The following is a 109334-nucleotide window of genomic DNA, read 5'->3' as shown; positions in this document are numbered from 1 at the left end:
CCTGAGTATCGGGGAACTACTTCGGTACTGACCCACGGGTCAGACAGCCGAGGCGGGCCCCAACTGGCCGGCTGATAAAGTCGGCGCCATGTGAAAGACACAATTCGGGTAACTGGCGCCAGCGTGGGTGCAGCGAGGTTGTTTTACTTCGCACCCTGGCTGAGCACCCTCTGCTCGATAGAAGAGGACTTCGACGATGGCAATCGGAATCGTCGGCCGCAAATGCGGCATGACGCGAGTGTTTATGGAGGATGGGACTTCAGTACCGGTAACGGTCATTGAAGCCACTCCGAACCGCGTCACCCAAATTAAGAGCGAGTCGCCGGATGGCTACAGCGCCATTCAGGTCACCGTGGGCGCACGCCGCCCATCGCGCGTGAACCAGGCCGCGGCCGGGCATGCCGCCAAGGCTGGGGTCGAGATGGGGCGCGGGCTGTGGGAGTTTCGGCTGCCCGCCAGCGCCGAGGTCACCTACGAAGCCGGTGGCGAGCTGACGGTTGAGCAGTTCGAGGCCGGCACGATCGTGGATGTGACGGGCACCTCGAAAGGTAAGGGTTTCGCCGGTACGGTGAAGCGCCACAATTTCCGCACCCAAGACAACACGCACGGTAACTCCACCGCGCACCGGGCACCCGGCTCGATCGGGCAGGCCCAAGACCCGGGCCGCGTGCTGCCCGGCAAGAAGATGTCGGGGCAGATGGGCAACGTGCGCAGCACCACCCAGAACCTCGAGATCGTGCGCGTGGACACTGAACGGCATCTGTTGCTGGTGCGTGGCGCCGTCCCGGGCAGCCGCAACGGCGACGTGATGATTCGCCCGGCCATTAAAAAAGCGGCCGCGGCAGGGGGTAACTGATGGAAGTCAAACTGCGTGGTGGACGCACGACGGTCGAGCTGTCTGATGGCACCTTCGACGTCGAATTCCGTGAGCCACTCGTTCATCAGGTCGTGGTGTCCTACATGGCCGGCGGTCGTGCAGGTACCAAGGCCCAGAAGACGCGCTCAGAGGTCAGCGGTGGTGGATCGAAGCCGTGGCGCCAGAAAGGCACGGGCCGCGCCCGGGCCGGTACGATCCGCAGCCCGTTGTGGCGCAGCGGTGGTCGGGCATTTGCCGCCAAGCCGCGCGACCATTCGGTCAAGGTCAATCGCAAGATGTATCGCGGGGCGATCCGCTCGATCCTCTCCGAGCTGCTGCGCCAGGAGCGCCTGCACATTGTTCGGACGTTCGATGTCGACAGCCCGCAGACCAAAGCCGTGCTCGCCAAGGTGCATAAGCTCGTGAAGAGCGATGATGTTCTGGTCGTGGGCGCGAAGGTCAGTGAAAACCTCTACCTGGCGGTACGAAACCTGCCGCGGGTGGATGTCCGTGACACCGAGGCGCTGGATCCGGTCACCCTGCTCACCCATGAGCATGTCGTGATGACGGTCGATGCGCTGCGCCAAGTCGAGGAGTGGCTGGCATGAATCAGGAGCGGATGTACCAGGTGCTGCGCGGCCCGCACATCTCCGAGAAAAGCACGCTGATCGCCGATGAGGCCAATCAGGTGGTGTTCTCGGTGGCGAAGGACGCGACCAAGCGCGAGATCAAGACCGCTGTGGAGCAGCTCTTCGAGGTCAAGGTGCGGGACGTCCGCGTGGTGAATGTGAACGGCAAGCGCAAGAGCTTCGGTCGCATTCCCGGTAAGCGCCCCGACTGGAAGAAAGCCTACGTGGCCCTGGAGGCGGGCGAAGAGCTCGACTTCATCGGCGGCGTCGAGTAACCGAACAGGCGAACGGGACAGATAATCATGGCATTGCGCAAAGCAAAACCCACCTCGCCCGGCCGGCGCTTCGTCGCCCAGCCGTCGAAGGATGGGCTGTACAAGGGCGAGCCCCATGCGCCGCTGGTTCGCAAGCTCAACAAGAGCGGCGGCCGGAACAATCATGGTCGCATCACGACCCGGCACATCGGCGGTGGCCACAAGCGTCGCTATCGCGAGATCGATTTCCGGCGCAACAAGGACGCGGTGTCCGCGAAAGTAGAGCGGATCGAATACGATCCCAACCGCAGCGCACATATCGCCCTGTTGCTCTACAAGGATGGTGAGCGTCGCTACATCATCGCGCCGAAGGGCCTGAAGGTCGGTCAGGAAGTTCGCTCCGGGGTCGGCTCGCCGATCAAGCCGGGCAACGCCCTGCCGCTGCGGAACATTCCGCTCGGCTCGCAGGTGCACTGCATTGAGATGCGCCCGGGCAAGGGTGCGCAGCTGGCCCGCTCGGCCGGCGCCAGTGTTCAGCTGGTGGCCCGTGAAGGCGCCTACGCCACGCTGCGACTGCGCTCTGGTGAGATGCGCAAAGTGCTCAGTGACTGCCGTGCCTCGGTGGGTGAAGTGAGTAATTCGGAGCATGCCCTGCGCTCGTTGGGTAAGGCCGGGGCGACGCGTTGGAGCGGTAAGCGCCCGACGGTCCGGGGTGTCGTGATGAACCCGGTCGACCATCCCCACGGTGGTGGTGAAGGTCGCACATCTGGTGGCCGTCATCCGGTGACGCCCTGGGGTATTCCGACGAAGGGTCACAAGACCCGCAGCAACAAGCGCACGGACAAGCTCATCGTGCGCCGTCGCAAACGTTAACGAACAGGGGTGGATGAAAAGTGCCACGCTCGATTCGCAAAGGCCCGTTTATTGAGACCCACCTGCTGAAGAAGGTTCAGCAGGCGGCCGAGGCCAACAGCAAGCGCCCGATCAAGACCTGGTCACGGCGCTCCATGGTGGTGCCGGAGATGGTGGGACTCACCATCGCGGTTCACAACGGGCGCCAGCATGTGCCGGTGCTTGTCAACGAGAACATGGTCGGTCACAAGCTTGGTGAGTTCGCGCCGACGCGGACTTTCAAGGGCCATCTGGCCGACAAGAAGGCGAAGAGGTAGGTCATGGGAACGGCGGCCAAGCTTCGATACGCCATCATCTCGCCGCAGAAAGTGCGGCTGGTGGCGGACCAGATCCGTGGACTACCGGTGTCACGGGCCCTCGAGATTCTCGAGTTCAGCCCGCGTAAGGCGGCCGGCATCGTGCGCAAGGTGGTTGATTCTGCCATTGCGAATGCCGAGCACAACGACGGCGCCGATATCGACGAGCTGCGTGTGGCTCGCATCCAGGTGGATGAGGGTCCCATGTACAAGCGTATCCAGCCCCGGGCGAAAGGCCGGGCCAATCGCATCCTGAAGCGGACGAGCCACATCACTGTGGCGGTCGCCGAGGACTAGGGGTCAAGGAATGGGTCATAAGGTTCATCCGACAGGTTTCCGTCTCGGTATCACCGAGGAGTGGCGTTCCATGTGGTACGCCGACAGCAGTCACTTCGGTGATCAGCTGCACACGGATCATTTGATTCGGGAATACATTAAAGAGCGCCTTTCGCATGCGTCGATCAGCCGGATCCGCATCGAGCGCCCGGCGAAGAACGCGTTGATCACGATTCACACGGCCCGGCCGGGCATCGTGATCGGCAAGAAGGGCGAGGACATCGATCGTCTGCGCCGCGAGCTTACGCAGCGCATGGGCATTCCGGTGCACGTGAACATCGAAGAGATCCGCAAGCCGGAGCTCGATGCTCAGCTCGTCGCCGAGAACGTCGCCCAGCAGCTGGAGCGCCGGATTATGTTCCGCCGCGCCATGAAGCGAGCCGTTGGCAACGCCATGCGCCTGGGTGCCCAGGGCATCAAGATCCAGGTCGGCGGCCGCTTGAACGGCGCCGAAATCGCCCGGAGCGAGTGGTATCGCGAGGGTCGGGTGCCGCTGCATACGCTGCGGGCCGACATCGATTACGGCTTTGCCGAGGCCCGCACCACCTATGGCGTGATTGGCGTCAAGGTGTGGGTGTTCAAAGGCGAGATCCTCGACACCGACCAGGCCCCGAATCAGCGCGTGGCCGCGGGCTGACGCGGACGCCAGGAGACAGAGATGCTTCAGCCAAAGCGCACAAAATTTAGAAAACAGCAGAAGGGCCGTAACAACGGCCTGGCCACCCGGGGTGACAAGGTCAACTTCGGCGAGTTCGGCCTGAAGTCGACCACGCGGGGTCCGGTGACGGCCCGTCAGATCGAGGCCGGGCGTCGGGCGATCAACCGCCATGTGAAGCGTGGCGGCAAGATCTGGATCCGGATTTTCCCGGACACGCCGATCACCTCCAAGCCGCTCGAAGTGCGGCAGGGTAAAGGTAAGGGCAACGTCGACCATTGGGCCGCCAAGGTGCAGCCGGGTCGCGTGATTTACGAAATCGAGGGTGTCTCCGAGGAAGTGGCGCGCGAGGCGTTTCGCCGGGCCGCGGCCAAGCTTCCGGTGCAGACGCGCTTCGTTGAGCGGACGGCGATGTGATGAAGGCAAGTGAACTTCGCGATAAGGATTTGAAAGGCCTTGAGGACGAGCTCCTCGAGCAGCACAAGGCGCAGTTCAATCTGCGCATGCAGAAAGCCACGGGGCAGCTGGCACGGCCGGATCAGATGACCCAGGTGCGTCGCGAGATTGCGCGCATCAAGACCGTGATCAACGAGAAGATCAAAGCAGGCGAGACGTCATGAGCGAGAACGAGAACGTCAAGCGGACCGTCAATGGCCGCGTCACGAGTTCGGCGATGGACAAGACCATCACCGTGGCGGTCGAGCGGCTTGTGCGCCATCCGCTGTACGGCAAGTTCATTCGCCGGACCACGAAGGTGCATGCGCATGACGCCGAGAATGCATGCAACGCCGGCGACTGGGTTGCCGTCGAAGAATGCCGACCATTGTCCAAGCGCAAGTCGTGGCGCCTGGTGGAAATCCTCGAGCGCGCAGCGCAGTAGGCAAAACGGAATACAAGAGAGTCAATCGCCATGATTCAGATGCAGACGCTGCTGGGCGCGGCGGATAATAGCGGGGCACGGGAGGTTCAGTGCATCAAGGTACTGGGCGGCTCCAAGCGGCGCTATGCCGGCATCGGGGACGTGATCAAGGTGAGCGTTAAAGACGCCATCCCCCGCGGTCGAGTGAAAAAGGGTGAGGTTTACAATGCAGTGGTGGTTCGCACCAAGCGCGGGGTTCGTCGCTCCGACGGGTCATTGATCCGTTTTGACGGCAATGCCGCGGTGCTGTTGAACGCCAACCTGCAGCCCATCGGGACCCGCGTATTCGGTCCGGTGACCCGGGAGCTGCGTAACGAGCGCTTCATGCGGATCATCTCGCTGGCGCCGGAGGTGCTGTAGTCATGCGCAAGATCAAAACAGGCGACGAAGTCATGGTCATCGCCGGCAAGGACAAGGGCCGGCGGGGCCGCGTGACCCGAGTGATCCCCGAGCGGGATCGCATCGTGGTCGAGAACGCGAACATGGTGAAAAAGCACAAGCGAGGCAACCCGCAGGCCAATGACGCCGGCGGAATCATCGAAAAAGAGATGCCGTTGCACCGCTCGAATGTGGCCATCTACAACCCCAACACCGGAAAAGCCGATCGCGTCGGCATCCGCGAGGGCGATGATGGTGCGAAGCAGCGCTTTTTCAAGTCCGACAACAATCTGATTGATTAGGGTGCCGTGATGGCCAGATTGCGGGAGCAATACAAAAACGAGATCGTCTCGACGCTGACCAAGCGCTTCGAGTACGCCAATCCCATGCAGGTGCCGCGGCTTGAGAAGGTCGTGCTCAACATGGGTCTGGGCGAGGCGGTCCGTGACAAGAAGGTGATCGACCACGCCACGGCGGACATGGCAGCGCTTGCCGGTCAGCGGCCGATCGTGACTTACACGCGCAAAGCCGTCGCGGGTTTCAAAATCCGTGAGGACTGGCCGATTGGCGTCAAGGTGACGCTGCGTCGGGAGCGCATGTACGAATTCATGGACCGGCTGATTAACATCGCCGGGCCGCGGATTCGGGACTTTCGTGGATTCTCGCCCCGGTCGTTTGATGGCCGTGGCAACTACAACCTGGGTGTGCGCGAGCAGCTGGTTTTTCCCGAGCTTGAATTCGACAAGATCGATGCCATTCGCGGGATGGACATTGCGATCGGCACAACGGCAGAGACGGATGAGGAAGCGATGGCCCTGCTCGAGGGTTTCGGCTTCCCTTTCCGAAAGTAAAGAGGTCAGGAAATGGCAAAGGTTTCCATGGTCCAGCGTGAGCTCAAGCGCAAGAAGATGCGCGACAAGTACGCCACCAAGCGTGCCGAGCTCAAGGCAATCATTAGCAGCTCCGCTTCCTCGGAAGAGGAACGGGCGGTGGCACAGGAGCGGCTGCAAAACCTGCCCCGTAACGCCAGCCCGGTGCGTGGGCGCAACCGGTGCAATGTCTCCGGCCGGCCGCGCGGTTACTACCGCAAGTTCGGTCTCGGGCGGAACATGCTCCGTAAGGCCGCCATGCGCGGTGAGATCCCCGGTCTGAAGCTGTCCAGCTGGTGATTGGCATGGACAGGGATAACCAGGCAAGGAACCAGGTGACGCGAACATGAGCATGACCGATCCCATCGCGGATATGCTGACCCGCATTCGCAACGGGCAGTCCGCCGAGAAGCCGGAGGTCTCAATGCCCTCCTCGAAGGTGAAGATCGCCATCGCCAACGTATTGAAGGGCGAAGGCTATATTCACGACTACCGCGTCGATGGCGACGACAAGAAGCCAACGCTGGTGGTCGCGCTGAAATACCACGAGGGCCGACCGGTCATCGAGGAGATTCAACGCGTCAGCCGCCCTGGCCTGCGCCGCTTTGAAGGCAAGCGGACGTTGCCGCGTGTACGCGGCGGGCTGGGCACTGCCATCATCTCCACCTCGCAGGGTGTGATGACCGACCGGGCTGCGCGTGATGCGGGCCAGGGCGGTGAAGTCCTCTGCGTGGTGTTTTAACGACGGGACGAAGGCGTCATGTCCAGAGTAGCGAAAAGTCCGGTAGCGATTCCGAGCGGCGTCGAAGTCAAATTCGACGAGGCGCGGCGCATTACCGTCAAGGGCTCCAAGGGCGAGCTGCATCACGTCATCCACGAGTGGGTGGATGTGAAGCAGGACGAACAGGAGCTGCAGTTTGCCCCGAACAAGGACCGCCAGGATGCGGTGGCCCTCGCGGGGACGACGCGGGCGGTGATCAACAACATGGTCCAGGGCGTGAGCGAGGGATTTGAGCGGCGTTTGCAGCTGGTCGGCGTGGGCTACCGTGCCCAGGCCCAGGGCAAGACCATCAATCTGACCCTCGGGTTCTCGCACCCGGTCAATCATGCGGTGCCCGAGGGCATCACGGTCGAGACGCCGTCGAACACGGAAATCGTGGTCCGCGGCATCGACAAGCAGCTGGTCGGCGAGGTGGCGGCGAAGATCCGCGCCTATCGCCCGCCTGAGCCCTACAAGGGCAAGGGCGTACGGTACGCCGATGAGCGGGTCATCATGAAAGAAGCCAAGAAGAAGTAATGGCGATGGACAAGAAATCAGCAAGACAGCGTCGGGCCCGCAAGGCACGCGCAAAGATGCAGGAGCTGGGCACGGTGCGGCTGACGATTCACCGCACGCCACGGCATACCTACGCACAGGTGATTTCGGCCGACGCCAGCCAGACGCTGGCGGCCGCTTCCACCCTGGAGAAGTCGGTGCGCTCGGAAGTGGCGCATGGCGGCAACATCGATGCAGCGAAGGCCGTTGGCCGCGTGATTGCCGAGCGGGCTGCGGCCGCGGGCATCACCGAGGTCGCCTTCGACCGCGCAGGCTTCAAGTATCACGGGCGGGTGCAGGCAATTGCCGATGCGGCCCGCGAAGCCGGACTCAAATTCTGAATAGAGGCACATAGGCTATGGCGACCAGCGATGTCAGCGGTGAGGGCCTGAGAGAAAAGCTCATCACCATCAATCGTGTAGCCAAGGTGGTGAAGGGCGGCCGTCAGTTCGGCTTTACGGCCCTGACCGTTGTAGGCGACGGCGAAGGTTCCGTGGGATTCGGATACGGCAAGGCCCGCGAGGTGCCCCTGGCGATCCAGAAGGCCATGGAAAAGGCACGCCAGAACATGCGCACGGTCAGCCTGCACGGCCCGACCCTGCAGTATCCGATCACGGCCTATCACGGCTCGAGCAAGGTGTTCATGCAGCCGGCCTCCGAGGGCACGGGCATCATCGCCGGCGGCGCCATGCGCGCGGTCTTCGAGGTGGTGGGTGTGCAGGACGTGCTCGCCAAGGCGATTGGCTCGCGTAACCCGGTGAACGTGGTGCGCGCCACCATTAACGCCCTGTCCGCCTACAGCTCGCCTGAGCTGGTAGCGGCCAAGCGGGGCAAGACCGTTGAAGAGATTCAGGGCTGATCATGGCTAAGAACAAACAGCTACGTGTCACGCTGGTGCGCAGCCTGTCCGGTCGGGTTGCCCGGCACCGGGCCTGCGTATCGGGTCTGGGCATTCGGCGCATGCACCACAGTGTGGTGGTCACCGATACCCCGGAGAATCGCGGGATGATCAACAAGGTCTCCTACATGCTTTCGGTCGAGGAGGTCTGAGCATGCGACTCAATTCACTACGTCCGGCACCGGGCTCCCGGCCAGACGCGGATCGCGTGGGTCGCGGCGCCGGTTCCGGCCTGGGCAAGACTGCCGGGCGCGGCCACAAGGGTCAGAAGGCCCGCAGCGGTGGCTATCACAAGGTCGGCTTTGAGGGCGGTCAGATGCCGCTCCAGCGCCGGGTGCCGAAGGTCGGCTTTAACTCGCGCAAGGGCCAGCACACAGCGGAAGTCCGTTTGTCCGAGCTCACCAAGGTCAACGGCGATGTCGTCAACCTCGAAACGCTGCAGGCCGCGGGCATCGTGCCGCGGAATGCGCTCGCAGCGAAGGTGATGATGTCCGGCGAGGTGGATCGCGCTGTGACCCTGCAGGGCGTGCGAGCAACCGCGGGTGCGCGGGCGGCCATCGAGAAGGCCGGCGGCAAGGTCGAGGGCTAGGTGGCCGGTCCGTCCGCCAATGCGGGTGCGCTGGGGGGCATGGGCCGCCTGACCGAGGTGCGTCAGCGCCTGACGTTTGTGGTTGTCGCGCTGATCATTTACCGACTCGGTGCGCACATCACGATTCCGGGTATCGATCAGGCCGCACTGGCGCAGATGTTCGATGCACAGTCGGGGACGATCCTCGACATGTTCAATATGTTCTCGGGCGGTGCCCTGGGGCGGTTGTCGATTTTTGCGCTGGGCGTGATGCCCTATATTTCGGCGTCGATCATCATGCAGTTGATGAGCGCCGTGGTGCCCTCGCTCCAGCAGCTCCGCAAGGAAGGTGAGCAGGGTCGGCGTCAGATCACCAAGTACACGCGCTACGGCACGCTGGCACTGGCGCTGTTCCAAGGCATCGGCATTACCGTGGCGCTGCAGAATCAGGGCGTGGTCCTTGACCCGAGCCCGCAATTCATTTTCATCGGTACGGCCACGTTGGTGACCGGCACGATGTTTTTGATGTGGCTGGGTGAGCAGATCACCGAGCGCGGCATTGGTAACGGGATCTCGCTGATTATCTTCGCGGGCATCGTCGCCGGGCTGCCCGCGGCCCTTGGCGGAACGCTTGAGCTCACGCGGACCGGCGAGCTGGGTATTGCCACGGTCATTGTGTTGTTGGCCCTGGCGCTGGGCGTGATTTGGTTCATCGTGTTCATGGAGCGCGGCCAGCGCCGGATCACGGTCAATTATGCCCGCCGTCAGCAGGGCCGGAAGATGTACGCCGGGCAGACCAGCCATCTGCCGCTCAAGATCAACATGGCGGGCGTGATTCCGGCGATCTTTGCCTCGAGCATTATTTTGTTCCCGGCAACGATCGGGCAGTGGTTCGGCGAGATGGAAGGGCTGTCCTGGATGCAGCGCCTGGGCCAGACCTTGAGCCCGGGACAGCCGCTGTATATCGCGTTCTACGCGGCGGCGATCATCTTTTTCTGCTTTTTCTACACCGCGCTGGTGTTTAATTCGCGGGATACGGCCGACAACCTGAAGAAATCGGGTGCGTTCATCCCCGGGGTTCGGCCCGGTGAGCAGACGTCACGGTATATCGACAAGGTGATGACGCGTCTCACGCTGGTCGGGGCTGGGTATATCACCGCGGTGTGTCTGTTGCCCGAGTTCCTGATTCTGTACTGGAACGTGCCGTTTTACTTTGGTGGAACGTCACTGCTGATCATCGTGGTGGTGGTCATGGACTTCATGTCCCAGTTGCAGGCGCATCTGGTCTCGCACCAGTACGAGCCACTGATGAAAAAGGCCAACTTGCAGGCGCATGGCCGCCCCGGTGGGGGACTGTTGCGCTAGCACACACGGACGGGGCCCGTGCATGGTTGCGGGGGCTCTGCTATGATTCGCGCCCTTTTTGCGGGCGATCAACGGTTTGTCGGAGACGGGACGATGAAAGTACGTGCCTCGGTGAAGAAAATCTGCCGGAACTGCAAGGTCATTAAGCGCGGCGGAACGGTGCGGGTGATCTGCACGACCGATGCCCGCCACAAGCAGCGGCAGGGTTAGGCGCTGATTGCGTCTGGCTTGTATGAAATAGGGTAACCCGGCTACACTAGCGGGTTTCCGCGAGCAAAGAACAACTCGGAGTAACGGCTCATGGCCCGTATTGCTGGCGTCAATATCCCCGCCAACAAGCACACAGCGATTGCGCTCACCTCGATTTACGGGGTCGGTCGGACGCGCGGTGTGCAGATTTGCCAGGCGGCAAACATCGAACCGGATCGCAAGGTCAACGCGCTGACCGATGACGAGCTGGAGCGCGTGCGCGCTGCCGTCAACGAGTTCGCCGTTGAGGGTGATCTCCGCCGTCAGGTGGCAATGGACATTAAGCGGCTCATGGACATGGGCTGTTATCGCGGTATCCGTCATCGCCGTGGCATGACGGTCCGTGGTCAGAAGACTCGCACGAATGCGCGCACCCGCAAGGGCCCGCGCCGTGCCGTCACCCGTTAACGCATTAGCAGGACAGCATTTCAATGGCCAAGCCAACCACCCGCACCCGCAAGCGCGTCAAGCGTTCAGTCGTCGACGGGATTGCGCATATCAATGCGACGTTCAACAACACGGTGATCATGATCAGTGATCGCCAGGGCAACGCGCTTGCCTGGGCCAGTGCCGGTGGCAGTGGCTTTCGGGGCTCTCGCAAAAGCACGCCGTTTGCCGCCCAGGTGGCGTCCGAGCGGGCCGGTGAGTCCGCCAAGGAATACGGCTTGAAGAATCTTGAGGTGCGGGTCAAGGGCCCGGGCCCTGGCCGCGAGTCGGCCGTTCGCGCCCTCAACAATGTGGGCTATCGCATCACGAATATCGAAGACGTGACGCCCATTCCGCACAACGGATGCCGGCCGCCTAAAAAGCGTCGCGTCTGATCGGGGGTTAGAGCAATGGCACGATACATCGGACCAACCTGTAAGCTTGCCCGCCGCGAGGGCACGGATCTTTACCTGAAAAGTGGCGTTCGGCCGCTCGACAGCAAGTGCAAGCTGGACTCACCGCCCGGACAGCACGGCCAGCGCCGTGGCCGGATTTCCGACTATGGACTGCAGCTGCGTGAGAAGCAGAAAGTACGGCGCATGTACGGCGTACTCGAGCGTCAGTTCCGCAAGTACTACAAGGAAGGCGATCGCCGCAAAGGCAACACCGGCGAGAACCTGCTTCAGATCCTTGAGTGCCGCCTGGACAACATGGTGTATCGCATGGGCTTTGCCTCCACGCGGGCCGAGGCCCGGCAGCTGGTGGCCCATCGGGCGATCCTTCATAACGGCCGCGTGACCAATGTCGCCTCGGCCGAGGTCAAGGCCGGCGACACGGTGTCCATTCGCGAGCGTGCCCAGAAGCAGCTGCGAGTGCAGGCCGCCATCGAGATGTCCCAGCAGAACGGTCTGGTGGAATGGGTTGAGGTAGACGGCAAGCAGTTCCAGGGCACGCTCAAGCGCGTCCCGGATCGGGCCGATCTGCCAGCCGAGATCAACGAGCATCTCATTATCGAGCTTTATTCCAAGTAGGATCGCGTTACGCGGTCCTGCCAGCAGGAGTTTGTTTCATGCAGGGTCAGTTTAAGGATTTCCTTAAACCGCGCGTGGTTCACGTTGACGCCGTCAGCGATAGCCGCGCCCGGATTACGCTTGAGCCGCTGGAGCGCGGTTTTGGTCATACCCTTGGTAACGCGCTGCGGCGTGTGCTGCTGTCTTCGATGCCCGGCTTTGCCGTCACCGAAGTCGAGATCGAGGGCGTCCTCCACGAGTACACCGCCATTGAGGGTGTCCAGGAAGACGTGGTCGACGTGCTACTGAACCTCAAGAACCTGGCCGTGCGCCTGACCGGCCGCGACGAGGCCACGGTTCGCCTTCACAAGAAGGGCCCGGGCGTGGTGACGGCGGCGGACATCAGCGCTGAGCAGAACGTTGAGGTGAAAAACCCCGATCTGGTTATCTGCAACCTGACCAAGGCCGGCGAGATCAGCATGTCCATCACCATCTCCAGCGGTCGCGGCTATGAGCCGGCGACGGCGCGGGATACCGACGAGGAGCGCACCATTGGTCGCCTCGCGTTGGATGCCACCTACAGCCCCGTACGGCGGGTGGCCTACAACGTCGAAAGTGCCCGTGTTGAGCAGCGCACCGATCTCGACAAGCTGGTCATGGACATCGAGACCAGCGGCGTGATCGAGCCTGAAGAGGCCATTCGTCTGGCCGCTGGCGTGCTGCGTGATCAGCTGTCGGTGTTTGTTGACCTCGAGGGGGGTGAGGGCGAGTACGAGCCCAAGCGCCGCGAACCCGAGGTGGATCCGGTGCTGCTGCGCCCGATCGACGACCTGGAACTGACGGTGCGCTCCGCCAACTGTTTGAAGGCCGAGAGCATTCACTACGTGGGCGATCTGGTGCAGAAGACCGAGGTCGAGCTGCTCAAGACGCCGAACCTTGGCAAGAAATCGCTGAACGAAATCAAGGAAGTCCTGGCACAGCACGGGCTTCAGCTCGGAATGCGTCTCGAGAACTGGCCGCCGGCCGGCCTCGAGGACCGCAGCCGGGCGACGGGCTAGGGGATAAAGAGCAATGCGTCATCGTAAGACCGGAAGAAAGCTGAATCGCAACAGTTCCCATCGCCAGGCGATGTTCCGGAACATGTCGGCCTCGCTGTTCGAGCACGAAGCGATCCGGACCACGCTGCCGAAGGCGAAAGAGCTGCGCAAAGTCGCGGAGCCGCTGATCACGCTCGCCGGTAACGACACGGTGGCCAATCGCCGCCTGGCGTTTGCGCGGCTGCGTGACAAGGCCATCGTGACGAAGCTGTTTGATGAGCTGGGCCCGCGTTACCGCGAGCGCCCGGGTGGTTACCTGCGGATTCTCAAGGCGGGCTTTCGGGCCGGCGACAATGCGCCGATGGCGTTTGTCGAGCTGGTTGACCGGCCCATGGCCGAGGTCACGGAAGAGGCGCCTGAGACTGAGGAAGTAGCGGAGGCGTCCTGATGAAAGCTCCGGTTCGTGTTGCCGTCACCGGCGCAGCAGGCCAGATCGGCTATAGTCTTTTGTTCCGAATTGCCTCGGGCGACATGCTGGGGCCGGATCAGCCGGTCATCCTGCAGTTGCTTGAAGTGCCACCGGCCATGGACGCCGTCCAGGGCGTGGTCATGGAGCTCGACGATTGCGCCTTCCCGCTGGTCGCCGGGCTGCAGGCCACCGACCAGGCCGAGGAGGCGTTCAAGGACGCCGACTACATTCTGCTGGTGGGCGCCAAGCCACGCGGCCCGGGGATGGAGCGCAAGGACCTGCTTGAGGCCAATGCGGCCATCTTCTCGGCGCAGGGCAAGGCCATGAACGACGTGGCAAGCCGCAATGTGCGCGTGCTCGCGGTCGGTAACCCGGCCAACACGAACGCGCTCATCGCCCAGCGCAACGCCCCCGACCTCGATCCGAACTGCTTTACCGCGATGACGCGGCTTGACCATAACCGGGCGCTGGCGCAGCTGGCGAACCGCACGGGACAGCACGTTACCGATATCCAGCAGCTCACGATCTGGGGCAACCACTCGGCAACGCAGTATCCGGACATCAGCCATGCGCAGGTGGACGGCAAGGCAGCGAGCGACCTGGTAGACCAGAGCTGGCTGGAAGAGAGCTTCATCCCCACCGTGCAGCAGCGCGGCGCGGCGATCATCAAGGCGCGAGGCCAGTCCAGTGCGGCCTCGGCGGCCAGTGCCGCCATTGATCACATGCGCGACTGGACACTGGGCACGCCCCAGGGCGACTGGGTGAGCATGGCGATCCCGTCAGATGGCAGCTACGGCATTGCCGAGGGAATTATCTATTCCTTCCCGGTCCGTTGTGCCAATGGCCAGTACCAGATCGTGCAGGGCCTCGACATCAGCGACTTTTCCCGGGAGCGCATGAGCGCCACCGAGCAGGAGCTGATTGAAGAGCGCGACGCGGTAGAGCACCTCCTGCCCTAAGCGGCGCCATCCCCGAGCAGCGGGCGGAGATACCGCCCGGTGTGTGACTCGCTGACCTGTGCCACCGCCTCCGGCGTGCCGGTCGCGAGAATGCGCCCGCCACCGGCCCCACCTTCGGGGCCCAGATCAATCAACCAGTCACAGGTCTTGATGACATCGAGGTTGTGCTCGATGACAACGACGGTGTTGCCCTCGTCTCGCAAGCGGTGAATCACCTCAAGCAGCTGAGCGATGTCGTGGAAATGCAGCCCTGTGGTGGGCTCGTCCAGGATGTAGAGCGTCTGCCCGGTCCCGCGGCGCGATAGCTCACGGGCGAGTTTGACGCGCTGGGCCTCGCCGCCTGAGAGCGTCACCGCGTTCTGTCCCAGGCGGACATACCCCAGGCCCACATCGATGAGCGTCTGCAGCTTGCGCGCCAGCGCGGGGATGCTGGAGAAAATCTCCAGGGCCTCGGCCACGCTCATCCCCAGGACATCGGCGATGGTGTAGCCCCGATAGCGGATCTGCAGGGTCTCGCGGTTATAGCGTGCGCCCTCGCAGACATCGCAGGGCACATAGACATCCGGCAGGAAGTGCATCTCCACGCGCAGGACGCCCTCGCCCTGACAGGCCTCGCAGCGCCCCCCGCGGACGTTGAAGCTGAACTGCCCGGGCCCGTAACCCCGCGAGCGCGCTTCGGGCGTGCCCGCAAAAAGCTCGCGGATGGGGGTAAAAAGCCCAGTATAAGTCGCCGGGTTGGAGCGGGGTGTTCGCCCGATCGGGCTTTGGTCGATATCAATGACCTTGTCGAAATGCTCGAGGCCGTCGATGGCCTCGCAGTCGGCGGGTGTGAGATCGGCGCCGTTCAGGGCGCTTGCCGCGGCGGGGTAGAGCGTGGCATTGACCAACGTGGACTTACCCGAACCGGACACCCCGGTGACGCCGATGAGCAGACCCGCCGGGAAGGTGACATCCAGGCCGTGGAGGTTATGGCCTCGGGCGCCGCGAACCGCGATTCCGCGCTTTGGGTCGGGCACTCGGCGGTCGCTCGGGATGGCGATCGCGCGGCGGCCGGCGAGGTAATCCCCGGTGAGCGAAGCGGGTGCCGCCATGATCTCTTTTGCCGTACCCGCGGCAATCACCGCACCGCCTTCGCTGCCGGCGCCCGGGCCCATGTCGACGATGTGGTCGGCCGCGCGCATGGCCTCTTCGTCGTGCTCGACGACGATGACCGTGTTATCCATGTCACGGAGATGACGCAGCGTGCCGAGCAGTCGGTCGTTATCGCGTTGGTGCAGGCCGATGGATGGCTCGTCGAGGACGTAGAGCACGCCCACCAGCCCGGCCCCGATCTGGCTGGCCAGCCGGATACGCTGGGCCTCGCCACCCGAGAGGCTGTCGGCGCTGCGCTCGAGGCTCAGGTAGTCCAGGCCCACATTGACCAGGAAGGCCAGGCGCTGGTTGATCTCGCGCAAAATGCCCGCGGCGATCGTGGCGCGCGCGCCCGGCAGGGTCAGGGCCTCAAGCCGGTTGGCGACCTCGCCGATGGACAGGGCGTTGATCGCCGGGAGATGCCATTCGCCGACGGTGACGTGGCGGGCCGCGGCATTGAGTCGGCTGCCCCCGCAGTCCGGGCAGGTGCGTCGAGTCAGGAACCGGGCGAGCTCGTCGCGCACGGCCGCCGAGTCTGTCTCGCGATAGCGCCGGGCCATGTTGTTGACGACCCCCTCGAAGGGGTGGTGACGCGCCTCGTTCGACCCACGCCGCGCACCGGCATAGTGAAAGGCGATCTCCTCTTCGCCGCTGCCATAGAGCACGATCTGGCGGATCGCCTCCGGCAGCTCGCGCCAGGGCGTGTCGACATCAAAGCCGTAGTGACGGGCCAGGTCGTTGATGATCTGGCCGTAGTAGGCGTTACGCCGGTCCCAGCCGCGCACGGCACCCGCGGCGAGCGACACCGCCGGTTGGGTGACGATGCGGGCGGGGTCAAAGAACTGCTCCACACCGAGGCCATCGCAGGTGGGACAGGCGCCGCGGGGGTTGTTAAAGGAAAAGCCCCGGGGCTCGAGTTCGCTTAGCGAGTAGCCGCATTCGGGGCAGGCGTAGCGCGCGGAGAACACCAGATCGTCACGCGCCGGGTCGTCGATATCGGCAAGACGGGCGATGTCCTCGCCCAGGCTCAGGCACGTCTCCAGCGAGTCGGCGAGCCGGGTGGCGAGATCTCCGCGCACTCGAAAGCGGTCGACGACGGCGTCGATGTCGTGCTGGCGCTGGGGGTCGAGGGGCGGTACGTCGTCCAGATCCTGCACCTCGCCGTCCACGCGGACGCGGACAAAGCCCTGGCGGCGAAGCTCGGTCAGGGTGTCCCGATGCTCACCCTTGCGCCCGCGCACCAGTGGGGCGAGTAGCATCAGCCGGCGCCCTTCGGGCAGGGCGAGGATGTGATCAACCATCTCGCTAATGCTCTGGGCGTTCAGCGCATGACCGTGCGTTGGGCAATGCGGTGTGCCTGCCCGGGCGAAGAGCAGGCGCAGGTAATCGTGGATCTCGGTGACCGTGCCCACCGTAGAGCGCGGGTTATGCGACGTGGCCTTTTGTTCGATGGCGATGGCAGGGGATAGGCCCTCGATGCGATCGACATCGGGTTTGTCCATCATCGAGAGAAACTGCCGAGCATAGGCCGAGAGTGACTCGACATAGCGGCGCTGGCCCTCGGCGTAGAGCGTGTCGAAGGCGAGCGACGACTTGCCGGAACCCGATGGGCCGGTGATCACGATGAGCTGCCCGCGAGGCAGTGTGAGGTGCAGGTCGCGCAGGTTGTGAGTGCGCGCGCCCTCGATGACGATGGCGTCCATGGGCTTCCCGGTCAAAACAATTTGCTAGTATACCGCTCCTGCGCAACCAGCGATCCACAGGGGCGAACGTGCACGGAAGAAAAACCGCCGGCGCCGGGCCGATGAACACGCACGAGCGCCGGGCGACGGCCGGGCTGTCGATTATCTTCGGCATGCGCATGCTCGGGCTGTTTCTCATCCTGCCGGTGTTTACGCTCTACGGCAGCGATCTTGACGGGGCGACACCCGCGCTCATCGGCCTGGCCATTGGCGCCTACGGCCTCACGCAGGCGGTGTTGCAGGTGCCCTTTGGCATGCTCTCGGATCGCATCGGGCGCCGGCCGGTCATTGTGTTCGGTCTGCTGCTCTTTGCCCTGGGCAGCGTGGTTGCGGCGCAGGCCGAGAGTGTGCAAACCGTCATCCTGGGCCGGGCCCTGCAGGGCTGTGGCGCCATCGCGGCGGCGGTCATGGCCCTCGCCGCAGATCTCACCCGCGATACCCAGCGCACCAAGGCCATGGCGCTGATCGGGATCAGTGTGGGGGCGGCGTTTCTGGTGGCCATGGTCGCCGGGCCGGGGATTGCGGCAGCGTCCGGGCTGGCCGGCGTGTTCTGGGTGACCGCGGCGCTGGCGCTGGTGGCCATGGCGTTGCTGTTCTTCCTGGTGCCTGCCGGTGGTGAGAAGGCCTTTCGCCCGGAGGTGAATGCACGCGCCGGTGGGCTGCCCATCGTGCTGCGCCATCCCGACCTGCTGCGCCTGGACCTGGGTGTGCTGGTGCTGCATCTGGTGCTGACCGCGAGTTTTGTGGTGCTCCCCGTGGTGCTTGAGTCGCGGCTCGGCATTCCCCGGGGTGATCACTGGTTGGTCTATGTGCCGGTGCTGATTTTGTCCGTGGCAGGCATGGCGCTGATCATCATGATTGGCGAGCGTCGGCAAATCCTGCATCGGTTGCTGGCCGGGGTGGCCGCGCTGGTCATTGTGGCGGACCTGATCATGGCGGGGTTCAGTGGCTGGCTGCCAGCGCTGGTCGTTGCTCTGTGGCTGTTCTTTGTCGGGTTCAACACGCTCGAGGCGAGTCTGCCCTCGTTGCTGACCCGGTTTGCGCCGGAGGGGCTACGGGGGACGGCGTTGGGGGTGTACGCCACCGCACAGTTTCTGGGGGCGTTTCTGGGCGGTGCCCTCGGCGGCCTGGTCTATGGCCGCTTCGGCGTTGAAGGGGTGTTCATCTTTTGCGCACTCGCCGCGTCGCTTTGGCTCGCCGTCGCGATGGGGCTGCGCGCCCCCACGCCTGTTACCGATCACAACACCACACAAGCGGAGACATCATGACGGATCTGATTCCGCCCCACGGTGGGGTGCTAAAGGACCTGCGCCTGACCACCGAGCAGGCTGAAGCGGCCAAGACGGCCGCGGTGGATTATCCCAGCTGGGATCTGACCGAGCGCCAGCTCTGTGACCTGGAGCTATTGGCGAACGGCGGTTTCTCGCCGCTGGCGGGTTTTCTGGGCCAGGCGGATTACGAGCGCGTGCTCGCCGAGATGCGGCTGACCGACGGCACGCTGTGGCCCATGCCCATCACCCTGGATGTGAGCGAGGCGCTGGCGGAAACGGTGTCGGTGGGGGATCGGGTTGCGCTGCGTGACCCAGAGGGCGTGATCCTCGCCATTCTCACGGTGAGTGATCAGTGGCGGCCGGATTTTGAGGCAGAGGCGCAGGCGGTGTTCGGCACCACCGACCGGGGTCATCCTGGCGTGGCGTATCTCCACGAGCGCAGTCATCCGGTTTATCTGGGCGGGCGCATTGAGGCGCTGGATTTGCCGGGGCACTACGATTTTACCCATCTGCGCCTGACGCCAGCGGATTTGCGTGCGCGCTTTGCCCGCAACGGCTGGCGCCGGGTCGTCGCGTTCCAGACCCGTAACCCGATGCATCGCGCCCACGTGGAGCTAACGTTCCAGGCGGCGCGTCAGGCCGAGGCCAACCTGCTGGTTCATCCCGTGGTGGGCATGACCAAGCCCGGCGATGTGGATCATTACTCGCGGGTGCGCTGCTACGAGCACGTCCTGCAAAAGTACCCGGAGCAGACCACGGCGCTGTCGTTGCTGCCGCTTGCCATGCGCATGGGCGGGCCGCGTGAGGCGCTTTGGCACGCGATCATTCGGCGCAATTATGGCTGTACGCATTTCATTGTGGGCCGCGATCACGCCGGGCCGGGCAAGGACAGCCAGGGCGAGGAGATTTACGGGCCGTATGACGCCCAAGAGATGGTGACCCGTTATGCCGATGAGCTGGGGATCGAAATGGTGCCCTTTCGGATGATGGTCTACGTCCAGGAGCGGGCGGGCTATGCGCCGATCGATGAAGTGGACGAGGCCAGCGAGACGGTCATGAACATCTCCGGCACCGAGTTTCGGCGGCGGATGCGCGAGGGCCTGGAGATCCCGGACTGGTTTGGCTATCCCGAGGTGGTTGCGGAGCTTCGCAAGACCTTCCCGCCCCGCGCCCGCCAGGGGGTGACGCTGTTTTTTACCGGGTTATCCGGATCGGGCAAATCCACCATTGCCAATGCGGTGATGGTCAAGCTCATGGAGCGGGGTGGTCGGCCGGTCACGCTGCTCGACGGCGATGTGGTGCGCAAGCACCTGTCCAGCGAGCTCGGTTTTTCGCGGGCGCATCGCGATCTCAACATTCAACGCATTGGCTTTGTGGCCGCGGAGATTACCCGCAACGGCGGGGTTGCCATTTGCGCGCCCATTGCGCCGTACACTGCAACGCGTGCCGATGTCCGCGAAATGGTCGAGGCGGCGAATGGCGGCTTTATCGAGATCCATGTGGCCACGCCGCTGGCCGAATGCGAGCGGCGCGATCGCAAAGGCCTGTATGCCAAGGCGCGTGCCGGGCAGATCAAGGGTTTCACGGGGATCGATGATCCCTACGAGGCGCCCGTGGACCCGGAGCTGCGCATCGATACAACGGATAGTACACCGGAGGAGGCCGCGCAGCAGGTGCTCCTCAAGCTTGAGCATCTGGGCTTTATCGATCTGAGTTGACCGGTAATCGGCGCGCATTTCGGCGCGGGTCGAAGAAGCGGTAGAGTGACAGGTCGAAACGGGGGTCAGGGACGCCCCGGACCAACATTTAGCGGAGGCAGTCATGGCACGTGGCATCAACAAGGTCATTCTGGTCGGTAATCTCGGGGCCGACCCCGAGGTTCGGTATTCGGCAGCGGGCAGCGCGGTCACCAACGCGCGACTGGCCACGACCGATCAGTGGAAGGATCGGCAGACCGGCGAGCAGCAGGAGCGCACGGAGTGGCACCGGCTGGTGTTCTTCAGCCGTCTGGCCGAGATCGCGGGCGAGTACCTGAAAAAGGGCTCGAAGGTGTATGTCGAGGGTCGTTTGCAGACGCGCAAATGGCAGGGCCAGGACGGCCAGGATCGCTACACCACCGAAATCGTCGTCAACGACATGCAGATGCTCGATGGCGCAGGCGGTGGCATGGGGGGCGGTGGCGCCAGCAGCCATGCCGCAAGCCAGTCAGCCCCGGAAGCCAGCCAGGAGCCGGCCCCGCAGACAGCGCCCGCGGACGACTTCGACGACGATATCCCCTTCTAGCGGGACGCCTCACCCAGGGTGCGCATGGCCGTCTCGATCGACTGGACGATATCGCGCCGGTTATCGCCGTAATCGGCGGCGGTCAGGGCCTGGCCAATGCGAATGCGCACCTGGCCCGGCTGCGGCAGCCGCTGGCCAATCGGCAGGATGTGATCCGTGCCCTCAATCCACACCGGCACCACGGGGACTGGGTGAGCCGCCAGCAACAGACCGATCCCGGGCCGGAGCGGCTGGAGTGCATCCTCCCGGGCACGTTGGCCCTCCGGAAACCAGATCAGTGGATGACCGCGCTCCAGGCAGGCCGCCGCCAGCGCCAGGCTTCGACGGGGCGCTGCCCCGGGATCAATCGGCAGAATCCGGGCGATGTGGCTAAAGGCCCGTCGCGGGGCCGATGCGAACAGCAGACCCGTCCACCCTGCCCAGAATGTGGTCTCTAGTTGTGCTGGCGACAGGGCGGCCGTCAGGGCAATGGGGTCGTAGGCGCTGAGGTGTCGGGGCGTGATCAGGCAGGGCCCATGTTCAGGCCATTCGCCGTCGATTTCGATGTGGGCGTAGCGCCGGTTGATCAGTCGACAGCCGCTCAGCGCCACTCGGGCGCTGGCGTGGCGCAGGGCGCCGCGGGGCGCCAGGGCTCGGCGATCCGCTGTCTCAAGCAGTGTTTCGGGTTCGCGCAGGGCATCAATCAGCGAGCGCCCGGCGCCCTCATGCTCGGCATTGACCTCGGCCTGAATGCATTCCTGGAGTAGATCACGAACGGTCTCCACCCGGGCAATGGCCTCATCCGCCAGTTCGATGCCGGCGCGCTCGCGCAACGCCATGCCCATATCCACCCAGCTGAGTGAGTCCAGTCCCAGATCGCGGGCGAGGCGCGAATCGGGGGTCAGGCGCTGATCGTGAAAGCGCTCGGCAAGGTATTGCCAGGTGGCCAGCGCGGCGCGATCAGCCAGCAGCGCCTGGTCCTCTGGTGCCATATCCTGCGGATCGATGGGGGCCTGCGTGGTATCGGCGCGTCCGGCCACCAGGTCGTCGTAAAGGGCACGCAGGCGATGACGGCGGAGTTTACCCAGCCGGGTTCGGGGCAAGGGGTCGGTGCCCACCTGCACGTGCTGAAGGGCGTGGTGCCGGGGGAGTGTCTGCAGGGCGTGGTCCACCGCCGCGAGCGCCGCGTCTTCGGGCGTGGCCTCGGTGCTGCCCTCGGTCTCGGGGATGATCACGGCCGTGAGGCGGCCATCGTGCTCGAGGACACCGGCTTCGCGGATGGCGGATTGGGCATTGAGGGCGCGCTCGATGCGCTCGGGATCGATGTTCTCGCCACCGGGCAGGACGATCGTGGATGACAGGCGACCGGCGAGATGCAGGAAGCCGTCGTCGTCCATCTCACCGGCATCACCGGTGTGCAGCCAGCCGTCGGCATCAAGAATGTCGGAGGCGGCGAGTGCGTCGTTCCAGTAACCGGTAAAGACATTGGGGCCTTTGGCCAGCACCTCGCCATCGCGAATCTCGATCGACACGCCAGGTAGAGGACGCCCGGCGGTATGAAGCCGCGCCTCGCCCGGGGGGTTGAGGGTGAGGATGGGCGAGGTCTCGGTGAGCCCGTAACCGGTGGCTACCGTCCAGCCCAGCGCCTCCAGCCGGCCACCGAGGGCCGGGTCAAGCGCAGCCCCCCCACTGACGGCGAGACGCAGCCGTGGGGCAAGCCGGCGCATGACCGGCCGGAAGAGCCAGCGCCCCGGATGACGGCCCAGCCGTTGCTGGAGGGATTGGCAGGCGCCGAGCAGGGCGTGGAAGATGTGCCGCCGCGTGGGGTGGCCGGCCGTCACGCGCGTCTCCAGTCGGCTCCAGAGCGCCTCATAGAGACGCGGCACACCGAGAAGGATCGTGGCCTCACTGCCGCGCAGTGCCTCGACAACGCGCGGGCCCACGAGTGAGCGCGGCATCACCAGGGTCGCCCCCACGGCGAGAACGCTCAGCAACCCGATGCTGAACGGATAGACATGATGCAGGGGCAGCGGCAGCAAGACCCGATCCGCTGGCCGGGCAATCGCCTCGGCCAGCAGGCCTTCGACATTGCTGGTGAGGTTGCGGTGGGTGAGGGGGACTCCCTTCGGCGGCCCGGTGGTCCCCGAGGTGTAGAAGAGCGCGGCGATGCGATCCTCATCCTGGGTGGGCGCGGCGGGCGCCGCCTCGTCGTCATCAGCGCCTTCGCTGGCTGCGGTGCCGAGATCCTCGAGGCGATGGATCCGCTCGCGGGGGACGGATTGGGGCAGGCCGAGGGCGCTCGCTTCATCGACGACAATCCGCCAGGGGGCCGCGTCAGTAACGACATGGGCCAGGTCTTCAGCGCCCATCTGGGTGTCGACTGGCACGATCACCCCACCGGCGCGCAGGGTGGCGAGGGCCAGGACGATCCATTCGATTCGGTTGGCTGCGAGCAGCAGAACGCGATCGCCTTCGCCAAGGCCATCCTGTTGCAGCGCATGAGCGGTTGCCGCGATTCGGCTGTCCAGTTCGCGACGGGTTACCTTGATGACACCACGGTCTGCGAAGGCCAGCAGCGCCGGCCGCTCATCGGCGGGGACGCGTTGGTGGATCAGCTCATCAATGCTCGACATGGCCGTCCTGCTCCGTATCGCTAGCGTAGACCCCGATAGACCGGGTGGTCGGCGAGGGCCAGCATGGCGGTGTCGCCGCTGGTGTCGCCATAGGCATGGATCGGCTGGTAGGCGTCCGGGTTCAGGATTTCTTTGAGACGGCGGACCTTGGCCTCGCCCCGGCAGTTTTCGCCGGCAAGATCACCCGTGATGCGGCCGTGGCGGCGCTCGAGCTCAGTCGCCAGCAGCTCAATCCCCAGGCGCTCGGTCCAGGGCCGAATCCAATCGGCGATGGAGGCCGAGATCACGATCACCCGATGGCCTTGCTGACGATGCCAGTCCAGTTGCGCCCATGCCTTGGGGCGCAACAGTTTTTCGAGGTGGTTGAGCGCATAGTGACGGGCCAAAGCCTCGAAGTCGGTGGCCGGCATGTTGGCAAAGAAATGCCGTAGCACATAGACCTTCGCCGTATCGCGGTGGACGCGGCCGACCAGGACCCCCAGCAGCCACGGCGACAGGCGCACGCCCGCCGCCAGACAGCGCCCCACCCCGAACTGCCGTACCAGCAGATCGCTCAGCGTGTCGCGTCGTGTCAGCGTGCCGTCAAGATCAAACAGCGCCAGTGCGCGATCGGACTGCATGGATCGATCCGTTACCTGTTGAGGTTGCATTCTGCCCTGACCGGCCGGGGGTTGCACCCCGCCTGGCCCCGGACGCTGGTCATGACGCGGTGGGGTCAGTAAAGTTCGCTCCACATTCCATTGTCCCAACGGCACAAGGAGCGCCTGCCCATGGCTACCCCGCATATTAATGCCGAGCCCGGTGATTTTGCCGATACGGTCCTCATGCCCGGCGACCCGCTGCGGGCCCGGGTGATCGCCGAGAATTATCTGGAAGACGCGAAGGAAGTCACCAACACGCGCAATATGCTTGGGTTTACCGGGCAGTACCGTGGCCAGGCCGTTTCCGTGATGGGGTCGGGCATGGGGATTCCGTCCATGTCCATTTACGCCTTCGAGTTGTTCAATCAGTACCAGGTCGAGAAGATCATCCGGGTTGGCACGTGCGGCGGCGTGAGCCCGGATGTGGCCGTCCGCGACATCATCATCGCGATGGGGGCGTCGACGGATTCCAGCGTGAATCGCACCCGGTTTGGCGGCTACGACTTTGCCGCCATGGCCGATTACGGCCTGCTCGAGGCGACGGTAACGGCAGCCCGGACAGCGGCGCTTAATCCGCGCATTGGCAACGTGTTCTCCTCGGAGTTGTTCTACAACCCCAAGCCGGCGATCTTCGAGATGATGAAGGCCCATGGCATTCTGGCGGTCGAAATGGAGGCGGCCGGGCTCTATGGCGCCGCCGCCGAGGCTGGCAAGCGCGCGGTCAGCGTGCTGACTGTGAGTGACCACGTCGTCACGGGCGCCTCGACGAGCGCCGATGAACGGCAGAACAGCTTTCAGGACATGATGAAAGTCGCCCTGGAGGCGGCGGTGACGGCCGACTAAGGCCCCGGGGAGCGCAGCATGCGGATCACGATTTTTGGCACGGGCTATGTGGGTCTGGTGACGGGGGCCTGCTTCGCCGAGGTGGGCAACGATGTGGTCTGCGTTGATGTTGACGGGGGCAAGATCGATCGGCTGAACCGCGGCGATATTCCCATTTACGAGCCAGGCCTGGAAGGGGTGGTGGTGCGTAACCGGGAAGCGGGTCGATTGCGCTTTACCACCGACACGGCCGCCGGCGTTCATCACGGGCAGTTGCAGTTTATTGCGGTGGGGACACCGCCGGACGAGGATGGCTCGGCCGATCTGCGCCATGTGCTGACGGTGGCGGGCTCGATTGCCGAGCACATGACCGACTACAAGGTCATTGTGGATAAGTCGACGGTGCCGGTGGGCACGGCTGACCGGGTCCGTGAGGCGGTGGATCGCGGTCTGGCCGCGCGCGGCGTGACAGTGGACTACGCCGTGGTCTCCAACCCGGAATTCCTGAAAGAAGGCGCGGCGGTGGATGACTTCATGAAGCCCGAGCGCGTGATCATTGGCAGTGATGATGCGCGGGCGCGGGACCTGCTTCACAGTCTTTATAGCCCATTCAACCGCAACCACGATCGGTTGATCAGCATGGATGTGCGCTCAGCGGAGCTGACCAAATACGCCGCCAACGCCATGCTGGCGACAAAAATCAGTTTTATGAACGAGCTGGCCAACATCGCCGATCGCGTCGGCGCGGATATCGAACGGGTGCGTATTGGGATTGGCTCGGACCCGCGCATTGGCTATCACTTTATCTACCCCGGAGCGGGGTACGGTGGCTCGTGTTTCCCGAAGGACGTTCAGGCGCTGGCGCGCACCGCCCACGATGTCGATTACGTCCCGCAGCTGCTGCAGGCCGTGGAAGAGGTCAACGACCGCCAGAAGCATTACGTATTCAACCGCATCCGCGAGCATTTCGCGGGGCATTTGAGCGGTCGCTGCTTTGCGGTGTGGGGCCTGTCATTCAAGCCGAATACCGATGACATGCGCGAGGCACCAGCGGGGCGATTGATGGAGTCGCTCTGGGAGGCCGGCGCGTCGGTGCGCGCTTTTGATCCCAAAGCGATGGCAGAGACCCGGGCCATTTATGGCGAGCGCGAGGGCCTGGTGTTATGTGACAGCCCCGAGGCGGCCCTTGAGGGCGCCGACGCGCTGGTCATCATGACCGAGTGGAATCTCTTTCGCAGCCCGGACTTCGAGGCCATGCGCGAGCGCCTGGCCGCGCCCGTCATCTTTGATGGCCGGAACCTGTACGACCCCGATTATTTGGCGGATCTGGGCTATGCCTACTACGCCATTGGCCGGCCGGTGCAGGCTCCCGGCAATCCGGGGGCGACAGAGTAATGGCCGCCGCGGGTTTGAGCGTTCATCCAGTCATCCTCTCCGGCGGGGTGGGATCGCGCCTTTGGCCGCTGTCCCGCGAGACGTATCCCAAGCAGTTCTTGGATGTGGCAGCCAGTGGCCGCACCCTGGTGCAGCAGACGCTGGAGCGCCTGGAGGGCATGCCAGACCTGGCTGCCCCGATCGTGGTGTGTAATCAGGCGCATCGCTTCCTGGTCGCCGAGCAATTACGGGATAACCCCTTGGGCGCCGCGCAGATCCTGCTCGAGCCGGTGGGCCGTAATACCGCACCGGCGGTGGGCGTGGCCGCGCTGCAGGCGATGCGGGATGCTCCGGATGCGATCCTCGCGGTGTTCCCCGCTGATCACCTGGTCGAGGCGCCGGCCGCGTTGCGCACCGCGCTCAGCGAGGCCGTGCAGGCCGCCGAGGCCGGTTGGCTTGTCACGTTTGGCGTGGTGGCTGACCGCCCGGAGACCGGCTATGGCTACATTGAGGCAGGCGAGCCGGTCTCGAATCAGGCCACGGCCCGCCAGGTGCAGCGTTTTGTCGAAAAGCCCGATGACGCGGGGGCGCAAGCGTTTCTTGAAGCGGGCGGGTTTTACTGGAACGCGGGGATGTTTGTGATGCGCGCGTCGCGGTATCTGGAAGCGCTGCAGCAGCATGCCCCGGATATTCTTCGGGGTTGTGAGGCGGCCATGGCCGAGGCCGAGCGGGATCTCGATTTCATTCGTCTGGGCGAGGGCGGATTCGCGCATTGCCCGAGTGATTCCATTGACTACGCAGTCATGGAGCCGACCGACGCCGCGGTCATGGTGCCCCTGGAGGCCGGCTGGAGTGATCTGGGATCGTGGTCAACGCTGATGAGCGCGGGTGCGGCCGATGGCCAGGGTAATGTCCTGCTGGGCGATGTCATCGCCGAAGACAGTCACAACAGCTACGTCCGCGCTGAGAGTCGGCTGGTGGCGACGGTGGGGCTGAAGGATCACGTGGTGGTTGAGACCGCGGACTCGGTGTTGGTGGCGCCGCGGGATCGGGTACATGAGGTCAAGGCGGTGGTGCAGCGGCTGCAGGCCGATGGCCGGGCCGAGGCCGTGGAACATCGTGAGGTGCATCGGCCCTGGGGTAGCTATGAGGGCCTGATCCGGGCTGATCGCTTTCAGGTCAAGCGCATCGTGGTCAATCCGGGTTGCCGGTTGTCATTGCAGATGCATCATCACCGTACCGAGCATTGGGTGGTGGTGAAGGGCACGGCCCAGGTCACTCGGGGCGACGAGGTGTTCCTGCTGGGGGAGGATGAGTCCACCTATATCTCGCTTGGCACCGTCCATCGCCTGGAAAACCCCGGCATGATCCCGCTCGAGCTGGTGGAAGTGCAGTCCGGCAGTTATCTGGGCGAGGATGACATCACCCGCATTGAAGACGTGTATGGCCGTTAGGGGAGGGGGTCCGCGCATTGTTCGCGGCCCGGCGCCCTAGTATTCTTCAGGCCATGACACAGAAGGTTTACGTGCGCACCCACGGCTGCCAGATGAACGAGTACGACTCGGTCAAGATGGTGGATGTTCTGGCGGCCGAGGGCGGCTATGAGCGGGTCAAGACGCCGGAAGAGGCGGACGTGATTCTGCTCAATACCTGCTCGATCCGCGAGAAGGCCCAGGAGAAGGTCTTCTCCGAGCTGGGCCGGTGGCGCGAACTCAAGGCCGATCATCCGGATCTGCTGATTGGCGTGGGCGGCTGTGTCGCCAGCCAGGAGGGTGCCGCCATTGTCGAGCGGGCGCCGTTTGTTGATCTGGTGTTTGGCCCCCAGACGCTGCATCGCCTGCCCGACATGGTGACCCGGGCGCGGGCCAGCGGCCGCTCGGTGGTGGATGTCAGTTTCCCTGAAATCGAGAAGTTCGATCGCCTGCCAGAACCGCGGGCGGACGGGCCGACGGCGTTTGTGTCCATCATGGAAGGCTGCAGCAAGTACTGCAGTTTTTGTGTGGTGCCCTACACCCGCGGCGAAGAGATCAGCCGGCCGTTTGATGACGTGCTCGCGGAGTGCGCCGAGCTCGCCGAGCAGGGAGTGCGTGAGGTCACGCTGCTTGGCCAGAACGTGAATGGCTACGATGGCCTGCTAGAGGGTGACGAGCGCGCCGACCTGGCGCTGCTGATTCACTACATTGCGGCGATTGAGGGCATTGAGCGCATTCGCTTTACCACCTCCCATCCCCTCGATTTTAACGCCGCGCTGGTGGAAGCCTACGCGACGGTGCCGGAACTGGTCAGTCATCTGCACCTGCCGGTGCAAAGCGGCTCGGATAATGTGCTCGCGCTCATGAAGCGCAATCACACCCGTGCGCATTTCCTGGCGCTGGTGGACTCGCTGCGCGCGGCGCGCCCGAATCTCACGCTTTCGTCAGACTTCATCATCGGCTTCCCCGGTGAGATGCGAAAAGACTTCGAGGCGACGATGGAACTGGTCGAGACGGTGGGCTTTGATCAGTCCTTCAGCTTTGTGTTCTCTCGCCGCCCGGGGACACCCGCCGCGCAATTGCCGGACGCCACCCCGGCTGAAGAGAAAAAGACCCGGTTAAAAACCCTGCAAGCGCAGCTGGATGCCAATGCCAGTGCCATTAGCGAGGCGATGGTGGGTCAGGTGGAGTCTGTGCTGGTGGATGGGGTCTCCCGCAAGGACCCTAACGAAATCAAGGGCCGGACCGAGAACAATCGCGTGGTCAACTTCCCCGGTCACCGACGGCTGATCGGCCGATTCGTGGACGTGCGCATTACCGAGGCCATGGCGCATTCCCTGCGCGGCGAGATGCTCGGGATTGATACCACGCGCGAGCCCGATCTGGCCGCGGGCCAGCCGGCCCTGGGCAGTCAGGCAGTCTCTTGAGCGCGCGCGCCGAGGCCATCGACTTCACCCTCTCGCCCCCGGATAACGAGCGTCTGGCCAACCTCTGCGGCCAGTTCGACGAGAACCTGCGCCAGGTTGAGCGGCGCCTCGGCGTGGAGATCGAAAACCGTGGCCATCGTTTTCGCATCCTGGGCGACGACCCGGCGGTCAGCCGGGCCGGCGATGTGATTCGGGCGCTCTACGCCACCACCGCCCAGGAGACGGTGGGCTCCGAGAGCGTGCATTTGCAGCTGCGTCACGCCGAGGCTGAGGCGCAGTTCGATGCCGTGCCAACGCCTGCCGTGGATGACGCGCCCGTCGCGCCGGATGAGGTCAGTATTCAGACCCGCAAGGGGCTGGTACGGGGCCGAGGACCCAATCAGCGGGACTATCTGGCGGCGATCCGGCAGACGGATCTGAGCTTCGGGATCGGCCCGGCGGGAACGGGCAAGACCTACCTGGCCGTGGCCAGCGCTGTGGAGGCCCTGCAAAGCGAGCAGGTCCAGCGCCTGGTGCTGGTGCGCCCGGCCGTGGAGGCCGGCGAGCGGCTCGGCTTTCTGCCCGGGGACCTCGCCCAGAAGGTCGACCCGTACCTACGGCCCCTGTATGACGCGCTCTTTGAGATGCTGGGGTTCGAGCGGGTGAACAAGCTCATCGAGCGCAACGTCATCGAGGTGGCGCCCCTGGCCTACATGCGTGGGCGCACGCTCAACGGAGCGTTCATCATCCTCGACGAGGCCCAGAACACCACCGTCGAGCAAATGAAAATGTTCCTGACCCGGTTGGGTTTCGGGTCCACCGCGGTGGTCACCGGTGATGTCACCCAGATCGACCTGCCACCGGGCAAGACCTCGGGGTTGCGGGATGCGGTGGACATTCTCCGTGATGTCGACGGGGTGAGCTTTACCTTTTTCAACGCCCATGACGTGGTCCGCCACGACCTGGTTCAGCGGATTGTTCGTGCCTATGACCGGCGCGAGGACGATCCGCCGCCGCGCTGAGGCGGCCCATGCCAGACCTGGACCTTCAGAACGCCACGACGGCGTCCGTCCCCGAGCCCGCGCTGTTTCAGGCCTGGGTTGATGCGGCCCTCGCGGGTCGGCGCACCGACTGGGAGCTCGCCATTCGCCTGGTGGATGAGCCTGAAGGCCGCACCCTCAATCACGACTACCGCGGGCGGGATGCTGCCACCAATGTGCTTTCTTTCCCTGTTGATTTGCCGGAAGGGGTTGATCTGCCGTTGCTGGGCGATTTGGTGATTTGCGCGCCCGTGGTGGCTCGCGAAGCGGCCGAGCAGAGCAAGTCGGAAACGGCACACTGGGCCCATTTAACGGTGCATGGTGTCTTGCACTTGCTTGGATTCGATCATGCGACTAGCGTGGAAGCGGATGTTATGGAGGGCGAAGAGCGGCGCGTGATGGCGCAGCTAGGGTTCTCTGACCCTTATGCCTAATGCGAGGTCACAACGGAGCGGAATGAGCGAGGATCAACCGGGGAGTACCAGCGCCAGCCATCGGACGTGGCTGGAGAAGATTGCGCAGGCACTGAAGGGGCGGGAACCCGAGAATCGTGAGGGGGTGCTGCATACCCTGCGATCGGCCCATCATCGCGGTGTGCTGGATGCCGATGTGCTGTCCATGTGCGAGGGCGTGCTGAATGTCGCGGATCTGCAAGTCCGCGAGATCATGGTGCCGCGCTCGCAGGCCTCGTTGCTGCCGCGCTCCGAATCCGTCTGGGATTTGCTGCCTACCATCATCGAAAGCGGCCACTCTCGCTTTCCGGTCACTGGCGATAGCCGTGATGACGTCATCGGCATTCTCATTGCCAAGGATCTGTTGCCTTATCTTGATCCACAGGAGCAGCGGGAGTTTCGCCTGCGCGAGTTGCTCCGCCCGGCGCTGTTCATCCCCGAGAGCAAGCGCCTGGATGCCTTGCTCAAGCTCTTTCAGGAATCGCGTAATCATCTTGCCATCGTGGTGGATGAATATGGCGGCCTGGCCGGGATTGTGACCATGGAGGATGTCATCGAGCAGATCGTCGGCGAAATTGATGACGAGCACGATCTTGATGAGGACACCTGGGTGCTTAACCGCAGTGATGACGGTCGCACCGTGGTCAAGGCGCTTACCCCCATCGAGGTGTTCAATGAACACTTCGACACCCGGCTGAGTGACGAGGAGTTCGACACCATCGGCGGCCTCGTTGCCAATGGCTTTGGCCATATGCCCCGGCGCGGTGAGGCGCTTGAGCTCGAAGGCCTTCGCTTCGAGGTGCTGCGCGCTGACAGCCGCCGACTGCACCTGCTGCAGGTGATGCCGGGCGACGAAGAGGAAGCCGCAGAGGCGCTGGTCGAATGATGATGACGCTGCGGGTGGCCCTCGCCCTCGCGGCGGGTCTTTTGCTGCCCCTTGGATTCGCACCCTATGGTCAGGCCTGGGCACCGGTGCTTGGGCTAGCCGTCATTTTTGCCTTGATCGCCCCGGCGCAGCGGCCATGGCAGGTGCTTTTGCCGGGTTATCTGTTTGGCCTGGGTTTTGCGGGCCTGGGTGTCTACTGGATTTATCACAGCATTGCGAATTATGGCGGCGGGCCGTTGGCCGGTGCCATTGCCACCGGTGTGCTGGTCGCCCTCTTTGCCCTGATTCCCATGCTCGCGCTGCTGCTGGGCTGGCGCGCCATGCGCCGGCATTCGACCTGCATGGTGCTGATGGGCTTACCAGCGGCCTGGGTGCTGGTGGAGTGGGTGCGGAGCTGGCTGTTCACCGGGGCAACCTGGCTGAGCATTGGCTACACCCAGATTGATACTCCGCTGGCGGCGCTGGCGCCGGTGTTTGGCGTGTACGGTCCGGGCCTGGCGGTTGCGCTGGTGGCGGGCGCACTGGCCTGGTGGTTCCTGCGGCCCTTGTCGCTGCGGTTGCTGGCGCCGGTGCTTATGCTGGGGGTCTTTACGCTGGCCGGTTTCGTGCTGGATCGGACATGGAGTGTGCCAAGCGGCGACCCCCTGTCGGTCTCGATTATTCAAGGGAATGTGGCGCAGTCGCGCAAATGGGACCCGGACGAGAGTGCCGACATTCTCTCGGAGTATCTGTCTAAGAGCCGCGCCGTGCTGGGGCAATCTCTCATTGTCTGGCCGGAAACGGCGGTCCCGGCGGTGTATCAACAAGTCGAGGACTGGCTCGAGACACTGGCAGCGGATGCGCAAGGGGCCGGGAGCACGCTGATCCTGGGAACACCCGCAGCCGACCCGGCGGGTGAGGGGCTCTTTAACGCCGTTGCGGTGCCCGGCGAGGACACCCAGTTCTACTACAAACGCCATCTGGTACCGTTTGGGGAATATGTGCCGTTTCGGGCCATTGCCGGCGGCATTCTGGATTTTGTCGGCACGCCGCTGGGTGATTTCAGTGCCGGGCGCTCGGCCGAGCCGTTGCGCGCGGCCGGGCATGCGGTGGGGGTGAGTATTTGCTACGAGGTGACGTTTGGCACCGAGGTGCTGGATGCCTTACCTGGCGCCGAGATCCTGCTGAACGTCAGCAACGATGCCTGGTTTGGGCAGACCGCTGCGCCCTGGCAGCATCTGCAGATGGCCCGAATGCGTGCCGTGGAGACGGCCCGGCCGATGATTCGGGCGACGAACACGGGGGTGTCGGTCCTGATCGACGCGCAGGGCGAGGTGAGCGACCAGGGACCGTTGTTCGAGGCCGCGGTCATCGAGGGCGAGGTGGTGCCCCGCCAGGGAATGACGCCCTACATGCGTTGGCGAGACTGGCCAATGGCGGGCGGCAGCGCCGCCCTGCTGCTGATCGGCACGCTGCTGCGGCGCCGTGGTGTCCGACTGTTTCGCGATGTCTAGACGGGTCCAGTTACACTGGGGGCATTCGCACAATCAGGGGTGTCAGCCATGACGGATTCCGATCAACAAAAGACCGCGGGTGAGCATGAGGTACAGGGCTACGAGCGGATGCTCGAGCGACTTCGCGAGCGCCTTGAGCACACGGGCGAGTCGGTGGGCCAGGGGGTGCGAGAGGCGCTGGAGACCGCCCGTGAGCGCAGCGTTGAGCTGGGGGAGCTGACCCGCGACGAGGCGGATCGCATCGCACAGTGGTTGCAGCGTGACCTCGAGGACGCGGCCGAATACGTCGAGACAGCCCGCGGGACCTACGCGGATTGGCTGCACATGGACTTGCAGCTGGTGGAGAACTGGATCTGGGATCGGTTTTCCTCGGTCGCGGATCAAACCCGGCTCGAGTGGCAGGCCTTTAATCGCGAGCTGCAGGCCGCCTCGCGCTATCACACCGGGGAGATCACCGGGCCCGGGACGCTGGTGTGCCGGGATTGCGGAGAGCGACTGCATTTTCAACGGGCGGGTCATATACCGCCGTGCCCGAGCTGTCATGGCAGTCGTTTCGAGCGGGCCGTGCGCCGCCAGGCTGACTGAGCGCAGGTGCAATCCGACCCGGCGCCGGGGTATCCTCTGGCGCCATGGAAAATCACTACAACCCCGCCACGATCGAGCAGGCCGCGCAGTCCTACTGGGACGCTGAGGGCACCTTTCAGGTCACCGAAGATCCGGCCCGCGAGAAATACTATTGCCTGTCGATGCTGCCCTACCCGAGCGGGCGGCTGCACATGGGGCATGTGCGCAATTACACCATTGGCGATGTGATCAGTCGCTACCAGCGCATGCAGGGGCGCAACGTCCTCCAGCCGATGGGCTGGGATGCGTTTGGCCTGCCGGCAGAGAATGCCGCCATCAAGCGCGGTGTGCCGCCAGCGAAATGGACTTACGAGAACATCGATCACATGCGCCGGCAGCTCCAGCGCATGGGGTATGGCTACGACTGGACCCGCGAGGTCACCACCTGCGACTCGGATTACTACCGCTGGGAGCAGCTGATGTTCACCCAGCTCCTGGAAAAGGGCCTCGTCTATCGGGCCCGGGCGGTGGTCAACTGGGATCCGGTGGATCAGACCGTATTGGCCAATGAGCAGGTGGTGGATGGTCGCGGCTGGCGCTCCGGTGCGCCGGTAGAGCGCCGCGAGATTCCGCAATGGTTTATCCGCATTACCGAGTACGCCGATGAGCTGCTCGATGGCCTGGAGGCGTTGCCTGGCTGGCCTGATGCGGTGAAGACCATGCAACGGAACTGGATTGGCCGCTCCGAAGGCGTCGAGCTGGATTTTGCCCTGGCTGAGGGCGGTGAGCCGCTCCGGGTGTACACCACCCGGCCCGATACGCTGTATGGCGCGACCTACATGGCGGTGGCCGCGGATCATCCGCTGGCTGTGGCGGCGGGTGAGCGCGATCCGGCGCTGGCCGATTTCCTTGAGGAGATCCGCAAGGGCGCGGTCACCGAAGAGGCCATGGAGAAGCTCGAGAAAAAGGGCATGCCGCTGGGTGTTGAGGCGGTCAACCCGCTCTCGGGGGAGCGCATTCCCGTTTGGGTGGCCAACTTTGTGCTGATGGGCTACGGCACGGGCGCGATCATGGCGGTGCCCGCTCATGATGCAAGAGACCATGAGTTTGCGACGCGCTATGGCTTGCCGATTCGTCAGGCCGTGGGGCCGGCCGATGGCACATCAGTGGATGTTCAGGCGGAGCCCTGGACGGCCAAGGACGATCTGGTCACGGTCAACGCCGGGGATTTCACGGGCATGGACTTTCCCACGGCGTTCGAGTCGATTGCCCAATTCCTGGAAAACCAGGGCATTGGCGAGCGCCGTGTCAATTACCGACTGCGCGACTGGGGGGTCTCCCGGCAGCGCTACTGGGGCTGTCCCATACCGGTCATCCACTGCCCGGACTGCGGTGCCGTGCCCGTGCCCGCCGAGGATCTGCCGGTGACGCTGCCGGAGCAGGTCACCTTCACCGGTTTGCAGTCGCCTTTGAAAACCGACGAGGCCTGGCGGCAGGTCGAATGCCCACGCTGTGGGGTGGCGGCTGAGCGCGAAACCGACACCTTTGACACCTTTGTCGAGTCATCCTGGTACTACGCTCGCTACTGCACTCCTGATGCCGATGCGATGCTGGACGATCGCGCCAACTACTGGCTGCCTGTCAATCAGTACATCGGTGGCATCGAGCATGCGGTAATGCATCTGCTGTATTTCCGCTTCTGGCATAAGCTCATGCGCGATCTGGGCTGGGTGACGAGCGATGAGCCGGCCACCAACCTGCTCTGCCAGGGCATGGTTCTGGCGGAGGCGTATTACCACGACAGCGAAGCGGGTGGGCGTGAGTGGATCGCACCCGCCGAGGTGGCGGTGGAGCGCGATGGCAAGGGCCGCGTGGTCAGCGCCCGCCGGGCCCACGACGGGGTTGAGGTGGTGTCCACGGGCTGGACGACCATGTCGAAGTCCAAGAACAACGGCGAAGACCCGGAGAGCCTGGTGGATCGCTTTGGTGCCGATACCCTGCGGCTGTTCACCATGTTCGCGGCCCCGCCGGATCAGGCCCTTGAGTGGCAGGACAGCGGTGTCGAGGGGGCGTCGCGCTTTTTGCGCCGGGTTTACGGGCTGGTGCGGGATCACGTGGCTGCCGGCACCATCCCCGCGCCAGCGCCGAGTCAACTGGATGAGGAAGGCATCGCGCTGCGCCGTAAGCTGCACGAAACCATTCGCAAGGTCAGTGATGACGTGGGCCGGCGGTATACCTTCAACACCGCCGTCGCGGCGGTGATGGAGCTGTGCAATGCCCTCGGCCGTTACGAGGCCACGGACGCCAATGCCCGCGGTCTGCGCCAGGAGGCGCTGGAGGCGGTGGTGTTAATGCTCCAGCCGATTACCCCGCACTTGAGTCATGCCCTCTGGCAGGCCCTGGGCCAGCCGGGTGCAGCGGTCGATCAGGCCTGGCCAGCGGTCGATGAATCGGCGCTGGCCCGTGATGAGGTGGAGCTGGTTGTGCAGGTGAACGGCAAGCTTCGCAGCCGCCTTCAGGTGGCAGCTGACGCGAGCGAGGAGTCGATTCGGGCTGCGGCACTGGTCGATCCCAATGTCGAGCGGTTTATCGAGGCGCTCACGGTTCGCAAGGTGATCGTCGTGCCGGGTCGCCTGGTCAACGTGGTGGCGAATTGAACCGTGATGCTGCCCGCTGGGTGGTTGTGATGATGGCCATTGCGCTGGCGGGGTGCGGCTGGCAGTTGCGCGGGGCGGCTGGCGGTGGCCTCGACGGTACCCCCATTGCCCTGGAGGGGCGTGTCGGTAATCGCATCACGGCGGAGGTCGCTCAGTCGCTCCGGGGCCTTGGCGCGGAAGTCGTCCCATCGGCCGGCGCGGCACAGCTGGTCGTGCAGTTGGACGCAGCGGATACGCAACGGCGTACGGTTGCCACCGGTACGGACGGTTTCGCGACCGAGTACGAGCTGACCTACGCGCTGAGCTTCAGCACCGTGCCAGGCGGGCGGGCCGAACCGAGTGCGCAGGCGTCGCCAAGCCAGACTGTGGAGGTCAGCCGCGCGTTTGCGCTGGAGAGTCTGCAGGCAGCCGATGCCGAGCAAGAGGCGCTGACCCGTGACCTGCGGTCAGAGGCCATCCAGTTGATGCTGACGCGCGTGGGGCGGCGCCTGTAGGCCGGCCATGGCAGAGGCCCGAATTGAAGAGCTGCCCAAGCGCGTTGCCCGGGGGTTGGATCCGGTCTACCTGCTTGCCGGTGAGGAGCCGCTGCTCATCGAGGAGGCCCTGGATGGGCTGCGGGCGCAAGCCCGTGCCGCCGGTTTTGCTGAGCGTGAGGTCCTGCATGTGGAGACGGGCTTCAGCTGGAGCCGGCTCGGCGAGGTGGCCGATAATCTGTCCCTGTTCAGCGAGCGCCGCATCATCGAGCTGCGCATGCCCAACGGCAAGCCGGGCCGCGAGGGCGCGAGCGCGCTGCGTGACTATGCGAGTGCGCCGCCCGAGGACACCCTGCTGATTGTGATTTGTGGGCGCCTTGACCCGGCCCAGCGCAAAAGCGCCTGGGCAGCTGCCCTGGCAGGCGCTGGGGTGATGAGCTATGCCTGGCCGGTGCCGCGTGAGGCGCTGCCGCGCTGGATCGCCGAGCGCGCCCGCCAGCGTGGGGTGAGCCTTGATCGCGAGGCCGTTGCGGTCATTGCCGAGCGCAATGAGGGGAATCTGCTGGCCCTGGCCCAGGAGATCGACAAGCTGGCGTTGTTGGCCGATGGCAAGGCCATGAGCGGGGCGCAGGCCCGGGACGCGGTGTCCGATAGCGCACGCTTTGCGATCTTTGACTTGCCGGAAGCCGTGCTGGCCGGTGATCTGCCGCGCACGCGGCGCATTGCTCGGCGTTTGCGTGCCGAGGGCGAAGAGCCCGTGCTGGTGCTTTGGGGGCTGGCCCGGGAGTTTCGGGTGCTGACGGATTTGCAGGCGACGCAACGGCCTGGTGGCGATCGGCAGGCGGTGTTGCGACGCCATCGGGTATGGAAAAACCGCCAGGCGCGGCTGCAGCAGTTGGCTCAGGAGGCCCCTCGAGAGGCCTGGGCCAAGCTGCTGTCGCGAGCAGCGGCAGCCGACCGCGTCCTCAAGGGCGCAGAGCGGCGGCGGCCCTGGGATGAACTGATAGAATTAGCCAGTGACGCGGCCCGACTGGCGGGTCATGGCAAGCAGCCCGAGGATCTGACATGGCAGTAGAGGAAAAGTCCACGCCGGAGGATGTCCGAGCCCATGTAGCGGCTCTGGCCCGTGACGCCCGCGCCGCGGGCCGAGTGCTCGCGGCGAGCACCAGCGGCGCCCGCAACGGGGCATTGCGCGCCATCGCCGCCCGCCTGCGGGCCAGCGCCGCGTCTTTGCAAACAGCGAACGCCGCTGATCTGGATGCCGGTCGCGAGGCCGGACTGGACGAAGCGCTGCTGGATCGACTAGCGCTTACCGATGCGCGAATTGAGGCGATGGCGAGTGGACTCGAGCAGATCGCGGAGCTGCCGGACCCAGTCGGCTCGATCGCCGAGCTTAACCCGATGCCATCCGGTATCCGTGTGGGCCGCATGCGCGTGCCCCTGGGTGTGGTGGGGATTATCTACGAGTCGCGGCCCAACGTGACGGCGGATGCCGCCGGGCTGTGCCTTAAATCCGGTAACGCCTGTGTGCTGCGTGGGGGCTCGGAAGCCTTGCGCTCCAACCAGGCCATTGCCGAGTGCGTCACCGCGGGTCTGGTCGAGGTGGGTTTGCCAGCGGCTGCTGTCGCTGTGGTGGATACCACCGACCGCGCGGCGGTGGGCGCGTTGATTACCCTCGATGACTGGGTGGATGTGCTGGTGCCTCGCGGTGGCAAGAGCCTGATCGAGCGGATCATGCGCGAGGCGACGGTGCCCATGATCAAGCACCTGGATGGCATCTGCCATTGCTATGTGGACGCGGCAGCCGATCTGGACATGGCCGAACGGGTGGTCATGAACGCCAAGACCCAGCGTTACGGCACCTGCAACACGCTGGAAACCCTGCTGGTGGATGCGGCGGTTGCTGAGGCGCTACTGCCCCGGCTGGAGGCCCGCTTTAAAGCGGCTGGCGTGACACTGCGCGGGTGCGAGCGCACCTGTGCGGTGCTGCCGGATATCGAGGCGGCCAGCGCTGAAGACTGGGATACCGAGTATCTCGCACCGATTCTCTCCATTCGCGTGGTCAATGGCCTGGATGAGGCCATGGCGCATATTGAAAGGCACAGTTCCGGTCACACCGAGGCCATTGTGACCAACCACCACCCGCGTGCGGAGCGCTTCCTCCGCGAGGTGGACTCGAGTTCGGTGATGGTCAACGCCTCCACGCGCTTTGCCGATGGTTTTGAATACGGACTGGGTGCCGAGATCGGGATCAGCACCGATCGACTGCATGCCCGGGGCCCCGTGGGCCTCGAGGGGCTGACAACGCAGAAATGGATTGTCATGGGTGAAGGGCACGTGCGCGAATGAGCACAACAGCCGGCGCACCGGTAGCGCTGCTGGGCGGGACATTCGACCCGGTGCACTATGGGCACATTCGGCCGGCGATCGAATTGCTGGAAGGCCTGGGGCTGTCTGAGTTGCGACTGGTCCCGGGTCGTGTCCCGCCCCATCGCCCGCAGCCGCGGCTGGATGCGCAGACACGCACGCACCTGCTGCACCTGGCGGTCGCCAATATCCCGGGCCTGGTCGTGGATGAGCGTGAGCTCCAGCGCGCCGGGCCGTCGTACACCAGCGATACGCTGCAGGGACTGCGCCGTGAGCTCGGGCCTGAGCGGCCATTGTGTTTTGCGATGGGCAGCGATGCCTTTCGCAGCCTCCCGCACTGGCACCGCTGGCAGACCCTGGCCGAGCAGGCCCACCTCGTCGTGACCACCCGTGGTGGTGACAGCGGCGAGCCGCTATCCCCCGAACTCGCCGAGTGGCTCGCGCCCCGTCAGGTCCAATCGGCGCAGGCGCTGCGATCCACACCGGCTGGCCGGGTGTTATTCCACCCGGTCTCGCGTCTGGAAATTTCGGCCACGGGCGTGCGTCGCCTGATGGCGCAGGGCCGTTCGGCCCGCGGTCTGATGCCTGACCCGGTGTGGGAGGCAATGGCCGATGCCGGTCTTTATGGTTACCCCCAGCAATAAGGGCAACGTGCCCTGGAGGTTGCAAGCGCGCCATGACTGAAACCCTCGCCTCGCCCCAGACCCTTCGTGACCAGGTGGTCACGGCCCTGGATGACATGAAGGCCGTGGACGCCCGAGTCATCGACGTGCACGGCCGCACGGCCATCACGGATTACATGGCCTTTGCCAGTGGCAACTCGCGCCGTCACGTCCGCTCCATTGCCGACGCGGTGATCGAGCAGGCCGGTGAGGTGGGCGTGCGCCCCCTCGGCATCGAAGGCCTCGAGGGCAGCGAGTGGGTGCTCGTCGATCTGGGCGATGTCGTGGTGCATGTCATGCTTGAAGATGTGCGTGAGTTCTACCGGCTGGAGCGCATCTGGGGCGTTGATGAGGCTGAGGCCTCGCCCTGATGCGGCTTGAAATCGTGGCGGTGGGCCGCCGGCCACCCGCTTGGATAACCGAGGGGTTCGAGACATTTGCCGCGCGTATGCCGCGCCACTTACCCCTGGGGCTGCGTGAGGTGAACGCCGGCGACGCCCGTCGCAGCGGCGACGTTGTCCGGGCCCGTGCCCAGGAGGCGGATCATCTGCTCTCTGCCGTCGGGGATGCCCGGCTGATTGCCCTCGAGGAGACCGGAAAAGCCTGGACCACACGGGATCTGGCAGACTATCTGGGCGATGCGATGCAGCAGGGTGACGATCTGGCGTTCGTGATCGGGGGTGCCGACGGGCTGGATCCGCGCTGTTTGCAGGCAGCGGAGCGGCGCTGGTCGCTCTCGGCACTTACCTTGCCGCACATGCTGGTGCGGGTGGTGGTGGCCGAGCAGCTCTACCGCGCCTGGACCCTGCTTGCGGGGCATCCCTACCATCGGGGTGGATCCCCGGATTGTGCCAGGAGGCCGTTATGACCGACCCCACTGCTATTGACCTGTTCCTCGCCTCCGCCTCACCGCGTCGGCGCGAGATACTCGAGCGCATGGGCGTGCGCTTTGAGGTACTCACCCAGCAGGCGGAGGAGATTGTGCATGCCGATGAAACGCCCGAGGTCTTTGTGGTTCGCCTGGCGCTCGAGAAGGCGCGCTCGGGGCTTGCCGCACGGCCGGCGGGCGCCACCACACCGGTCCTCGGTGCCGACACGGCCGTGGTCGTTGATGACACCATCCTGGGCAAACCCCGGGATCGGGCGGAGGCAACCGCCATGCTGGAGCAACTGAGCGGTCGCAGCCATCGTGTGCTCACCGGCGTGGCGCTGGTGGACGGGGAGCGGGAGTCGACCCGGCTCTCGCTGAGTACCGTGACCCTGCGCGATCTGGACGCCGCGGAGATCGAGCGCTACTGGGCCAGTGGCGAACCGGCTGGCAAGGCGGGCGCCTATGCCATTCAGGGCCGGGGCGGGGTATTCGTCGAGCAACTGGAGGGCAGTTACACCGGCGTGATGGGCCTGCCCATGTTCGAGACCCATGATCTGCTCAGCGATTTCGGGATTGCGTACCAGGGGCACTGGCCGGCGGAGTCGTGAGTCAGGAGCTTCTGGTCAACATGACCCCGCGCGAGACGCGGGTTGCGGTGCTTGATAACGGCAGTCTGCAGGAGATTCACATCGAGCGTGCCCGCCGGCGCGGCTTGGTGGGCAACATCTATCTGGGTGAGGTCTCGCGGGTGCTGCCCGGCATGCAGGCGGCCTTTGTTAACGCCGGGCTGAGTCGCACGGCGTTTTTGCATGCCTCGGACATTCATGCGGCTGGGGCGGCCACGGGCAACACGTCGGCCAGCGAGGCCCCGATCCAGCAGCTGATTAGCGAGCAGCAGCGCGTGCTGGTGCAGGTCTTAAAAGACCCGATGGGGAGCAAGGGCGCACGGCTGACCACACAGATCACGATCCCGTCACGCTATCTGGTGCTAAGTGCCAATAATCCGGGCATCGGTGTGTCGGCGCGCATCGAGGACCCAGACGAGCGCGCCCGCCTGCGCGCGGTAACGGAAGCCATGCTGGGACCGGACTGCCCGGACGGCTGCATCCTGCGCACAGCGGCTGAGGGCGCAGACGACGAAGCCTTGGCCCGGGATTGGCAATTCCTGCAGCGATTGTGGGCGGCCATCCAGCACCGTGGTGAGGCCGCGCAGCCCGCCACGCTATTACACGAGGATCTGCCGCTGATGCTGCGGGTGGTGCGCGACCTGGCCGGAGAAGAGGTCGAGCGGGTACGGATCGACTCCCGCGAGGGGTACGCCCGGATACTGGATTTCAGCGAGGCGTTTCTGCCTGATGCCCGCTCGCGCCTGGAGCACTATCCGGGCGAGCGGCCGATCTTCGATCTCTACGGCGTTGAGGATGAGATCCAGCGGGCACTCCAGCGCCGGGTCACGCTGAAATCCGGTGGTTATCTGATCATTGACCAAACCGAGGCGATGACCACCATCGACGTCAATACCGGCGGTTATGTCGGCCACCGCACGCTTGAGGAGACGATCTTCAAGACCAACCTGGAGGCCGCCCAGGCCATTGGACGCCATCTGCGACTGCGCAACCTCGGAGGCATCATCATCGTTGATTTTATCGACATGGTGGATAGCGAGCATCAGCGCCAGGTCCTGCGAGCGCTTGAAAAGGGGGTGGAGCGGGATCATGCCAGTACCCAGATCAGCGGTGTCTCGGCGCTTGGCCTGGTGGAGATGACACGTAAGCGGACGCGCGAGTCGCTGCAGCATCTGCTGTGTGACGAGTGCCCAACCTGTGGTGGGCGTGGGTTTTTGAAAAGCGCCGAGACCGTGGTCCATGAGATCGCTCGCGAGATTCTGCGGGCGGCCCGCCAGTTCGAGGTAACGCGGCTGCTTGTGCTGGCCGCGCAGGAGGTTGTCGATCGGGCCATCGACGAGGAAAGCGACAGTTTTGCGGAGCTTGAGACCTTTATCGGCCGGCCCATCAAATTCCAGGCAGAGCCGCTGTACAGCCCCGAGCAGTTTGATGTGGTGCTGATGTAGGCATGGGCGTTCTGCAATCCCTGCATCGCTGGATCTGGCCGCAGCGTGGCGAGCGGCTGAAGGCGGCCGTCGTCTACGGCCTGGTTGGGGTGCTGGTCACGGCGGCGTTATTGCTGACCGGCATTCGCGTGCTGTTCGCGGCTGCGCCGGCGATGACCGGTGTGGTCGAGCGAGTGGTGGGTGAGCAGCTTGGCGTGGAATTGCGTATTGGCGGACTGGATGCCCGCTTGCAAGGGCTGCGCCCGGGTCTTGTGCTTCGCGATGTGGAGGTGCTCGGCACGGCGGATGAGGCGGAGGATCCCCTGGCGCTCGATGAACTGACCCTGGCGATTGCGCCGTGGGATGCCCTGCGCGACCGAGCGCTGCGCCTGCATGGCCTGGAGGCAGCTGGACTGGATATGACCCTGCGCCGTGAGGCAGCGGCGCAGTGGCAAGTCTCGGGGTTGCTGCCCCTGCCTGTTGCCGCGCCGGTGGACCGACTGCTGGATCAGCTCCAGGCATTGCCCGTGGATCGGCTGCTCATTCGCGATAGCCGGCTGGTACTGAGAGACGTGGCGCGCGAGTCTGAACTCGAGTTGGAGCCGGTGGCGCTGCGATGGCATCAGATGGATGAGGGGGATTGGCGCTTTGCCCTCGATGCGCGAGCGGGTGATCAGCGCCTGCGGGGCCGGCTAGAGCTGGCCGTTGGTGAGTCGCCGTCGGCGCGTGCGGTCATCGATTTCTCTGACATTGAGGCGGCCCAATGGCTGACATTGGCCGGCCTTGAGGTGGCCGCGCTGCGTCCGGCACCGGATGCGCGCCTGGCGGGCCGCATTTGGCTGGCGCTCGATAACGAAGGCCCGACGCAAGCCGTTGCCGAGGTCAATGGCCGACGCCTGGGGTTGCTGGACGGCGGGCTTGAAACCCTTGAGGCCACCGGGCACTGGGCCCGGACGCCGGCGGGCTGGGAGGCCGCACTTCGGCCTCAGCGCCTGCTTGATCAGCATGGACAGGCCCAGGACGTCGGCGTCGTCGGTGTGGGGCGGGCTCACGCGGCGGGTGCCCCGCTTCGGTTAACAGCCCGCAATGTCTCGCTTGCGCCGCTGATGAGCGGATGGGCTGCGCGCTCAGGTGTGCCCGCCATGGCGTCAGGATCGATTCCCCGCCTGGATCTGGTCTGGCACAACCGTGCGCAATGGCAGGCCCAGGCTATGCTGGCCGATGCAGGGGTCAGGGTGACCGATGCGCGGCTACGCAATCCCGTGGCGATCGAGTCGCTGACCGGCATGCTCAACGCCTGGCAAGACGGCCCGGCGGGTTGGCGGTTACACGCGGATGACTGGCGCGGCGAGTGGGCAGGCGCCGCGCTTCAGATAAGCGGCACGGCACAACAGGATTCGGATGACGGCACGGTGGTCGATATCGAAGGCCACGTTGGATCGTTGCCGACGTCGACGGTCATGAATCATCTGCCAGTGGGCCCGATGCATGAAAAGCTGACGGCCTGGCTTGACCAGGCGGTGCAGGGGGGCGAGCTGACCGGCGCGTCATTGCGGCTTGCGGGCCCGCTCACGGCGTTCCCCTTTGACGATGACGAGGGCCTGTTCGATCTCCAGGCGCAGCTGGCGGACGTGGATTTTGCGTTCAACCCGGATTGGCCGGCGTTCAGTGGGCTGGAGGGGACACTGCGTTTTCGCAATCGGGGGCTGTCCATCGAGGCCGATCGCGGCGAGCTGAACGGGATAAGCCTGGTGCAAGCCGAGGCCCGTCTGCCGGATCTCTGGAAGCCGCGCCTGCGCATCGAGGGTGCGCTCAATGGGCCTGTTGCGCGGATGGCGGATATCGTGGTGGCAAGCCCGCTGCTGGGTGACGGCGCCTTACCGGGTGAGCCTGCCTGGTCGGGTGACGCTGATTTGAATCTGACGTTTTTCTTCCCGTTCGAAAAGCGCCCACCCGAGATGGACGGTGAGCTGAGCTTTGATGAAGTGGCGGTTACGGTCGATACGCCAGCCCTTCGCGTCACGGATTTGGCGGGTGACATTGCCTTTGATGACGATGGCGTGCGCTGGGATGGGCTGCGGGGGCGCTACCAGGGTCAGGATGTCATCTCTCAGGCCCGGACGGACGGCGAAGGGGAGGCGGCCCGCATTCGGGTGGATGCCAGGACCGAGTTGGCGCTGGCGGACTGGCCGGGCCTGAGTGGCGTGGCAGAGCGCGTCAAGGGGGATGCGCGCTGGCGACTGCGGTGGGAGCAGCCAGGGTTTCCGGCGCTCCGCGCCGAGCGCGAGCCTGAGACCCGACTGCTTGTGCGCTCGGATCTAGTGGGTATCGAGACGGCTTTGCCCTTTGGGCTCGGCAAGTCGCTGGATGAGGCGGTTGCAGGGCGCTTTGAATGGCGCCGCAGCGGTGATGCCGAACATCGCTTTGCGGTGAGTTACGGAGAGCGCCTGCGTGCGCGGGGCGCGCATGACCCGAATGGCGAGCAGCGCTGGGGCCTGGCGGTTGGCCCGAGTGAACCCGTCTTACCCGAGGCCTCGGGGACGGCCATCACTGGCGCCTTGCCCGTGATCACCCTGGCGGATCTCCGTGCCCTTGCCACGGACAGCGCGGGGTCAGGGGATAGCCTGACGTTGGGCTTGCCACCGGTACGCCAGTTGGCGCTTGAGGTGGAGGGGCTTGAGATCAGCCGCTGGCGGGTCGAGCCGTTTACCGTGACCGGTGCACCCCGCGGTGCCGGGTGGTCGCTGGCGCTCGAGGGTGGGGGTCAGGGCGTTGTCGAGTGGCGGACAGACGCTGAGAAAGGCCTGGATGTGGACCTTGAGACGCTCACGCTGGCGCTGCGTGCGTCTGACCCCGGGGCGCAACGACCGCTGGTGACTCCCATGCCCCGGGAGCCTGCCGACCGGGATCGCCAGCCGATGCCGTTTGAGGTGGATGTGGACGCCTTGAGCGCAGGTGGGGAGTCGCTGGGGGCGCTCGCGTTCTCTCGGGGTGTCACGGATGCGGGGGGCGATCGGGCTGAGCTTACCCTCGAGGGCGCGGTCGTTGATCTGGACGCGGTGGTTGCGCGAAACGATGCCAATGTCGGTGAGGCCCGTCTTGAATTTAGTGTACTGGCCGATGATGCCGGTCGGTTTTTTACCGGGCTGGGCCTGCCGGCGGTCATGCGCAACGGACAGGGGGATATCCGCGGGGAGTTGACCTGGCTGGGGCCGCTCCTCTCGCCGGTTCTGCCGACGCTGGCTGGCGACCTGGCGGTGGATCTGCGCAACGGATCCTTGCCTGCCGTTGAGCCCGGCGCGGGACGCGCGTTGGGGCTTTTCAGTTTATCGGTGCTCCCGCGGCGGCTCGGGCTCGATTTCTCGGACGTGGTGGGTGAGGGCTTGCGATTTGATCGTTTGCAGGGCAGCTGGCAAGCGCGGGCGGGCCGCCTGCAAACGGATGATCTGAGTGTGGTCGGGCCCTCCCTGAATCTGTCGCTGGCAGGCACCACGGATGTGGTTAAGCAGCGCTATGATCAGACCGTGACGGTTCGTCCGCAGGTCACCTCGGCCCTGAGTTTCCTTGGCGGACTGGCCGGTGGTCCCGCGGCCGCCGTTGCGCTGTTTCTTACGCGTGGGATGATCGAACCCGAGGTGGATCAGTTAACCGAGATTCAGTATCGCATCGCCGGGCCCTGGGATGACCCGCAGCTTGAGCTGCTGAGTCCGCGGGGCCTCAGCAATCGAGGGCAGGATAATGACTGAGGTGACACGGGCCGCCGTGGTTCAGATGGTCTCCGGCGCCGAGGTGTCCGGCAACCTGGAGCAGGCGGGGAAAGGGATTGATGCGGCCGTCCGTCAAGCGGCTGATCTGGTGGTGCTGCCCGAGAACTTCGCTTGTATGGGGCGGCGTGAAGGCGACATTCTGGCGGTGGGCGAAGCGGACGGGACGGGCCCCATTCAGGCTTTTCTGGCAGACACCGCCCGAGCCCACGGGATTACGTTGGTGGGGGGGAGTGTGCCGCTGAAAGGCCCGGAGCCGGATCGCGTCCGCCCCGCGTGTCTGGTGTATGGCCCGGATGGCACGCGTCTGGCGCGCTACGACAAGCGGCATTTGTTTGATGTGGCCCTGGCGGACGGCGAGGGGTACCGCGAGTCGGCCACCTTTGCCCCGGGGGGCCGCCCGGTGACGGTGACAACGCCGGCTGGACGCCTCGGGTTGTCCATCTGCTATGACCTGCGCTTTCCGGAGCATTACCGGGCGCTGGTGGATCAGGGGGCGGAGATCCTGCTCGCGCCTTCGGCGTTTACCGCGACCACGGGGGCCGCGCATTGGTCCGTCCTGGTGCGGGCGCGCGCCATCGAGAATCTCTGTTTTATGGTCGCACCAGGTCAGGGTGGTCAGCATGCGAGCGGCCGCGCCACCCATGGTGAGAGCCTGATTGTGAATGCCTGGGGCGAGGTTCAGGCCCGTTGCCCGGTCGGCGGCGGGCCCGACGTGGCAGTGGCGGATTTGAATCGCGGTGCGCTGCCAGCCCTGCGAGCGCGGTTTCCCGCGTTATCACACCGCCTCACGCCGGGCGGAGATTCCCGGGACACGCCACCTGGGTGAAGACTGGCTTGGGGCCATCCAGCCGCAGGGCGGTCAGCGCCCCGCCCCAGAGGCAACCGGTATCAAGGGTGACGTAACCCGGACCGCTGCGCTGGCCCAGTCTGGACCAATGGCCAGCAATCACCGTCCGGCCGCTATCGGCGAGGTGTTGGCCAGGCGCTTCGTACCACGGGTAATGGTCGGCGGGCGCCGCCTCTGGCGGGCCGTTATGTTGAAACCGCAAGCGCCCGTCTGCGCCGCAATAGCGCATCCGGGTGAAGGCGTTGATAATGAATCGGGCCCGGTCCCAGCCGGTGAGGTCCTCCTGCCAGCGATCCGGATCGTTGCCGTAGAGATGGGCGAGGAGTTGCGGGCAGTCCGGCCCCCGCAGGAGGGCCTCGGCCTCCCGGGCGAGGCGGCGCGCATCATCCAGGTCCCACTGTGGCGGTATCCCGGCATGCACGAGCGTATGCGCACCGGCGCTGATGTCACAGAGCAGCGGCCGCTGCCGGAGCCAGTCGATCAGTGTGGCCCGGTCTTCTGCCTTCAGCAGGGGCGCTAAGTTGTCATCCTTGCGCTGCCGGCCCGTTCCTTCGGCGACCGCGAGGCAGTGGATGTCATGGTTGCCCAGCACCGCCTCGGCGCGTTCACCCAGGCCGCGAATGAATCGCAAAGTCTCGGCCGGCTGGGGACCGCGGCCCACCAGATCGCCGGTGAACCAGACTCGGTCGTTGGTGGGGTCAAAGCGAATGGCAGTGAGCAGGGCCTGCAGTTCGGGCAGGCAGGCGTGGACATCACCAATGGCGTACTCGGCCATGCTTATGCCTCAGGGGGTGTCTGTGATTGGCCGAGCACCCTCGCCAGGCGCCCGAATCCCGCTAGGTCGATACGCTCGGCCCGATCGCCGGGGTTGACGCCGGCCGCCTCGATGGCGGCGGCATCCAGCAGGCTGGCGAGGGCGTTACGCAGCGTTTTCCGGCGCTGGCCAAAGGCCTGGGCGACGATGTCGGCCAGGCAGCGTTCATTCAGCGGCGGAATCGGGGGCGTGGGTTGGGGCCGTAATCGAACGAAGGCTGAGGTCACCCGGGGCGCGGGGGTGAAGCAGGTCGGCGGCAGGTCAAAAAGCGGATCGACCTGACAGCGATACTGCAACATGACGGACAGGCGGCCGTAGACCCGGCTACCCGGCTCGGCCGCCATCCGCTCGACCACCTCGCGCTGCAGCAGCAGATGCAGATCACTGACACTGTCCCGGTCATCGGTCAGGTGAAAGAGTAGCGGTGTCGAGAGGTTATACGGGAGGTTGCCAACGATACGAAGCGGGCCAGCGCCCGCAAGCCGAAAGTTAGCCACGGGCTGGGCCAGGGCATCATCTTCGATCACGGTCAGTCGGCCATCCTGTGTGGCTGGCCATTGTTGCAGCGTTGCGGCGAGATCGCGGTCGATCTCGATGGCCGTCACCTGGGCGCCTCGATCCAGCAAGGGCGCGGTCAGTGCGCCGCGACCCGGGCCAATCTCCAGCACCGCCTCCCCTGGTGCGGGCGAGATGGTGTCGGCCATGCGCTCCAGGATGCCGGCGTCTGTCAGGAAGTTTTGGCCAAACCGGCGACGGGGACGATGCATGAGCTAGCGACCAGCCTGGGTCATGCGGATCGCCTCGGTGACGGCTGCCTTGAGGCTGCCCGCGTCGGCGCGGTGCTGACCGGCCAGGTCGAGTGCAGTGCCGTGATCGACAGAGGTGCGGATGATCGGCAGGCCCAGGGTGACGTTCACGGCGCGGCCAAAGCCTGCGTGTTTCAGCACGGGCAGGCCCTGATCGTGGTACATCGCGAGCACGGCGTCGGCCTCGGCCAGGTGGTGGGGGGTGAAGAGCGTATCGGCCGGCATCGGGCCCGTCAGTGTCAGACCCTCGTCACGCAGTGACGCAAGGGTGGGCTCGATGACCGCGATTTCTTCCTGACCCATGTGCCCGCCTTCACCGGCATGCGGGTTGAGGCCAGTGACCAGAATGCGGGGCGGTCGCAAGCCGTAGAAACGCCGCAAGTCGGCGTCCAGGATGCGCAGCACGGCCGTGAGTCGCTCCCGGGTGATGGCGGCCGGGACGTCCTTCAGCGGCAGATGGGTGGTCACCAGCGCGACTCGGAGGGTGTCTGCGACCAGCATCATGACCGGCGTGGGCGCGTCGGTCAGCGCGGCGAGAAACTCCGTATGCCCGGTGAAGGCCTGGCCGGATTCATTGATCACGCCTTTGTGAACCGGGCCAGTGACCATGGCGTCGAATACGCCCGACAAGCACCCTTCCACCGCCGTGCGCAGTGTCTCAAGGACATACGGGGCGTTTGCTGGATCAAGCCGTCCCGGCTGGACGGATTGGGCCAGCGGCACCGGCCAAAGGGTCAGCGAATCGGCCGTCTGCTCCCGGGCATCAGGATCAAACAGAGGAGCGTCGCGCCCAAGGTCCCCCAGCACGGCGGGATCAGCGACGATGACCAGGCGTGCGGCCGGGAAGGCATCCACCAGATGGGTGATCAGCTCCGGCCCGATACCGGCAGGCTCCCCCGGGGTAATGGCAATACAGGGCCGCTGCCCGGTCATGCGTTCCCCAGGCGGATCTCGATATAGGCCTCTTCCCGTAGCTCCCGAAGCCAGAGTTCAACCTCGTCGGCGGCCTTGCGCTCACGGATCGCCTCAGCGGCTTCCTCGCGCGCGAGCTGATCACCTGCATCACGTTGTCGGCGATCCTGGACCTCGGCGAGGTGCCAGCCGGCGCGGGTCTGGAAGGGCTGACTGAGCTCGCCTATTGGCAGCTCAGCAAGCGCGTTTTGAAAGCCTTGTGGCAGGCTTCCCGGGTTGAGCCAGCCGAGTTCACCGCCCTGGGTGGCCGTGGTGGGATCATCGGAATTGGAGCGGGCCAAGTCGGCGAACGAGGCGCCCTGTCTCAACCGCTCCCGCAATGATTCGAGCCGAAGCTGCGCATCCTGATCGGTGACGATTTCATTCGTTTCGATGAGGATGTGCCGCACGTTGACCTGCTCGATCAAGCGCTGGTCGGGGTCGCGGGTTTCCTGGAGCTGGTAGATCTGGAAACCCGCTGGCGTGCGCAGCGGCTCCGTCGTCTCGCCAGGCTCGAGATCGCGGATGGCATCGGTTGCCACGGACGGCAGTTCGGTGGCGGGTCGCCAGCCGAGATCACCACCCTCGAGTGCATTTCGTGCATCGGATTCGGCTGCGGCCACACGGGCGAACGATTCTCCTGCGCTCAGGCGCTCCATCACCTGGCGGGCCCGGTCCTCAGCTTCATCAATGGCGCCGGCGGAGGCGGCCTCCGGCACACTGATGAGGATCTGCCCAAGGCGATATTCGCGGGTGTCGTCCTGATTGCGCTCGAGAAATTGCTCGATTTCCTGATCAGTGACATCAACGCGCTCGTCCATTTCCTCCTGGCGTAACCGCGTCAGCATGATGTCGCGGCGCATTTGTTCACGGAATCGAGCCATGTCGATGCCCTGCTCGCTGAGGGCATCGCGCAAACCCGTCAGGCTGAGGTTGTTGCGATCGGCAATGCGCCGAACGGTGCTGTCCAGCGTGGCGGAGTCGACCCGGATACCACGGCGCTCGGCCACATTCATCTGTAAGGTCTGCATCACCAGGCGCTCGAGTACCTGCCGGCGCAATTCGTCGTCTGGTGGAATTTGCACATCGCGCTGTCGGAGCTCGGCAGTGACCGAGGCCAGTTCCGCCTCAAGCTCGGAGGCCAGCACAACATCCTCGTTAACCAACGCGACGATGCGCTCGAGCAGCACCTCCTCGGCCTTGGCCACGGACAGGGCCAGTGTCATCAGTAAACTGGCGAGCAGCGGTCGGATCATGGGTAGGGGCGCTCCGCGTTATAGCCGTCGATTTCATCGCTCAGGAATGGCCGGATTCTATCACCGATGCCGCCGAGGCCCTTGAGTTCCAGCTCAAACAGGATTGCTTGCTCGAGGGTGCGCCGTCCCGCGCTGTCAGCCAGGCGGCGATCTTCGTTCACAACGACCCGAAGCGAATGGCAGCAGCCTGATTGCTGAATGCCAAAAAAACGCGCGAGCGTTTGCTCGGCCTCCAGATCCTCTCGTACGCCGGCAAAGACCTGCCATTGGGGAGTAATCGGCAGCGCGGCAGAGGCGGTGATTTGATTCAGGGCCACATCCCCCCGGTCCTCTTGTTGTCTGAGGGCGAGGTTCGCTGCTGCCCGATGCGCGCCCCGCCAGCGCAGCAGGGCGCGCAGTTTGTTGGTGTCGGCGTCCTCCGGGTCCCAGCGATAGTCCGCGTCGAATACCAGGCCACGGGGCAGCGACAGGCGCAGCTCGGTGATGTAGTCCGAGCGGTCCCGGGGGGCGTCATCGTGGTAATAAAAGGCCTGCCCGAGGGATGCGCGCAGGTACTCCCGGCCTGTTTGATTATCAATGTATCGCGTGGTGAGGCCCACACTGGCTTGTTCAGTGTGCTCGTTGTCGAAGGGCGTCGGGCGGAACAGGCGTGCGTAATGACGGGTCCTCGACGGGCTGCCGAAGTCGGGCAATGCGTCCTGACCGCGATCCGGGACATTGCGATACTGAATGCGCGGCTCGAGGGTTTGATACACCCCGTTGAAGAGGGTGTGCGGCCGCTCGAGGAAGACGCTGGCATCGGCGGTGTAGATCGGCACGGAGGCGCTGGGCGAGTCGGTATCGCCTTCAGGGCGGGTTAAGTCATAACCGGAATGCTGAAACGCCACGGCAGGCTCGAAGCGATACGCCAGCGCGTTAATGGGCATGGAAAGCCGCGGGGCGACGTTGTACTCAATCCCCTGCGCCTGACTTGCATCGGCGTTGTAAAAATCGGTGTACGCCGAGGCGATCGAAAATTTGACCGGGCGCTCGGCCTGGATGGGGTCGTAGTCAAATTGCACGCGGGGCCGCCGGGCATAGGGGCTCGATTCGTCATTGGCTATGCGCTGCCAGTCCTGCGCGTCCACGGAGGCAATGAAGCCCTGATCGGCCCACGAGAGCTGGGCCCGGCTCTCTAAAAACGAGGCGGATCGGTAATCAAAGTCGTTGTTGAAGTCGTCGTTGTAATCGGGGTCGCTGGTGCGCTGCTGGCGTAGCTCGCCGCGGACTGCGTTGCCCATCTGCCAATCATGGGTTTGATCGATGGCCCAGCGGTCATCACCGAATCGGTCGTCATTCGGCAGGTAACTGGCGTTGATTTCGCCCTGGCCCCTTTCGTGCAGATAACGGTATTGCGTACCCAGCAATACGCCGCGTTTCCCGTAAACGGTCGGGGTGATGGTCGCGTCCTGGTTGGGCGCGATATTCCAGTACCAGGGCAAGGCGACCGTGGTGCCGTTGCGATCGGATTGGCCAAGGGTGGGGGCCAGTAAGCCACTCATGCGCTCTTCGCCAATGGGAAAGGGCAGGTAGGGGGTATAGAAAACGGGCACGTCGGCTATCGAGAGCACCGAGTGCCGGGCCCGGCCCTGGCGCGTGTCGGTGTTCACGGTGGCTTGCCGGGCATCCAGGCGCCAAAGCTCGTTATCCGGCATGCAGGTGCTGAACGTTACGCCCTCGTAGCGGCTGCGGGCGGGGCCTTCCCGAATAATACGGTCGGCTGAGCCTTGCAGGTGACCCGCAGCGATGCGGTACTCGCGTACGCCCTCGAATCGGCCCCGATCGGCGTCAAGCTGGTAGTCGACCGAGTCGGCCTCGATCAGCAGACCGGCCTCGCGCAGTTGAACGGCCTGGTCGATAAGCAGGCGCCCGTCCGTGTGGTCATAGCGCAGTGTCTCGCCTTTCAAAACGAGGTCGGCGTCGTCGTCGACTGGCGCCAATAAGGGCGCACCACAGAGCGCCCAGCGGCCGCTTGCCTCATCGGCTGCGGCCAGGCCGGCCATTGGTGTTACCAGCAGTAGCGCCCATGGCGCGAGCTTGAGCAATCTCGGCGGTATGATCGGAACTCCCTGTCTGGGCGCAGAAGCCTAATCGCGGAAAGGTTACCCTATGGGAGCACGTTGGGGCACCGGGGGTGCGGGGAAAAGTCATGGTTGAGGATGCAAGACAGCGCTTTGTCGCCAACTGGCTGATCGAAAACGGCTTCGACCCCGCGAGTCTGGTCGCCTTGGGTGCGGACGCCAGCGCCCGGCGATATTTCCGCCTGCAGACGCCGGCCGGCGGTCGCGTGGTGATGGATGCGCCCGACCAGGTGGCCGTGTGCGAGGCCTATCTGCGCGTCCGCCGCTTAATGGAGGCGGCCGGTGTCCATGTGCCAGCGGTGGACCGGGCCGATGCGCAGGCCGGGGTGATGGTGATCGAGGATCTGGGTGGTACGGATTATCTGGCGGCGTTGCGTCGTGGCGAGCCCGCAGAGCCGCTGCTGGATGATGCCCTGGTGGCGCTGGTGCGCTGGCAGGCCGCCACGGCGCCGGCTGTGTTGCCGGCTTACGACGCGGACCGGCTGCAGGCGGAGCTGGATCTCTTTCCAACCTGGTATGTCAGGCAGCATCTTGGGCTCGAGCCCGATACACAGTGGTGGGCCGAATGGCGATCTGCTTGCGAGGGCTTGATCCTGGCGGCCACGAATCAACCCCAAGTGGCGGTGCATCGTGACTTTATGGCCCGTAATCTGTTGGTCAGTCAGCCTAATCCCGGGGTAATCGACTTTCAGGATGCCCTGGTGGGGCCGGTCACTTATGACCTGGTGAGTTTGTTGCGCGATGCCTTTTTCGACTTCCCACCGGCGGCTGAAAGGGCGTTTATTGCGCGTTATGAAGCCGCTGCGCGCGCGGCCGGCATTGCACTGCCTGATCCACTTGATGAGGCCATCGATCTGATGGGTGCGCAGCGGCACCTCAAGGTGTTGGGCATCTTTGCGCGGCTGGCCTATCGCGATGACAAACCGAGTTACCTCGATGATGCCCCCCGCTTTCTCGCCTATTTGGCGCGCGAGCTTGCCCCGTACCCCGCTTATGCCGGGCTACGGGCCATGCTGGATGCGTTGCCCGTCAAGGCGGCGCGCGCATGAATGCCATGATTTTGGCGGCTGGGCGCGGCGAGCGCATGCGCCCGCTTACCGATCACTGTCCCAAACCCTTGCTGACGGTGGGCGGGCGGACGCTGCTTGACTGGCATCTGGCCCGGTTGGCGGATGCCGGCTGCCGTCGCGTCGTGATCAACGTGGCCTGGCTGGGTCAGCGTATTCGGGACTTTGTCGGGGATGGCTCGGCGTGGGGGCTTGAGGTCCTGATCTCCGACGAGGGCGATCAGGCGCTGGAGACCGCCGGCGGCATCATTCGTGCGTTGCCATGGCTGGGGCCACACCCGTTCTGGGTGGTGAACGGCGATGTGTGGTCGGATTTTGATTTTCGGACTTTGTCATCGGCCCCCGAGGGCTTGGCGAAGCTCGTGCTGGTGGAAAACCCGAGTCATCACCCGCACGGTGATTTCCATCTGGATGCGGCGTCGTCGGTACGGACCGAGGGCAGTGGGCAACGACTGACCTTTGCGGGCATCGGCTGCTACCGCCCGGATTTGTTTGCTGGACAGCGCACGGCCCATGCACCGCTCGGTCCGCTGTTAAAGCGCGCAGCCGACCGCCGTCAGCTGACCGGGGTGCAGCATACAGGCGCGTGGTTTGATATCGGCACGCCAGCGCGGCTTGCGCGGCTGGATGGCTGGCTTAGCGCCGGCCAAGTCCCTTCAGCAGCTGATGAGTAAGTTCGGCGAAGGCGGTATCCAGTGAGCGCTCAACGCCAAGACGGGCCAGATCGGTCACTGGCAGTTCAGCATGTCCGCAGGGATTAATGCGCTGGTAGGGCGTTAGGTCCATGGCGACATTCACCGCCAGCCCGTGATAGCTGAAACCGCGTCGAATGCGCAGGCCCAGTGCCGCAATCTTCGCTGGCCCAACGTAGACACCGGGCGCGTCAGCCCGAGGGGCGGCGTCAATGCCCATCGTGGCCAGCCAGTCGACGACCGTCGACTCGAGCAAGCTCACCAGTCGCCGTGGCCCGAGCCCGTGGCGGCGAAGATCCAGCAGTGGATAAATGACCGCTTGGCCTGGACCGTGGTAGGTGACCTGTCCGCCCCGATCGGTTTGGACCAGCGGGATCGTGCCAGCATCCAGGACGTGTTCCTGACGCCCTGCCTGGCCGAGGGTGAACACGGGGGGGTGTTCCACCCGCCAGATTTCGTCCCGGGTGTCCGGGCCCCGGTCATCAGTGAAGCGGCGCATGGCCGACCAGGTGATTTCGTAGTCGGCCAGGCCAAGATCCCGAACGCAGGGTTCAGCGGGGCTCACAGGGTGGCCAGCACCTGGTCATGCGCGCTCAGCTCAGCGTAAATCGTATCAAGCTGGGCGCGACTCTCTGCGGTGATGGTGACGGTGACCGAGACATAGCGCCCACCGCGGCTTTGACTGGTTCGCAACCGGTCCTCGGACGTCTGTGGCGCGTGGCGGGACACGATGTGCCAGACAGCCTCTGTCAGCTCGCTGGTCGCTGGCCCCATCGCCTTGATGGGGAACTCGCAAGGGAAGGTCAGCCCGTGCTCACCGTCGTTTAGTTCAGCCATAGTTTCACGCTGTCGACCAGTCGGCCGACCAATCCCGCCTGAGTCACCGGTTCGAGGGCGACCACATCCCGGCTAGCGAGGGATTCGCCATCCAGTGAGATCGTCAAGCGCCCCAGCACGGTGCCCGCCTCGATCGGTGCCTGGATGGGCTGGTCCACTTCCAGGCTGGCCTCGACTCGGTCGTAGGCCCGTGAGGGAACGGTGATGTGAAGGGCGTCCGCCAGGCCAAGCGGTAGCTGCTCACGCTCACCTTTCCAGACCCGGGTTTCTTCAATGACGTCGTCGGCGGCGTAGAGCCGGCGAGTTTCGTAGAACCGGTAGCCGAAGTTGAGCAGGGATTTGCTGGCCTGGACCCGGGCTGCGGCGCTGTCGGTGCCCATGACCACCGAGATCAGTCGCATGCCGTCGCGCTCGGCGGAGGTCGCCAGACAATAGCCGGCGCTTTCGGTGTAGCCGGTTTTGACGCCGTCGACGCTGTCGTCCTGCCAGAGCATGCGGTTGCGGTTGAACTGCTCGATGTCGTTCCACACGAAAGAGCGCTCGGAGTAGTAGCCGTAATACTCGGGAAAGCGGTTAATCAGCGCGCGGACAAGCCGAGCCGTATCGGCTGCCGTGGAGTAGTGATCATCCTCCGGGAGGCCAGCGGCGTTAGTGTACTGGGTGTTGGCCATGCCGAGCTCGTCAGCATATTGATTCATGAGCGCAGCAAACGTCTGCTCGCTGCCCGCGATATGCTCGGCCAGCGCAATGCTCGCGTCATTACCCGACTGCACGATCATGCCGCGCAGCAGGTTTTCTACGCTGATCTGGCTGCCCACCTCGATGAACATTCGCGAGCCCTTGGCCCGCCAGGCATTTTCACTGATCTGAACCGGGTCAGTCAGCTGCAGATTGCCAGCCTTCAGCTCGCTGAAGACAACAAAGGCGGTCATCACCTTCGTCAGGCTGGCGGGGTCAAGCCGCGTGTCGCTGTTGCGCTCAGCGAGCACCTTGTTGGTGTGAAAGTCGAGCAGCACATAGCCGTTGGCACCGACACTCGGCGGAGACGGCACGGGGATTGGCTGCGTCTGCGCCATCACCGCGGGGCTGAGGCACAGAATCAGTAGCGCCGACAGGGCAAGAGGAAGGGTTCTGGGCATGATGTACGACTCGCTGAGTACGGTGATTTGATTAGTCCGGAATAATGACATGACCCGGGTCGAAATTGGCAGTCTTTAAGGCCTGACTGGCATCATCCACGGCTTCGGCATTGTCGAGCGGGCCCAGACGGACGCGATGCAGTCCATCGTCCCCCGACTCAATCCGCGCCGGGTGACGAACGCCCGCGGCCGCCAGCTCGCGCATGAGTTGTTCGGCGTTTTGTCGCTCGCCAAACGCCGCTACCTGCAGCCAGTAGCCCGGATCATCACTGGGTGCTGATTCGCCCGGGGCCGTCGTGTTGGCCGCTTCGACCACCGACTCCTCGGGCCCTTCAGGCGTAACCGTCCGGATCTCGACGGGGGCGGTACCGGTGCCGAGCATGCCGAGCTTGGCGGCAGCGGCATACGACAGATCGATGATGCGGTTATCCGCAAACGGTCCGCGGTCGTTAACCTTGACCACGATGCGGCGATCGTTGCCAAGATGCCGGACCTCTACCCAGGTGGGCAGCGGCAGACTGCGGTGGGCAGCGGTCATCGTGTACATGTCATACGGCTCGCCACTCGAGGTGCGGCGGCCATGAAACTTGCTGCCATACCAGGAGGCGATGCCACGTTCGCGATGGCCATCCGCGGTGCGCATAACCCGATAGGTCTCGCCGAAGACCTCGTAGGTATCGGGGTTGCCGTAGCGGCTGGGCGGTGCGTTTCTGGGTATGGCATCCGGGATGGCCTGGGGGTTGTCGATGACTCGGCCCGGACCATCCCCCGGTGCTGGCCCCATGCCGCTACAGCCGGCCAGAAACAGCACGAGGAGGACGCCACCGATGGCTTCGATGCGGCGGATCACCGGGCCTCCCGCATGGCTTCGCCCAGTTGCAGGACAGCCATCGCATACAGCGGGCTGTGGTTGTAGCGGGTAATGACGTAGAAATTGTTCAGGGTGATCCAGTGCGCCTGACCTGTCTCGGTCTCGAGCTCGAGCAGTCGAGCGGGCTGCGCCCCGCTCAGGGGCGCCCGGGGTGTGATTCCCGCCGCTTCAAGCTCGGCAACCGTGTCGACGGGTTTCAGATCATCCCGCTGATACTCGGACCAGCGGTTCCCCGTGACCTCGGCCCGGGTGGCGATGGGTGCACCGGCTTCCCAGCCATGGCGGGCAAAGTAATTTCCGACACTGCCCATGGCATCGGCCGGCTCCGAGAACAGATCGCGGCGACCGTTGCCGTCAAAATCAACCGCATAGGCGCGATAGCTGCTACTGATGAACTGCGGAACGCCCATGGCGCCGGCGTATGAGCCAAGCGGCGCCGTGGGGTCAAAGCGTTCTTCATCGGCGAGCAACAAAAACGCTTCGAGCTCGCTGCGGAAGAAATCGGCGCGGGGCGGGTAGGCGAAGGCGAGGGTGCGCAGTGCGTCAAGGACGCGGTGCCGGCCACGGTAGCGACCGTATCGCGTCTCCACGCCGATGATTGCGACGACGATGTGGGGCGGCACGCCGTAGGTGGCCTCGACCTGGTCCAGTATCTCGGCATGGGTGTCCCAGTAATCGAGGCCCGCTTCAATGCGCTCGTCGGTCAGAAAAATCGGGCGATAACGATACCAGGGCAGCGCTTCGGCGGGATCGCTGATGGCATCGATGATGCCCTGCTGATGCTCGGCCTCATCAAGCAAGAGGGTCTCAATGGCGGCGGCATCCATGCCGTGGCGATCGGCCATGGTCTGGGCGAAGGCTCGCATGGCGGCCGGATCACCGGGGTCATCACCCGCGAAACTGGCGCAGCCCGCCAGTGCGAGGGTGACGAGGACAAGCGCGGGGCGCCAGGACGAGATGTTGATGATGTTCACGCTGACCACATGCGGCGATGGGAATGAATGGACATGAGAATACCGAAGCCGGCGAGAAGCGTCACCATAGACGAGCCGCCATAGCTCACGAGGGGCAGCGGGAGGCCGACAACGGGCAATAGGCCTGCGACCATGCCCATGTTGATCGAGCAGTAGATGAAAAATGTCAGCGCCAGCGCGCCGGCCAGTAGCCGTGAGAAATTGTCCTGGGCCTCTCGAGCGATCCAGAGCGACCGGGCGATGATCATTCCGTACAGGCTGAGCAGGATGATAACGCCCAACAGTCCCAGTTCTTCGGCAAGGACGGCGAAGACGAAATCGGTGTGCTGCTCAGGGATGAAGTCGAGATGGGCCTGCGTGCCATTCATCCAGCCCTTGCCAAACACCCCGCCGGAGCCGATGGCGATCTGCGCCTGGATGATGTTGTAGCCAGCGCCAAGCGGGTCGCGCTCGGGATCGAGAAAGGTGAGGACGCGATTGCGCTGATAGTCCTGCATGCCAAAGATCCACAGCACCGGCACGGCGGCCAGCGCCAGTGTGCCCAGCGTCACGATGAGCCGCCAGGCCACACCAGCAAGAAACAACACAGCCATGCCCGCCGTGCCCACCAGAATGGCGGTGCCCAGATCAGGCTGGACGCCGATCATGGCCACGGGCAGGACGATGATGCCAAGGGCGAGCAAGGTCTGGTTAAAGCTCGCTGGCAGGGGCCGCTGGGCAAGGAACCACGCCAGCATCATCGGTAGCGCGACTTTCATGAGCTCGGCGGGCTGGAAGCCAACAACCCCCAGATCAAGCCAACGCCGCGCACCGCCGCCCAATTCGCCGATGAGCAGAACAGCCACCAGCATCACGGCGCCGATGCCGAAAAGCCAGGGCGCCATGGGCGCCAGGCGCCAGGGCGGAATCTGCGCAATGAGCATCATGAGAACAAAGCCCACGCCCAGGCGCAGCAGATGGCTCTGGATCGGCTCGATTTGCCCACCGAATGCGCTGTAGAGCACGAGCAGGCCTAAAGCGGCATTCAGCAGCAAAAGCCCCACCAACAGCCCGTCCAGGCGCAGGATGCGCTGTAGAAGACCGCCCGAGGCGCGGCGGGCCGCTTCGTTCACGTTGAGGGTGGACCAGTTCAGGTTATCCATCGGTTCGACTCAGCCACGCTTCAATCACCGTTTTGGCCATTGGGGCTGCCGTCTGACTGCCACTGCCGCCGTTCTCAACAACCACGGCGACGGCGATGCGCGGGTCCTTCACTGGGGCAAACGCGGTAAACAGCGCATGGTCATGAAAACGGGCATCGAGAGTTTCCTCGTCGTATTCCTCATCCTGTGCAATACCGACCACCTGTGCGGTGCCGGTCTTGCCGGCCATGCGGAAGTCGAGATCCGCACCGAGGCGGCGGGCGGTGCCTCGGCGTCCGTGTACGGTCTCGATCATACCGTTCCAGGCGTGCTGCCAGTACGCTTCGTCAGCCAGTTCAACTGGCTCGATTGTCGGGCCGAGGGATAAGGCCTCGCGGTCGGCAAGGAGTTGCGGGCGGATCGGCCGACCACGGTTGGCGATCAGCGCCGTGGAGGTTGCCATCTGGATGGGCGTGGCAAGGGTAAAGCCCTGCCCAATCCCGGTGTTGATGGTCTCGCCGGTGTACCACGGTTCTCCCCGCGTCTCTCGCTTCCACGCCCGCGAGGGCATGACGCCCGCGCGTTCACCGGGCAGATCGATGCCCGTGGCCTGACCATAGCCAAAGCGGCTCATCCACTCATGCATCGCATTAATGCCCATGTCGTTGGCGAGTTCGTAGAAGTAAATATCGCAGGATTGGGCAACAGATTGAGTGAGATCGACATGACCATGGCCCTCGGGCTTCCAGTCTCGCCAGACGCGCGAGACATTGGGCAGCTGGAAGGTGCCATTGCAATAGAGGGTTTCGTTTGGGTTGATATGGCCACCTGCCGCCCCCGCGAGGCCCAGAAATGGCTTCACAACAGAGCCGGGCGGATAGCGCCCGGCAATGGCCCGGTTGAAAAGGGGTTGCGTAACATCCCGGTTCAGGGCGTCAAGCGTGTCCTGGTCGATCCCTCGGGACAGGGCGTTCGGATCGAAACGGGGGCGGCTGGCCAGGGCCAGTATCGAACCGTCGCGAGGGTCGAGGGCCACAATGGCACCGCGGTAATCCCCTAGCGTCTCCTCGGCGAGACGCTGGAGCTCGATATCGAGCGTGAGCTGGATGTCTTCGCCAGGCGTGGGTGGCCGGCGCTCCAACGTGGCAATGGACCGGCCGAGGGCGTTGGTTTCGATGTGCTCGATTCCGAGTTTGCCCTGCAGTCGCGGCTCATAGAATCGCTCAATCCCTGCCTTACCCGTCAGGCTGGTGCTGCGATACTGGTTCGGATCGCCCTGGCGCAGTTCGCGTTCGTTGATGCGCCCCACATAGCCGACCACGTGGGCGCCGACCTGCCCGTACGGATAGTGTCGGGCAAGCCGTGGGCGAACCTCCACGCCGGGGAAGCGGTGCCGGTTGATAGCGAGCTCGGCGACGGTCTCTTCACTGAGTTGCAGGCGTAAAGGGATTTCCTGAAAGCTTCGCGAGCGGGCGCGCGCCTCGGCGAACGCGGCGCGTTCGGCCTCGGAGATGTCGATCAGCGCATCCAGTTCACTCAGCAGGGCGTCCATGTCGGCCACCTGCTCGGGGACAATCGTTAAGCTGAATGCTGGTCGATTCTCGGCGAGGGTCTGCCCGGATCGGTCCAGAATAAGGCCGCGCGTAGCATCGACAGGGGCCAGGCGAATGCGGTTGTCCTGTGATCGTTTGGTGAGCTGCTCGTGCTCCACAATCTGGAGATAGGCGACACGGCCCAGGATCGCGCCGAAGACCAGGACCAGGATGACGCTGACGACGGCCAGGCGGCTGCGCACGACGCGCCGCTCTCCCGCCTTGTCTCGCAGCATATCCAGACTCATGTCAGCTCACCTGATAGCGGCGGCGAAGCGAGCGAAGAACGAAAAATACCAAAGGCCAGGCGATGGTGCCCGTCACCGCCGGCATCCAGAACTGCCAGCTCAACCCCCCCGCGCCCATGAGTTCGCGAACCCAGAGCAGGATCAGGCGCACGATCAACAGCAGCATCAGGACCGTAATCGCCTGCTGCCAAATGGGCACGGCGCGCATGCGCTGATACACCTGGATCGTGAGGTAAGCGGCAAGGGCGAAGGCGATGGCGTGTGCGCCCAGCAGCGTCCCCTGCAGCACGTCCTGTACCAGCCCGACAATCCAGGCCACGCCCACGCCGACCCGGGAGGGCATCGCCAGGCTCCAGTAAACGAGCACCAGCAGGGCCCAGGGTGGCCAGAAGGCCTCAATTGCCCTTGGTAGGGGGATAAGGTCGAGAAGCAGGCCAACGATGATGGTCACCGCGATCAGCCCAATGCCGCGAGGCCGGGGTTCACTCATCCGCTGTGCCCTCCGGTGTCTGTTCCCGTTCGATCAGCAGGACTTCCTGAATCCGGTCAAGGGCCCCCAGCGGCTCGAGCTCGATGCGCGAGAAGGGCTCACCTGGATCCGTTTGGGCGCTTTTGACCCGGGCAACCGGATAGCCGGACGGAAAGCGCCCCCCGAGCCCGGAGGTGACGATCAGATCATCGGCGCGGATATCGGCATTGTTGGGCAAAGTGCGAATCGTCAGCGTGTCGAGCCGCCCGGTGCCGAATGCCACGCTGCGCAAGCCGTTGCGGTTGACTTGAACCGGGAGGCCATGACTTGGGTCACTGATGAGCCGGACGGTCGCACTCAGCGGGGCGATGCGGTCAACCTGGCCGATAACGCCATTGCCATCGATCACTGGTTGGCCAACATAGACATCGTCCTGCAGGCCTTTGTCGATCTCGATGAGATGGCTGAACGGATCGAGATCGACCTCGATGAGGTCGGCGATCAGAACCGGCCGTTCCAAGTCGTAAGAGGAGTCCAGCAGCGTGCGGAGACGGATATTTTCCGCCTCGAGCGCATCGAGGCGTTGGAGTCGCGCTTCGACCCGGGTTTGCTTCTCTTGCAGCCGGGCGTTTTCCGCGAGTAGCTCGCGTCGGCTGGTTAATTGCGTGCTTGCCGTGTCCAGCAGTGTCGTCGGCAGACTCGCGACCAGGCGGATCGGGTGCACCGCGGTCGAGATGACCTGCCGAACGGGCTCTAGCAGCCCCTGCCGGTGATCCACGGTCATCAGTGCAACGGAGATCAGCAGCAGTAATATCAGCCGGGCGGTGAGGGATGGGCCCTGTAGGAATAGGGGCTTGATGGTAGGGGATCCTCCCGTTCCGCGTGCTCTCCTTGCAGGCTAGCGCTGGATTACTCGCTCGTGAAGAGGTCGGTGCCCTTTTCGTCCATCAGCTCTAGCGCCCGACCGCCGCCGCGGGCGACGCAGGTGAGCGGGTCTTCGGCGACCACGACCGGCAGGCCGGTTTCTTCCATCAGCAGGCGATCGAGGTTGCGCAACAGGGCGCCGCCGCCCGTCAGCACAATCCCGCGCTCGGCGACGTCCGCCCCGAGCTCCGGTGGTGTCTGCTCAAGCGCCGTCTTAACGGCACCCACGATGCCGGAAAGCGGCTCCTGGAGCGCCTCGAGCATTTCGTTGCTGTTGAGTGTGAAACTCCGCGGAATCCCCTGCGCCAGATTGCGGCCCTTGATTTCCATTTCGCGGACTTCGCTTCCGGGAAAGGCCTGGCCGATTTCGTGCTTGATGCGCTCGGCGGTAGCCTCACCAATCAGGATGCCGTAGTTGCGGCGCACGTAGTTTACGATGGCCTCGTCAAAACGATCGCCACCAATGCGCACGGATGCCGAGTAAACGATGCCATTCAAGGAGAGCACTGCGACCTCTGAGGTGCCACCCCCGATGTCGAGCACCATCGATCCGCGGGCCTCACCCACTGGCATGTCCGCGCCGATGGCAGCGGCCATGGGCTCTTCGATCAGATAGACCTCGCGGGCGCCCGCCCCGGCGGCGGACTCGCGAATGGCGCGGCGCTCAACCTGGGTGGACCCACAGGGCACGCAGACCAGCACCCGCGGGCTCGGCCGGAAGAATCTCGCTTCATGGACCTTTTTAATAAAGTACTGAAGCATCTTCTCGGTGATGGTGAAGTCGGCGATCACGCCGTCCTTCAGCGGCCGAATGGCTTTGATTGTGCCCGGCGTGCGGCCGAGCATGACCTTGGCATCACGGCCCACGGCGGCGATGGTTTTCGGACCGCCATCGCGATCCTGTCGGATCGCCACCACCGAGGGCTCGTCGAGAAGAACATCCTGGCCGCGGGAATAGATAAGGGTATTCGCGGTGCCGAGGTCAATTGAAAGATCGTTGGAGAAAACTCCCCGTATGCCCTTGAACATGAAGCGGTCCAGCGTATGAAAAAGATGACGTAATCTATCAATCGGTGGGGGTTTGGGCAAGCAGGCTTGTATGCTACTTTTAGCGCCTTGTGTTGCGGTTTTCCGGAGACTCCGTCCATGTCGCTTGATGCCGATGAAGTGGCGCAGATCGCCCACCTTGCCCGACTGGCTGTCGACGAGGCAGACAGCGAGGCGCATGCGCGCAATCTCAGCGATATCCTCGCCTTTGTCGAGCGCCTCTCGGCGGTCGATACGACGGGTGTAGACCCGCTGGCGCATCCGCTGGAGATGACCCAGCGACTGCGCGCGGATGAGGTCACCGAGCCAAACGACCGCGAGCGTTTTCAGAACATCGCCCCGGCGACAGCCGATGGGCACTATCTGGTGCCTCGCGTTATCGAATAACCCGGTTACCGCCGGGATCCAGCCAGGATCTGACAGACCATGCACGATCGGACCATTGCCGAACTCGGGGCACTGCTCGAGCAGGGTGCGCTCTCGAGCGTTGAGCTCACGAGCGCTGTACTCGAAGCCATCGAGCAGACGGCCTCACTCAACGCGTTCATCTCCGTGACGCCGGAGGCTGCGCTGGCCGAGGCACGCGCTGCCGATGCGGCGCGGGCGCGGGGCGATGCGGGCCCGTTGACCGGCATCCCCATCGCCCATAAGGACATCTTCTGCACCGAGGGGGTGCGCACCAGTTGCGGCAGCCAGATGCTGGACAACTTCGTGCCCCCTTACGACGCCCATGTGGTGGAGCGCCTGCGTGAGGCGGGCGCGGTCATGGTGGGCAAGACCAACATGGATGAGTTCGCCATGGGCTCGTCCAACGAAACAAGCTGGTATGGCGCAGTTCGCAATCCGTGGGACACCACCACGGTGCCAGGTGGGTCATCCGGCGGATCCGCGGCGGCGGTGGCTGCCCGACTGGTGCCGGCCGCCACGGGCACGGATACGGGCGGCTCGATTCGTCAGCCGGCAGCGCTGACAGGTACCTGCGGGCTCAAACCCACCTATGGGCGGGTCTCGCGCTACGGGATGATTGCCTTCGCCTCGAGCCTGGATCAGGCCGGGCCGATGGCCACGACGGCGGAGGACATGGCGCTGTTGCTCTCGGCCATGGCCGGTTTTGATCCGCGGGATTCCACCTGCGTGGATCAACCGGTCCCGGATTACCGCGCCGCCCTGGCGGGCCAGGATCTAAAAGGACTGCGCGTCGGGCTGCCCAAGGAGTATTTCGAGGCCGAGGGAGTCGATAGCGAGGTCTCCCGCGCCGTTGAAGAGGCCGTTGCGGTGTTCCGTGACGCGGGGGCAGAGGTCCGCGAGATCTCCCTGCCGAACACGAGCCTCGCGGTGCCGGTGTATTACGTGATTGCCCCGGCCGAGGCCTCCTCCAACTTGTCGCGGTTTGATGGCGTGCGCTACGGCCATCGCTGTGCCGATCCGGTCGATCTCGAAGATCTGTACAAGCGCAGCCGGGGCGAGGGCTTTGGCGAGGAGGTGAAACGGCGGATCATGGTGGGTACGTATGCCCTGTCCGCGGGCTATTACGACGCCTACTACCTCAAGGCGCAGCAGGTTCGGCGAATGATTCGCGATGACTTTACGCGGGCGTTCGAGACGGTCGACGTGATTGCCGGGCCAACGGCGCCCTCGACCGCGTTTGCACTGGGCGCAAAGGCGGATGATCCGGTGCAGATGTATCTTTCGGACATTTTCACGATTGCTACCAATCTGGCGGGCCTGCCGGCGCTCTCGATCCCGGCGGGCTTCGGGGGCGGTCGTCCGGTGGGCCTGCAGTTGATCGGCAATCATTTCGATGAGGGACGGCTGCTCGGGGCCGCCCACGGATTTCAGCAGCGCACGGACTGGCATACCCGCCGGCCGGCGTCAGGGAGTTAGCGGCGTCATGCAGTGGGAAGCGGTTATCGGCCTCGAGCTGCACGCGCAGCTTGCCACGAACACGAAGATTTTCTCGGGTGCCTCGACGGCGTACGGGGCGCAGGCCAATACCCAGGCCTGCGCGATCGACCTGGGCATGCCAGGCGTTCTGCCCGTGCTCAACGAACGGGCGGTGCGTTTCGCAATTCGCCTTGGGCTGGCGCTGGATGCCACGGTGGCCGGACGCTCGGTCTTTGCCCGAAAAAATTACTTTTACCCGGATCTGCCCAAGGGCTATCAGATCTCCCAATATGAGATCCCCGTGGTGGGCACGGGCCATCTGGACATTGATCTCGACGACGGCGAGCGCAAGCGCATCGGCGTCACTCGGGCCCATCTGGAGGAGGACGCGGGCAAGAGCCTGCATGAAGGCTTCGGCGCGATGAGTGGCATCGATCTGAATCGGGCGGGCACCCCGCTGCTCGAGATCGTCTCCGAGCCGGATCTGCGGACCGCCAAGGAAGCGGTGGCGTACATGAAGAAGATGCACTCGCTCGTCCGCTATCTCGGGATCTGTGATGGCAACATGCAGGAAGGCAGCTTTCGCTGTGACGCCAACGTCTCGGTGCGGCCCGTCGGTCAGCTTGCGTTTGGCACCCGAGCGGAAATCAAGAACCTGAACTCGTTCCGCTTTGTGGAGCGGGCGATCAACTACGAGATTGAGCGCCAAATCGAGGTGCTCGAGGACGGCGGCACCATCACCCAGGAGACTCGGCTGTTTGATTCAGACCGTGGGGAAACGCGGGCGATGCGGGGCAAGGAAGAGGCCAACGATTATCGCTATTTCCCCGACCCGGACTTGCTGCCGCTCGAGATCACCCCGGCACTCATCGATGAGGTTCGCGACGAGCTGCCTGAGCTGCCTGACGCCAAGCGCAACCGCTTCGTGGCCGATTATGGCCTCTCTGATTACGACGCCGCCAATTTAACGGCCAGCCGGGATTTGGCGGATTATTTCGAGGCGGTTGCCGGGCGTTGCAGCGACGCCAAACTGGCTGCTAACTGGGTGATGGGCGAGCTCTCAGGGGCGCTCAACCGCGAGGGGCTCGAGATTGGTGAAACGCCAGTAGACGCCGAGGCGCTGGCTAATCTGCTGCGACGAATCCTGGATGACACCATCTCGGGCAAGATCGCCAAAGAGGTCTTCGAGGCCATGTGGCAGGGCGAGGGCGATGCCGACGCCGTGATTGCCGATCGCGGTCTCGAGCAGGTCACCGACTCGAGCGCGATTGAGGCGCTGGTTGATGAGGCCATTGCGGCTAACCCCGAGCAACTCGAGCAGTACCGGGCGGGCAAGACCAAATTGATGGGCTTTTTCGTGGGTCAGGTCATGAAGGCCTGCGGCGGCAAGGCGAATCCCCAGCAAGTCAATGAAATCCTAAAACAGCGCCTGGACGGTTAACGCCTTATGTCAGATCGCCTGCATCGGTTCCTCTTCGAGCATGCGGATATTCGGGGCGAGGTCGTGCAGCTGGACGAGACGTTTACCGAAATCGTTGGTCGCACCGACCACTCGCCGGCTGTCCAGCGCCTGATCGGCGAGGGTCTGGCTGCGACGGCGCTGTTGGCCGCCACCATGAAATACCCGTGCCACCTCTCGCTGCAGTTGCAGTCGAGTGGTCCCCTGTCGTTACTTTTGGTGCAGGCCGGCACCAGCGGCGGCTTGCGGGCGATGGCTCGGACGCGCGAGGCAGTGCCGGAATCCGGTGGCCTTGAGGCGCAGGCCCGCGACGGGACACTGGCGATCACCATCGAGCCCGAATCAGCGGGCGAGCGCTATCAGGGCGTGGTGGACCTGGCGGGCGGAAGTCTGGCGGCCGCGCTGGAGCATTATTTCAGTGAGTCAGAGCAACTGCCGACGCGGGTGTGGCTCTCCGCCGAGCAGCCGCATGCCGCCGGCATGCTCATCCAGCGTCTGCCCGCACAGAGTGAGGCAGCCGACCCCGATGCGTGGGAGCGGGCCGGGCATCTTGCGGCAACGGTGACGGGGGGCGAGCTTCGTGAGCTGGCGCCGGGTGAAATCATTCGGCGACTGTTTCATGAGGAAGATATCCGCCTTTTCGACCCGATGCCGTTGCGGTTTCACTGTCGGTGTTCGCGGGCGCGCGTCGCCTCGATGCTGCAGGGCCTTGGCGAGGCGGAAATGCGCGATACGCTCGAGGAACAGGGCCAAGTCGAGGTGCATTGCGACTTCTGCAACGAACCCTATCGGTTCGATGCCGTCGACATTGAGGCGCTTTTTACCCCGGCGGCGGCGCGCTCACCGGCGAGTGATCAGGCCCACTAACCCCCTTGGCCACAGACCGGGCAGTCCGGATCACGACGCAAATCAAGGCGGCGCCAGTTCTGACCCAGTGCATCCATAATCAGCAAACGCCCGTTTAAGGGCGTGCCAAGGCCGGTCAATACCTTGATGACCTCCACGGCCTGGAGGCTGCCAATGACGCCCGGGAGCGGGCCGAGTACACCGGTTTCGCTGCAGCTTTGCGCCTCCTCCCCGGTATCGGCATAGACACAGCGGTAACAGGGGCCATCCGCATCGGGACGGAAGACCGCGAGCTGTCCGTCCATCCCGATGACGGCGCCGGAGACGAGTGGGCGGCGGGCAGCGACACAGGCGGCATTGACGGCAAACCGGGTGGCGAAGTTGTCGCTGCCATCCACGACCAGATCGACCTTCGCCGTCCATTCACTCAGCTGTTCGGCGTCCATCGGGGTATCGAGCCGGGTGATCGTGGTGTCCGGATTCAAGGCATGCAGGCGGTCGGTGGCGGATTCGGTTTTGAGCCGGCCGACATCCGCGCTGCCATGCAGGATCTGGCGTTGCAGGTTGGTGATTTCCACGCGGTCGAAGTCGGCGAGTACGAGATGGCCCACACCAGCGGCGGCGAGATACAGCGCGGCGGGTGAGCCGAGGCCCCCAAGCCCGACGATCAGAACGCGGGAGGCCAGCAAACGCGCTTGGCCGTCGATATCCAGGCCCGGCACCATGATCTGCCGGCTGTAGCGCAGCAGTTCCGCGTCGTTCATCAGCTTGCCTCGAGTCTGCCGCCGCTGATGCGCTCGTGGCCCGCCAGATCGTGTCGTGTCTCAATGGCGGTAAAGCCTGCCGCGGCGAGTTCCTCACGAACCGACGGGCCCTGGCGGTATCCGTGCTCAAGCCAGAGTTGTCCGCCAGGATGAAGCTGCGCTGGCGCGCCCTGAATGACGATGCGGATCGCCTCCAGGCCGGTGGGGCCAGCGATCAGAGCCTGCCGGGGTTCGAAGCGAAGATCGCCGGTGTCCGGTTCTGCCTCATCTGCCCCAATATAAGGCGGGTTGGAGACAATTAGGCTGTAACGCTGACGGCTCACGGGGGCATACCAGTCACCGGCATGAAATCGGATCTGATCCGCTCCGAGTTCCCGGGCGTTCGCTCGGGCCACCGAGAGGGCAGTCTCACTGACATCGACTGCATCGATGTCGGCCTCTGGCCACGCGCGGGCCAGCGCAATGGCCACGCAGCCGCTGCCACACCCCAGGTCAAGCACCGACGCGGCAGATCGCTCCAGAGCGGCCTCGACCAGATGTTCGGTCTCCGGTCGAGGGATGAGCACCGCCGGGCCCACCCGAAGCTCGAAATCCATGAAACCGCGGTGGCCGGTGAGATGCGCCACTGGCTCGCCGGACAGACGCCGCTCAACCAGGTGCTGGAAACGGGCCCAGGCGGGCGCTTTTAGCACTTCTTCGGGGTGGGCGCGGAATCGCGTCCGAGCCAGGCCCGTGGCACAAGCCAGCAGACATTCTGCGTCGAGGGCCGGGCTAGCACTCACCGGGGCCAGCTCTTGTCCGGCGCGGCGCCGTGCCTCCGCCAGTGTTGGCGGGGTTGTCACTTCAGTCCCGCGGCCCGCAGGTTGATGGCGCGGTCTTCAAGCATGACCGGAATGCCATCATCGACGCGGTAGATCCGCTCTTCGTTCGCGGTAATCAAACCCGCTTCAAGCGGGGTGTCGACCGGGCTGTCGTCCTGATAGCGGACCTCGCCGCCGTCGATGCGCTCATTCAGCGCCTTGAGTTCGGTGCGCTTTAGCACCCTGACCGGCTGTTTGGTGACAGGGCAGCACAGGACATCCAGTAATTTGCGGTCGATCGCCATGGCTTTCGCATCCTTCATTGAACCCGCTTGAGAGTAACAGACACGCCCGGGATATCGCCGCTCGATAGCCATTTTATCGGCGAGCCGCTACCATGAAAGGACGATTATGGCGCGCGTTAAAGGCAGATGGTGAACCATGGAAAACGAGCCAATTGATAACTTGAACGTGGTAGCACAAGAGCCCCTGCCGCCGCCGGCGGAGCTCAAGTCTCGGTTGCCTTTGTCCGACCAGGCGCGGAAGACCGTCGAGTCGGGGCGTAAAGCGGTTCAGGCGATTCTGGACGGCGATGACCCTCGGCTTTTGGTCGTGGTGGGGCCGTGCTCGATTCATGATGTCGATGCGGCAAAGGACTATGCCAGCCGACTGAAGGCCCTCCACGACGAGTTGGCCGGAGAGCTGGTGATCGTTATGCGCGTCTACTTCGAAAAGCCGCGGACGACCGTTGGATGGAAGGGGCTTATTAACGACCCTTATATGGATGACAGCTTCGATATCGAAGAAGGGCTGACGCGTGCCCGGTCGCTTCTGTTGCATCTGGCGGAAATTGGCCTGCCGGCGGGGACCGAGGCGCTGGATCCGATTACACCGCAGTACCTCGGCGATCTGATTAGCTGGACGGCCATCGGGGCACGCACCACCGAGTCGCAGACGCATCGGGAAATGGCCAGCGGGCTGTCCACGGCTGTTGGATTCAAGAACGGTACCGATGGCAGCCTGGATGTGGCGATCAACGCGATGCGCTCGGCAGCGAACCCTCACAGTTTCCTGGGCGTGACTCAGGCCGATGGACGGTCCGCTGTCATTCGCACGGCCGGCAATCGCTACGGCCACGTGGTGCTGCGGGGCGGTAATCAGCCGAATTACGACTCCGTGAGCATCGCGCTGTGCGAAAAGGCGCTGGATGATGCGGGCCTGTCGACACGGCTGATGGTGGACTGCAGTCATGCCAACTCCAGCAAGGACCCGGCCCTGCAGCCGCTGGTCATGGACAATCTGGTCAATCAGGTGATCGAGGGCAATCGCTCGATCGTGGCGGTCATGATGGAGAGTCACTTGGGCTGGGGTGCGCAGAAACTCACCGAGGATCTGTCCCAGCTGGAGTATGGCGTGTCCATTACGGATGGCTGCATTGACTGGGACACCACTGAGCGCGTGCTCCGTGACGCGGCGACGCGACTGGCGCAACCGCTGGTGGCGAGGGCGGGCTGATCGACGGTCGCGTTTTGGGCTTGACCGCGCGGCCGCCGAAGGGTTGAATCTGTCCTCGACCGAATGGAGGTACATGATGACTGACAAGGCTTCCCTGCCTGTTCGAGGGATCGAACCGTACCAGCCCGCCGAGGGTGAGGAGTACATGAATGAACCGCAGCTGGCGCATTTCCAGGCGATTCTTGAGGCCTGGAAACAGCAGCTGCTCGATGAGGTTGAGCGCACGGTCAGTCACATGCGCGACGACGCGAATCACTATGCGGATCCGGCTGATCGAGCGACTCAGGAAGAGGAGTTCGCGCTGGAACTGCGTACCCGGGACCGCGAGCGCAAGCTGATTCGCAAGATCGACAAGACCATGGAGCGCATCCACAAGGATGATTACGGGTTCTGCGATCAGTGCGGTGTCGAAATTGGTTTGCGTCGGCTTGAGGCGCGGCCAACCGCGACCCTGTGCGTGGACTGCAAGACCCTCGAAGAGATCAAGGAAAAGCAGCGTGTCGCCTAGGCGGCGCTGCGGCGCTTGCTAGCTCTCGGCGGCCAGGGCAGCGAGCTGATCTGCTTGATACTCGCTGACAAGCGGCTCGACCACCTGATCAAGTTGTCCCATCAGGATGTCCTCTAGCTTGTAGAGAGTCAGATTGATGCGATGGTCCGTCACTCGACCCTGTGGGAAGTTGTAGGTCCGGATGCGCTCCGAGCGATCACCACTCCCCACCAGCAGTCGCCGTTCCTCTGTGCGTTCGGTTGCTGCCGCCTCCCGCTGCTGATCCATCAAGCGCGCCTGTAATAGCCCCAGCGCCTTGGCACGGTTCTTGTGCTGTGAGCGCTCGTCCTGGCACTCCACCACCACACCGGTTGGCAAATGGGTGACACGGACAGCGGAGTCCGTTTTGTTAATGTGCTGCCCCCCGGCGCCAGAGGCTCGAAACGTATCGATGCGAAGATCGGCGGTATTGATGTCGATTTCGTCCATCTCGGCGGCCTCGGGCAGGATGGCCACGGTGCAGGCCGAGGTATGGATGCGGCCCTGGGATTCCGTTGCGGGAACCCGCTGGACCCGGTGGGCGCCGGATTCAAATTTCAGCCGCGAGTACACGCGGTCGCCGGCAATTCGGGCCACGACTTCCCGGTACCCGCCCTGCTCCCCGGAGCTCTCGCTGATGATCTCGGTGCGCCAGCCCTGTTGCTCGGCATAGCGCAGGTACATGCGCAGCAGATCACCCGCGAACAGGGCGGCTTCATCGCCCCCGGTGCCAGCGCGGATCTCCAGAAAGGTGTTGCGGGCATCGTTGGGATCTTCGGGCAGCATGAGCACCTTGAGTTCGGCCTCAAGTTCGCTCAGGCGCGCCCGGGCGTCGCTGGCCTCGTCCTCGCCCAGCGCCCGCATGGCTGCATCCCCTTCGTTCAGCATGTCTTCGGCGGCGGCCAGGTCCGCCTCAGCACTCGCCAGTAAGGCCATGTTGCGGCGGACCGGTTCGAGCCGGGCGTACTCGCGGGAGAGGCGGGTGAAGCGCTCGGAGTCGCCGATCACGGCGGGGTCTGCGAGCAGGCCTTCAATTTCTTCGTGGCGCTCGACCAGCTTTTCGAGCTTGAGGCGCAGGTTGTCATTCATCGGTATCGCGTTCCTCGTCATCATCCAGGCCGAGCAGGCGGTGGCTGTCCCGAATCACTCGGGCGTCGCCCTCGCGCGCGGCCTCGCGCAGCCCCATGGTTGGGGTGTGCAGTAGCTTGCGCGTCAGGCGGTGGCCGAGCTGCTCGATGACCGCTTCGGGGGTATGCCCGGCGGCGAGCTGGCGGCGAGCCTGGGCGAGGGCCTCGTCACGCTGGCGCTCGGCATGTTGGCGGTAGCGCCGGATCGCGCCCACAGCGTTCAGGGTGCGCATCCAGTCCATGAAGGCATCGGTCTGGTTTTCGATGATTGCCTCGGCGTCATCCGCGGCCGCCGCCCGAGAGCGCCGGCTTTGTTCGATGACGCCCCGCAGGTCGTCGACCGTGTACAGGTAGACATCGGGCAGTGTCTCAACGCTGGGTTCAATATCGCGTGGCACGCCGAGATCCACCATGAACAGGGGCTGATGGCGGCGGCTTTTGAAGACCCGTTTCAGGGTCTCTCGGGTGAGTACGGGGGTATCGCTGCCCGTGCAAGCGACGATGATATCCGCGCGGGCCACCTGGTCTTCAAGTGCGTCAAGACCGATGCCGTGCCCGTCACAGAATCCGGCGACCCGCTGGGCGCGCTCCAGGCTGCGGTTGGCAACGACCAGCCCGCGCAGGCCCTGTTCATGGAAATGTCGGGCTGTGAGTTCGATCATCTCGCCGGCACCGATCAGCAGCCCCTGGCAAGCCTCTAGCTGGCCGAAGATTTGTCGGGCCAAAGTCACCGCAGCGTAGGCCACCGAGACCGGATGGGCGCCGATGTCGGTCTCGGTGCGCACGCGTTTGGCGACAGAAAACGCGTGCTGGAAAAGGCGTTGCAGGATTTGACCGAGCAGGCCGGCCCGCGCCGCCGAGTGATAGGCAAGCTTGGCTTGCCCCAGGATCTGAGGTTCACCGAGCACCAGGGAGTCGAGACCCGAGGCGACTCGCAGGAGATGATGAATCGCCTCACGGCCTTCGAGGCTGTAGAGGTGCGCTGCGAGCTCATCGCCCGCCAGCGCCTGTTCACTCTCGAGCCAGCGCCGCAGGATGGCCGGCGTCGCCTCCGGGGCCAGGACGGCATAAATCTCCGTGCGGTTGCACGTGGACACGACCGCCGCCTCGCGCACGCCCGGCCGCGCAGCCAGCGCCGCGAGCGCGGGATCGAGCCGCTCGGCGGAGAAGACCACACGCTCCCGGACGGCCAGGGGCGCTGATTTGTGATTAAGACCCAGACAGACGACAGGCATTGGGATCCAGTTGGCTGGAACGTGGGAGATTGTAGGGCAGAGCGGGTGTAACACAAGTATAGTAAGGCCTTCATGAGCAGTTTCGCTAACTGGAAATTGAACAGGGGCCGTCGCTGGCCCCGGTACGGTGTCCGCGGTATGGCCGTCGGCCTGCTGATGGGGCTAAGCGCCTGCGCGCCGTTGGACGGTGATCGCCTGCGCTTGTTCGATCGGGCCGACACGGCCATCGCCACGGAAACACCGCCAGCCGTCTCAACCCCAGAGACGGTGACAACCCAGGTGTTGGCCGCAGAGCTTGCGCTCAGTCGTAACCAGCCGGCGGCCGCGAGTCAGCGGTATGCCGAGGCAGCACGCCTGTCCAGCGATCCGGCACTGGCCCGCCGCGCTGCGGAGCTGGCGATGCGCGTGGACGAACCGGATCGGGCCCTCGCGATGGCCGAGCGCTGGCAGGCCCTTGATCCCGACAGCGTCGAGGCTCACCAGATTCTGGGCATCATGCAGCTCGAACAGGGCGCCATCGATCAGGCGCGGGCCACGTTAGTTGATGGGGTGCCAGAGGACCCGAAGGCCCGGGAAGCGGCCATCGGTCGGCTCGGGTCCTTGCTGCAACGTCAGTTTCCGGATCGCGCCGCAGTCAGTGTGATGCAGAGCCTGACCGCGGCCTATCCTGTTTCACCCGCGGCCCAGCTTGCCCTCGCGCGTTTGGCCATGCAGGTGGATGAGCTGGGGCTTGCCCAGGACGCCGTGGATCAGGCGATCGCGCTTCGTGATGACTGGACGCCCGCCAGATTGCTGCGCGCTGAGCTTCTGCTGGCACAGGATCGCCCGGAGGTGGCCCTGGCGCAGTATCGGCGTCTCTTCGAGGCCGGCGAGCGTGGCCCGCGGCTGCTTAACATGGCGGCTGTCCTTGCCATTAACACGGAGGCCTATGCGCTGGCCGAGGTCGTCCTCGAGGCGATGCGCGAGGGGCAGCCGGGTCTTGTGGTGCAGAGTCGGGTGCTGGAGGGCGACATGCTGCGTAAGCGCGGGGAGTATGCGCAAAGCCTCGCGGTATTGAATGAGGGCCTGGAAAACCACCCCCGATCAACGGACCTACGTTATGCCCGGGCCCTGACCCGGTTGATGCTGGAGCAGATCGACCAGGCGGTGAGTGAACTCGAGGCCCTCGTGGATGAACAACCCGACGAGCCGCGGCTGCTGAACGCGCTGGGGTACACGCTGATTGATCGCACCGATCGGCTGGATGCTGGGGCTGAACTGATCGAGCGGGCGTACGCGCTGGCGCCTGATAACCCCGCCATTATCGACAGCATGGGCTGGGCGGCATTTCTGCAGGGTCATCCGGAAGAGGCCCTCGAGTATCTGCGCACGGCGCATGAGCGCGCGCTGAGTGATCCAGAGATCGCGGCCCATCTTGGTGAGGTGCTTTGGGTACTTGGCCGTCGGGATCAGGCGCGCTCGGTGTGGGAGGCGGCGCTGGAGAGCCAGCCGGACCATCCCGTGTTGCGCGAAACCCAGGAGCGGCTCGACCCGTGATGCGCCGGTTGCTGGTCCTTGGGTTCGGGGTGTTGTGGCTGGCGGCTTGCGCGGTGCAACCGCCTGAATCGAACCCCGCGGCCAAGTCCTTGTCGGTGGCGGCGTGGGAGCCGCCTGAGGCACCCGGGGCCTGGACCTTATCCGGACGGGCCTCGCTGGCGTTCGATGACGAGGCTGGCACAGCCAGTCTCCGCTGGGAGGAATCCACTGAGGGCTACCAGCTGGATCTTCGGGGCGCACTCGGCTCGGGGCGTTTACGGCTTGTGGGGCAGGCCGACACGGTCACGCTGACTACGGCGGATGGCGATCAGTATACAGCCAGCAGCCCGACGGAGCTGGTTCGCGCGGTAACCGGATACAACTTGCCTGTGGGCCTATTGCGCTGGTGGGTACGGGGACAGCCGGTGCCGTGGATGGACGGCGAGGTCAGCCTGGACGCCCAGGGCCGGGCCGTCGCCCTGGATCAGGGGGGTTGGCGGGTCCGCTATGCCCGCTATGCCCGACAGGCGGGGTATTGGCTGCCCGCGCGCGTCGAGGTGCGTCATGAAGCAATCCAGATGCGGCTCGTCATCCGCGACTGGCAGGTCGAAAACTGATGTCGCTGTCCTCAGCCTGGCCCGCGCCGGCGAAGATTAATCGATTTCTGCATATCACCGGCCGCCGCGCGGATGGCTATCACACGCTGCAGACGGTGTTTCAGTTTCTAGCGCTCTGCGATTGGCTTGACTTCGAAATCCTCGATGTCCCCGATGTTCTTCGCGACGGCGGGCTGCCTGGCCTGGCGCTTGACGATGATCTGACGGTGCGGGCAGCGCGGGCGTTGCAGCAGGCGGGCGGGATCAGTCAGGGCGTTCGCATTCGGCTGGACAAGCGCATTCCCGCCGGTGGTGGACTGGGAGGCGGGAGTTCTGATGCGGCGACGACGCTGGTGGCGCTGAATGCGCTGTGGCGCTGTGGGCTGACAGAACGGGAGCTGGCTGCCGTGGCGCTCCGTCTGGGTGCCGATGTCCCGGTTTTTGTGGGTGGGCAGGCGGCCTGGGCTGAGGGTGTTGGGGAATCGCTTACGCCCGTTGAGGTGGATTGCCCCTGGTTGGTGGTGGTTGACCCGGGTGTTTCCGTGGACACTCGGTCGGTGTTTTGTGACCCTAAATTGACACGCCATGGAGCCCATATAACAATACGCGGCTTTAAAGCCGGTGAAGGCCGAAATGACTGCGAAGCCGTCGTTCGGCGACAACATCCGGCGGTAGCGCGGGCGCTCGATAGGTTGGGGGAATGGGGCCCGACGTTATTGACCGGGACCGGTGGTTGTCTGTTTGCCCGGTTCGATGATCGCGAGCGGGCCAGCATGGCAGCCAGGGAGGTGGGCAAGACGTTCCAAGCCTGGGTTTGCCAGGCCGTCAATCGTTCACCGCTGCTCGACCGCCTGGAGGCCGAGCGTCATCTGTAATTGGGGCGTAGCCAAGCGGTAAGGCACGGGGTTTTGATCCCCGCATGCGCAGGTTCGAATCCTGCCGCCCCAGCCATTCAATAAGGGAAACAGGGTCCAGCTGCCATGGAAAACGGAAGCATGATGGTGTTCACGGGGAACGCCAATCCCGAGCTGGCCCGTGCCGTGGCCACCCATCTCAAAATCCGCATTGGCGATGCACTCGTGACCGGGTTTAGTGATGGCGAAGTCCAGGTCGAGATTAACGAGCACGTGCGCGGGCACGACGTGTTCATCATCCAGCCCACTTGCGCGCCGACCAACGACAATCTGATGGAGCTGCTGGTGATTGCTGATGCGCTCCGGCGCTCGTCGGCAGCGCGCATCACGGCGGTCATTCCGTACTACGGCTATGCCCGGCAGGACCGGCGCCCGCGCTCGCAGCGCGTCCCGATCACCGCCAAACTGGCGGCGGACATGATTACCACGGCGGGCATTAACCGGGTGGTCACCGTCGACCTGCATGCCGACCAGATTCAGGGCTTTTTCAATATTCCCGTGGACAATGTCTACGCCTCGCCAGTGTTGCTGGGCGATATCTGGCGGGAGACGCATCCGGACAAGATTGTGGTCTCGCCGGATGTCGGTGGTGTGCTCCGGGCCCGCGCGGTCGCCCGGCGCCTGGATAACGCGGACCTGGCGATTATCGATAAGCGCCGGCCACGCGCCAATGAACTGGAAGTCATGAACATCATTGGTGATGTCGAGGGTAAGACCTGCATCATCGTTGATGACATCATCGATACCGCGGGCACCCTGTGCCAGGCCGCGAGCGCACTCAAAGAGCGTGGCGCCGGCAAGGTTGTCGCGTATATTACCCACCCGGTGTTGTCCGGGCCGGCCATCGGGCGAATCGAGACCAGTCAACTGGACGAGCTTGTGGTCACGGACAGCATCCCGTTGTCGGCCGAGGCCGCTGCGTGTACCCGAATTCGTCAGCTGTCGCTGGCGGAAATGCTCGCCGAGACGATGCGGCGAGTGAACAATGATGAGTCGGTCAGCGAGTTGTTTGTCGACTGACTTGTATCACCGCCCCTGGTCGCGGGGGCGATAATGGAGATATCACCGCAATGAGTGTTGAACTGAAACTGGATGCCACTGTTCGCGAGGACCAGGGGAAGGGTGCGAGCCGCCGCCTGCGTCGGGCGAAACAGATCCCGGGCATCCTCTACGGGGCCGGCAAGAAGCCGGTATCGCTGACGTTTGATGAAGAGCAGGTCCTGCGCCTGATGCGCGAGGAGACGTTTTTCTCACAGATTCTCGACGTCAAGGTCAAGGGCAAGCGCGTTGAGAAGGCGATCCTCAAGGATCTGCAGCGCCACCCGTTCAAGCCACTGGTCTCGCACATGGACCTGCTGCGCATCAAGGCTGGCGAGAAAATGCGCCAGACAGTGCCGATCCATTACCTCAACCAGGAGGACGCCGTCGGCGTGAAACTGGGGGGCGGCCTGGTGCATCACGATGCCATCGAGATCGAGGTTGAGTGTCTGCCGGATGACCTGCCAGAGGCCATTGACGTGGATATCGCCGAGCTTGAATTGGGCTCCTCCATTCATCTGTCCGAGATTCATGCGCCTGAGGGCGTCGTCTTCCCGGGGCTTGATCCGGACACGGACCACGACCCTGTGCTGGTCAGTATCCACGCGCCGCGCAAGGCCGTGGAAGAGGATACCGAGGAAGAGGCGGGCGAGTCGGATGCTGGTGACACCGGTGGCGGCGATGAGTCCGAGGGCGATTCCGGCGAAGCGGAGAGCTGAGTCGGCGCGGGCGCCCAATTACCGCCCATGCGTCATTCGGCGATTCAGCTGATGGTCGGCCTGGGTAACCCCGGGCCCAAGTACACCGGAACCCGGCACAATGCCGGGTTCTGGTTTATTGAGGCCCTGGCTCGGCGCGAGGGCATCGATCTTCGATCCGAGCGCAAATTTCACGGTGTGGCGGGGCGCTGGCGAGCGGCCGATGTGGATACCCACCTGCTCTGCCCGATGACCTACATGAACCACAGCGGGCGATCGGTGGCGGCGCTCACCCAGTTCCATCGAATCGATCCGGCGGCGATTCTAGTCGTGCATGACGAAATCGACCTGCCCACAGGTGTTGTGCGCCTCAAGCAGGGTGGGGGGCATGGCGGGCACAATGGCCTGCGGGACATCGCCTCGGCACTGGGTACCCGGGACTTTGCGCGCCTGCGTCTGGGTGTCGGCCATCCGGGGCACAGTGATCAGGTGATCTCTTATGTCCTGCATGCGCCTGGGCGCGAGGAGCGCGCCGGTATTGATAGGGCAATCGATGCAGCCGTTGATGTGGCCTCAGAACTGGCCCGCGGCGAGTGGGATCGGGCTCAACAGCAACTCCACACGAGAGACTGAGGCAGTCATGGGATTTAAATGCGGTATCGTCGGACTACCCAATGTGGGCAAATCGACGCTGTTCAACGCGCTCACGCGGAACGAGATCCCGGCGGAGAACTACCCCTTCTGCACGATTGACCCGAATGTTGGCATCGTCCCCGTGCCTGATCCGCGGCTCGATCAGCTGGCCGAACGGGTCAAGCCAGAGAGCGTCGTGCCAACGGCCATGGAGTTTGTGGATATCGCCGGGCTTGTAACGGGCGCATCCCGCGGGGAGGGTCTGGGCAATCAATTCCTCGCCAATATTCGGGAAACGGACGCCATCGCGCATGTGGTGCGCTGCTTTGAGAGCGAGGACGTTCACCACGTGGAGGGCCGGGTTGATCCGGTAGCGGATGTCGAGACCATCAACACCGAACTGCTCCTGGCGGATCTGGATACGGTCGACCGGGCAGTTGAGCGCTTCGGGCGCCGGGCGAAATCCAATGACAAGGAGGCCATCGCCATCCGCGATGCGCTCCAGGCTATTTCGGCTGGGCTGAACGAGGGGGTCCCGGTGCGGGCGCAGACGCTGGATGAAGCGGGCGTCCTGGCCCTGCGCGAGTTGCATTTGCTGACAGCCAAACCCGTGCTGTATGTCGCGAACGTCACCGAGGAAGGGTTTACCGATAATCCGCAGCTGGCGGCGATCGAAGCGTTGGCGGAGCGTGAGGGTGCGGGTGTGGTGGCGCTCTGCGCCTCGATCGAAGCGGAACTCTCGCAGCTCGACGCCGCCGAGCAGCAGGAGATGCTCGAGGCCTACGGGCTTGAAGAGCCAGGCCTGAACCGATTGATTCGCCGGGGTTATGCGCTGTTGGGGTTGTTAACTTTCTTTACGGCGGGGCCGAAGGAGGTTCGGGCCTGGACGGTGGCTGAGGGCTCAACGGCGCCACAGGCGGCGGGCCGGATTCACACCGATTTTGAGCGCGGGTTCATTCGTGCCGAGGTGATCGGGTTTGACGACTATATCGCCATTGGCGGTGAGCAGGCTGCCAAGGAAAGCGGGAAAATGCGCCTTGAGGGCAAGGATTATCTGATGCGCGAGGGGGATGTCTGTCACTTTCGATTTAACGTCTGAACGGCGTCTGGCGCCGATTTGACAGGGCAGGCCGGGCTCTGGATACTCCTCACCCTCGCCTCGACGGCTACGTAGCTCAGCTGGTTAGAGCACATCACTCATAATGATGGGGTCGGTGGTTCGAATCCACCCGTAGCCACCAATTCCGTTCGCTTCGATGGGCTAGATCAGGAAGATCGTTGCCAGGCCAAGGAATGCCATGAAGCCGATGACATCGGTGACCGTGGTCAGGACAACGCCGCCGGCCAGTGCCGGGTCAATACCCAGGCGTTTCAGCAACAAGGGCACGCCCACGCCGGAGAGAGCCGCCACCACCAGGTTGATGACCATCGCGGCAGCGATGATGGCGCCAATGGCGGGCCGGCCAAACCAGAGAATGGCAATCCCCGCCAGGGCACCGGCCCAGAACAGGCCATTGAGCACACCCACGCCCAGTTCCTTGAATAGCAGCGCGCGGCTGTTCCGAGAGGCGACCTGACCCAGGGCCATGGCGCGCACGACCAGCGTTAGTGTTTGTGTGCCGGCGATGCCCCCCATGCTGGCAACCACGGGCATCAGTACCGCCAACGCCACCACTTCCTGAATCGTGGCCTCAAACAGCCCGATCACATAGGCAGCCAGCAGGGCGGTGATCAGGTTGACGCCCAGCCAGACCGCACGCCGGCGGGTGCTCGACCAGACGGGTGCGAACATGTCTTCTTCATCGCCCAGACCCGCCATGCTCAGTATTGAGCGTTCGGCCTCTTCGCGGATGACATCCACGACGTCATCGATCGTGATGCGCCCGATCAATCGTCCCCGTTCGTCCAGAACCGGTGCCGAGATCAGGTCACGGTCCTCGAACATCTTGGCCACTTCGCGGGCCGGTGTGTCGGCGGCGATCGCTACCGCATGGGTATCGAGCAGGTCGTCCACCTGTCCGGAGGGGTCGCGAGTCAGTAGATCGCTGACCCGCAGCACGCCCAGGAAGTGATCGAAACGACTCACCACAAACAAATGATCGGTGAGTTCGGGCATCTCGCCGCGCATCCGCAGATAGCGGAGGACCACGTCGAGGCTGACATCCGGGCGCACCGTCACGGTGTCCGTGTTCATCAGGCCGCCGGCGCTGTCCTCGGGGAAGGCCAGAACCGACTCCAGGCGCTGGCGGTTCTGGTTATCCATGGAGCGCAGGATTTCGCCGGTCAGCGTCTTCGGCAGGTCCTGCATGAAGTCGGCCAGGTCATCCATGTCCATGCCCGAGGTGGCCGCCAGCAACTCATCCTCATCCATTTCCTGGATCAGGCCGCTCCGGACTTCGTCATTGACCTGCAGAAGGACCTCGCCGCCGTTTTCCTCGTCAACGAGTTCCCAGAGCAATTTGCGCTCGGTGGTCGGGAAGGATTCCAGCAGGTTGGCGATTTCGGCGGGATGCAGGGCATTGAGCATTTGCTGGGCTTCCGGCACGGTCCCGCCCTGCAACAGGCTGGAGACTGTATCCGCTACTCTGCCCTGTTTTTGCTCAAGTTCTTCGGCCATGGGCCTCTCCCCGAGGCGTGGTTCAGTCCGCCTCGCCAAATCGGTTGCCGACCAGTTCGGCCAGTGCCTGCAGCGCGTCATCGGCGTCGTCGCCGGTGGCGGTGACGGCGAGGCGGCTGCCGCGAGCGGCTGCCAGCATCATCAAGCTCATAATGCTCTTGCCGTTCGCTTGATGCCCCGAGTGTAGGACATCGATCTCTGCCTCGAAGCGGCTCGCCACCTCGACAAACCGAGCGGCCGCCCGAGCATGCAGGCCGAGCTGGTTTACGATCTCGAGTACCGTTTCCTGGCGCTTTGGGCTGTCAGCCATGCCGCTGACCAACGGGGTCTGACGGCCGATCGGCCATGAGAATACCATCCCGTGCCGCGGAGAGGGCTTTGTCCACCAATCGCTCAACGGGGAGGTGGGGGTAATTCATGACCCGGAGCAGCATGGGCAGGTTCAACCCGGCGATCACCGGATACCCATAGTGAGCGCCCAGGGCGACCGCCATGTTGCTGGGCGTGGCGCCATAGGCATCGGTGAGGATGAGTACACCCTCGCCGTGGTCGAGCGATGCGAGCGCGGCCTCCGCCCGTCCCTGGATCGACGCCACGGATTCGTTGGGCTCAGGGGCGAGCTCTGCTATCGGCATCGGGCGCTGGCCCAGGATTTCTTCGGCCGTTTCACGCAGCGCTGCACCAATACCGGTATGCGTGATCAGCAGGACACTGGGTTTCACGGGAGCTCCCGATGGCGGATATTGACGGCACACTGCCGTGATCGGAGATGCGCTGCAAGACGCTCGATCAGGTAAACCGATCGGTGTTGTCCGCCGGTGCAGCCCACCGCCACCGTGAGGTAAATGCGGTTTTCGGTCTCGAATACCGGTAGCCAGTCCTCCAGAAAGGCGGTCAGGCTATTGGCATAGCGATCGACCGTGGGGCTCGCGCCGAGATACTCGGCGACGGGCTCGTCCTGGCCGGTGAGGGGTCGCAGCTCTGGCTCCCAGTGGGGATTGGGCAGGCAGCGGCTGTCAAAAACAAAGTCGGCATCGGTCGGCGTGCCATGTTTGTAGCCAAAGGATTCCAGCTGAATGGATAGCCCCTGACGAGTCTCCGTGAGCCGGTCCCGGACCATGTCGCGCAGTTCATGGAGGGTTGTGTGCGTTGTGTCGACGGTCAGGTCGGCACGCTCCTGCAGCGGCATGAGGAGTTCTCGCTCTCCGCGGATCGCTTCTGCCAGCGGCACATCAGGACCGCTGAGGGGATGGCGGCGCCGAGTCTCCGAGAAGCGCTTGAGCAGGGTGTCGTCGTCCGCATCGAGAAACACGATTTCGGCGGCGAGCCCGATGCCCTCAAGGCTCTCGAGGATGGCCGGGAAGCGGGCGAGCTCTGCGGGTCGGTTGCGCGCATCAATGCCGACGGCATGCATCGGCCCATCGGCACTCTCGGCAATGTGCTGGCCAAACGATTCAAGCAGTGCCACCGGCAGGTTGTCGATGCAGTTAAAGCCGAAGTCTTCGAGCGTCGCCAGGGCGACACTTTTCCCAGAGCCGGATAGCCCGCTGACAATGATCAGCCGCATGCGGATACCTGCTGAGTGACCAGTCGATGCCGGACGGCGGTCGGGATCAGCGCACTCAGTGGTCGGTTGGGCGCCAGGGCCAGACGGGGTATCGCAACACTGGCCAGGTGAGTGATGGACCACTGGCCCTCAGGCGTCTCGGGCTGGCGCTCATCGATGAGATCGATGACGAGCCGGATCGCGCAGCGGCGCAGGACGGCCTGGGCACCAAACTGTTCGGCGACGTCGAGCAGCCCAATACCGCGTAAGTAGAGCAAGCCGTAGCCCGCGGCAGGCGCGGCGCCCATCAGTCGCTGCGGGCCGGGGTGCAAGTCGACGCCATCGTCACTGACTAGCGCGTGGCCGGCGTGGACCAGTGCGAGCGCGGTGTCACTTTTACCGCTGCCTGCTGGCCCCCGCAGAAGGACACCATGCCCATGCACCTGGACGAGCGTGGCGGCGATTCGTGTCATGGGCTGGCGTTGTCCGAGTGCCAGCCCGCGACGGCATTGTAGAGGTCGTCATCACCGCGGCAGGCGCGGAGCTGGCTGCACAAGGCATCATCTCGAAACATTTCGGCAAGCCGCGAGAGAATGCGCAGGTGCTCGTCATTATTGTGCTCGGGCACCAGCAGGGCAAACAGGATATCCACCGGCTGGCGGTCGACGGCATCGAATTCGATTGGCTGATCCAGTCGGATGATAGCCGCTCGAGGTTGATCCAGTTCACCGCTGCGGCTGTGGGGCAGACCCACTCCGTGGCCTAATCCGGTGCTGCCCAGTCGTTCGCGCAGCGTGAGACCCTCAAAGACGGCCTGGACGGCCTCGTTGCCGGCATCCAGCATCAATAGCTCGCTGAGACGCTCGAGCGCGCGCTTTTTGCTGGTGGCACGCACCCCGCAACGACTTCGCTCGAGCGTTAGCAGTCCGGCAATGTCCATAGGCTCAGGAATCCAGCGTGGGTCCAACTCGACCTTCGCCGCGATGGTGGTCGCTGCGCTTTTCCTTGTGCTTGACCACCTGGCGATCCAGCTTATCGATCAGCAGATCGATGGCGGCATACATTTCCTCGTGGTCGGCCTCAGCGAAAAGGCGTGCGCCGCTGACAGCCAGAGTCGCCTCGGCACACTGGCGGTTTTTCTCGACCGTGAGGATGACGTGGGCGTCCACCACGTTGTCGAAATGCCGCTCCAGGCGCTGGAATTTTTCATTGACGTAGTCCCGCAGTGAGTCGGTGATTTCGACATGATGACCGGTAACATCGATTTTCATGCTGATCTCCTATCAGGGTGGTTAACCCAGTCGTTTGCGGTCGGTGGAAGAGGCGATGCCCATCACCTCACGATACTTCGCTACGGTCCGGCGTGCCACGTTGATGCCTTCATCACGAAGGATGTCGGCCAGCCGTGAGTCACTTAACGGTCGTGCCGGTGTCTCGGCAGCGACCAGACGTCGAATGCGGGCGCGGATGGCCGTGGCGGAGCACTCCCCGCCATCCATGGTCTGGACATGGCTTGAGAAGAAATACTTGAACTCATGCGTGCCCTGAGGCGTGCGCATGTACTTCTGGGTTGTGATTCGGGAGACGGTGGACTCGTGCATCTCAATGGCTTCGGCCACTTCGCGCAGCACCAGCGGCTGCATGGCCTCTTCACCGTGTTCCAGAAATCCTTGCTGGCGCTCGACAATGCATTCAGCCACCTTTTGCAGGGTCTCGTTGCGGGAGCGCAGGCTTTTGATCAGCCACCGCGCTTCCTGCAGGTGTTGGCGCATGAGGTGGTTGTCTGCGCCGGCATCCCCGCGCTGGACCAGGCTGGCGTAATAGTCATTGACGCGGAGCCGCGGCGAAGCCTCCGGATTGACCTCGACCTCCCAGCGTCCATTCATCCGGCGGACCATGCAGTCGGGGACGATGTACTCCGTGCGGGTGTCACCAAATCCGGAGCCCGGGTGGGGATCCAGTGTTTGGATAAGCGCAATTGCCGCCTCGAGGCTCGCTTGGTCGATGCCGAGCTGGCGGCGCAGTGCGGCATGCTGGCTGGGGCCCTGGCCGAGTTGTTCCAGGTGGTCGGTGATCAGGGCGCCGGCGGCTGCCCGGTGCGGCGTGTCGTCGGGCAGTGCCGCGATCTGGATACGCAGGGCCTCGCGAGGATCCTGAGCGCCGACGCCAATGGGGTCGAGATGCTGGATGAACGCAAGGACGGCCTGGATGTCATCTGCCTCGACTTCGAGGTCATGCGGTACCGCGGCCAGCAAGTCCTGGGGCGGCTCGGTGAGATAGCCGTTATCGGCGATGGCATCAACGATGACTTCGCCGATGCGTCGGTCACGTTCGCTTAATCCAGACAGCTCGAGCTGCCAAAACAGGTGGTCCTGTAGCGAGGCGTCGGGGCTGGCGCGATTCTCCAGGGGATCGATGGCGCGGTCCCGATCGCCGCCAGCCGCTGAACTCGACGGGCCAATGGTGTCTTCCCAGCGCTCGTCGACGGGTATGGCCTCACCCAGGCGGGTCGCATCCGGTGCGTCGCTCCCGAGGGTGGCCTCGGAGGGCTCACGTAACCCGGTCTCTGGCAGCGCGTCCGGGTCATGGCTGTCCAGGCCTGGCTCGGTCTCTTCCTCGGCCTCGAGCATCAGGTTGGATTCCAGCGCCTCGCGGATTTCCAGATTGAGTTCGGCAGCCGGCAGCTGCAGCAGCCGGATTGCCTGCTGCAGCTGCGGGGTCATCGCCAGTTGCTGGCCAAGCCGGATCTGCAGGGTTTGCTTCATTGGCGTTCGTCGATCTCCTTGTCTTGTCAGATTAACGCCGGGGGTACCGATACGGCCAGCACAATGGGTTTTGTCGCCGCTAGAGGCGGAAGTCTTCGCCCAGGTAAACGGCTCGCACCTGGGCGTCATCCAGCACGGTCTGCGCATCCCCTTCCACGATCACGCGGCCGGCGTTGAGGATGCTGGCGCGATCGACCAGCCCCAGCGTCTCGCGCACGTTGTGATCGGTGATCAGCACCCCGATCTGCCGTTCAGCCAGGTGGCGCACGATGGACTTGATCTCACCAACGGAGATGGGGTCGACACCGGCAAAGGGCTCATCGAGCAAAATAAAACGCGGCTCCGCCGCCAGCGCCCGGGCAATCTCAACCCGACGCCGCTCGCCCCCGGATAGACTGACCCCTTTTTGATGGCTCAGGTGCTCAACCCCGAACTCCTCCAATAAGGCATGGGCCCGGTCATGGCGGGCGCTTCGATCGAGATCTTGGCGGGTCTCGAGTACGGCAAGCAGGTTGTCGAGGACCGACATGCGCCGGAAGACCGATGCCTCCTGGGGGAGGTAGCCAATGCCCAGTTTGGCCCGGGCATGCATGGGTGCCGGGGTGATGTCTCTCCCATCCAGATGGATCTGCCCGGTATCGGCTGAGACCAGCCCCACGATCATGTAGAAGCTCGTGGTCTTGCCGGCCCCGTTTGGCCCGAGCAGGCCCACGATTTCCCCACTTTTAAGGCTTAGCGATACCCCATCAACCACCGGACGCCCCCGGTAGTGTTTGGATAGCGCGGTTGCCTTCAGCTCGCTGGCGCTCATGGGGTCTCGGCATCCGTTGAATCGACCGTTACGCTGACGCGTTCGTCGTCGTCTGCATGGCTTTCCGCGACGGTGCGGGCCTCAGCGAGGTAGTGGGTGATGACCGACCCGGTGACCTCGGTGTCGCCCTGCCAAAAACGGCCTCCGCCCCGGATGACGAGCCGCTCTGGCCCGCTGGCGAAGTACGCCATGCGCTCGGCTTCAGCATGACGCGATGTGTCGTCGGGTCGTTTTTCCCGGAAAGTTGCGGGCGTGCCTTCCACCTCGATGCGCTCGAGTTCGCGTTGCTCGTCGGTGTAGACCCGCATCAGCGATCCGGTGATTTGCTTGTTCGCACGGGTGAGTACCACGTTACCGCGATAAATGCTGACACCCTCGGCCTCACGGACATCGGCGGTGTCGGCGCTGAGTTCGATCGCCTCGCCGTTCTGGGCCAAGGCTGAACCGGCGAGCAGCACGAGCAGCAAGGACACGCCAAGGTGTCCATTCAGGCGGCGGCTGCGTGCCCGTAATGCCTTACTCGGTGGCGTCATGTTGCCCCCTTGCGTTGTCGAGCAGTTCGATCCGTTCCTGATCGAGCCAAACGCGCGCGCCGCCCGCGTTCACCTGAAAATCCGGGCCCACCAGGGTGACGGCCTGATCCGTCTCAGCATACTGCTCGGGTATTTCGAGTTGTATGAACGTCGTCTCGAGGCGGCTTGCGCCGGCGTCGTCCTCGCGCGTGAGCATCACATCGCCCCGGAGGTCAGCCCGGGTGGCGTCGTCCCAGATCCGCCCATGAGTCGCTTGCCCCACCCAGGGTGCGCCCTCGTCCTGCGCGAGGCGCCAGTGCGGGGTTTCAAGCTGCCAGAGATCGGGCTGCTGGTAATACCGCGCGCTCTGGGCGGACAGGCGGTAGGCCAAAGCGCCCGTCTCGTCTGTGCCGGTCAGCGTCAGGCCCTCAGCGTGAGCCGTGATTTCCGGGTCGAGGCGCGAGGGCATCTCATCGCTGGTGGGTTTGGGCGCCATGCCCCGCCAGGCCAGCAGTACGGCCAACATGACAAGCAACCCAATGACCGCGTTGACCCTCCAGCGTGCGCGCACGTCACATCACTCCGGCACGCAGGAGGTCATGCATGTTGAGCGCGCCGGTCAGACGGCCGTGCGTATCGGTAACCAGCAGCGCATTGATGCTGTGGCGCTCCATCAGTGCCAGCGCCTCGGCAGCCAGTTGATCTTGCGTGGCAAGGCGAGGATTGGGGGTCATGACCGCCTCGATGGGCGTCTCGTGAACATCGATCCCCTCATCCAGCGCTCGACGTAGATCGCCGTCGGTAAAAATGCCGATGACCTCACCTTCGGCATTGCAGACCGCTGTCATGCCCAGCCCTTTGCGGGTCATCTCCAGCAGCGCGCCGGCCAATGGCGTATCCGGAGAGACGCGGGGCGTCGTGTCATCGGCATGCATCAGGTCGGCGATTCGAAGCAGAAGCCGTCGACCGAGGCGACCGCCCGGGTGAGAGCGGGCGAAATCCTCGCTGGTGAAGCCACGCGCATCCAGCAGCGCAATGGCAAGGGCGTCGCCCATCGCGAGGCTGGCGGTGGTGCTTGCCGTGGGTGCCAGTCCGAGCGGGCAGGCCTCGCGGTCCACCGCCACGTTCAGATGAACGCTAGCGGTGGCGGCGAGGGTGGAGTCCGGGTTGCCCGTAATCGCAACCAGCGCATTGCCCAGGCGTTTAATCAGTGGCAGGAGCTGGTTGATTTCCTCGGTCTCGCCCGAGTTGGACAGCGCAATCACCACATCGCCAGGCGTGATCATGCCAAGATCGCCGTGGCTCGCCTCGCCAGGGTGCACAAAAAAGGCCGGCGTGCCTGTGCTGGCCAGCGTGGCCGCGAGTTTGCCCGCCACGTGACCGGATTTACCCATGCCGATGACCACCACGCGGCCCTGGCAGTCGAGGAGCAGGCGACAGGCCGTCGCGAAGTCGTGATCGACGCGCGGCAGGAGTGCCGTTATCGCCGCTGCCTCGGTTTCGAGCACGGCACGGCCAAGGCGGCAAAAATCGGTGTCCTTCATGGTTTTAGCGTTTCCCCTCAGCGCCCCACGATAAACAGCATGAACTGATAGGCGATAAATCCGAGTAATAGCATACCGCCTTCCACCCGGCCGGCCTGACCTCGCTGCCTGAGCCCGAGACTAACCGGCACGATGGCCAGCATGAACAGGCTCATGATGCCGTAGTCGCGCAGGAGGCTTGGGCCATCGGCCGCAAAGGGGGCCAGCGTGCCAGCAATACCCAGTACGGCTAGCAGGTTAAAGATGTTGGAGCCGAGGATGTTGCCGATGACCAGTCCGGGTTCATTGCGCCGGACACTCGCGGTGGCCGCTGCCAGCTCGGGCAGGCTGGTGCCCACGGCCACGACGCTCAGGCCGATGACCAGATCGCTGACGCCGATCAGCCGCGCCAGCTCCGAGGCACTCCAAACAAGCAGTCGGGAGCTGGCGAGGAGGACAACTAAGCCAAGGCCAATTGCGATGAAGGTTCGCGCACGCGTCATCGCCTTCGTCGGAGCCTGGCCGATCTCTCGTTTGAGGACTTCGGCATGGGCATTGTCCTGACGCGCTTCCCAGCCGAGCCAGAGGATGACGGCCGTCATACCGACCAGTAACAGCACGCCATCGAGGCGCGAGACCTCGGCATCAATGAGCACCCATCCCGTACCCAGCACCACCATCATCAGGACAGGAAACTCGCGGCGCAATATGCCGTGGCCAACGGCAAAAGGTGTCGCCAGTGCGGTAATGCCCAGGATCAGACCCACGTTGGCAATGTTCGAGCCGATGGCATTGCCGAGGGCGATGGCGGGTGTGCCCTCGATAGCGGCAATCGCGGAGACCAGCATTTCGGGCAGCGAGGTGCCGATGCCGATAACCGTCAGCCCGATCACCAGGGCGGAGACACCCAGTCGCGCCGCTGCGCTGGAGGCGCCGGCGACAAACAGGTCGGCACTCCAGGCCAGTGCGGCAAACCCGACCGCGAGGGCCGCCAGTAGAATGAGGATGTCCATCGGGTCAGTCCGGTGAGCCGTTAATCGAGGCACACAATACCGCATTTGACCGGTTCCATGCCTTGGCGGATACTCGCGAATTCACAGCTCACCAGTCGCAACGGCGCGCCCAGAACCCATGACAGACAGCACTGCCAGTTTGCGTCCGGACGGTTTAATCGACATCCGTGGCCTCGTTTTCAGCCGAGGCGGACGGCGACTCTTCGACGGGGTCGATGTCACGGTTCGCCGCGGCGAGGTTGTGGCGATCATGGGTCCCAGTGGGACGGGTAAAACGACGCTGCTGCGACTGATCGGTGGCCAGTTGCGCGCCCAGGGCGGCCAGGTCAATGTGGATGGCGAAGCGGTCGGCCGGCTCTCCCGACGGGCGCTGTATCGGCTCCGGCGTCGAATGGGTGTGTTGTTTCAGAGTGGGGCGCTATTCACCGATCTCACCTGTTTTGACAATGTTGCTTTTCCCCTGCGTGAGCACACCGATCTCCCCGAGGCGCTGATTCGGCATGTGGTGCTGATGAAACTGGAGGCCGTGGGCCTGCGCGGCGCGCGCGATCTCTATCCGGCGGAGTTGTCTGGTGGCATGGCACGTCGGGTTTCACTGGCGAGGGCGCTTGCGCTGGATCCGGAAATGATCCTCTACGACGAGCCATTTGCCGGGCAGGATCCCATTTCCATGGGTGCGCTCATGAAGCTGATTCGCGAGCTGAATGACGCCCTGGGCCTCACCAGTGTGGTGGTCTCCCACGACGTGGAAGAGGCGCTCAGCATCGCTGACCGCGCCTTTGTCCTTTCAGAGGGGCAGATCGTCGAGGCGGGGACGCCAGCGGAACTGCGGGCGAGCCACTCCGAGTGGGTCCGGCAGTTTCTCAACGCGCTCCCGGACGGACCGGTGCCGTTCCATTATCCGGCAGACCCGATGGCGGATGACCTGCGCGGCGAGCGGCGCGAATGATCGCTGCCTTGCAAAAGCTCGGTGCCTCGACCCTGGCCACCCTCGGCTCTCTGGGTCGGTCGGTGATGTTCCTGCTGCGGGTTGTACTGGGCCTGGGCGAGCTGGCGCGCCGGCCGGGGCTGTTGATTCAGCAGCTGTATTCGGTGGGCGTGCTCACGCTGGTCATTATCGTGGTGTCCGGCTTGTTCGTTGGCATGGTGCTCGCCTTGCAGGGGTACTACACCCTGGTCGATTTCGGCGCTGAGCAATCGCTCGGTGTGCTGGTGGCGCTATCGCTGACGCGAGAGCTCGGGCCGGTGGTCACGGCGCTGCTCTTTGCCGGTCGCGCGGGATCAGCGCTGACGGCAGAAATTGGGCTGATGAAAGCGACGGAACAGTTGGCGGGCATGGAGATGATGGCCGTCGATCCGGAGCGCCGCATTATTGCGCCTCGATTGATCGCCGCGCTGATCTCTCTGCCGCTGCTCGCAGGCATTTTTACAGTGCTGGGTATTTTTGGCGCCTACTTTGTGTCGACCGTCATGCTGGGGGTTGATGGCGGTTCATTCTGGTCGCAGATGCAAGCACAGGTCAGCTTCGGCGATGATGTGATGAACGGAATGATCAAGAGTGTGCTGTTTGGCCTGGTGGCTGGATGGATCGCGGTTTTTAACGGATACGACTGTGTCCCGACTTCACACGGCGTGAGTCGGGCAACGACCGGCACGGTAGTGACGACCTCGCTTGTCGTACTGGGTCTGGATTTTGTGCTCACCGCACTGATGTTTGATTGACGAAGGAGCGCCTGGTGGATAATTCACGACGGGTCGAACTGGTGGTTGGCGCTTTTGTGGCAGCCGGGCTGGTTGCGCTGTTTGTCCTGGCGATGCAGGTCAGCAACCTCAACGTTTTTCAGCGCGCCGAGGGCTATACGATCGTCGGCCATTTTCAGAATGTGGGCGGACTGCGTGAGCGCGCGCCGGTCAACCTTGGCGGAGTGCAGGTCGGGCGCGTCAGCGCTATCTCCCTGGATCAGGACCGGCTTGAGGCGCGGGTAGAGATGACCATCAACGCCCAATACGATGACCTGCCCAGTGATTCGGCAGCGAGTATTCAGACCGCCGGGCTGTTGGGCGAGCAATATATCTCCCTCGATCCCGGCGGCATGCCGGATGCGCTCACTGAGGGGGATGAATTGATGATTACACGCTCGGCACTGGTGCTCGAAGATATCGTTGGGCAGTTCATCTACAACCAGAGTGACGGTGATGACAGCGAATGACCCGGCGCCGGTGCTGAGTGGGGAGGCACCAGGCGAACTTGCGTTGGCCGGGTCGTTGCGCTTTGCCGATGTCACCGGGTTGCTCGAGACACTGCCGGTGGGAGCCGGCGCCTACCAGGTCGACCTCAGTGGCCTGGGCGCTGTTGATAGCGCCGGAGTGGCGCTGATTCTGGAATGGCGCCTTCGCCTCGAGGCGGCCGGCGGTACATTAACGATCACCAATCCGCCGCAGCGCCTGGTCAGGCTCGCGGGCATTGGCGGGGTTGCTAAACTGTTGGGACTGAAGACCAATGAGTGGGGGACGGCAGACGCATGATGGAACCTGAGGCTATTCGGGCGCTGCTTCAGGCAGGGCTCACGGACGCTGATGTCGAGGTCGTCGGAGACGGGCGCCACTTTCAGGCGCGAATTGTTTCGTCAGACTTCGAAGACCTGCCCCTCCTTCGCCGCCATCGGTTGGTCTACGATCTGCTGCAGGCGCATATTGACAGCGACGTGCTGCATGCTATTTCGATGCGCACGCTAACCCCGGCGCAAGCCGCCGCAGAGCAGGACTGAGCCGGTGGAGCATCTTTTAATACGCGGCGGCCGTTGCCTCCAGGGCGAGGTCCGGATCTCCGGCGCGAAAAACGCCGCTCTGCCCATCATGGCGGCGACCTTGCTGGGCGATGGCCCGTCGATCGTCGGGAATATTCCCGACCTGCACGACATCACGACCACCATGGAGTTGCTCGGCCGGATGGGCGTGCGCCTGACGGTGGATGAGCGGATGCGCGTCGAGATCGACCCTCGCCCGATCGAGAATCAGCATGCACCGTACGAGCTGGTGAAAACCATGCGCGCCTCGATTCTGGTGCTCGGCCCCCTGCTGGCGCGTTACGGCGAAGCCGATGTGTCGCTGCCTGGCGGCTGTGCCATCGGTACTCGGCCGGTCAACCTCCATGTGGATGGCCTGCGGGCGCTGGGCGCGGAGATCAGCGTCGAGAATGGCTATATCCGGGCGCGTTGTTCACGGCTGAAGGGCGCGCGACTGGTGATGGACCTGGTGACGGTCACCGGCACGGAGAACTTGATGATGGCGGGCTGCCTTGCCGAAGGCGTCACCATTATCGAGAACGCGGCTCGCGAACCCGAGGTGGTCGACCTGGCTGACTTCCTCAACGCCATGGGCGCCAAGGTGAAGGGCGCGGGCACGGACACGATCACGATTGATGGGGTCGAGCGGCTGCACGGCACGGAGTACAACGTGCTGCCGGACCGCATCGAGACCGGCACGTTCCTGGTGGCCGCGGCCATGACGTCGGGCTGGGTGCGAGTGAAAAACACCGCCCCCCATCTGCTGGACTCGGTGATCGGGAAGCTGCGTGAGGCGGGTGCCGAGATGGAGATCGGTGACGATTGGATTTCTCTGGATATGACGGGCCGGCGGCCACAAGCCATTAACGTGCGCACAGCGCCATACCCCGCATTCCCGACGGATATGCAGGCGCAGATGTGTGCGCTGAATGCCATTGCCGAGGGCGTGGGGACGGTCACGGAGACCGTGTTTGAAAACCGTTTCATGCACGTGCTCGAGATCCAGCGCATGGGGGCAGATGTTCGGCTGGAAGGCCATATGGCCATCAGTACGGGTGTGCCTCATTTGACCGGCGCGCCGGTAATGGCGACGGATCTCAGGGCCTCGGCGAGTCTGGTGTTGGCGGGTCTGGTCGGGGAAGGTGTCACCCAGGTCGATCGCATCTATCACATCGACCGGGGGTATGAATGTATCGAAGAGAAGTTGGCCCAGCTCGGCGCGGACATCCGCCGGGTACCGGGTGAAGTGTTGCGTGCCCATGGCTGAGCCGCTCACCCTTGCCTTGTCGAAGGGCCGGATTCTTGAGCAGACGATGCCGCTGCTGAAGCCCCTTGGCATTGAACCGCTGGAAGATCCTGCCACGAGCCGCAACCTCGTGTTGCCCACCAGCGACCCGAATGTTCGCCTTATCATTGTCCGAGCCACGGATGTGCCAACTTACGTGGCCTACGGTGGCGCCGATCTGGGCGTGGCCGGCAAGGACGTGTTGCTGGAGCAGGGCGGGCACGGGCTGTACGAGCCAGTTGATCTCGGGATCGCCCGATGTCGGTTGATGGTGGCGGGGCGGCCTGATGCCGACCTGGAAGGCCGCCGGATTCGGGTGGCCACGAAGTTCGTCAACGTCACGCGGCGGCACTTCGCGGCGCAAGGTCGGCAAGTGGACTTGATTAAGCTGTACGGCTCGATGGAGCTGGCCCCGCTGGTGGGGTTGGCGGATGCCATCGTCGACCTCGTCGACACCGGGAATACGCTGCGCGCGAACGGGCTGGCCCCGCTCGAGCCGATTGCGGATATCAGCGCCCGGCTTGTGGTCAATAAGGGGTCAATGAAACTCAAGCACCGAGCGATCAAGCCAATGCTTGGTAAAATCGCAGAATCGGTGGACCGGAACGCGGGCAGGTAAGGCATGTTGGACATTCAGCGCTTGAGCACGACTCAGCCGGATTTCGAGGCCCGCCTTGCGGCGCTGACGGACTGGGATGACGGTGCGCCGCATGCGGTTGAAGCCGCCGTTGATTCGATCCTTGCTCGGGTGCGGCATGAGGGTGACCGGGCTTTGGTGGATTACACTCGGGATCTCGATGGTTACCACGTTGAACAGGCCGCCGAGCTCGAGGTGCCGCCCGCTCGCTGGCAGGCCGCGCTTGAGGCGCTGGAGCCTGAGGACCGCAAGGCCCTGGAGACGGCCGCCGCGCGGGTTGAGGCCTATCATCAGCATCAGCGCCAGGAAAGCTGGGAGACGACCGAGCCCGATGGCACCAAGCTCGGGCAGCGCATTCGGCCGCTCGAGCGTGTTGGCGTGTATGTGCCCGGTGGCAAGGCCGCTTATCCCTCATCGGTGCTCATGAACGCCATCCCCGCCCGCGTGGCGGGTGTCCGAGAGGTCATCATGGTGGCGCCAGCACCAGGTGGAGAAATCGCGCCCATGGTGCTGGCCGCAGCAGCCGTGGCCGGCGTGGACCGGCTGTTTCTGCTGGGTGGGGCACAGGCGGTGGGCGCGTTGGCTTATGGTACGGAGACCGTGCCCGCGGTGGACAAGATCGTCGGGCCGGGTAACGCTTACGTGGCCGAAGCCAAGCGTCGCGTCTTCGGCCATGTCGGGATCGACATGGTGGCGGGGCCTTCAGAGATCCTGGTGATTTGTGACGGCCAAACCGATCCCGAGTGGACCGCGATGGATCTCTTCTCGCAGGCGGAGCACGACGAGGACGCCCGGGCGTTGCTTATTTGCCCCGAGGCCCGCTACCTCGATGAGGTGCAGGCCGCCATGGAGCGGCTGCTGCCCGAGATGAGTCGCTCTGAGATTATCCGCCCGTCGCTGGCGCGGCGCGGGGCGTTAATTTGCGTGAGAGATTTGGGTGAAGCGGCCGAGGTGGCCGACCGGATCGCGCCGGAGCACCTCGAATTGTCGGTGGTGGAGCCAGAGCGGCTGGCATCGGCCATCGATCACGCCGGCGCCATTTTCATGGGGCGCTACACCCCCGAGGCCATCGGTGATTACTGTGCGGGGCCAAGCCACGTACTGCCAACCTCGAGGACGGCGCGCTTTGCCTCACCGCTCGGTGTCTATGACTTCTGCAAGTCGACCAGCCTGGTGCAATGCTCGCCGGCGGGTTCCAGGACACTGGGGGCGATTGCCGCGCGCCTCGCCCATGCCGAAGGGCTCACCGCGCACGCCCGTTCAGCGGAGCTTCGTCTGGAAAGCCCGGACGAATAGCCCCGCTTTGCCAGCTTACCGGCCTATCGCAACGGCGGGCTCTGTGGACCCTGCTGCTGCAGGTTGGGCGGTCGCTCGGCGATCTCAAGGCGCCAGGACTGCGCCTCTCCGTCGCGCTGGCCCCGCAGGCTCACGGTATCCCCTGGCGCTCGTTCACTCACGTCATTGAGTAGGGCCCGAACGCCGCGCACGGGCGCTGACTCGAGATGGGTGATGAGGTCGCCTGCCTCGAGCCCCGCCTCGTCCGCTGGTCCGCCACGCAGCACATTCACTACCCGGACGCCGGGCATCACCTCCCGGGCTGGCTGAATCTGGACACCGATCCAGCCGCGGATGACCCGGCCGTTTTCAATGATCCCCGTCAGGACCTCCTGGGCGAGCGCCGCCGGGATGGCGAATCCGATGCCGGTTGACGCGCCGGACTGACTGAATATGGCTGTGTTGATGCCAATGATCTCGCCATTGGCATTGATCAGGGCACCGCCGGAGTTGCCCGGGTTAATGGCCGCATCGGTCTGGATGAAATTCTCGAACGTGGCCAGTCCGAGCTCACTCCGGCCCAGAGCGCTGATGATCCCCTGGGTCACCGTCTGACCGACACCGAAGGGGTTGCCGATCGCCAGCACGATATCCCCGACGCGGTGGCTATTGGAGGCCGCCAGCGTGACGTGGGGGAGATCGGGTAGATCGATCTGCAGCACGGCGAGGTCGGATTCCGGGTCGGTGCCGACGATGGTAGCCATGGCAGTGCGGCCGTCCGAGAGCAATATCCGAATGCGTTGGGCACCCTCAATCACGTGATTGCTGGTGAGGATATGCCCGGCGTCGCTGACAAGGACACCGGATCCAAGGGACGTTTCGAGATCCGGGTCAATTTCACCCGTCGGGTTCTCAAAGAGCGGATCGAAAAGCGGGTCATCGAAAAAGGCATTGCGCGGGTCGGTGGTCTGGGTGCTCGTATAGATATTGACCACGGAGGGCGTTGCCTCGCCGACAGCATTGGCATATGAGGCGGGGCGTTCCCCAGCTGCGTTGAGACCCGGATCGACCTCTGTGGGTTGGTCAATACGAACAACGGGTCGGCCCTGTTCAACCAGATCTGGGGCTAACCAGGCCACCGCTGCAGCGACCACCAGCCCCACCAGGACATAGCTCAGAACAAACCGGGTGATGCGTCGAAACCTCATCTCTTATACTCGGGTTGTTTTTGTGAGTTGGAGCGACAATGCTACACCGATCGGCGCTGGTGGATTATGTGAATGGCCTCCTGGATGCACCAGGCCAGGCTGATTATTGTCCGAATGGTCTGCAGGTTGAAGGCCGTGCAGAGATCCACCGGCTCGTGACCGGCGTGACGGCCTCGCGACGATTTCTGGAATCGGCGATTGAGGCCGAGGCTGATGCCGTTCTCGTTCATCATGGGTTTTTCTGGAAAGGTGAGCCGGCGCCGATTGTGGGCATGAAAGCTGAGCGCATTCGGCTGCTGCTCGACCACGGAGTCAATCTGCTCGCTTATCACCTGCCCCTGGATATTCACCCGTCACTGGGCAATAACGCCTGCCTGGCACAGCGGCTGGAACTCGAGCCGGAAGGGCAGATCACCGCGGCCGGCGTAGCGGGATTGCTGTGGCACGGCCGGTTGCGCAGCCCGCTTGACGCCGAGCAATTCAGCGCCAGGTTAGAAGACAGGCTGGGCAGGACCCCGATGCATATTGCGGGTGGGCCGGCGCAGATTGAACGCGTGGCGTGGTGTAGCGGTGGTGGGCAGCGCTTCGTCACCGAGGCAGCGGCGCTGGGTGTCGATGCGTATTTCAGTGGGGAGATTTCCGAGCAGACGACGCACGAGGCACGCGAACAGGGCGTGCATTATTTCGCGGCTGGCCATCACGCGACCGAGCGCGGCGGTGTCCAGGCGCTCGGCGCGCATCTGGCGAGCCATTTTGGCCTGGAGCATGTATTCATTGACGACCCGAACCCCGCCTGATGACGGGCTCCGCAGGCAGTGGACCGAGGCCACGAGTGCTTGACGGAAAAGGCCTCATGGGGGATTCTAGCATCCCGAATATGGCCGAATTGCGTCGGTCAGACAGGGCCGGATTCACTACCCATGCACAGGAACAATAAAGATGTCTCAGGAAGGCGCCAGTAACAGCCGCCGCCGCTTTCTGACCGGAGCCGTAGCCGTTGTGGGCGGCGTGGGCGCGGCCTATACCGCTGTTCCATTTCTTGCCTACTGGAACCCCAGCGCCACAACCCGGGCCGCGGGTGCGCCGGTGGAAGTGGACACCAGCACGCTGGAGCCGGGTCAGCGCATGAACATTAGTTGGCGCGGTCAGCCGGTCTGGGTGATCCGCCGGTCAGAGGCTGCGCTGGAGGCGCTGCCTACGCTGGAAGATACGCTCGCCGATCCGGCGTCCGATGTGGCCTCCCAGCAGCCGAGCTACGCACAGAACACGCATCGATCGATCGACCCGGAGTTCCTGGTGGTCGTCCCGATCTGCACGCATCTGGGCTGTATCCCGTCCTACATGCCAAAGGCAGGTTCTCTGGATGCCGACTGGCAAGGCGGTTTTTTCTGCCCTTGCCATGGCTCAAAGTTTGATCTCGCTGGCCGTGTCTATGCCGGCGTTCCAGCACCCACTAATCTAGTAGTCCCTCCGCATCGTGTGGCTGAAAACGGTCTCCTGGTGGTGGGTGAAGACGACGAGGAGGCGGCCTGATGAGCGACGCGACGCAGAAAGCCGAAGGCGGTCTGCTGGGCTGGGTGGATGCCCGGTTCCCGCTGACCAAGATGTGGAACGAGCACATCGCCGAGTACTACGCGCCCAAGAATTTCAATATCTGGTACTACTTCGGTTCGCTGGCACTGTTCGTGCTGGTGAACCAGCTGCTGACGGGTATCTGGCTCACCATGAACTACAACCCCTCGGCGGACGGTGCATTCGCGTCGGTCGAGTACATCATGCGCGATGTCGAATGGGGGTGGTTAATTCGCTACATGCATTCCACGGGGGCCTCGGCGTTCTTTGTGGTGGTGTATCTGCACATGTTCCGAGCGCTCCTGTATGGGTCGTACCAGAAGCCGCGTGAGCTGATTTGGGTTTTCGGCATGATTATCTACCTCATGCTGATGGCCGAGGCTTTCATGGGTTATCTGCTGCCGTGGGGCCAGATGTCCTACTGGGGTGCGCAGGTCATTATTTCGCTGTTCGGGGCGATTCCCGGCATTGGTGAGCAGCTCGCGCTCTGGATTCGGGGCGACTTCAACATCTCCGGGGTAACGTTGAATCGTTTCTTCGCCCTGCACGTGGTGGCATTGCCGCTGGCGCTCGTGGGGCTGGTGGTCTTTCACATCCTGGCGCTGCATGAAGTGGGTTCCAACAACCCGGATGGCGTCAACATCAAGGAGCACAAAGACAAGGCCGGCAAGCCCAAGGACGGCATCCCCTTCCATCCGTATTACACGGTGAAGGACACCTTTGGGCTCGGCGTCTTCCTGATCTTCTTCTCCGCGGTCGTCTTCTTCGCACCAGAGATGGGCGGCATGTTCCTTGAACCGCCCAATTTCGAGCCGGCCAACCCGCTGCAGACGCCTGAGCACATTGCGCCGGTCTGGTACTTCACGGCGTTCTATTCAATCCTGCGCGCCATTCCCGACAAGTTCGGCGGCGTGCTCGCGATGGGCTCAGCGATATTCCTGCTGTTCCTGCTGCCGTGGATTGATCGCGGCCGGGTTCGCTCGGTGCGCTACCGGGGCCTGGGTCACAAGATCGCACTGGGCCTGTTTGCCGTGGCCTTTGTCGCATTGAGCTATCTTGGCCTGCAGGCACCATCAGATCTGATTCTCGGGCTAACGGTCACCGCCTGGGCGCAGATCTGGACCGTGGTCTACTTCGGCTTCTTTGCCTTCCTGTTCGCCTACACCGCGTTCGGGTTTGAGCGAACCAAGCCGGTTCCTGAGAGGGTCACCGACTGATGAGAAAGATTGCGCTTGCTCTCATGCTGGGGTTGATCTCCGGGGTGTCTTTTGCCGCCGGGGGCGGTGGCGATCTCATGGACGCCAAGGTGGATGTGTCCGATCAGAGTTCGTTGCAGCGCGGTGCAAAGCTGTTTGCCAATAACTGCATGGGGTGTCACTCGGCTGAATATGTCCGCTGGAACGCCTTGCCGGAAGGGCTCGGCGTGCCGATGGAGACCGTCGAGGAAACACTGGTGTATGGCAGCTACACGCCCGGTGACAAGATGAACATTGCCATGCGGGGCTCAGAGGCTTCGGATTGGTTTGGTGCTGAGCCGCCGGATCTGTCGCTTACCGCGCGCTCCCGGGGTGCGGACTGGGTCTATACCTACCTGAACAGTTTCTATCGCGACCCGGACGCCAGCATCGGCTGGAATAACACGCTGCTCGAGAATTCCTCGATGCCGCATGTGCTATGGCGGTTGCAGGGTGTGCCCGAGGCGCAATACGAGGAGGTCGGCGGCGAGCTCCAGACAGCGGGTATTGCGATTCCTGATGGCCAGCGTGGCCCCCTGAGCGAGTCGGAATATCATCAGGCTACGCGGGACATCACGAATTACATGGCCTTCCTGGCCGAGCCGGTCCGGGCCAAGCGCCAGGAGATCGGGATGTGGGTGATCGGCTTTCTGGTGATTTTCACCGGCCTGGCGTACCTCATGAAGCGGGAATACTGGAGGGATATCCACTGAGCCGTCAGCCGGTCGAATCCGTAGCAGAGCCGGTGGTGCTGAGTCAGCGCTCAACAATCGGGTTGTACAGCGATCCGGCGAGTGCTGATAGCCACCGGGTGCGTCTTGTCCTTGCGGAAAAGGGCATCGCGGTCGAAGTGGTTGAGATTGCGCCGGACGGCCCGCAGCCGGAAGACCTGGCTGATCTGAATCCCTATGCCGAAACCCCGACGTTGGTGGATCGTGATCTTGCACTGTATGACCCGCGGGTTATCTGCGAGTACCTGGACGAGCGCTTTCCCCATCCGCCGCTGATGCCCATTGACCCGGTCTCCCGGGCGAAGGCGAAGCTCGTGATATCTCGAGTTGAACGTGACTGGTACCGGTTGCTGTCGCATCTCGAGAAAACCGAAAACCGGGGCAAACCGGCTGTCCGCCGAGAGCTTGCTGAGGGCCTGGCCGCTAGCGCCGATGTCTTTGCGGCGGGGACACCGTTTTTCCTGAGTGATGAGATCACGATGATGGATTGCACGCTTGCGCCCCTGCTTTGGCGCCTGACGCACTATGGGGTCGAACTGCCGCCAGAGGCCGAGACAATTCAGGAATATGCGGCGCGGCTATTTGAGCGTGAACCGTTCCAGGCGAGCCTGACCGCCACCGAGCAGGCAATGCGACAGGGCGGATGACCCCCAGCCGGCCTTACCTGCTCCGTGGTCTCTATGAATGGATTGTTGATAACGACCTGACCCCACATCTGTTGGTGAATGCGGAGGCCGACGAGGTAATGGCGCCGCGTGAATTTGCTGAGGGTGGCCAGCTCGTATTGAATGTCTCACCAAGCGCCGTCCGCGGGCTGTCACTCGCTAACGATGCCATCGCGTTCGAAGCCCGCTTTGGTGGCGTCCCTCAGAACGTCTATGTCCCCGTGGCCCAGGTCCTCGCGATTTATGCTCGGGAGAATGGCCGGGGCATGATCTTTACCGCTGAAGATGGCGATGGCACACCGCCGGATGACGGGCCGGGTTCCGGATCGGGAAACGATGGCGGTGGTGGGCGTCCGGGCCTGCGCGTGGTCAAGTAGCTCACACCAAAGCTTATCCGTCGTCGGCGCGAAAGGCGTCACGGATCCAGGTAATCTGTCCGGTCTGGTCCAGGCCAATCACATCGAATCGCGTGGGTGGCTCGCTGCGCTGACGCTGCAGCCACGCGCTGGCCGCCGCGATCAGCCGGTGGCGCTTGGCCCGCGTGATGCTGTCGATGCCATCACCGAAATGCCCGGTGTCGCGCGCTCTTACCTCCACGAAGACAATCTCGGCATTGTCTCGCATCACCAGGTCAATCTCACCCCGGCGGATGCGGAAGTTGCGCTCAATGAGCAAAAGGCCCGCGGCTTGTAGATAATCAAGCGCCGTCTGTTCAGCCGCGGCGCCAATGCGCTGTGGGCGAGCGCTCAAGGCAGATACGGCGGCTGGCCGTTCAAAGCTGGCATGCGAATGAGTCGTAGGCCACTGCTATCCACTCGGGTGGGGAGCAAATGTCGGCGGACACGGCCTTCATCGTCAACGCGCAGGGCGCCTGTTGCGCCCTCAAATTGCACCGTGGGCTCCTGATTCAGAATGCTGAGTCGGCCCAGCAGCTGGTAGCTATCCAGGCCCAGGGCGACCAGTTGGCCGGCTCGCTGATCGGTATCGGCGGCGCTGAGCTCGGCCCGGACCCGCTCGGCAAAGCGGTTGGTGTCCTGATCAAGCAGCCAGGGCATGCGGGTGATCATCACAGCTTCCATATCCTTGTTGGCCTGATCCGATGCAGTTTGCGGGTAGGCCTGGCTGGTGGCGACTACCGGTAGTCCGATGCCACGCTGAAACCGGATTTGCGGCGCAATCAGACGGGCGGCGGGCTCGAAGGCCGCCATGAACACGCCATCCATGTCTTGCCGGCGGCGGTCCTCGAACTGGAGGCGCGCCCCGGTAACCGACTGCATTCGCACATGCCGCTCTTCACTGGCGTCGAGCTGGAAGAGCGTGCGAATCGGTAGGCTCATGTCTTCCTGCTGGTCGGCATAGGTGCTCAGCTCAATGATCTCACCCGTCTGCTCAGTGAACGCCTCCGAGAACGCGTCAGTCACTCGCTGGCCCCAGTCGTCTGCACTGGCAATCACTGCCATGCGTTCATAGCCAAGCTGTCGGGCGAGCGCCGCCGCGGCGCGCGCATCGTCTTCCGGGGCCAGGCCGAATTGTCTGAGTTTTGGGGTGTTCTGGATGTCGCTCGCCCGGTTAAGGGCAAGGACGGGTACGGACAGCGGTGTGCTTGAGGCCAGATCCCGGATCGCGCTTTTGCTGAGCGGGCCGATGACCTGCTGGGCACCTTCGGCGACAGCCTGCTGGTAGGCAGCGGGCGCGGGCAGTCCGTCGGGTCCCACATCAATGATGTTCAGGGTTGGTCGGCTTCTCTGGTTTGTCGCGGCGTAATGGGCCGCCAGGAGGCCCCGTCGGATCGCTTGACCAGCCGGCGCGAGCTCCCCGCTGAGGGGCAGTAGGGCTGCCACTGATCGGGGCGGCGCGGTTTCGGCGCGCTGAATGGCGCTGATGCGTGTTTCGAGCAGCTGGCTGGCCGGGTGTTGCGGGTGGCTCAAGCGCCATGCCTGAAGCGCGTCCTCGGTTTTGGATGCGCTCAGTGCCGCCTGGCGCACTTGGGTAGCCAGCTGGAGCCATGCCTTGCGTATCCCCTCCGGCGCTGCCTTGGCGGCGGACTGCACGGCCAGGAGTGGCGCCCGCATCAGACCTTCCCACAGTTCCGCCTCGTTGTGTCGAGCCAGATCGGTCGGTGGATCAAAATCAGCCAGCTCGAGCCGGTACGTCAATGCGCGTTGCCAGTCGCCCATTTGAGCGGCTAGCTGTGCCAGCGTTTGCGTCTGGTACGGGCGCAGGCGTCGGGGCATGGCTTGGGTGACTTCCGTCAGCGTCTCGGCGCGGACGCGATTGGCGCGATCCTGCCGTATGGCCAGGCGCGCCTCGATCAGGGTGCTGATGGCGGCGTTACGTGCACCCGCTCTGGCCCAACGGCTATCTGTTAACTGCCGCGCCGGTTGGGGGTCATCCATGGTCAGCGCGAGCAGGGCGGCCTCAAGTTTGAGTCCTGTTGCGGCGGGTTCCGGTGCGTCCCGGGCTGCCATGCGCAGGAGCGTGAGCGAACTGGTGACATCGCCCATGGCCAGGGCGGCATCGGCTTTATCCAGGCGCGGTGACTCGATCCGAGTCACCGCATCTTCATCGAGCGGCCTGACGGCGGTACACCCTGCGATAAAAAGCAGAGCGGCAAACAGAGCAATGGCGGGACGGGATAACGACAAGGTAGATCTCGCGGTACTTGGACGCGCCGGGTAGACTGCCGACGACCGCAGCAGTATTGATTCCGGGAGCAAATGGTGTCAATCGAGCCAGGCCGGCTTTACGTCGTGGCGACCCCCATCGGGAACCTGGGCGACCTGAGTGCGCGTGCCCGGGAGACCCTGGCGGGGGTGGATGCGATTGCCGCCGAAGACACGCGGCATACGGCGCGGTTATTGGGGCATCTGGGCCTGAAGCAACCGCTGATCAGCCTCCATGAGCACAACGAAAACGAGCGCGTTGCCATGCTGCGCCAGCGTCTCGACTCGGGCAGCGCCATTGCACTGGTTAGCGATGCAGGGACGCCGCTGATCAGCGACCCGGGCTATCGCCTGGTGCGAGCGTTGCGGGAAGCGGGGCGTGAAGTGCTGGCCGTGCCCGGGCCAAGCAGCATCGTTGCGGCCCTGTCAGTGGCTGGGTTGCCAACGGATCGGTTCAGCTATGAGGGGTTTCTGCCGGCGCGCCCGGCTAGTCGCCGCAAACGGCTGACGGCACTGGCTGGCCTGGAGCATACCCTGGTCGTGCTGGAGTCCGGGCGGCGCCTCGAGGCCGCGTTAGCCGATATGGTTGAGGCGTTCGGGCCAGAACGCGAAGCGGCGATTTGCCGGGAGTTGACCAAGCGCTTCGAGACGACGCGGCTCGATACATTGGCGGCGTTGGTGGATTGGGTAGCCGCTGATCCTCACCGCTTGAAGGGCGAATTTGTCATCCTGATCGGGGGTGCGCCGGCGTCGTCTGCGGAGCAGGCAGGCCTACCGCCCGTCGAGGTGATGCTTCAGCTTTTGCGTCAAGAGGGATTGGGTGCCAAAGCGGCTGCCCGCATTGCGGCTCAGCTGACGGGTGGATCGACCAATCAGATTTACACGCTGGCCGTGCAGGCAGATAAGCCCTGATGGCGTGCTTCGGTGATATCCTGCGTGGTGGGAAGTCGGCCGGACAATCGCTGCACTCGGTGTGGAGGAAAGTCCGGGCTCCAATGGGCAGGGTGCCAGGTAATGCCTGGGCGGCGTAAGCCGACGGAAAGTGCCGCAGAAAATAAACCGCCGATGGCCACCTTCGGATGGCCCAGGTAAGGGTGAAATGGTGCGGTAAGAGCGCACCGCGCGACTGGCAACAGGCGTGGCAGGGTAAACCCCACCCGGAGCAAGACCAAATAGGGGGGCAGACGCGTGGCCCGCGCGGCTCCCGGGTAGGTCGCTCGAGATACACGGTGACGTGTATCCCAGATGAATGATTGTCCTCGACAGAACCCGGCTTACAGGCCGGCTTCCCACTTTCTTTCCTTATGCGAATTCTCGCATTTTTCCTTAAATCGATGTTTTAAAAACTTATTTTTATCCCGCGATCAGGAGCTGAGTTTCCGGTCGGAGGGTGAGACGTAAGTCCCTGTCATGGTGGAAAAAATTGCTAGTCAGGTTGCTTGACGCGCCCTTAATTGCTGTCTAGAGTGTGTCCTCAAGTGGGGAAAAGTGGCAGGGAATGGCTTTTCCGGGTAGCGAAAGGGGAATTTCGTGTTTCGTGGTGTGACGCACATCAATCTCGACGCAAAGGGGCGCATCGCGTTCCCAAGCCGCTATCGCGAGCGGTTGGGTGCCCTTTGTGACGGGAATCTGGTGGTCACGGTGGACCGCGATCACTGCCTGCTCGTGTATCCCTTGCCGGAATGGGAGCACATCGAGCAGAAACTGGTGCGCCTGCCCAGTCTCAACCGCAGCGCCCGTCGGCTTCAGCGTTTGCTGATCGGCCATGCGACGGAGTGCCAGCTCGACGGTAGTGGGCGGATTCTGCTCTCCCAGCCGCTGCGGGATTTTGCAGGCCTCGACAAAAAAACCGTCCTGATTGGTCAGGGCAACAAGTTCGAGCTCTGGGATGAACTCGCCTGGACCCAGCGCCGCGATGAATGGCTGGCTGAAGCCGCCGAATCCGAAGACCTGCCGGGCGATCTCGAGTCCCTTTCCCTTTAGGAGACGATGGCCGTGAGCGAAGCCCCGGAACATCGCCCTGTCATGCTGGAGCAGGCCATTGAGGCCATGCACCCGCGACCCCACGGGATTTATGTGGACGGCACTTTCGGCCGTGGGGGGCATGCGATGGCCTTGCTCTCCCGTCTCGACAACAGCGCCTGTCTCTGGCTTGTCGATAAGGACCCCGAGGCGATCGCACTGGCGCAGGCTCGCCACGGCGATGATCCCCGTTGCCAGATTCTGCAGGCGGACTTCGCTGATCTGGGTCCGCATTTGCGCGCTGCCGGATTGGCGGGCCAAGTCATGGGCATCCTGCTTGATCTGGGCGTGTCATCGCCGCAGCTGGATACGCCGGCGCGGGGCTTTAGCTTTCTGCGCGAGGGCCCGCTCGACATGCGCATGAACAACCTGACCGGCGAGACCGCGGCCGAGTGGCTCGCCGGCGTTGACGAGCGCACGTTGGTCAGTGTGCTGCGCGACTATGGTGAGGAGCGGTTCGCTCGCCGGATCGCGAGGGCTATTTGTCGCGCTCGAGATCAGGGGCAGTTACCCGAGACCACAACGGGCTTGGCCGAGCTGATCGCGACCGCGGTCCCTCGCAGCGAGCCGGGCCGACATCCGGCGACACGCAGCTTTCAGGCCATTCGCATCCATCTGAATGACGAGCTCGGTGCGCTTGATCGCGTACTCGGTGATATTTGCGACTTGCTGGGGCCAGGCGGTCGCCTGGTGGTGATCAGCTTTCATTCGTTGGAGGATCGCCGGGTTAAGCGCTTCATCAACCGACACAGCCAGGTAGGCGATCTGCCGCCGGGCGCGGGCCGAGTGCCGCCCGAAAAGCAGCCTCGGCTGCGGCGCATCGGTAAGGCGTTGCAGGCTGACGACCTCGAGATCCACAGCAACCCGAGAGCCCGCAGCGCCACATTGCGCGTTGCGGAGCGTTTGCCATGAATCGCCTGGGTCTCGTGGTTCTAGTGCTCGCCGGGCTGGTGGTGGCCTCAGCCATTGCGGTGGTGGAGACCAAGCATCAGAGCCGCAGCCTGTTCGTGAAGCTTGAGGCATTGCGCAGCGAGCGTGATGAGCTCAATACAGACTGGAGCCGCCTGCGCCTGGAACAGGGGGCGCTCGCCACGCATTCGCGGGTGGATCGGATTGCCCGCGATGATCTGTCGCTGCGTGTGCCGGATCCCGATGACACCACGGTACTGGGCGCTGACGCCCAGGAGTCCTCGCCATGAATCGCGGGTCCGAGGCTCGGGTGACCGTGCCGGCCTGGCGGCGCTGGTTGGTGACCGTTGCTCTGCTTGCCCTGCCGATGACACTCCTGGGGCAGGCGGTGACGATCCAGCTGGTCGATAGTGATTTCCTTCAGGGCCAGGGCGATCAGCGGCATCTGCGTACCGAGGTGTTGCCGGCTCACCGCGGCGCTATTCATGACCGCCAGGGGGAGGCGCTGGCGATCAGCGCGCCCGTGGATTCGGTGTGGGCCGATCCCGGTGTGTTGCTGGATGAAAGCGGCGCCGAGGGGGTCGGGCAACTTGCGGAGGCCCTCTCACTAGATGCCGCCGCTTTGCGGGATGACCTCGAGGCGCGCGAGAACCGCGAGTTCGTTTACATCCGCCGCCATGTTAACCCGAGCCTGGCAGAGACCGTGATGGCGCTCGAGCTGCCGGGTGTCGCCCTGCAACGAGAGTATCGACGCTTTTATCCCGCCGGTGAAGTGACCGGGCACGTGCTGGGCTTTACCAACATCGATGATCAGGGGCAGGAAGGCCTCGAGCGAGTTTACGACGACTGGCTTTCTGGTGAGCCGGGTGCCAAACGCGTGCTGCGTGATCGGCGTAGGCGCAACATTGAGGATGTGGAACGGCTGCGCGAGCCCGATGCCGGCCGTGATCTGACGCTGACTATCGACCGGCGTCTGCAATATGTGGCCTATCGTGAATTAAAAGCCGCCGTGGAGCGTGAGCAGGCCGTTGGTGGGTCGGTTGTGCTGATGGATCCGGCGTCCGGCGAGATCCTCGCCATGGTGAATCAACCGGCGTTCAACCCGAATCGGCGCTCAGAAATTTCCGCCGGCCGCTACCGCAACCGTGCGGTCACGGACACCCATGAACCGGGCTCGGTAATGAAGCCGTTTACAGTAGCCGCAGCGCTTGCGAGTGGCCGCTATCAGCCCGATACCTCCATCGATACCAGCCCGGGCACCCTCCGAGTCGGGCAGAGCCAGGTGCAGGACGTGCGCAACTTTGGCGAGCTGACGGTGGCAACCGTGCTTAAGAAATCGAGCAACGTGGGCGCCGCCACGCTGGCACTGGATCTGGAGCAAGGCCGCATCTGGTCACTGCTGGATCGCATGCAGTTTGGCCAGCCAACAGGCCTGGTTTTCCCGGGCGAGGCCAGTGGGTATTTGTCGGCGTCAGCGTCTGAGCGGCCGATCGAGCGGGCGACGCTCGCTTTCGGTTACGGGGTGTCGGTCAGTGCCCTCCAGCTGGCTCGCGCCTATTCGGCAATCGCCGCGGATGGCGATCTGCCAACCCCCACATTGGTCAGCGGTGCCGAAGCAGGCGATCCCGTGTCCGTGATGGATCCCGAGATCGCGGGTGTGCTGCGGCGGATGTTGACCGAGGTGACTCGCGAAGGCGGGACGGCGACGCAGGCGGCCATCCCGGGTTATCAGGTGGCCGGCAAAACCGGGACCAGCCGCAAGGCGATCGCCGGCGGTTACGCCGAAGATCGCTACCTC

The 109334-nt window shown here is 64.1% G+C and carries 125 protein-coding genes, 2 tRNA genes and 1 other RNA gene (2 of these 128 running past the window's edge); 89 read left to right on the top strand and 39 right to left on the bottom strand.

Annotated elements, in window-relative coordinates; translation table 11 throughout:
* From rpsJ to SPISAL_RS07455, 29 genes are all read left to right on the top strand, one after another.
* Positions 1–5, top strand: the 3' end of a protein-coding gene (rpsJ, locus tag SPISAL_RS07595; RefSeq protein WP_016353897.1) for a 30S ribosomal protein S10. The gene continues 307 nt to the left of window position 1, outside the view; only the last 5 of its 312 coding nucleotides appear in the window; its start codon lies off the left edge, out of view; its stop codon occupies positions 3–5.
* Positions 6–196: 191 nt separating this feature from the next.
* Positions 197–856, top strand: a complete 660-nt coding sequence (gene rplC / locus SPISAL_RS07590) for a 50S ribosomal protein L3 (RefSeq protein WP_016353896.1) — start codon at positions 197–199, stop codon at positions 854–856.
* A complete protein-coding gene (rplD, locus tag SPISAL_RS07585; RefSeq protein ID WP_016353895.1) occupies positions 856–1464 on the top strand; it encodes a 50S ribosomal protein L4 in 609 nt (202 codons plus the stop codon). The genes rplC and rplD overlap by 1 nt, the downstream gene beginning before the upstream one ends.
* Positions 1461–1760: a 50S ribosomal protein L23 gene (gene rplW / locus SPISAL_RS07580; RefSeq protein ID WP_016353894.1), complete on the top strand. Its 300-nt coding sequence runs from the start codon at positions 1461–1463 to the stop codon at positions 1758–1760. The genes rplD and rplW overlap by 4 nt, the downstream gene beginning before the upstream one ends.
* Before the next feature lie 27 nt (positions 1761–1787).
* Complete coding sequence (rplB, locus tag SPISAL_RS07575) at positions 1788–2612, top strand: 50S ribosomal protein L2 (RefSeq protein ID WP_016353893.1); 825 nt, start codon at positions 1788–1790, stop codon at positions 2610–2612.
* Between the two features lie 20 nt (positions 2613–2632).
* On the top strand, positions 2633–2908 hold the full coding sequence (gene rpsS, locus SPISAL_RS07570; protein WP_016353892.1) for a 30S ribosomal protein S19: 276 nt from the start codon (positions 2633–2635) through the stop codon (positions 2906–2908).
* A gap of 3 nt (positions 2909–2911) precedes the next feature.
* Positions 2912–3244 carry a 50S ribosomal protein L22 gene (gene rplV, locus SPISAL_RS07565; RefSeq protein ID WP_016353891.1) on the top strand — a complete coding sequence of 111 codons (333 nt, stop codon included), beginning with the start codon at positions 2912–2914 and terminating at the stop codon, positions 3242–3244.
* A gap of 10 nt (positions 3245–3254) precedes the next feature.
* Positions 3255–3920: a 30S ribosomal protein S3 gene (gene rpsC, locus SPISAL_RS07560; protein WP_016353890.1), complete on the top strand. Its 666-nt coding sequence runs from the start codon at positions 3255–3257 to the stop codon at positions 3918–3920.
* A 21-nt stretch (positions 3921–3941) separates the two neighbouring features.
* Positions 3942–4355, top strand: a complete 414-nt coding sequence (gene rplP / locus SPISAL_RS07555) for a 50S ribosomal protein L16 (RefSeq protein ID WP_016353889.1) — start codon at positions 3942–3944, stop codon at positions 4353–4355.
* Positions 4355–4558 carry a 50S ribosomal protein L29 gene (gene rpmC / locus SPISAL_RS07550; RefSeq protein WP_016353888.1) on the top strand — a complete coding sequence of 68 codons (204 nt, stop codon included), beginning with the start codon at positions 4355–4357 and terminating at the stop codon, positions 4556–4558. Before rplP ends, rpmC begins: the two co-directional genes overlap by 1 nt.
* Positions 4555–4818 (top strand): 30S ribosomal protein S17, encoded by a 264-nt coding sequence (gene rpsQ / locus SPISAL_RS07545; protein ID WP_016353887.1) that lies wholly within the window; start codon positions 4555–4557, stop codon positions 4816–4818. The genes rpmC and rpsQ overlap by 4 nt, the downstream gene beginning before the upstream one ends.
* A 30-nt stretch (positions 4819–4848) precedes the next feature.
* The gene (rplN, locus tag SPISAL_RS07540) at positions 4849–5217 is read left to right on the top strand and encodes a 50S ribosomal protein L14 (RefSeq protein WP_016353886.1); all 369 of its coding nucleotides are present in this window, start codon (positions 4849–4851) and stop codon (positions 5215–5217) included.
* 2 nt (positions 5218–5219) lie between these two features.
* Positions 5220–5537: a 50S ribosomal protein L24 gene (gene rplX / locus SPISAL_RS07535; RefSeq protein WP_016353885.1), complete on the top strand. Its 318-nt coding sequence runs from the start codon at positions 5220–5222 to the stop codon at positions 5535–5537.
* A gap of 9 nt (positions 5538–5546) precedes the next feature.
* Entirely contained in the window at positions 5547–6086 is a 540-nt protein-coding gene (gene rplE, locus SPISAL_RS07530) for a 50S ribosomal protein L5 (RefSeq protein WP_016353884.1), read from the top strand.
* Positions 6087–6098: 12 nt separating this feature from the next.
* The gene (gene rpsN / locus SPISAL_RS07525; protein WP_016353883.1) at positions 6099–6404 is read left to right on the top strand and encodes a 30S ribosomal protein S14; all 306 of its coding nucleotides are present in this window, start codon (positions 6099–6101) and stop codon (positions 6402–6404) included.
* Between the two features lie 46 nt (positions 6405–6450).
* On the top strand, positions 6451–6846 hold the full coding sequence (gene rpsH / locus SPISAL_RS07520; RefSeq protein WP_016353882.1) for a 30S ribosomal protein S8: 396 nt from the start codon (positions 6451–6453) through the stop codon (positions 6844–6846).
* An 18-nt stretch (positions 6847–6864) separates the two neighbouring features.
* Complete coding sequence (gene rplF / locus SPISAL_RS07515) at positions 6865–7401, top strand: 50S ribosomal protein L6 (RefSeq protein ID WP_016353881.1); 537 nt, start codon at positions 6865–6867, stop codon at positions 7399–7401.
* Positions 7402–7406: 5 nt separating this feature from the next.
* On the top strand, positions 7407–7760 hold the full coding sequence (gene rplR, locus SPISAL_RS07510; RefSeq protein WP_016353880.1) for a 50S ribosomal protein L18: 354 nt from the start codon (positions 7407–7409) through the stop codon (positions 7758–7760).
* A gap of 17 nt (positions 7761–7777) precedes the next feature.
* Positions 7778–8278, top strand: coding sequence for a 30S ribosomal protein S5 (gene rpsE, locus SPISAL_RS07505; protein ID WP_016353879.1), 501 nt, complete (start codon positions 7778–7780; stop codon positions 8276–8278).
* A 2-nt stretch (positions 8279–8280) separates the two neighbouring features.
* Positions 8281–8469: a 50S ribosomal protein L30 gene (rpmD, locus tag SPISAL_RS07500; protein ID WP_016353878.1), complete on the top strand. Its 189-nt coding sequence runs from the start codon at positions 8281–8283 to the stop codon at positions 8467–8469.
* Positions 8470–8471: 2 nt separating this feature from the next.
* Positions 8472–8906, top strand: coding sequence for a 50S ribosomal protein L15 (gene rplO / locus SPISAL_RS07495; RefSeq protein WP_016353877.1), 435 nt, complete (start codon positions 8472–8474; stop codon positions 8904–8906).
* Positions 8907–8945: 39 nt separating this feature from the next.
* Positions 8946–10250, top strand: coding sequence for a preprotein translocase subunit SecY (secY, locus tag SPISAL_RS07490; RefSeq protein WP_051111934.1), 1305 nt, complete (start codon positions 8946–8948; stop codon positions 10248–10250).
* 93 nt (positions 10251–10343) lie between these two features.
* Positions 10344–10460, top strand: a complete 117-nt coding sequence (gene rpmJ, locus SPISAL_RS07485) for a 50S ribosomal protein L36 (protein WP_016353875.1) — start codon at positions 10344–10346, stop codon at positions 10458–10460.
* Between the two features lie 90 nt (positions 10461–10550).
* Positions 10551–10907 (top strand): 30S ribosomal protein S13, encoded by a 357-nt coding sequence (rpsM, locus tag SPISAL_RS07480; protein WP_016353874.1) that lies wholly within the window; start codon positions 10551–10553, stop codon positions 10905–10907.
* 23 nt (positions 10908–10930) lie between these two features.
* Complete coding sequence (gene rpsK / locus SPISAL_RS07475; protein ID WP_016353873.1) at positions 10931–11320, top strand: 30S ribosomal protein S11; 390 nt, start codon at positions 10931–10933, stop codon at positions 11318–11320.
* Positions 11321–11335: 15 nt separating this feature from the next.
* A complete protein-coding gene (rpsD, locus tag SPISAL_RS07470; protein ID WP_016353872.1) occupies positions 11336–11956 on the top strand; it encodes a 30S ribosomal protein S4 in 621 nt (206 codons plus the stop codon).
* Positions 11957–11994: 38 nt separating this feature from the next.
* A complete protein-coding gene (locus SPISAL_RS07465; RefSeq protein ID WP_016353871.1) occupies positions 11995–12993 on the top strand; it encodes a DNA-directed RNA polymerase subunit alpha in 999 nt (332 codons plus the stop codon).
* A 13-nt stretch (positions 12994–13006) separates the two neighbouring features.
* Positions 13007–13420 carry a 50S ribosomal protein L17 gene (rplQ, locus tag SPISAL_RS07460; protein ID WP_016353870.1) on the top strand — a complete coding sequence of 138 codons (414 nt, stop codon included), beginning with the start codon at positions 13007–13009 and terminating at the stop codon, positions 13418–13420.
* Complete coding sequence (locus tag SPISAL_RS07455; protein ID WP_016353869.1) at positions 13420–14400, top strand: malate dehydrogenase; 981 nt, start codon at positions 13420–13422, stop codon at positions 14398–14400. The genes rplQ and SPISAL_RS07455 overlap by 1 nt, the downstream gene beginning before the upstream one ends.
* Here the strand turns inward: SPISAL_RS07455 and uvrA are convergent.
* Positions 14397–17234, bottom strand: a complete 2838-nt coding sequence (uvrA, locus tag SPISAL_RS07450) for an excinuclease ABC subunit UvrA (RefSeq protein ID WP_016353868.1) — start codon at positions 17232–17234, stop codon at positions 14397–14399. The two genes, SPISAL_RS07455 and uvrA, sit on opposite strands and share 4 nt — an antisense overlap.
* 101 nt (positions 17235–17335) lie before the next feature.
* On the opposite strand from uvrA, the gene SPISAL_RS07445 reads away from it, so the two are divergent.
* From SPISAL_RS07445 to ssb, 3 genes are all read left to right on the top strand, one after another.
* Entirely contained in the window at positions 17336–18541 is a 1206-nt protein-coding gene (locus SPISAL_RS07445; protein WP_016353867.1) for an MFS transporter, read from the top strand.
* Positions 18538–20262 carry a bifunctional sulfate adenylyltransferase/adenylylsulfate kinase gene (locus tag SPISAL_RS07440; protein ID WP_016353866.1) on the top strand — a complete coding sequence of 575 codons (1725 nt, stop codon included), beginning with the start codon at positions 18538–18540 and terminating at the stop codon, positions 20260–20262. The genes SPISAL_RS07445 and SPISAL_RS07440 overlap by 4 nt, the downstream gene beginning before the upstream one ends.
* Before the next feature lie 103 nt (positions 20263–20365).
* Positions 20366–20827 (top strand): single-stranded DNA-binding protein, encoded by a 462-nt coding sequence (gene ssb, locus SPISAL_RS07435; protein ID WP_016353865.1) that lies wholly within the window; start codon positions 20366–20368, stop codon positions 20825–20827.
* On the opposite strand, the gene SPISAL_RS07430 is transcribed toward ssb, so the two are convergent.
* Positions 20824–23439 (bottom strand): AMP-binding protein, encoded by a 2616-nt coding sequence (locus tag SPISAL_RS07430; protein ID WP_016353864.1) that lies wholly within the window; start codon positions 23437–23439, stop codon positions 20824–20826. The genes ssb and SPISAL_RS07430 overlap by 4 nt on opposite strands.
* Positions 23440–23459: 20 nt before the next feature.
* Positions 23460–24059, bottom strand: coding sequence for an HAD-IB family hydrolase (locus SPISAL_RS07425; protein WP_016353863.1), 600 nt, complete (start codon positions 24057–24059; stop codon positions 23460–23462).
* Between the two features lie 150 nt (positions 24060–24209).
* On the opposite strand from SPISAL_RS07425, the gene deoD reads away from it, so the two are divergent.
* The 20 genes from deoD to SPISAL_RS07325 are packed head-to-tail and all read left to right on the top strand — an operon-like array spanning position 24210 to position 47262.
* A complete protein-coding gene (gene deoD / locus SPISAL_RS07420; protein ID WP_016353862.1) occupies positions 24210–24923 on the top strand; it encodes a purine-nucleoside phosphorylase in 714 nt (237 codons plus the stop codon).
* An 18-nt stretch (positions 24924–24941) separates the two neighbouring features.
* A complete protein-coding gene (locus SPISAL_RS07415; RefSeq protein WP_016353861.1) occupies positions 24942–26297 on the top strand; it encodes a UDP-glucose dehydrogenase family protein in 1356 nt (451 codons plus the stop codon).
* Positions 26297–27730 carry a mannose-1-phosphate guanylyltransferase/mannose-6-phosphate isomerase gene (locus tag SPISAL_RS07410; protein WP_016353860.1) on the top strand — a complete coding sequence of 478 codons (1434 nt, stop codon included), beginning with the start codon at positions 26297–26299 and terminating at the stop codon, positions 27728–27730. The genes SPISAL_RS07415 and SPISAL_RS07410 overlap by 1 nt, the downstream gene beginning before the upstream one ends.
* A 53-nt stretch (positions 27731–27783) precedes the next feature.
* Positions 27784–29175, top strand: a complete 1392-nt coding sequence (gene miaB, locus SPISAL_RS07405; protein ID WP_051111900.1) for a tRNA (N6-isopentenyl adenosine(37)-C2)-methylthiotransferase MiaB — start codon at positions 27784–27786, stop codon at positions 29173–29175.
* Complete coding sequence (locus SPISAL_RS07400; protein ID WP_016353858.1) at positions 29172–30176, top strand: PhoH family protein; 1005 nt, start codon at positions 29172–29174, stop codon at positions 30174–30176. The genes miaB and SPISAL_RS07400 overlap by 4 nt, the downstream gene beginning before the upstream one ends.
* Before the next feature lie 8 nt (positions 30177–30184).
* A complete protein-coding gene (gene ybeY, locus SPISAL_RS07395; RefSeq protein WP_016353857.1) occupies positions 30185–30628 on the top strand; it encodes an rRNA maturation RNase YbeY in 444 nt (147 codons plus the stop codon).
* 22 nt (positions 30629–30650) lie between these two features.
* Complete coding sequence (locus tag SPISAL_RS07390; protein WP_016353856.1) at positions 30651–31532, top strand: CorC family transporter; 882 nt, start codon at positions 30651–30653, stop codon at positions 31530–31532.
* Positions 31529–33025, top strand: coding sequence for an apolipoprotein N-acyltransferase (gene lnt / locus SPISAL_RS07385; protein ID WP_016353855.1), 1497 nt, complete (start codon positions 31529–31531; stop codon positions 33023–33025). The genes SPISAL_RS07390 and lnt overlap by 4 nt, the downstream gene beginning before the upstream one ends.
* Before the next feature lie 48 nt (positions 33026–33073).
* A complete protein-coding gene (locus tag SPISAL_RS07380) occupies positions 33074–33610 on the top strand; it encodes a zinc ribbon-containing protein (RefSeq protein WP_016353854.1) in 537 nt (178 codons plus the stop codon).
* Between the two features lie 44 nt (positions 33611–33654).
* Positions 33655–36246, top strand: coding sequence for a leucine--tRNA ligase (leuS, locus tag SPISAL_RS07375; protein ID WP_016353853.1), 2592 nt, complete (start codon positions 33655–33657; stop codon positions 36244–36246).
* Positions 36243–36740, top strand: coding sequence for an LPS-assembly lipoprotein LptE (locus SPISAL_RS07370; protein ID WP_016353852.1), 498 nt, complete (start codon positions 36243–36245; stop codon positions 36738–36740). The genes leuS and SPISAL_RS07370 overlap by 4 nt, the downstream gene beginning before the upstream one ends.
* A 7-nt stretch (positions 36741–36747) precedes the next feature.
* On the top strand, positions 36748–37794 hold the full coding sequence (gene holA / locus SPISAL_RS07365; protein WP_016353851.1) for a DNA polymerase III subunit delta: 1047 nt from the start codon (positions 36748–36750) through the stop codon (positions 37792–37794).
* Positions 37785–39068 (top strand): glutamate-5-semialdehyde dehydrogenase, encoded by a 1284-nt coding sequence (locus SPISAL_RS07360; protein WP_016353850.1) that lies wholly within the window; start codon positions 37785–37787, stop codon positions 39066–39068. The genes holA and SPISAL_RS07360 overlap by 10 nt, the downstream gene beginning before the upstream one ends.
* Entirely contained in the window at positions 39065–39730 is a 666-nt protein-coding gene (gene nadD, locus SPISAL_RS07355) for a nicotinate-nucleotide adenylyltransferase (RefSeq protein ID WP_016353849.1), read from the top strand. Before SPISAL_RS07360 ends, nadD begins: the two co-directional genes overlap by 4 nt.
* Positions 39731–39762: 32 nt before the next feature.
* Positions 39763–40119 carry a ribosome silencing factor gene (gene rsfS / locus SPISAL_RS07350; protein WP_016353848.1) on the top strand — a complete coding sequence of 119 codons (357 nt, stop codon included), beginning with the start codon at positions 39763–39765 and terminating at the stop codon, positions 40117–40119.
* Positions 40119–40616 carry a 23S rRNA (pseudouridine(1915)-N(3))-methyltransferase RlmH gene (gene rlmH, locus SPISAL_RS07345; protein ID WP_016353847.1) on the top strand — a complete coding sequence of 166 codons (498 nt, stop codon included), beginning with the start codon at positions 40119–40121 and terminating at the stop codon, positions 40614–40616. Before rsfS ends, rlmH begins: the two co-directional genes overlap by 1 nt.
* Entirely contained in the window at positions 40613–41227 is a 615-nt protein-coding gene (locus SPISAL_RS07340; RefSeq protein WP_016353846.1) for a Maf family protein, read from the top strand. The genes rlmH and SPISAL_RS07340 overlap by 4 nt, the downstream gene beginning before the upstream one ends.
* Entirely contained in the window at positions 41224–42690 is a 1467-nt protein-coding gene (rng, locus tag SPISAL_RS07335) for a ribonuclease G (RefSeq protein ID WP_016353845.1), read from the top strand. Before SPISAL_RS07340 ends, rng begins: the two co-directional genes overlap by 4 nt.
* Before the next feature lie 2 nt (positions 42691–42692).
* Positions 42693–46415, top strand: coding sequence for a YhdP family phospholipid transporter (locus tag SPISAL_RS07330; protein WP_016353844.1), 3723 nt, complete (start codon positions 42693–42695; stop codon positions 46413–46415).
* Positions 46408–47262 (top strand): carbon-nitrogen hydrolase family protein, encoded by an 855-nt coding sequence (locus tag SPISAL_RS07325; protein WP_016353843.1) that lies wholly within the window; start codon positions 46408–46410, stop codon positions 47260–47262. Before SPISAL_RS07330 ends, SPISAL_RS07325 begins: the two co-directional genes overlap by 8 nt.
* Here the strand turns inward: SPISAL_RS07325 and SPISAL_RS07320 are convergent.
* Genes SPISAL_RS07320 through SPISAL_RS07300 form a run of 5 tightly spaced genes read right to left on the bottom strand, consistent with a single transcriptional unit; the run spans position 47222 to position 53152 of the window.
* Complete coding sequence (locus tag SPISAL_RS07320; RefSeq protein ID WP_016353842.1) at positions 47222–48058, bottom strand: symmetrical bis(5'-nucleosyl)-tetraphosphatase; 837 nt, start codon at positions 48056–48058, stop codon at positions 47222–47224. The genes SPISAL_RS07325 and SPISAL_RS07320 overlap by 41 nt on opposite strands.
* A 2-nt stretch (positions 48059–48060) precedes the next feature.
* Positions 48061–48864, bottom strand: coding sequence for a 16S rRNA (adenine(1518)-N(6)/adenine(1519)-N(6))-dimethyltransferase RsmA (gene rsmA / locus SPISAL_RS07315; protein WP_016353841.1), 804 nt, complete (start codon positions 48862–48864; stop codon positions 48061–48063).
* Between the two features lie 3 nt (positions 48865–48867).
* Positions 48868–49836: a 4-hydroxythreonine-4-phosphate dehydrogenase PdxA gene (gene pdxA, locus SPISAL_RS07310; protein ID WP_016353840.1), complete on the bottom strand. Its 969-nt coding sequence runs from the start codon at positions 49834–49836 to the stop codon at positions 48868–48870.
* Positions 49833–51110 carry a peptidylprolyl isomerase gene (locus SPISAL_RS07305; RefSeq protein ID WP_016353839.1) on the bottom strand — a complete coding sequence of 426 codons (1278 nt, stop codon included), beginning with the start codon at positions 51108–51110 and terminating at the stop codon, positions 49833–49835. Before SPISAL_RS07305 ends, pdxA begins: the two co-directional genes overlap by 4 nt.
* Positions 51107–53152: an LPS-assembly protein LptD gene (locus SPISAL_RS07300; protein WP_041389306.1), complete on the bottom strand. Its 2046-nt coding sequence runs from the start codon at positions 53150–53152 to the stop codon at positions 51107–51109. The genes SPISAL_RS07305 and SPISAL_RS07300 overlap by 4 nt, the downstream gene beginning before the upstream one ends.
* A 146-nt stretch (positions 53153–53298) precedes the next feature.
* Between SPISAL_RS07300 and SPISAL_RS07295 the strand changes: the two genes are divergently transcribed.
* On the top strand, positions 53299–54279 hold the full coding sequence (locus SPISAL_RS07295) for an aminoglycoside phosphotransferase family protein (RefSeq protein ID WP_016353837.1): 981 nt from the start codon (positions 53299–53301) through the stop codon (positions 54277–54279).
* Positions 54276–54971, top strand: coding sequence for an N-acetylmuramate alpha-1-phosphate uridylyltransferase MurU (gene murU, locus SPISAL_RS07290; RefSeq protein WP_016353836.1), 696 nt, complete (start codon positions 54276–54278; stop codon positions 54969–54971). Before SPISAL_RS07295 ends, murU begins: the two co-directional genes overlap by 4 nt.
* Here the strand turns inward: murU and lipB are convergent.
* From lipB to SPISAL_RS07240, 10 genes are read right to left on the bottom strand one after another with little or no spacing between them, the layout of a single operon-like run.
* Positions 54934–55554, bottom strand: a complete 621-nt coding sequence (gene lipB / locus SPISAL_RS07285) for a lipoyl(octanoyl) transferase LipB (RefSeq protein WP_016353835.1) — start codon at positions 55552–55554, stop codon at positions 54934–54936. The two genes, murU and lipB, sit on opposite strands and share 38 nt — an antisense overlap.
* Entirely contained in the window at positions 55551–55826 is a 276-nt protein-coding gene (locus SPISAL_RS07280) for a YbeD family protein (RefSeq protein WP_016353834.1), read from the bottom strand. Before SPISAL_RS07280 ends, lipB begins: the two co-directional genes overlap by 4 nt.
* Complete coding sequence (locus SPISAL_RS07275; RefSeq protein WP_041389304.1) at positions 55814–56965, bottom strand: D-alanyl-D-alanine carboxypeptidase family protein; 1152 nt, start codon at positions 56963–56965, stop codon at positions 55814–55816. The genes SPISAL_RS07280 and SPISAL_RS07275 overlap by 13 nt, the downstream gene beginning before the upstream one ends.
* Positions 56966–56996: 31 nt before the next feature.
* Positions 56997–57815 (bottom strand): septal ring lytic transglycosylase RlpA family protein, encoded by an 819-nt coding sequence (locus SPISAL_RS07270; protein WP_016353832.1) that lies wholly within the window; start codon positions 57813–57815, stop codon positions 56997–56999.
* The gene (gene mltB, locus SPISAL_RS07265) at positions 57812–58810 is read right to left on the bottom strand and encodes a lytic murein transglycosylase B (protein ID WP_016353831.1); all 999 of its coding nucleotides are present in this window, start codon (positions 58808–58810) and stop codon (positions 57812–57814) included. Before mltB ends, SPISAL_RS07270 begins: the two co-directional genes overlap by 4 nt.
* A complete protein-coding gene (rodA, locus tag SPISAL_RS07260; protein WP_016353830.1) occupies positions 58807–59952 on the bottom strand; it encodes a rod shape-determining protein RodA in 1146 nt (381 codons plus the stop codon). The genes mltB and rodA overlap by 4 nt, the downstream gene beginning before the upstream one ends.
* The gene (mrdA, locus tag SPISAL_RS07255; RefSeq protein ID WP_041389302.1) at positions 59945–61771 is read right to left on the bottom strand and encodes a penicillin-binding protein 2; all 1827 of its coding nucleotides are present in this window, start codon (positions 61769–61771) and stop codon (positions 59945–59947) included. The genes rodA and mrdA overlap by 8 nt, the downstream gene beginning before the upstream one ends.
* A gap of 1 nt (position 61772) precedes the next feature.
* The gene (gene mreD, locus SPISAL_RS07250; RefSeq protein WP_016353828.1) at positions 61773–62261 is read right to left on the bottom strand and encodes a rod shape-determining protein MreD; all 489 of its coding nucleotides are present in this window, start codon (positions 62259–62261) and stop codon (positions 61773–61775) included.
* On the bottom strand, positions 62254–63099 hold the full coding sequence (gene mreC / locus SPISAL_RS07245) for a rod shape-determining protein MreC (RefSeq protein ID WP_081633233.1): 846 nt from the start codon (positions 63097–63099) through the stop codon (positions 62254–62256). The genes mreD and mreC overlap by 8 nt, the downstream gene beginning before the upstream one ends.
* Before the next feature lie 50 nt (positions 63100–63149).
* A complete protein-coding gene (locus SPISAL_RS07240) occupies positions 63150–64193 on the bottom strand; it encodes a rod shape-determining protein (protein WP_016353826.1) in 1044 nt (347 codons plus the stop codon).
* Positions 64194–64310: 117 nt separating this feature from the next.
* On the opposite strand from SPISAL_RS07240, the gene gatC reads away from it, so the two are divergent.
* The 4 genes from gatC to hslO are packed head-to-tail and all read left to right on the top strand — an operon-like array spanning position 64311 to position 68421.
* Complete coding sequence (gatC, locus tag SPISAL_RS07235; protein ID WP_016353825.1) at positions 64311–64598, top strand: Asp-tRNA(Asn)/Glu-tRNA(Gln) amidotransferase subunit GatC; 288 nt, start codon at positions 64311–64313, stop codon at positions 64596–64598.
* A 39-nt stretch (positions 64599–64637) separates the two neighbouring features.
* Positions 64638–66095 carry an Asp-tRNA(Asn)/Glu-tRNA(Gln) amidotransferase subunit GatA gene (gatA, locus tag SPISAL_RS07230; protein WP_016353824.1) on the top strand — a complete coding sequence of 486 codons (1458 nt, stop codon included), beginning with the start codon at positions 64638–64640 and terminating at the stop codon, positions 66093–66095.
* Between the two features lie 7 nt (positions 66096–66102).
* A complete protein-coding gene (gene gatB / locus SPISAL_RS07225) occupies positions 66103–67536 on the top strand; it encodes an Asp-tRNA(Asn)/Glu-tRNA(Gln) amidotransferase subunit GatB (protein ID WP_016353823.1) in 1434 nt (477 codons plus the stop codon).
* A 6-nt stretch (positions 67537–67542) separates the two neighbouring features.
* Positions 67543–68421 (top strand): Hsp33 family molecular chaperone HslO, encoded by an 879-nt coding sequence (hslO, locus tag SPISAL_RS07220; protein ID WP_016353822.1) that lies wholly within the window; start codon positions 67543–67545, stop codon positions 68419–68421.
* Here the strand turns inward: hslO and SPISAL_RS07215 are convergent.
* Genes SPISAL_RS07215 through SPISAL_RS07205 form a run of 3 tightly spaced genes read right to left on the bottom strand, consistent with a single transcriptional unit; the run spans position 68418 to position 70287 of the window.
* Positions 68418–69164, bottom strand: a complete 747-nt coding sequence (locus tag SPISAL_RS07215) for a HesA/MoeB/ThiF family protein (protein ID WP_016353821.1) — start codon at positions 69162–69164, stop codon at positions 68418–68420. The genes hslO and SPISAL_RS07215 overlap by 4 nt on opposite strands.
* The gene (gene prmC, locus SPISAL_RS07210; protein ID WP_016353820.1) at positions 69164–70006 is read right to left on the bottom strand and encodes a peptide chain release factor N(5)-glutamine methyltransferase; all 843 of its coding nucleotides are present in this window, start codon (positions 70004–70006) and stop codon (positions 69164–69166) included. The genes SPISAL_RS07215 and prmC overlap by 1 nt, the downstream gene beginning before the upstream one ends.
* On the bottom strand, positions 70003–70287 hold the full coding sequence (locus tag SPISAL_RS07205; RefSeq protein WP_245539895.1) for a Trm112 family protein: 285 nt from the start codon (positions 70285–70287) through the stop codon (positions 70003–70005). Before SPISAL_RS07205 ends, prmC begins: the two co-directional genes overlap by 4 nt.
* Positions 70288–70405: 118 nt before the next feature.
* Between SPISAL_RS07205 and SPISAL_RS07200 the strand changes: the two genes are divergently transcribed.
* Entirely contained in the window at positions 70406–71479 is a 1074-nt protein-coding gene (locus tag SPISAL_RS07200) for a 3-deoxy-7-phosphoheptulonate synthase (RefSeq protein WP_016353818.1), read from the top strand.
* Between the two features lie 76 nt (positions 71480–71555).
* The gene (gene dksA, locus SPISAL_RS07195) at positions 71556–71987 is read left to right on the top strand and encodes an RNA polymerase-binding protein DksA (RefSeq protein ID WP_016353817.1); all 432 of its coding nucleotides are present in this window, start codon (positions 71556–71558) and stop codon (positions 71985–71987) included.
* Between the two features lie 18 nt (positions 71988–72005).
* On the opposite strand, the gene prfA is transcribed toward dksA, so the two are convergent.
* Positions 72006–73094, bottom strand: a complete 1089-nt coding sequence (prfA, locus tag SPISAL_RS07190; protein WP_016353816.1) for a peptide chain release factor 1 — start codon at positions 73092–73094, stop codon at positions 72006–72008.
* The gene (hemA, locus tag SPISAL_RS07185; protein ID WP_016353815.1) at positions 73087–74367 is read right to left on the bottom strand and encodes a glutamyl-tRNA reductase; all 1281 of its coding nucleotides are present in this window, start codon (positions 74365–74367) and stop codon (positions 73087–73089) included. The genes prfA and hemA overlap by 8 nt, the downstream gene beginning before the upstream one ends.
* A gap of 138 nt (positions 74368–74505) precedes the next feature.
* Here hemA and SPISAL_RS07180 point away from each other — a divergent pair, with 138 nt between their 5' ends.
* The 9 genes from SPISAL_RS07180 (at position 74506) to SPISAL_RS07140 (ending at position 81002) form a co-directional block, all read left to right on the top strand.
* Positions 74506–75903, top strand: coding sequence for a tetratricopeptide repeat protein (locus SPISAL_RS07180; protein WP_016353814.1), 1398 nt, complete (start codon positions 74506–74508; stop codon positions 75901–75903).
* Entirely contained in the window at positions 75903–76499 is a 597-nt protein-coding gene (gene lolB / locus SPISAL_RS07175; protein WP_016353813.1) for a lipoprotein insertase outer membrane protein LolB, read from the top strand. The genes SPISAL_RS07180 and lolB overlap by 1 nt, the downstream gene beginning before the upstream one ends.
* On the top strand, positions 76499–77353 hold the full coding sequence (ispE, locus tag SPISAL_RS07170; RefSeq protein ID WP_016353812.1) for a 4-(cytidine 5'-diphospho)-2-C-methyl-D-erythritol kinase: 855 nt from the start codon (positions 76499–76501) through the stop codon (positions 77351–77353). Before lolB ends, ispE begins: the two co-directional genes overlap by 1 nt.
* 1 nt (position 77354) lies before the next feature.
* Positions 77355–77429 (top strand) — tRNA-Gln (locus SPISAL_RS07165).
* A 29-nt stretch (positions 77430–77458) separates the two neighbouring features.
* Positions 77459–78412 (top strand): ribose-phosphate diphosphokinase, encoded by a 954-nt coding sequence (locus SPISAL_RS07160; protein WP_016353811.1) that lies wholly within the window; start codon positions 77459–77461, stop codon positions 78410–78412.
* A gap of 50 nt (positions 78413–78462) precedes the next feature.
* The gene (locus SPISAL_RS07155; RefSeq protein WP_016353810.1) at positions 78463–79149 is read left to right on the top strand and encodes a 50S ribosomal protein L25/general stress protein Ctc; all 687 of its coding nucleotides are present in this window, start codon (positions 78463–78465) and stop codon (positions 79147–79149) included.
* 27 nt (positions 79150–79176) lie between these two features.
* The gene (gene pth, locus SPISAL_RS07150; protein ID WP_016353809.1) at positions 79177–79761 is read left to right on the top strand and encodes an aminoacyl-tRNA hydrolase; all 585 of its coding nucleotides are present in this window, start codon (positions 79177–79179) and stop codon (positions 79759–79761) included.
* A 7-nt stretch (positions 79762–79768) separates the two neighbouring features.
* Entirely contained in the window at positions 79769–80860 is a 1092-nt protein-coding gene (ychF, locus tag SPISAL_RS07145) for a redox-regulated ATPase YchF (protein WP_016353808.1), read from the top strand.
* Between the two features lie 65 nt (positions 80861–80925).
* Positions 80926–81002 (top strand) — tRNA-Met (locus tag SPISAL_RS07140).
* A gap of 20 nt (positions 81003–81022) precedes the next feature.
* On the opposite strand, the gene mgtE is transcribed toward SPISAL_RS07140, so the two are convergent.
* The 13 genes from mgtE to SPISAL_RS07075 form a co-directional block, all read right to left on the bottom strand.
* Complete coding sequence (gene mgtE, locus SPISAL_RS07135; protein ID WP_016353807.1) at positions 81023–82378, bottom strand: magnesium transporter; 1356 nt, start codon at positions 82376–82378, stop codon at positions 81023–81025.
* A gap of 22 nt (positions 82379–82400) precedes the next feature.
* Positions 82401–82688, bottom strand: coding sequence for an HPr family phosphocarrier protein (locus SPISAL_RS07130; protein WP_016353806.1), 288 nt, complete (start codon positions 82686–82688; stop codon positions 82401–82403).
* Positions 82681–83100 carry a PTS sugar transporter subunit IIA gene (locus SPISAL_RS07125; protein ID WP_016353805.1) on the bottom strand — a complete coding sequence of 140 codons (420 nt, stop codon included), beginning with the start codon at positions 83098–83100 and terminating at the stop codon, positions 82681–82683. Before SPISAL_RS07125 ends, SPISAL_RS07130 begins: the two co-directional genes overlap by 8 nt.
* Entirely contained in the window at positions 83097–83945 is an 849-nt protein-coding gene (gene rapZ, locus SPISAL_RS07120; protein WP_016353804.1) for an RNase adapter RapZ, read from the bottom strand. The genes SPISAL_RS07125 and rapZ overlap by 4 nt, the downstream gene beginning before the upstream one ends.
* A complete protein-coding gene (locus tag SPISAL_RS07115) occupies positions 83936–84397 on the bottom strand; it encodes an HPr kinase/phosphorylase (RefSeq protein WP_016353803.1) in 462 nt (153 codons plus the stop codon). Before SPISAL_RS07115 ends, rapZ begins: the two co-directional genes overlap by 10 nt.
* The gene (locus tag SPISAL_RS07110; RefSeq protein WP_016353802.1) at positions 84394–84864 is read right to left on the bottom strand and encodes a PTS sugar transporter subunit IIA; all 471 of its coding nucleotides are present in this window, start codon (positions 84862–84864) and stop codon (positions 84394–84396) included. The genes SPISAL_RS07115 and SPISAL_RS07110 overlap by 4 nt, the downstream gene beginning before the upstream one ends.
* 4 nt (positions 84865–84868) lie before the next feature.
* The gene (gene hpf, locus SPISAL_RS07105) at positions 84869–85195 is read right to left on the bottom strand and encodes a ribosome hibernation-promoting factor, HPF/YfiA family (RefSeq protein ID WP_016353801.1); all 327 of its coding nucleotides are present in this window, start codon (positions 85193–85195) and stop codon (positions 84869–84871) included.
* Between the two features lie 21 nt (positions 85196–85216).
* The gene (locus SPISAL_RS07100; protein WP_016353800.1) at positions 85217–86689 is read right to left on the bottom strand and encodes an RNA polymerase factor sigma-54; all 1473 of its coding nucleotides are present in this window, start codon (positions 86687–86689) and stop codon (positions 85217–85219) included.
* Between the two features lie 79 nt (positions 86690–86768).
* Positions 86769–87500, bottom strand: a complete 732-nt coding sequence (lptB, locus tag SPISAL_RS07095; RefSeq protein WP_016353799.1) for an LPS export ABC transporter ATP-binding protein — start codon at positions 87498–87500, stop codon at positions 86769–86771.
* A complete protein-coding gene (gene lptA, locus SPISAL_RS07090) occupies positions 87497–88033 on the bottom strand; it encodes a lipopolysaccharide transport periplasmic protein LptA (RefSeq protein WP_016353798.1) in 537 nt (178 codons plus the stop codon). Before lptA ends, lptB begins: the two co-directional genes overlap by 4 nt.
* Positions 88017–88583: an LPS export ABC transporter periplasmic protein LptC gene (lptC, locus tag SPISAL_RS07085; RefSeq protein WP_016353797.1), complete on the bottom strand. Its 567-nt coding sequence runs from the start codon at positions 88581–88583 to the stop codon at positions 88017–88019. Before lptC ends, lptA begins: the two co-directional genes overlap by 17 nt.
* 1 nt (position 88584) lies before the next feature.
* Entirely contained in the window at positions 88585–89556 is a 972-nt protein-coding gene (locus SPISAL_RS07080; RefSeq protein WP_016353796.1) for a KpsF/GutQ family sugar-phosphate isomerase, read from the bottom strand.
* Positions 89557–89573: 17 nt separating this feature from the next.
* The gene (locus tag SPISAL_RS07075; protein ID WP_016353795.1) at positions 89574–90548 is read right to left on the bottom strand and encodes a calcium/sodium antiporter; all 975 of its coding nucleotides are present in this window, start codon (positions 90546–90548) and stop codon (positions 89574–89576) included.
* A gap of 118 nt (positions 90549–90666) precedes the next feature.
* On the opposite strand from SPISAL_RS07075, the gene SPISAL_RS07070 reads away from it, so the two are divergent.
* From SPISAL_RS07070 to hisD, 8 genes are read left to right on the top strand one after another with little or no spacing between them, the layout of a single operon-like run.
* On the top strand, positions 90667–91497 hold the full coding sequence (locus SPISAL_RS07070) for an ABC transporter ATP-binding protein (RefSeq protein ID WP_016353794.1): 831 nt from the start codon (positions 90667–90669) through the stop codon (positions 91495–91497).
* Complete coding sequence (mlaE, locus tag SPISAL_RS07065; RefSeq protein WP_016353793.1) at positions 91494–92270, top strand: lipid asymmetry maintenance ABC transporter permease subunit MlaE; 777 nt, start codon at positions 91494–91496, stop codon at positions 92268–92270. The genes SPISAL_RS07070 and mlaE overlap by 4 nt, the downstream gene beginning before the upstream one ends.
* Positions 92271–92284: 14 nt before the next feature.
* Positions 92285–92758, top strand: coding sequence for an outer membrane lipid asymmetry maintenance protein MlaD (gene mlaD / locus SPISAL_RS07060; protein WP_016353792.1), 474 nt, complete (start codon positions 92285–92287; stop codon positions 92756–92758).
* A complete protein-coding gene (locus tag SPISAL_RS07055) occupies positions 92745–93074 on the top strand; it encodes an STAS domain-containing protein (protein WP_016353791.1) in 330 nt (109 codons plus the stop codon). Before mlaD ends, SPISAL_RS07055 begins: the two co-directional genes overlap by 14 nt.
* Complete coding sequence (locus SPISAL_RS07050; RefSeq protein ID WP_144060404.1) at positions 93071–93316, top strand: BolA family protein; 246 nt, start codon at positions 93071–93073, stop codon at positions 93314–93316. Before SPISAL_RS07055 ends, SPISAL_RS07050 begins: the two co-directional genes overlap by 4 nt.
* 4 nt (positions 93317–93320) lie before the next feature.
* Positions 93321–94601 (top strand): UDP-N-acetylglucosamine 1-carboxyvinyltransferase, encoded by a 1281-nt coding sequence (gene murA, locus SPISAL_RS07045; protein ID WP_016353789.1) that lies wholly within the window; start codon positions 93321–93323, stop codon positions 94599–94601.
* Positions 94594–95238, top strand: a complete 645-nt coding sequence (gene hisG / locus SPISAL_RS07040; RefSeq protein WP_016353788.1) for an ATP phosphoribosyltransferase — start codon at positions 94594–94596, stop codon at positions 95236–95238. The genes murA and hisG overlap by 8 nt, the downstream gene beginning before the upstream one ends.
* A 3-nt stretch (positions 95239–95241) precedes the next feature.
* The gene (hisD, locus tag SPISAL_RS07035; protein WP_016353787.1) at positions 95242–96552 is read left to right on the top strand and encodes a histidinol dehydrogenase; all 1311 of its coding nucleotides are present in this window, start codon (positions 95242–95244) and stop codon (positions 96550–96552) included.
* Positions 96553–96575: 23 nt separating this feature from the next.
* On the opposite strand, the gene SPISAL_RS07030 is transcribed toward hisD, so the two are convergent.
* Positions 96576–97739 carry a S1C family serine protease gene (locus SPISAL_RS07030; RefSeq protein WP_016353786.1) on the bottom strand — a complete coding sequence of 388 codons (1164 nt, stop codon included), beginning with the start codon at positions 97737–97739 and terminating at the stop codon, positions 96576–96578.
* Between the two features lie 38 nt (positions 97740–97777).
* Here SPISAL_RS07030 and SPISAL_RS07025 point away from each other — a divergent pair, with 38 nt between their 5' ends.
* The 6 genes from SPISAL_RS07025 to SPISAL_RS07000 all read left to right on the top strand — a co-directional run bounded on the left by SPISAL_RS07025 (position 97778) and on the right by SPISAL_RS07000 (position 102319).
* A complete protein-coding gene (locus SPISAL_RS07025) occupies positions 97778–98536 on the top strand; it encodes a Nif3-like dinuclear metal center hexameric protein (protein WP_016353785.1) in 759 nt (252 codons plus the stop codon).
* A 142-nt stretch (positions 98537–98678) separates the two neighbouring features.
* Positions 98679–99272, top strand: coding sequence for a ubiquinol-cytochrome c reductase iron-sulfur subunit (gene petA, locus SPISAL_RS07020; protein ID WP_016353784.1), 594 nt, complete (start codon positions 98679–98681; stop codon positions 99270–99272).
* The gene (locus SPISAL_RS07015; protein ID WP_016353783.1) at positions 99272–100528 is read left to right on the top strand and encodes a cytochrome b; all 1257 of its coding nucleotides are present in this window, start codon (positions 99272–99274) and stop codon (positions 100526–100528) included. The genes petA and SPISAL_RS07015 overlap by 1 nt, the downstream gene beginning before the upstream one ends.
* The gene (locus SPISAL_RS07010; protein WP_016353782.1) at positions 100528–101259 is read left to right on the top strand and encodes a cytochrome c1; all 732 of its coding nucleotides are present in this window, start codon (positions 100528–100530) and stop codon (positions 101257–101259) included. Before SPISAL_RS07015 ends, SPISAL_RS07010 begins: the two co-directional genes overlap by 1 nt.
* A gap of 32 nt (positions 101260–101291) precedes the next feature.
* The gene (locus SPISAL_RS07005; protein ID WP_041389296.1) at positions 101292–101924 is read left to right on the top strand and encodes a glutathione S-transferase N-terminal domain-containing protein; all 633 of its coding nucleotides are present in this window, start codon (positions 101292–101294) and stop codon (positions 101922–101924) included.
* Complete coding sequence (locus SPISAL_RS07000; RefSeq protein ID WP_016353780.1) at positions 101921–102319, top strand: ClpXP protease specificity-enhancing factor; 399 nt, start codon at positions 101921–101923, stop codon at positions 102317–102319. Before SPISAL_RS07005 ends, SPISAL_RS07000 begins: the two co-directional genes overlap by 4 nt.
* A gap of 13 nt (positions 102320–102332) precedes the next feature.
* Here the strand turns inward: SPISAL_RS07000 and SPISAL_RS06995 are convergent, their stop codons facing one another.
* Together SPISAL_RS06995 and SPISAL_RS06990 are read right to left on the bottom strand one after the other, a co-directional pair.
* On the bottom strand, positions 102333–102692 hold the full coding sequence (locus SPISAL_RS06995; RefSeq protein ID WP_016353779.1) for a YraN family protein: 360 nt from the start codon (positions 102690–102692) through the stop codon (positions 102333–102335).
* Positions 102689–104587 carry a penicillin-binding protein activator gene (locus SPISAL_RS06990; protein ID WP_016353778.1) on the bottom strand — a complete coding sequence of 633 codons (1899 nt, stop codon included), beginning with the start codon at positions 104585–104587 and terminating at the stop codon, positions 102689–102691. Before SPISAL_RS06990 ends, SPISAL_RS06995 begins: the two co-directional genes overlap by 4 nt.
* A 72-nt stretch (positions 104588–104659) precedes the next feature.
* Between SPISAL_RS06990 and rsmI the strand changes: the two genes are divergently transcribed.
* From rsmI to SPISAL_RS06965, 6 genes are all read left to right on the top strand, one after another.
* Positions 104660–105517: a 16S rRNA (cytidine(1402)-2'-O)-methyltransferase gene (rsmI, locus tag SPISAL_RS06985; protein WP_016353777.1), complete on the top strand. Its 858-nt coding sequence runs from the start codon at positions 104660–104662 to the stop codon at positions 105515–105517.
* A gap of 31 nt (positions 105518–105548) precedes the next feature.
* Positions 105549–105898, top strand: an RNA gene (gene rnpB / locus SPISAL_RS08735) — RNase P RNA component class A.
* A gap of 237 nt (positions 105899–106135) precedes the next feature.
* On the top strand, positions 106136–106588 hold the full coding sequence (gene mraZ, locus SPISAL_RS06980) for a division/cell wall cluster transcriptional repressor MraZ (protein ID WP_016353776.1): 453 nt from the start codon (positions 106136–106138) through the stop codon (positions 106586–106588).
* Between the two features lie 6 nt (positions 106589–106594).
* Positions 106595–107539 carry a 16S rRNA (cytosine(1402)-N(4))-methyltransferase RsmH gene (gene rsmH / locus SPISAL_RS06975; RefSeq protein ID WP_016353775.1) on the top strand — a complete coding sequence of 315 codons (945 nt, stop codon included), beginning with the start codon at positions 106595–106597 and terminating at the stop codon, positions 107537–107539.
* Positions 107536–107826, top strand: coding sequence for a cell division protein FtsL (gene ftsL, locus SPISAL_RS06970; RefSeq protein ID WP_016353774.1), 291 nt, complete (start codon positions 107536–107538; stop codon positions 107824–107826). The genes rsmH and ftsL overlap by 4 nt, the downstream gene beginning before the upstream one ends.
* A protein-coding gene (locus SPISAL_RS06965; protein ID WP_016353773.1) for a peptidoglycan D,D-transpeptidase FtsI family protein crosses the window boundary here: on the top strand, positions 107823–109334 show its 5' portion. 213 nt of this gene lie beyond the right edge of the window; only the first 1512 of its 1725 coding nucleotides appear in the window; the start codon lies at positions 107823–107825; its stop codon lies beyond the right edge, outside the window. The genes ftsL and SPISAL_RS06965 overlap by 4 nt, the downstream gene beginning before the upstream one ends.

Origin of the sequence: Spiribacter salinus M19-40 (assembly GCF_000319575.2) — a bacterium.
Classification (GTDB): domain Bacteria; phylum Pseudomonadota; class Gammaproteobacteria; order Nitrococcales; family Nitrococcaceae; genus Spiribacter; species Spiribacter salinus.
The sequence above is the reverse complement of the archived record's forward strand: the minus strand, read 5'-3'. Positions and strand labels throughout refer to the sequence as shown.

Coding starts and splice junctions, on each gene's coding strand:
- rplX (WP_016353885.1), top strand. CDS start 5,220: ATGCGCAAGATCAAAACAGGCGACGAAGTCATGGTCATCGCCGGCAAG.
- rpsE (WP_016353879.1), top strand. CDS start 7,778: ATGGCGACCAGCGATGTCAGCGGTGAGGGCCTGAGAGAAAAGCTCATC.
- SPISAL_RS07440 (WP_016353866.1), top strand. CDS start 18,538: ATGACGGATCTGATTCCGCCCCACGGTGGGGTGCTAAAGGACCTGCGC.
- rplC (WP_016353896.1), top strand. CDS start 197: ATGGCAATCGGAATCGTCGGCCGCAAATGCGGCATGACGCGAGTGTTT.
- holA (WP_016353851.1), top strand. CDS start 36,748: ATGGCAGAGGCCCGAATTGAAGAGCTGCCCAAGCGCGTTGCCCGGGGG.
- rpsM (WP_016353874.1), top strand. CDS start 10,551: ATGGCCCGTATTGCTGGCGTCAATATCCCCGCCAACAAGCACACAGCG.
- SPISAL_RS07070 (WP_016353794.1), top strand. CDS start 90,667: ATGACAGACAGCACTGCCAGTTTGCGTCCGGACGGTTTAATCGACATC.
- SPISAL_RS07030 (WP_016353786.1), bottom strand. CDS start 97,739: ATGAGGTTTCGACGCATCACCCGGTTTGTTCTGAGCTATGTCCTGGTG.
- SPISAL_RS07240 (WP_016353826.1), bottom strand. CDS start 64,193: ATGTTCAAGGGCATACGGGGAGTTTTCTCCAACGATCTTTCAATTGAC.
- lptA (WP_016353798.1), bottom strand. CDS start 88,033: ATGACGCCACCGAGTAAGGCATTACGGGCACGCAGCCGCCGCCTGAAT.
- ssb (WP_016353865.1), top strand. CDS start 20,366: ATGGCACGTGGCATCAACAAGGTCATTCTGGTCGGTAATCTCGGGGCC.
- gatC (WP_016353825.1), top strand. CDS start 64,311: ATGTCGCTTGATGCCGATGAAGTGGCGCAGATCGCCCACCTTGCCCGA.
- ybeY (WP_016353857.1), top strand. CDS start 30,185: ATGCCAGACCTGGACCTTCAGAACGCCACGACGGCGTCCGTCCCCGAG.
- rapZ (WP_016353804.1), bottom strand. CDS start 83,945: ATGCGGCTGATCATTGTCAGCGGGCTATCCGGCTCTGGGAAAAGTGTC.
- SPISAL_RS07180 (WP_016353814.1), top strand. CDS start 74,506: ATGGCCGTCGGCCTGCTGATGGGGCTAAGCGCCTGCGCGCCGTTGGAC.
- SPISAL_RS07100 (WP_016353800.1), bottom strand. CDS start 86,689: ATGAAGCAAACCCTGCAGATCCGGCTTGGCCAGCAACTGGCGATGACC.
- rplB (WP_016353893.1), top strand. CDS start 1,788: ATGGCATTGCGCAAAGCAAAACCCACCTCGCCCGGCCGGCGCTTCGTC.
- SPISAL_RS07280 (WP_016353834.1), bottom strand. CDS start 55,826: ATGGCTGAACTAAACGACGGTGAGCACGGGCTGACCTTCCCTTGCGAG.
- SPISAL_RS07320 (WP_016353842.1), bottom strand. CDS start 48,058: ATGGCCGAGTACGCCATTGGTGATGTCCACGCCTGCCTGCCCGAACTG.
- hisG (WP_016353788.1), top strand. CDS start 94,594: ATGGCTGAGCCGCTCACCCTTGCCTTGTCGAAGGGCCGGATTCTTGAG.
- leuS (WP_016353853.1), top strand. CDS start 33,655: ATGGAAAATCACTACAACCCCGCCACGATCGAGCAGGCCGCGCAGTCC.
- rplW (WP_016353894.1), top strand. CDS start 1,461: ATGAATCAGGAGCGGATGTACCAGGTGCTGCGCGGCCCGCACATCTCC.
- ftsL (WP_016353774.1), top strand. CDS start 107,536: ATGAATCGCCTGGGTCTCGTGGTTCTAGTGCTCGCCGGGCTGGTGGTG.
- rplD (WP_016353895.1), top strand. CDS start 856: ATGGAAGTCAAACTGCGTGGTGGACGCACGACGGTCGAGCTGTCTGAT.
- SPISAL_RS07200 (WP_016353818.1), top strand. CDS start 70,406: ATGGAAAACGAGCCAATTGATAACTTGAACGTGGTAGCACAAGAGCCC.
- SPISAL_RS07340 (WP_016353846.1), top strand. CDS start 40,613: ATGACCGACCCCACTGCTATTGACCTGTTCCTCGCCTCCGCCTCACCG.
- rsfS (WP_016353848.1), top strand. CDS start 39,763: ATGACTGAAACCCTCGCCTCGCCCCAGACCCTTCGTGACCAGGTGGTC.
- SPISAL_RS07330 (WP_016353844.1), top strand. CDS start 42,693: ATGGGCGTTCTGCAATCCCTGCATCGCTGGATCTGGCCGCAGCGTGGC.
- rpsQ (WP_016353887.1), top strand. CDS start 4,555: ATGAGCGAGAACGAGAACGTCAAGCGGACCGTCAATGGCCGCGTCACG.
- SPISAL_RS07430 (WP_016353864.1), bottom strand. CDS start 23,439: ATGTCGAGCATTGATGAGCTGATCCACCAACGCGTCCCCGCCGATGAG.
- gatB (WP_016353823.1), top strand. CDS start 66,103: ATGCAGTGGGAAGCGGTTATCGGCCTCGAGCTGCACGCGCAGCTTGCC.
- miaB (WP_051111900.1), top strand. CDS start 27,784: ATGACACAGAAGGTTTACGTGCGCACCCACGGCTGCCAGATGAACGAG.
- SPISAL_RS07115 (WP_016353803.1), bottom strand. CDS start 84,397: ATGACACGAATCGCCGCCACGCTCGTCCAGGTGCATGGGCATGGTGTC.
- SPISAL_RS07000 (WP_016353780.1), top strand. CDS start 101,921: ATGACCCCCAGCCGGCCTTACCTGCTCCGTGGTCTCTATGAATGGATT.
- rplP (WP_016353889.1), top strand. CDS start 3,942: ATGCTTCAGCCAAAGCGCACAAAATTTAGAAAACAGCAGAAGGGCCGT.
- rsmH (WP_016353775.1), top strand. CDS start 106,595: ATGGCCGTGAGCGAAGCCCCGGAACATCGCCCTGTCATGCTGGAGCAG.
- SPISAL_RS07075 (WP_016353795.1), bottom strand. CDS start 90,548: ATGGACATCCTCATTCTACTGGCGGCCCTCGCGGTCGGGTTTGCCGCA.
- rodA (WP_016353830.1), bottom strand. CDS start 59,952: ATGGATAACCTGAACTGGTCCACCCTCAACGTGAACGAAGCGGCCCGC.
- murU (WP_016353836.1), top strand. CDS start 54,276: ATGAATGCCATGATTTTGGCGGCTGGGCGCGGCGAGCGCATGCGCCCG.
- SPISAL_RS07110 (WP_016353802.1), bottom strand. CDS start 84,864: ATGGACATTGCCGGACTGCTAACGCTCGAGCGAAGTCGTTGCGGGGTG.
- SPISAL_RS07205 (WP_245539895.1), bottom strand. CDS start 70,287: ATGAAGGATGCGAAAGCCATGGCGATCGACCGCAAATTACTGGATGTC.
- SPISAL_RS07325 (WP_016353843.1), top strand. CDS start 46,408: ATGACTGAGGTGACACGGGCCGCCGTGGTTCAGATGGTCTCCGGCGCC.
- SPISAL_RS07455 (WP_016353869.1), top strand. CDS start 13,420: ATGAAAGCTCCGGTTCGTGTTGCCGTCACCGGCGCAGCAGGCCAGATC.
- SPISAL_RS07160 (WP_016353811.1), top strand. CDS start 77,459: ATGGAAAACGGAAGCATGATGGTGTTCACGGGGAACGCCAATCCCGAG.
- uvrA (WP_016353868.1), bottom strand. CDS start 17,234: ATGGACGCCATCGTCATCGAGGGCGCGCGCACTCACAACCTGCGCGAC.
- rpsC (WP_016353890.1), top strand. CDS start 3,255: ATGGGTCATAAGGTTCATCCGACAGGTTTCCGTCTCGGTATCACCGAG.
- rpsH (WP_016353882.1), top strand. CDS start 6,451: ATGAGCATGACCGATCCCATCGCGGATATGCTGACCCGCATTCGCAAC.
- SPISAL_RS07380 (WP_016353854.1), top strand. CDS start 33,074: ATGACGGATTCCGATCAACAAAAGACCGCGGGTGAGCATGAGGTACAG.
- SPISAL_RS07130 (WP_016353806.1), bottom strand. CDS start 82,688: ATGGCTGACAGCCCAAAGCGCCAGGAAACGGTACTCGAGATCGTAAAC.
- SPISAL_RS07015 (WP_016353783.1), top strand. CDS start 99,272: ATGAGCGACGCGACGCAGAAAGCCGAAGGCGGTCTGCTGGGCTGGGTG.
- mgtE (WP_016353807.1), bottom strand. CDS start 82,378: ATGGCCGAAGAACTTGAGCAAAAACAGGGCAGAGTAGCGGATACAGTC.
- SPISAL_RS07050 (WP_144060404.1), top strand. CDS start 93,071: ATGATGGAACCTGAGGCTATTCGGGCGCTGCTTCAGGCAGGGCTCACG.
- mreD (WP_016353828.1), bottom strand. CDS start 62,261: ATGAGTGAACCCCGGCCTCGCGGCATTGGGCTGATCGCGGTGACCATC.
- prfA (WP_016353816.1), bottom strand. CDS start 73,094: ATGAATGACAACCTGCGCCTCAAGCTCGAAAAGCTGGTCGAGCGCCAC.
- rsmI (WP_016353777.1), top strand. CDS start 104,660: ATGGTGTCAATCGAGCCAGGCCGGCTTTACGTCGTGGCGACCCCCATC.
- petA (WP_016353784.1), top strand. CDS start 98,679: ATGTCTCAGGAAGGCGCCAGTAACAGCCGCCGCCGCTTTCTGACCGGA.
- SPISAL_RS07055 (WP_016353791.1), top strand. CDS start 92,745: ATGACAGCGAATGACCCGGCGCCGGTGCTGAGTGGGGAGGCACCAGGC.
- SPISAL_RS07305 (WP_016353839.1), bottom strand. CDS start 51,110: ATGATCCGACCGCTGCTCGCCAGTTTACTGATGACACTGGCCCTGTCC.
- ychF (WP_016353808.1), top strand. CDS start 79,769: ATGGGATTTAAATGCGGTATCGTCGGACTACCCAATGTGGGCAAATCG.
- mlaE (WP_016353793.1), top strand. CDS start 91,494: ATGATCGCTGCCTTGCAAAAGCTCGGTGCCTCGACCCTGGCCACCCTC.
- rplN (WP_016353886.1), top strand. CDS start 4,849: ATGATTCAGATGCAGACGCTGCTGGGCGCGGCGGATAATAGCGGGGCA.
- SPISAL_RS07155 (WP_016353810.1), top strand. CDS start 78,463: ATGAGTGTTGAACTGAAACTGGATGCCACTGTTCGCGAGGACCAGGGG.
- ispE (WP_016353812.1), top strand. CDS start 76,499: ATGTCGCTGTCCTCAGCCTGGCCCGCGCCGGCGAAGATTAATCGATTT.
- rpmJ (WP_016353875.1), top strand. CDS start 10,344: ATGAAAGTACGTGCCTCGGTGAAGAAAATCTGCCGGAACTGCAAGGTC.
- SPISAL_RS07445 (WP_016353867.1), top strand. CDS start 17,336: ATGAACACGCACGAGCGCCGGGCGACGGCCGGGCTGTCGATTATCTTC.
- rpmC (WP_016353888.1), top strand. CDS start 4,355: ATGAAGGCAAGTGAACTTCGCGATAAGGATTTGAAAGGCCTTGAGGAC.
- hisD (WP_016353787.1), top strand. CDS start 95,242: ATGTTGGACATTCAGCGCTTGAGCACGACTCAGCCGGATTTCGAGGCC.
- dksA (WP_016353817.1), top strand. CDS start 71,556: ATGACTGACAAGGCTTCCCTGCCTGTTCGAGGGATCGAACCGTACCAG.
- rplO (WP_016353877.1), top strand. CDS start 8,472: ATGCGACTCAATTCACTACGTCCGGCACCGGGCTCCCGGCCAGACGCG.
- SPISAL_RS07360 (WP_016353850.1), top strand. CDS start 37,785: ATGGCAGTAGAGGAAAAGTCCACGCCGGAGGATGTCCGAGCCCATGTA.
- rpsN (WP_016353883.1), top strand. CDS start 6,099: ATGGCAAAGGTTTCCATGGTCCAGCGTGAGCTCAAGCGCAAGAAGATG.
- lptB (WP_016353799.1), bottom strand. CDS start 87,500: ATGAGCGCCAGCGAGCTGAAGGCAACCGCGCTATCCAAACACTACCGG.
- rplR (WP_016353880.1), top strand. CDS start 7,407: ATGGACAAGAAATCAGCAAGACAGCGTCGGGCCCGCAAGGCACGCGCA.
- lnt (WP_016353855.1), top strand. CDS start 31,529: ATGATGATGACGCTGCGGGTGGCCCTCGCCCTCGCGGCGGGTCTTTTG.
- SPISAL_RS07215 (WP_016353821.1), bottom strand. CDS start 69,164: ATGAACGACGCGGAACTGCTGCGCTACAGCCGGCAGATCATGGTGCCG.
- rplF (WP_016353881.1), top strand. CDS start 6,865: ATGTCCAGAGTAGCGAAAAGTCCGGTAGCGATTCCGAGCGGCGTCGAA.
- SPISAL_RS07415 (WP_016353861.1), top strand. CDS start 24,942: ATGCGGATCACGATTTTTGGCACGGGCTATGTGGGTCTGGTGACGGGG.
- rplV (WP_016353891.1), top strand. CDS start 2,912: ATGGGAACGGCGGCCAAGCTTCGATACGCCATCATCTCGCCGCAGAAA.
- SPISAL_RS07425 (WP_016353863.1), bottom strand. CDS start 24,059: ATGCAGTCCGATCGCGCACTGGCGCTGTTTGATCTTGACGGCACGCTG.
- SPISAL_RS07390 (WP_016353856.1), top strand. CDS start 30,651: ATGAGCGAGGATCAACCGGGGAGTACCAGCGCCAGCCATCGGACGTGG.
- SPISAL_RS07275 (WP_041389304.1), bottom strand. CDS start 56,965: ATGCCCAGAACCCTTCCTCTTGCCCTGTCGGCGCTACTGATTCTGTGC.
- nadD (WP_016353849.1), top strand. CDS start 39,065: ATGAGCACAACAGCCGGCGCACCGGTAGCGCTGCTGGGCGGGACATTC.
- deoD (WP_016353862.1), top strand. CDS start 24,210: ATGGCTACCCCGCATATTAATGCCGAGCCCGGTGATTTTGCCGATACG.
- pdxA (WP_016353840.1), bottom strand. CDS start 49,836: ATGACCGGGCAGCGGCCCTGTATTGCCATTACCCCGGGGGAGCCTGCC.
- SPISAL_RS07010 (WP_016353782.1), top strand. CDS start 100,528: ATGAGAAAGATTGCGCTTGCTCTCATGCTGGGGTTGATCTCCGGGGTG.
- SPISAL_RS07410 (WP_016353860.1), top strand. CDS start 26,297: ATGGCCGCCGCGGGTTTGAGCGTTCATCCAGTCATCCTCTCCGGCGGG.
- SPISAL_RS07465 (WP_016353871.1), top strand. CDS start 11,995: ATGCAGGGTCAGTTTAAGGATTTCCTTAAACCGCGCGTGGTTCACGTT.
- hslO (WP_016353822.1), top strand. CDS start 67,543: ATGTCAGATCGCCTGCATCGGTTCCTCTTCGAGCATGCGGATATTCGG.
- gatA (WP_016353824.1), top strand. CDS start 64,638: ATGCACGATCGGACCATTGCCGAACTCGGGGCACTGCTCGAGCAGGGT.
- rpsK (WP_016353873.1), top strand. CDS start 10,931: ATGGCCAAGCCAACCACCCGCACCCGCAAGCGCGTCAAGCGTTCAGTC.
- mrdA (WP_041389302.1), bottom strand. CDS start 61,771: ATGAGTCTGGATATGCTGCGAGACAAGGCGGGAGAGCGGCGCGTCGTG.
- SPISAL_RS07025 (WP_016353785.1), top strand. CDS start 97,778: ATGCTACACCGATCGGCGCTGGTGGATTATGTGAATGGCCTCCTGGAT.
- lolB (WP_016353813.1), top strand. CDS start 75,903: ATGCGCCGGTTGCTGGTCCTTGGGTTCGGGGTGTTGTGGCTGGCGGCT.
- rsmA (WP_016353841.1), bottom strand. CDS start 48,864: ATGCATCGTCCCCGTCGCCGGTTTGGCCAAAACTTCCTGACAGACGCC.
- pth (WP_016353809.1), top strand. CDS start 79,177: ATGCGTCATTCGGCGATTCAGCTGATGGTCGGCCTGGGTAACCCCGGG.
- rpmD (WP_016353878.1), top strand. CDS start 8,281: ATGGCTAAGAACAAACAGCTACGTGTCACGCTGGTGCGCAGCCTGTCC.
- SPISAL_RS07080 (WP_016353796.1), bottom strand. CDS start 89,556: ATGAAGGACACCGATTTTTGCCGCCTTGGCCGTGCCGTGCTCGAAACC.
- hpf (WP_016353801.1), bottom strand. CDS start 85,195: ATGAAAATCGATGTTACCGGTCATCATGTCGAAATCACCGACTCACTG.
- SPISAL_RS07295 (WP_016353837.1), top strand. CDS start 53,299: ATGGTTGAGGATGCAAGACAGCGCTTTGTCGCCAACTGGCTGATCGAA.
- secY (WP_051111934.1), top strand. CDS start 8,946: ATGGGCCGCCTGACCGAGGTGCGTCAGCGCCTGACGTTTGTGGTTGTC.
- rplQ (WP_016353870.1), top strand. CDS start 13,007: ATGCGTCATCGTAAGACCGGAAGAAAGCTGAATCGCAACAGTTCCCAT.
- rlmH (WP_016353847.1), top strand. CDS start 40,119: ATGCGGCTTGAAATCGTGGCGGTGGGCCGCCGGCCACCCGCTTGGATA.
- hemA (WP_016353815.1), bottom strand. CDS start 74,367: ATGCCTGTCGTCTGTCTGGGTCTTAATCACAAATCAGCGCCCCTGGCC.
- rplE (WP_016353884.1), top strand. CDS start 5,547: ATGGCCAGATTGCGGGAGCAATACAAAAACGAGATCGTCTCGACGCTG.
- rpsD (WP_016353872.1), top strand. CDS start 11,336: ATGGCACGATACATCGGACCAACCTGTAAGCTTGCCCGCCGCGAGGGC.
- SPISAL_RS07300 (WP_041389306.1), bottom strand. CDS start 53,152: ATGGCCGGCCTGGCCGCAGCCGATGAGGCAAGCGGCCGCTGGGCGCTC.